We start from the raw sequence: 110,157 nt of genomic DNA on the forward strand, positions 1-110,157 counted from the left end.
GTATGCCGCCGCTCTCGCCGAGCTCAGCCCGCCATTGCCTCGACGGCGACGAGAGCCTTGCCGAGGATGGCGATGAAGCTCCCCAGCTGCTCCTGGCTACCCATCACCACCAGCATCTGGCCCGGGGCGAGGCGCACCTCACCGCCGGGGTTGGCGATCAGCTTCGACTCTTCCTGTTGGTAGGTGGCACCGCGGTAGCTGTAAGGGTTCCCGACCTTGGGGGCGGGGGTGCGAATCGCCAGCACCATGGCGCCGGAGCGCCGCCCCAGCTCCAGTTCCGCCAGGCTGCGGCCGTTGAGGTCGCCGAGTAGGGCGCCATCCTCACTGAGCTGGAATTCCTCCACTTCGCAGTCTGAAGAGGAGAGCAGATCCATGAAGCGCACCGCCAGGGGGCGCAGGGCCGTGGCGGCCATGGTGCGCCCGCCCGCCACATAGGGGCTCACCACCTGGTTGGCACCGGCCTGGAGCAGCTTGCGTTCCGCTTCTTCGCTATCGGAGCGGGCAATCAGCCGGCAGGCGGGGGCAATTCCGCGGGCACTGAGCACCACATAGAGATTGGCGGCATTGCTGGGCAGGGCTGCCACCAGGCTGCGGCAGCGGTGAATGCCCGCCTCCAGCAGGGTTTCATCGAGGGTGGCATCGGATTGCAGCACAACGATGCCCCGGGCCTCGGCCGCCTCTTTCTGAGCCTGATCCATCTCGATCACGATCAGGGGAACGCCTTCGCTGGCCAGTTGTTCGGCGATTTCACGGCCGATGCGGCCATAGCCGCAGAGGATCACATGGTTTTCCATCGTTTGCAGGTAGCGGCGGAAACGGTTTTCGCGCATGCGGCGGAAGTAACCCGACTCACTCAGACCCAACAGGCTCTGGATGGAGAGCTGAACCACCACCAGGCCGCCGACAATCGAGAACACGGTCACGGCGCGACCGGCGGCGGTGAGGGGATTCACCTCGCCGTAGCCGATGGTGCTGATCGTGATCAACACCATCCAGTAGGAATCGCCCCAATCCCAGCCCTCGACGATCCGGTAGCCGAGCGCCGAGAGGTTGACCACGCTCGCCAATGAAACCAGCGGCGTCAGCCAGGGGTGGCGACGGCGCAGCGACGGCGGTTGGCGGCGGCTGAAGCGGCGTTGGACGTTTTGGGAAGGGAGCATCCAGCGACGCCGTTGAACCGAAGAGCCGTGGAACAGAAGAGCCGGCTAACCGAGCCCGAGGGCTTTGAGCACCTCGGTGACCCCGAGCTGATCGAGGGAACCGGCCTCACCAACACCTTGTACCCCCTGGCGCGCGGGCAGGCTGTCGCCGCTGCGACCCAGCGCCACCAGGGGGGTGCCGGTCAGCAGGGCCAGTTCGCTGAGCAGGGGATCGCTGCTGAGCACCACATCGGCGACAGCCACCTGGGCGGCCTGCTGCGCCGGGCTGCCGCCGCTGGCCTGGCTCACCCGCAGATCAGGCAATTTCGAGCGGATCTGCTCCGGCAAGGCCTGCCAGTGGGCCGCGGGCCAGTCAGCACCGGTTGTGGCCGCTGGGTTGGGGGCCAGCAGCAACAGCGGACCAGGCCCGGGGGGGAGGGCTGCGGTGGCGGCGTCCAGGTCAGATTTCGGCAGCCGCAGCCGGAAGGCGTCGGCCTGCAGGGGCACCTCGATCGGCTGGAGCCAGGCTTCCAGCGCTTGATTCGGCCAGCCGCAGGAGGCAGCCTGTGCGGCCTGGGGCGTGAGTTGGCTGGTGGCCGAAAAGCCAGATCGGGCAATCCGGGTGGGGATGTGGGTGAGGGAGAGCAGCAGGTCGAGGGGCCAACCGGAGGCCAGATTGATACAGGCCTGAAAGTCAGGCTCCCGCACCGCACCGAGCAGGTTGGCCCACTCGGCCAGGCTGACCCCCGACTCAAAGCTGAACGGCAACACCTTCTCGACGGCCGGCAGCAGCTTCCAGACCGCCGCCGCCCCAGCCGGACAGGACACCTGCACCGTGGCAGCGAGGTGGAGGGCGGTGGCGGCCACCGCTGGCATCGCTTGCAGTTGGGTCGCGCTGCCGCCGGGAATCAAAAAAAGAACACGCATCTGGGCAGCGGCAGGCAGGCGTTGCGCGTGCTGATTGTATGGATCGGACCGGGCTTTTCCGGCCCCGAGGGAGACGCTTGTGCATTTGCTGATCGCCGCCGCCGGCAGTGGACGTCGCATGGGGGCGGAGAGCAACAAGTTGCTGCTGCCGCTCGCCGGCCGGCCCGTGCTGGCCTGGAGCCTGGAGGCGGCCCTGGCCTGCCGTGCCATCCGCTGGATCGGGATTGTGGGCCAACCGGTTGATCAGAAGGCCGTGGAGGCCCTGATCCAGACAGCGGCAGCGGACCGGCCGGTGCGCTGGATCGTTGGCGGCGCCAGCCGCCAGGAGTCGGTGCGGCTGGGGCTCGCGGCCTTGCCCGCCGAAGCGACCGGCGTGCTGATCCACGATGGCGCCCGCTGCCTGGTGGCAGCGGAACTGATCGGCCGCTGCGCGGAAGCCGTCGCGGCGGGGGAGGCCGTGATCGCCGCCACGCCGGTGAGCGACACGATCAAGCGGCTGAATGGCGCGCAGCAAGTGGAGGAAACCCTGGATCGCGCCGGGCTCTGGGCCGCCCAGACCCCCCAGGGCTTTCCGGTGGAGGCGTTGCGTTCGGCCCATGCCAGGGCGCTGGAGCAGGGCTGGAGCGTCACCGATGACGCCGCCCTGTTCGAGCGGCTGGGCTGGCCGGTTCGGGTGATCGCCGCTCCGGCTTCCAACCTCAAGATCACCACGCCATTCGATCTCGACGTGGCTGCCGCTGTCCTGGCCCAGCGGGAGGGTTAGGGAATCAGGCTGAGGCGGCCGCTGTCGCCATCAAGGCGGGCCAGCCGGCCCAGCGGCAGCGCCCCGTTGCCTGGGGCATGGCCCACCGGCAACCTGCCCACCACCGGGATGCCAAGGTCGGCGGTGCGTTCGCGCAGCACCTGCTCGAGGCTGAAGCGATGCTGGGGCGGCTCGCTGGATTCGACGGGATCGTCGCAGTCAAGGAAACTGCCGAAGCCAAGACCAGCCAGCTGTTGCAAGGCGCCGCAGAGGCGCCAGTGGGTGAGCAGGCGCTCGATCCGGTAGGGCGCCTCGCCCACGTCTTCCAGGATCAGCACAGCCCCCGCCAGAGGAGGCAGAAACGGGGTGCCGAGCAGGTGGGTCGCCACCGTGAGGTTGGCCACCAGCAGGGGGCCTTCCGCCACGCCGCCCTGCCAGGGTTCGCCCTGCAACGGCGGCAGCGGCTCACCGAACAGCAACGCCCGCAGCCGCTGCTGGCTCCACTCCGGCTCGCTGGCCAGGCCCGTGACCATCGGCCCGTGGATGCCACCGCCGAGCCCCAGCGCCAGGCGCGCCCAGAGCAAGGAGGTGACATCGGAATAACCCAGCAACCAGCCTGCCTGCTCGGGCAGGGGCTGCTCCAGCAGCCGGGCTGACCCCCAACCACCGCGCACACAGGCCAGCAGGCGGGCCCGGGCCTCCAGATCGCCGCGGCGCTGCTGGTCGTCTCCGGCCATGTAGCCCCAACGCCGGCCGGGATCAAACGGACGTTCCACCACCAAGCCCCAGTCCTCAAGCACGGCCACCCCCTGCTCCAGCCGGCCAGGGTCGCCGAGGGCTGAACTGGCCGCGACCAGCCCCACCCGCTCACCGGGCCGCAAAGGCGGCGGCGACAGAACCGGCCTGGCGGGGCGCCAGGAGGCGCTCATGCGGCCCGTCCAAGCAGCAGGGCCAGCCAGAGCAGGCCACCGAGCTGAACCTGGCGGTGGAAGTGGCGGCCGAACAGGCCAGCGGCAGGCTGACCCCGCAACAACCGGGCCTGTTGTTGCATGCCGATCGCCGCCAGGGCCCAGAGCGGCCAGAAGGGCCAGGACACCCCCTGCAACAGGGCGGCGAGCGCCAGAAACAGTGCCGTCAGGCCGTAACAGATCGCCACGACGGCAGGGGCCGCAGGCCCGAGGCTGAGCGCACTGCTGCGCAGGCCCAGGGCGGCATCATCGCGCCGATCGGCCATGGCGTACACCGTGTCAAAGCCGAAGGTCCACAGCAATGTGGCCGCCCAGACCAGTCCCAGGGGCCAGCCACCGGCAACCTCACCGGTGGCCGCAGCCCAGGGGATCAGCACCGCGAAACCCCAGCAGAAGGCCAGCAGCAACTGGGGGAAAGCCAACCAGCGTTTGGCAGAGGGATAGAGCAGCACCGCCGGCAAGGTCGCCAGGGCCAGCAGCAGGGCAGCCCCCCGCCCTTCTTCCGGCAGCAGCCCTACCACCAGCAGGGCCAGCAGCAGGCAGAGCACGAGCAGAACGGCGGCGCTGGCCACACTCACCCGACCACTGGCGAGGGGTCGGTCCTTGGTGCGCTCCACCAAAGGGTCGATGCGCCGGTCCCAGAGGTCGTTGGCGACACAGCCGGCACCGCTGACGGCGAGGCCGCCAAGACCAATCAAGCCGACGAGGGCGGCCGCCGGAGGCCCCTCGGGCAGCAGCCAGAGGGACCAGCCGGCTGGGATCAACAGGATGAGACGACCACTGGGCTTCTGCCAGCGCAGCAGGGCGACCCAACCCCGCAGGGTGGCGCGGATGTGCATCGCGGCAGATTAGGTGGGGGGGCAAGGCCATTCGAGCCTCACGGTGTGATCCAGTTGTGCTTCGGTCGTTTCTGGCTGTTCTTGGGTGGCTGCCAATTGGCTCTGGAGTGGCAAAGTGACGCCGTTTGCGCCGGGCCTTCGATCGGATGCCAGCCTCCCAAGCCCTCCCGGAGCCGGCAGCGGCGCTGCGCCATGTCGCGGCCATCGACATCGGCACCAACTCGATTCACCTGCTGATCGCAGCAGTTGATCCGGGCCTGCGCAGTTTTCGCGTTGTTCAAGCAGAAAAATCCAGTGCACGGCTGGGTGAACGGGATCCCGACACGGGCCTGCTGACCCCGGCGGCGATCGAGCGGGCCCTGCTCGCCCTGGGCCATTACCGCGAGCTGGCCGACAGCCATGGCGCCGAGCAGATTCTCACCGCCGCCACCAGCGCCGTGCGCGAGGCGCCCAACGGCCGCGAGTTCCTGCAGATGGTGCAGGACCGCCACGGCCTTGAGGTGGATCTGGTCAGCGGTCCGGAAGAAGCCCGGCTGATTTATCTGGGAGTGCTCTCGGGCATGGCCTTCGGTGATCAGGCCCACCTGATCCTCGACATCGGCGGCGGCTCCACCGAACTGATCCTGGCTGACGGGCGCGATGCCCGCGAGCTCACCAGCACCCGGGTCGGAGCGGTGCGATTGCATCGGGATTTCGTCGACCAGGACCCCCTGCCACCGGCGCTGCTGACCTTTTTACGGGCCTTCATCCAGGGATCCCTTGAGCCCGCCGTCGTCCGCGTCCAGCGGGGGCTTAAGCCAGGTGAAGTGCCCGTGCTTGTGGCCACCAGCGGCACGGCGATCACCCTGGCCGCTCTCGCGGCTGCCCAGGAGGAGCGGCCACCCCTGCGGCTGCAGGGGTTCAAGGTCAGTCGTGAGCGGATCGATCAGCTGGTGAATCAACTGGCGGCCATGACGCTCGACGAGCGCAGGGCGATCCCGGCGATCAATGAACGTCGGGCCGAAATCATCGTGCCCGGTGCCCTGGTGCTGCAGAAGGCGATGGAGATGCTCAAGCTCAAGGAGCTGGTGATCAGCGACCGGGCCCTGCGCGAGGGGCTGATCGTCGACTGGATGCTGCGCCATGGCCTGATCGTCGATCGCTTCAGCTTTCAGAGCAGCGTGCGTCAACGCACTGTTGAAGATCTCGCCCGCCGCTTCCGCGTCGACCTGCCAAGGGCCAGCCGGGTTACCGCCCACGCCCTCACCCTCTACGAGCAGTGCCAAGGCTTGCTCCATCACGACCAGGGCGAAGGCCGTCAACTGCTCTGGGCTGCCGCGATGCTGCACACCTGCGGGCAGCACATCAACATCAGCGCCTATCACAAGCACAGCTGGTACCTGATCCGCCACGGCGATCTGCTGGGCTACTCCGAGACCGAACAGGTGATGGTGGCAGCCATCGCCCGCTACCACCGCCGCAGCCTGCCGAAAAAACGCCACGAGGCCTGGTTGCAGCTGGCCAGCAGCGAGCAACGCCAGACCGTCGGGGCGATGGCGCTGCTGCTGCGCTTAGCCGCCTCCCTTGATCGCCGCCCAACCCCGGCGGTGCAGGCGATCAAGGTCAGTGCCAGGAGCGGGGTGCTGAAGATCGCCCTGGAGGCCGCAAGCCCTGGCCTTGATCTCAGCCTGGAGCGCTGGAGCCTGGCCGCCTGCGCCGAGCCCCTGGCTGAAGCGACCGGCGTGAAGCTGGTGGTGGACGCCCTGGCGCCACTGATCGGCGGGCCTGTTCCCTGAGCGGAAGCAACGGCTCGCCACTCCTCACCAACCGTCATTGGGAACCATGACAAAGCGGTGGAGACGTTCCGACCATCCGCCTTAATGGAGAACCAGCGCTCCTTTGTTCATGACGGTCGGCGACATTTTAAAGATCATTCTCGCCTTCATCCTTCCCCCCTTGGCTGTGGCCACCCAGGTGGGCTTCACTGGTGCCTTCTGGCTCAACCTGCCGTTCTGGCTTGTAGGCATTTGCGCAAAATGGCTGCCGATGATCGGCCTGCTGTTGGTATTGTACCCAATAGCTATTATCCACGCCATTTATATCATTCTGGCGCGGAAGTAAGTTCAATCGCCTAGGCCCAAGAGCGATCACAATCCCTTTACAGCCAAGGCGGGTTGGACCATTCCCCAAGGCCATCGATCTCTGATTGATCGCACCTGCTGACAACACGCTTGCATCGTCTCCGGCAAAGTTACGGGAATAGTTACTGACAAAGCGTGGCCGACAACAATACCTGGCGAGTAACTGACAATTTCAATTGAGAATTATGTTGGCAAAGCTGCCAACGATCCAGGAGAAAAATCAAAAACACAATGCCAGAGACAAGCTCTTTCAAAGAACGTCGATCTCGCTTTTGTTTTCGCTCTATGCGATCAACTGAATACGCGGAATGAAAGGCTTTGAGCCATTGTCAATGGGCGATACTGGATTCGAACCAGTGACCCCTTCCGTGTGAAGGAAGTGCGCTACCGCTGTGCTAATCGCCCGCATCCACAGATCTTAAAACACCGCCAGCAGCTCGCTCCCCTCCGACCCGCCTGTGTTGTCCTACTGGCCGGTTCTGGCCCTGCTCACGGCCTGCTGTGAAACCGGCCGTGACCTCGCCACCCGCAGCTTGCTGCGCCGCAGTGGCTGGCCCACCAACCTGGTGATGGGTCTGAGCTGCCTGGTCTCGGCCCTACTGACCCTGCCGTTTCTCAGGCTGATGGTCCAGCCCTCCGACCTGCCCCAGTTGTTGCTTGCCCTGGCGGCCAGTGGGCTGGTTAATGCGGTGGCCTTCTGGGCCTATGGCCGCGCCCTGGCCGCCGGCGAGCTCAGCCTGGTTCTGCCACTGATCAACCTCTCACCGCTGGTGCTGCTGTTCAGTGGCTGGTGGCTGCTGGGCGAGCGTCCCACCCTCAGCTCCAGTGCCGGTGTGGCGCTGTTGGTGCTGGGGGCGTTGCTGCTGGGACGAGGGACGGCCGCTGGCTCCAGCTTGGTTCAGAGCCCCGGTGCACGGCCGATGCTGCTGGTGGCGGTGCTCTGGGGCGTGGCAGCCAGCTTCGACAAGCTCGGCGTTCAAGCCAGCGGCAGCCTGGCCTGGGTGGCGTTGTTCAACCTGGCGGTGGCCCTGCCGCTGCTCACCCCGGCCGTGTTCCAGGCCCAGGCCAATGGCAGCCTCTCAACGGCTGGAACCTGGCGGCAAGCACTGGCCAGCAAGCACTGTTGGCAATTGCTGGCTCTACTGCTGGTCTGCGGTCTGATGGGTGCGGTCGGCATGGTCAGCCAGATGGAGGCGCTGCGCTTCACGGCCGTCGTCCATGTGATTGCGATCAAGCGGCTGAGCACACTGCTCAGCGCCATCGCCGGAGTGGTCTGGCTGGGAGAACCCCGCGGAGCCCTGCGCCTGCCTGGAGCCACCTTGATGCTTGCCGGAGCGGTGAGCTTGCTGGCCATTGGCATCCGCCAGCCGATCCAGTGAGCTGAGGTCCAGTGAGCTGAGATCCAGTGAACCCAGATCCACTCCCACGTTCAGGGTGTGGACGGAGAGGCTATTGAAGGTGAGGGTGTTAAAGGAGCAAGCCTGTCGCCGGCGGGGCGAAACAGATGGTCGTGACTGGCGGAATAGAGCTTGGAGCGTGCCTGGGTGGGGGCTGCAAGCGCCGGGCTGACCACGTACAGCGTGGTGCGGATCAATTGGCGCTCCCGGCTGGTGGTAGCCATCTCCCGCAACGGCACCAGCTGCAGCCACTGGTCTGGCCAGCTGACCCGATAGCCAATCGCCACAGGGGTTTCCGGAGGGTAGTGCTGCAAGAGAACCTCCTGCACCTCTTCGACATGGCGGGCACTGAGGTAGAGGCAGAGCGAGGCGCGCAGGGCCGCGAGCCGCTCCAGCGACTCGCGCTCCGGCACGCCGGTGCGGCCTGAAGCGCGGCTGAGCACGATGGTCTGTACCAGACCGGGGATGGTGAGTTCGGCCTGCAGGGCAGCGGCGGTGGCCTGATAGGCACTCAGACCAGGCACCACCTCCACGTCCAGGCCGGCATCGCCAAGCCGGCAGATTTGCTCGGCCAGAGCGCCATAGAGACAGGGGTCGCCGTCATGGAGGCGCACCACCTGGAGACCAGCCCGGGCACGATCGATCACCAGCTCCATCACCTGCTCCAGGGTGAGGGTGCTGGTGCGGATCCGCTCGCAGTCCGCGCCTGCCAATGCAGCGATCTGGGGAGACACGAGCGAATCCGTCCAGATCAGGACCTCAGCCGCCTCAATGGCCCGGGCCGCGCGCAGGGTGAGCAGGTCGATCGCACCCGGACCTGCACCGACGATGCGAACAGGATGGATCAAGAACCGCTCCGCAGGGGGGTCTCTTTGCCCGGATCTGGCAGGGCTCGTTGACAGCCATAAAGCCACCAGAGGCCAAAAGCACCGATCACAATCAGCACCAAGCTCATCAGTTGGGCCATGCGCAGGCCGCCTTCACAGAAGGGTGGAATCGAGAACAGGCAGAGCGGATCAAGGCGTAGTCCCTCGATCCAGAAGCGCCCGACGCTGTAGGCGATCAGATAGGTGCAGCTGAGGGCACCATTCGGCAGCGAGATCTTGCCGCGCTCACCCAGTCGGAAAAGAATCAGCAACAGGGCCAGAACACCCAGGTTCCAGAACGACTCGTAGAGGAAGGTGGGGTGGAAGAAAGCCTCATCGATGAACGGCGCCGGCCGATTGATGGCCGGAATCGAGAGTTTCCAGGGCAGATTGGTGGGCAGGCCAAAGGCCTCGGAATTGAAGAAATTGCCCCAGCGGCCGATCGCCTGGCCCAGGGCGACCGAAGGAACGAGCACATCGAGCAGGTTCCAGAAGGCCAACTTGCGCCAGCGGCAATAAACAATCACCGCCAGGGTGCCGCCGATCAAAGCCCCATGGATGGCGATGCCGCCCTGCCAGATCGCCAAGGCATCGAACCAGTTGAGCTGGTACTGGCGCCACTCCAGCGCCACGTAATAAAGGCGAGCTCCGAGTACGGCGGCGAGCACCAGGATCGGCAGCAGATCGGCAATCACCGCCGCTTCGATGCCGCGGCGACGGCCGAGGCGTGTGGCCAGCACCAGACCCACCAGCACGGCCAGCGCAATCAGCAGGCCGTACCAGCGCACCGTGACCGGCCCGAGCTCAAACAGGAGCGGGCCTGGAGAACGGAACATCGCGATAGGCAGGTCTGGAGCGAACATCATGGGTTGATCGCCTCAGTACGGAGTGGCTGGAGTCAAACGCCCTCGGCGGCCTGAACCTTCTCCACCTGCTTCTTCTTCAGCACCAGCAGAATCTGGGCAATGACCACCGCTGCGAAGAAGGCGAGCATGCCGTAGATGCGCACCGGGTTTTGAAGCACGATCTCAGCATCGAGCTGGCCGAAACCACCCACACCTGGATCGTTGGAGATCGGTGCACCGGCCGCCAGGACATCGCCAACGGCCACCACAACGGAGGGGCCAGCTGGAACGGTGTCACTGACGCTGGTGCCATCGGCGGCAGTGATTTCCACCACCGAAGCGCCGGCATCACCAGGGGTGATGGCACTGACGGTGCCAGCCACTGAAGCGTTGTAGACGGTGTTGTTGCTCTTCTCACCGGTGGGGTACACCTGGCCGCGGCCGCGGTTTCCGCCCACATGCAGGGAATACTTACCGAAGTGAATGTTGCTGTCCGTGCCGGGATCGGGCGAGAGGATCGGAAAGACGATTTCCTGGTGCAGATCGCCAGGGAGCGGGCCCACAAGAAGAATGTTGGGGTTGTCGTCGCTGTACTGGGTGAAGTAGACGCCTGAAGTTTCCTCTTTGAGTTCCTCGGTGAGGCGTTCTTCTGGGGCGAGCTTGAAGCCATCAGGCAACATCACCACGGCACCGACGTTGAGGCTGGTGCGGCTGCCGTCGGCTCCCACCTGCTGCAGGCTGGTGTCATAGGGAATTTTGACGACGGCCTTGAAGACCGTGTCGGGCATCACCGCCTGGGGAACCTCAACCTGGGTGACCCTCTTGGCGAGGTGGCAGTTCGCACAAACAAGCTTGCCGGTGGCTTCACGGGGGCTGTCGTAGTTCTGCTGAGCCCAGAAGGGGTAGGCCCAACTGGCCTGGGGAGCCGCCAACAGGGGAATCAGCAGGAGTGGGGCCAATAGCAGCGGCAGGAGCAGGCCAGTGGAGCTCAACCGGCTGATGGAGGCAAGGAGGCGGCGCATGGGCGGATTGAACAGGCGGGAGGAAGGGGGAAACACGCGGTCAATCAAGCCCACCAAGGCTTCTCCCCGGTGCGGAAATCGGTGTCCGACCACTGGCTCAGGAACACGGTGTCGTTCTCGACCGCGACATTGGCCAGGGCCAACGACAGCGGAGCGGGGCCGCGAACCACCTTGCCTGTGGCGTCGTACTGACTGCCGTGGCAGGGACACACAAATTTGTTGGCGCCGTTGTTCCAGGGCACAACGCAACCCAGGTGGGTGCAGATCGCATTGATGCCGTAGCTGCCGATCGCCTCGGGGCCCTCCACCAGGAGATAGGTGGGATCACCTTTCAGCCCCTGAACCAGGCTGCGGTCGCCTTCCTTGTGGGTGGAGAGCCAACCGCTGGCTGTGACCGTGTTGCCGAGTTCATCCTTGGCGCTGATGCCGCCACCGCCACCGGCGGGTTTGGGCGGGATGAAATAGCGGGCCACGGGATAGAGCGCACCGAGGGCAACGCCGGTGACGGACCCGAAAGTGAGCAGATTCATGAACTGCCGACGACCCATTCCGGGCACGTCGCTCGCTGGGATCTGGGTCATAGGAGCGTTCCTGGGTGCCGCGGCAACGTGGTGACCATTATTACCGCTGGCCTTGCCGCCACGCTTTGCCCTGGCAGGGATCCGGCCAGAGAGCGCAACATGCTGTTGTGGAGTTGGGACCCCGGTCGCCGTGCCTTTAAGCCCTAGCAGCGCCGATTCAGGCCCGGATCGTGCCGCCGAACCCCTGGCGCTCGATGAGGTGCTGCAGCTGCTGCGCAGTCGCTGGCAGGCTTCTTACGACCTGCAATTGGTTCAACGCCGGGGGCGCCTGCACCTGCAGGTGATGTGGGCGTACCTGGAGCAGCAGTCGTTTCCGCTCGACGCCGCGGGCTATGCCGAGAAGCTGCAGCAATTGCTCGAAGTGCTCAATGGTCTGGGGGTGGCCCAGCAGGTACGCCAGTGGCTTCAGACAACCCGGGACAAGCCCAGGCTGGGCAAGGCGATGAGCCTGACGTTGCAACCAGGCGCCGGCGGTCGCAGCCGCGAATTCCTGCTGTGAGCTGGCCAGCTCGGACCTGGCCAATCAGGAAGGTGCCGGCCGCAAGCGCTCGGCCATGGCCACCAGCCCCACACCGATCAAGAACAGCGCGGTGATCGCGCCGCCGAGCAGCAGCATCGTGACCGGATCGGTGGAGGGGGTCAGCACCGCGCCAGCGATTGCCGCCACGAGCACCACCGAGCGCCAGGCGCCCAGCATCGTTTCCGCCGAGATCAGGCCGAACGCCCCGAGCAGCAACTGCAGCACCGGCAACTGAAAGGCCAGGCCGGTGGCCACCATCAGCAACAGCACAAAATCCAGATAGCGCTCGATCGACCAGATCGGCTCGACCACATCCGCTCCGTAATTCACCAGGAAGCGGAGCGCCGCCGGCGCCAGGGCCCACCAGGCGAAGGCGATTCCAGCGAGAAAGAGCACCGCTGAACCAGCTACCGCCGGTGCCACCAACCGCCGTTCCCGCCGCGTCAGGCCGGGCAGAACGAAGGCCAGCACCTCGTAGAGGATGTAAGGAAGGGCCAGGCTGAGGCCGGCGTAACCCGCCACCTTGAACGACACGAACAGGAATTCACCGGGCGCCAACTGCAGGAAACGCATGCCCTCGGCAGGAACCTCCAACAGCTTCACCAGCGGGCGAGCCAGGGCCAGGCAGGCGGCCGCCGCCAGCAGCAGCACCAGCAGGCTGCGCAGCACCCGGCGCCTGAGTTCCTCGAGGTGATCCACCAGGCTCATCTCCACCTCACCGGGAAACTCATCCGGCAGCGGAGTGGCCCTCACGGGCGGCACCCGGATCGGCGGCGGTGGCGAAGCGGCGGGGATGGGAGGTGGCAGGGGGGTAGGAAGTTCGCTCATGGTGCTGACCTGGCGCCGAGGCTAGGGACCAGGGGCGCGCCGCGGCCCGGATCCCCCCAGACCACCTCACCGCCGCGATGGCGCACCGTGCCTGGACCGGCACCGGCGATCCGCTGCAACTGGTCACTGGGCACCATCACCACCGCCACGCGCCGGTTGCCGCGGGCCCGGCTGAAGTGGGCGGCAAGGTCAGCGGCGGCCTGCAGGTCCTGCTCGCCTGCAGGGGCTTCGGAGCTCTTGAGGATTACATGGCTGCCCGGGCACTCCTGGGCGTGGAACCAGAGATCACCGCGGCGGGCCTGGCTGAGGCTGATCCAGTCGTTTTGGCGATGGTTGCGGCCCACCTGCACCCGCAGGCCCCCGGGGGTGCGCAGCTCCAGGGGCTGCGGCGTCGCCTGGGCCTTCGGCGGCGCAGGGCGCCGTTGGCGAGCGCGCTGATCGGCGCTGCCGCGATCCAGCAGCGCCTCGATGTCCTGCTCCAGGGCCAGCAGGTCGTCGGCTTGATCAGCGTGTTGCTCGAGAAAGGTGAGGCTGCTGTCGATCTGCTCGAGGGTGCGGTCGTGGAGTTCCAGCCGTGGCGTGATCGCGGCCACCGAGCGCCGCAGCCGCCGGGCGCGTTTGTAGAGGCTCTGGGCCTCACTGATCTCCCCGCGGCTGGGGCTGAGTCCGCACAACAGGGCATCGGCCTGCCGCTGGAGGGCATTGGTGTTCTCCACCTGATCCAGCAGCGCCTGCTGCTGATCCCGCTGGCGCTGCTGCCGCGCCCGGGCCGCCAGCAGCCGTTGTTCCAGCTGCAGCCGCCGCGCCACGGCCTCCTGCCGGGCCAGCAGGGGCCCGTAGTAGGCGGCCAGCGCTGCATTCACCCCAGCAGCCGGCGCCTCCGTTCCCCAGCAGCGGTAGGCCGTGACGCGGCCATGGCTGGGGCCGGAGGCAAAACCGAACCGCTCCTGCTCCAGGTCGGTGAGCCAGCGTTGCCATTGGCACCACAGCTCCTGCCACTGGTGCTCCTCCAGCGCGTTCACCGGCATGGCGAGCAGCTGGCATGCCTGCTCGGGCTGATCACCGGCCAGTTGCAGGGCCAGGGCCGGGCTGATCCCCTGGTAGGTCTGCTGCAGGGCCTTCTGCAGGCTGACCGGCACCAGCGAGAGGCGGCGGCGCCAGCGCTCCATCCCCTCGGCTCTGCTGGGTAGATCCCCCTGCAGGGCGGGCGGAGGGCTGTAAAGATCTCCGCTGCCGATCGGCCGCAGCCGCGACTGTTGCTGCCGCACCTGCCGGGCCAGGGCGATCACCCGCCGCTGGCCATCGAGCAGAAAGAGATTGCTGCGGCGACCCATCAGTTCAATGATCAAGCAGCGGCTGCACGGTTCTCCTGGCCTGGCCGCGAACTGCAGCTCCACCACCCGCTCCCAGCCGGTCTGCTCAATGGCCACCAGGGCCAGGCCAGCCAGACCGTGCTGCAGCTGCTGGGCCAGGGTGCTGCCCTGGCCCTGGCGGGGAGGGGAATCGATCGCCAGCATCCGCGGCGCCTCGGCCTGCCAGCTGATCTCCAGCCAGTGGAGGCCCCGCTGACTGCGCAGGCCCAGTTGCAGGCTGTGGGGGGTGGGTTGCTGGGCTTTCTCGAAGCGGCTGGGCAGCAACGGCGGCCGCAGCTCGGCCAGCACCGCCCGCAAGGTGGTGAGATCAACGGGCTGGAGCAGCGTGGCGTTCATCGCAGCGAGGACGCGACACGGACTCCCTACTCTGCTGTCTCACTGCGCCGTGGAGCGATGGGGGTGGCGACGGACATGGCAGGGCCTTCAGCGCCCCAACCGGGGCGACTCCACGTGATCACCGGGCCCAGTGGCGTCGGCAAGGGCACCTTGATCAACGCCCTCCGCCAGAAGCACCCCCAGATCTGGCTGTCGGTGTCGGCCACCACCCGCGAGCCGCGCAGCGGTGAGCGCGATGGGGAGCACTATTTCTTCCTGAAGCGCCCCCGCTTCGAGCAACTGGTGGCCGAGGCGGGGTTGCTGGAGTGGGCCGAATTCGCGGGCAATCTCTATGGCACCCCGCGCCAGCCGGTGGAGATGCACCTGGCGGCCGGCCAGCCGGTGCTGCTGGAAATCGAGCTGGAGGGGGCCCGTCAGGTGCGGCGCAGTTTCCCCCAGGGATTTCAGCTGCTGATCAAACCGCCGTCTTTTGCCGAACTGGAGCGGCGCATCCGCGCGCGCGGCACCGACAGCGCCGCGGCCATCGAGCGCCGGCTCCAGCGGGCCCGCCTGGAGCTTCAGGCCGAAGCGGAATTCGATGCCGTGCTGGTGAACGGCGATCTGGGCCAGGCCCTGGACGAACTCGAAGCCCAGCTCGGCCTGGCCACAGGCTGAGTGGGCCCTTCGCCACAAAAAAGCGGCCCCAAAGAGCCGCGGATCGAAAGGTAAGGATGGGGCAGGTCCTGCAGAAATGCTGGCCCCGACAAGAACCGGATCCAGACCATTAAGTCAAGAAACCATCAAGTCAAGAAAAACGCAGCCCAGATGTTCATCGAGGAACGTTTTCTGCAGGCAAAGGCCTGAAGGCAAAGGTTTGCAAGCAGACCTTTGCGGAGAGTTCGCTCAGAGGAAGCGAATGATCAACGAATGATCAGATCGGGGAAGAGGCGGAAAATCTCGATCGTGAGCCCGGCTGTGAAGGTGAACCAGACGGCAGCCACGACCGGTGCGGTGGTGAGGAATTTCTTCATGGTTAGGGGAATCAGCGGGGGGAGACGGTCACTTTGGAGTCGGCTTCAATCATTTTTCCACTGACGAACTCATTGAACGCTGCCAGGGGCCAGACGGCAGCCGCCAGGGTGGATTTGAACGCCAGGGGCATGTCGATCTGGATTTCACGCATGGTGGCATCCTTGCTACCGCGGATAGCCATCAAGTAAGCGCGGCCGGCCCAGCCAATCGTGCCAGCGATGTAGAGGAAAAGCAGACCCGGGATCAGGAAATCACCGGCATGGCTGAAGCGGCCATCGACGATCAGACGGGGCAGCCCATCGGTGCCACAGAGAGCCTGGCCGTAGTTCGTGAACCGGGCCTTGGCCTGGGGGGTAGCGGCGGCACTGGCGCGCTCCTGAAAACGGGGGGTTTCTGCGCAAGGGGTGAGCCCGGCGATATCGGCGTGCGCCATGGGGGCGAAGCCGATGATCAGAAGGGCGGAAATCAGAAGGGCGAAGAGGCGGCGCATCGGTTCCGGTACCTGGGAAAGACCTGCCGCAGGGCAGGATGTCACTCCGGGACAGTAAGGGAGTTCCAGGGAGCCCATGCCCACGGTTCTGGCCGTCGAAACAAGTTGTGACGAGTCGGCTGCTGCCGTGGTGCGTGACCAGCAGGTGCTGGCCAGCGCCGTGGCGTCCCAGATGGAGGAGCACGCCCGCTGGGGCGGGGTGGTGCCGGAAATCGCCTCCCGCCGCCACGTCGAAGCCCTGCCCCAGCTGATCGCCGAGGTGATGGCCACCGCCGGCCTGGCCTTCAGTGATCTCGATGCGATCGCCGCCACCGCCGCTCCCGGCCTGGTGGGCGCCCTGCTGGTGGGCTCACTCACCGGCCGCACCCTGGCCCGCCTCCACGACCTGCCCTTCCTGGCCATCCACCACCTCGAAGGGCACCTCTGTTCGGTGCTGCTGGGGGAGCCACTGCCGAAGGGACCCTATCTCGTCCTGTTGGTCAGCGGCGGCCACACCGAACTGATCCGCGTCGATGGGGTGGGGGCCTACACCCGCCTGGGCCGCAGCCATGACGACGCCGCCGGCGAGGCCTTCGACAAAGTCGCCCGGCTGCTGGGGCTGGGATACCCAGGTGGCCCGGCGATCGAGGCGGCGGCAAGCGCCGGCGACCCGCTGCGCTTTCGCTTTCCCCAGGGGCGCGTCTCCCGCCCGGACGGGGGCTTCTATCCCTATGACTTCAGCTTCAGTGGCCTCAAGACCGCGGTGCTGCGCCTGACCCAGAAACTGGCGAACGGGGAGAGCACAGGCCAGCCAGGCGAGGCGGCGTTACCGATCGCCGATCTGGCCGCCAGCTTTGAGCACGGAGTGGCCGACGTCCTGGTGGAGCGCAGTTGCCGCTGCGCCAGGGACAATGGCCTGGGCACGTTGGTGCTGGTGGGAGGGGTGGCCGCCAATCGCCGCTTGCGCCAGCGGTTGGCGATTCGTTGTCAGGAGCTCGGCCTGACCTGGCGGGTGGCTCCGATGGCCTACTGCACCGACAACGCAGCCATGATCGGCGTGGCGGCGACCCGGCGCTTTGCCAGTGGCTTCCGCAGTTCCACAGCCCTGGGGGTGGCGGCGCGACTGCCCCTGGAGCACGCCGATCTCCTCTATGGTCCAGCCGCTGAGTTTTCTTTCCCTTAAGCTGAAGGGGCTTTACCGGTTGGTCCAATGGCTCCAGCTGAGGCTAGCGATCAGGCTTCAGGCCCCGCTCCAACCGTTCGCGATCAAGCCGTTGAAACGGCTGATGCTGATCAGGACACTGTCGTCGTGGTGGCCGGCGATGAACTCAATGCCTGGCGACGTGGGTTCACACCCCAGGCCGAGATCTGGAATGGCCGCTTGGCGATGCTTGGGCTCTCCCTTGGCATCGCCTCCCTGCTGCTGATTCGGCTGCTCACTTGACGGGTTGCTTCCATCGCTGCGGCGAGGTGCTTGCGGGAAGCCGGAGAACGCATCTTTAGGATTCTCCCCACCGCCATGGCCCTTTGACCGCCCCCGCACCGCTGGTCACGATCGTGCTGGGCACCCGGCCTGAAGCGATCAAACTGGCGCCAGTGATCCTGGCTTTTCAGGCGGCTGCCGACCTGCGGACCCGGGTGGTGCTGACCGGCCAGCACCGCGAAATGGTGAGCCAGGTGATGGAGCTGTTCGGCCTGTGCGCCGACCGCGACCTGGCCCTGATGGCACCGCGCCAGACCCTCACCCACGTCACCTGCGCGGCCTTGCAGGGGTTGCGCGAGGAGTTCAGCGAGCACCGTCCCGACCTGGTGCTCGTACAGGGCGACACCAGCACGGCCTTCGCCTCAGCCCTCGCCGCCTTCTACGAGCAGATCCCCGTTGGCCATGTGGAGGCGGGGCTGCGCACCGACAACCTGCTCGATCCCTTCCCCGAAGAGGCCAACCGCCGCCTGATCTCACAGTTGGGCCAGCTCCATTTCGCCCCCACCGGCGTTTCCGAGGCCAACCTCAAGGCCTCCGGCGTGGTCGGCAGGATCCTGGTGACGGGGAACACGGTGATCGACGCCCTGCTGCGCATGGCCCAAACCGCCCCCCAGCTGGAGCTTCCTGGCCTCAACTGGCAGGAGCAGCGGGTGATCCTGGCCACCGTGCACCGTCGCGAAAACTGGGGCGAGCGGCTCGAATCGATCGGGCGGGGCTTCCTGGAGCTGCTGGATCGTCACCCGGACACAGCCCTGCTGCTGCCGCTGCACCGCAATCCCACCGTGCGCGAACCCCTCGAGGCCCTGCTGGGCCACCACCCGCGCGCCTTCCTGACCGAGCCCCTGGATTACGACCGGCTGGTGGCGGCGATCCGCGGCGCCACCCTGTTGCTCACCGATTCCGGCGGCCTGCAGGAGGAGGCCCCTGCCCTGGGCAAGCCGGTGCTGGTGCTGCGCCGCACCACCGAGAGGCCTGAGGCAGTCAGCGCCGGAACGGCCAAGCTGATCGGCACTGATTCTGAGGCGATCGTGCGGGAGGCGAGCCTTCTGCTGGATGATGCCGGCGCCTATGCAGCCATGGCCCAGGCCCGCAATCCCTTCGGCGACGGCCAGGCCAGCGGCCGCATCCTGGCCGCCAGCCGTGAATTTCTGGCTGAACGAACAACAATGAGCTAACAGCCTTGAACAATTCCGCTGTGCGCCTAGTCCCGCTCGGATGATTTGGCCCAGGGCGGCAGATCGATGAACAACCGGGTGCCGGGCTCGATGCCTTCGAGGATCTGGGTGTTGCGGCCACTGCTGGAGCCCAGCGTCACCGCCTGGAAGGTGGGCTGATCGTCCTTGCCGACCACCAGCACGCCCGGCCGGCCGCCCTCGGTGACCACAGCCACAGTGGGAACGAGGGTTTCGGCGGCGAGGGTGCCGGTCTGGAAATCGATGTCGGCGGTCATGCCGATGCGCAGCTCGTCGTGGGGATCCACCAGCTGCAGTTTCACTTCAAAAGAGGTGACGTTGTTGGTTTCCACAGCCCGAGGCGCGATCTGACGCACCCGTGCCGCGAAACGGCGATCAGGGAAGGCATCCACCCGCACATTGGCCCCCTGACCAAGAACAACCCTGCCGATATCACTTTCCGGCACGCTCGCCACCGCCTCAAGCCCCTGGGCCAGCTCCACCACCGAGGAACTCGAGGCGCCGGCATTGGCCGAGGCGGAGGTGGTGGGGGTCACGAAAGCGCCGGGATCAGCGAAGCGCTGAGTGATCACCCCATCAAAGGGGGCGCGGATCGTCAGCTCTCCGCGCTCCACGTTGCGCTGGCTGCTGCGTTGCCTGGCGGCATCGAGGGCGGCCTTGCTGGTGAGCAGGCGGGTGCCGAAGGAGGCGAAATCGTCCTGGCTGATCGCACCGTGCTCAAAAAGGCTGCGCCGCCGTTCGTACTCCGAGCGGCTGCGGGCGTACTCCGCCTCAGCCTGGCGCACCTGGGCCTTGAGCTCGTTCTCGCGGTCCTGAAGGTCGCCGCTGTCCATCAGGGCAATGGGCTGACCTTGCCGCACCGCCTGGCCTTCCACCACATAAAGCTTTTCCAGCACACCGCCACGCTTGGGACTGACATTGACGCTGCGGACAGCTTCAAGTTCGCCGGTGCTGGTGACAACCCCCGGCAAGGTGCCGCGCTCGGCCAGGGCGGTGTAGGGGGTCAGATCCCGTTGGGAGCTGGCGCGTTGACGCTGCCAGAGGCCCAGACCGCCGGCCACGACAAGCAGGCCGACCAGGCCGATCCAGAACAGGCGGCGGGGTCGGCGCCTGGCTTGGGTGGTCCTGGGCTGGGGAACAGGGGCAACCGTGGGGGCGGAGCGCTCCACCGGCGGTGCGGGCTCAAGGGTGCGGCGGGAGATGGGGCTGCGGCGATCGCTGTTCCCAGTCTTCCTTGTGGCGGCGAAAACTGTGGCTTGCCGCTGGGGTGGAGGATGCGGCGAAGGGGCGCCACGTAGATTTGAGCCCATGCTCAAAGCCGGAATCGTCGGACTGCCCAACGTGGGCAAATCCACCCTTTTCAATGCCCTGGTGGCCAATGCCCAGGCCCAGGCCGCCAATTTCCCCTTCTGCACGATCGAGCCGAACGTGGGCAGCGTGGCTGTTCCAGACCCCCGGCTGAAGTTGCTCTCGGATGTGTCCAGCTCCAAGGAGATCATTCCAACCCGGGTGGAGTTCGTTGACATCGCCGGGCTGGTCAAAGGGGCGAGCCAGGGGGAAGGGCTGGGCAACAAATTCCTCGCCACCATCCGCGAAGTCGACGCGATCGTGCATGTGGTGCGCTGCTTCCGCGATGACGACGTGATCCACGTCTCCGGCAACGTTGACCCAGGGCGGGACGCCGAGATCATCAACCTGGAGCTGGGGCTGGCCGACCTGGCCCAGGTGGAGAAGCGCCGCGAGCGGCTGAAGAAACAGATGCGCACCAGCAAGGAGGCGCTGGCTGAAGACCAGATCCTTGAGCGCATCCAAACCGTGCTGGAGGCCGGTGGGGCGGCCCGCAGCCTGGGCCTGGGCGAGGAGGAACTCGCGGTGCTGCGGCCCCTTGGCCTGCTCACGCTCAAGCCGATCATCTACGCCACCAACGTGAGCGAAGACGACCTGTCCGGCGGCAATGCCTTCACCGCAGCCGTTGAGACACTGGCGACCAAGGAGGGCGCGGAAACAGTGCGCATCTCAGCGCAGGTGGAAGCCGAACTGATCGAGCTCGGCGCCGAAGAGCGGGCCGACTACCTCGAAGGGCTCGGTGTCAGCGAAGGCGGGCTGCGTAGCCTGATCGGCGCCACCTACCGCCTGCTGGGCCTGCGCACCTACTTCACCACCGGTGAGAAGGAAACCCGCGCCTGGACGATCACCGCCGGCATGACCGCTCCCCAGGCGGCCGGCGTGATCCACACCGATTTCGAGCGGGGCTTCATCCGCGCCCAGACGATCGGCTACCAGCAGCTGCTCGAAGCCGGCTCCCTGGGCGAGGCCCGCACCAAAGGCTGGCTGCGCAGTGAGGGCAAGGAGTATGTGGTAGCCGAAGGCGACGTGATGGAATTCCTATTCAACGTCTGACCGCTCAGGCCGCCGTGAGGCCGACTTTGATCCCGATTCCTGCAGGCCGGGAGGGCCTTGCCCCAGACTGGCTGCAGCTGCAACCGCGCGCGATGGCTGAATCCAGTTCCAGCTTCGAGCCCACCGACCCCGTGGATCCAAGCGTCACCGGCACACCCGAAGGCGGCAACGATTCCGCCTCCCCAGAGGCCAAGCCCCACAACTTCGACGTCCAAAAAGAGCTGCACCGCCGCATTCGCAACGATCCCGACTACGACGACTGGGAGTACGGCACCGAACCCCTGCCCCATGAGCTGGGCGGCTGGGTCGCCAAAAAACCTGCGGCGGAGTAGGCCTGGGCTGTACGCCGCTCAGCCAGCTCCTATCTGCTGGATCCGTTGAACTCGATCTTCAGTAGAGAGCCGGCGTCGAAGCGGCGATCTTGTTCAGGTGAATGCCCAGGTAGGCGGCTTCTTGGCTCAGGGCCATTTTCATGCTGCTGTTGCCGGCGGCAGAAGCAGCGGTGAAACGGACGAGCAACGAATCACGAAGGGCTTGATCGCGGGCTGGGCTGGACATGGCTTTGGGCATTGAGCTGGAGCGGGCGAAGCGGAAAACTGATCCGTAGCTGAAGCATAAGCGCGATCGGCAGCTAGCCGCCACCGATCTGTCTGTAGCGAATGAGACTGGATTGTTTCGTGACAAGGCGCGGGGGCTGCCCTTCTTCGCCCTGGAACCGCCCGTTGCGTGGATCTGCGGTGATGAGCCTGACCTCCAATTGTTCCGCCAGTGAAACGGAAAGAGCATCATAGGCAGAGAGATTGGCGCGCAAGTCCCAGTTTTGAGCGGTGCCCATCGCCAGCCATGCGTTGATCATGCCGTCACACGACTGCGCGCCGATAGATTTGGAGAGGTGAGCTGAAAATCATTTCTATCCACGCAGAAGTTATGTGGTTTCAGAATATGGCTGAATCTGTTCTCTTTTTCCAGCAAAAAAGCATGTCCACTGCCCGGCAGCAGCACGGTTTGGGAATTCGGCAGATAACGGCCTAATCTGGCCGCCTCTTCTACGGAAGGGAGGAGCCGATCCGCTCTTGACGCCAAAACCAGAACAGGCTGCTCAATACGCTCAAGAGGCAGTGCCTCTAAATTGAATTGACTGAGAAGAGACAACCGCCAAGCAGCACTGGGAGGGCTTACTGATTGCATGGCTGCCAACAAATTCCGTTGGCTAAGGATGGAGACTTTTTGTGGCGCAATCAGAAAAGGAAGCAGGCCCAGGCTAGAGAGGCGATAAAGCGAACTTGGCAATCGCTGACTGACTGAAGCGCCCCAAGCGATCCAGGGCTGGCGGCTTGCCGAAGAAGCAGGATTGATTAAGATCAGACGATCACATAGGCGCGGAAAATGTGCAGCCAGTTTCAAGGCCAAACAACCGCCAAAAGATTCGCCGCAAAGATAGAGGGGACGCGAGGGAGACCGTTTCTTTTCCCTGCTGATCAAATTGGCTATCTGCTGGATCAAGCCGTCCCACCCCGTTAGATCGTCTGCGGGGATCGACAAACATCGAATATCAAAGGCAGCTTTCAATCCCGCCAACTGGGGACGCAACAATTCAGCGCTACCGTCCATCCCTGGCAGAAAGACAAACAGGGGCAAGCTCGGATCAGTGGCTTGGGACGTTAACAGTCGTAGGGCTTTGGTCTTGATTGACATGCGTTACGGGGATGGATGATTAACAGCGCTGATGCAGCAACCCGCCAATCTGCTCCCAGCACGCCTGGGTTAACTCTTTAGCCAGCGAACCACCATGTCTGCCGCGATAGTGCTGCCGTAGAGCCTCATTGATAGCAACAGGATAGCCAAAGAGAAGCTGAACGCGGCGATAGACGATCGCGGAATGCCAGCCTCCACAGTTGAACAGGGGTTCTGTGGGATCAAACAAGCTGAAAAGCTTGAGCGGTGCGAGGTTATGCCTTTCTTCTTCGGTTGAAACGATTGCAACCGGCAGGATGGCCAAATCCTGAACCGGCGCCCTCAAGGCCAGATGGGCAAAACCGCGCTGGAATGGGCTGAGCTGGTTGGCCGCTTTGACCTGAACCATCGGCTGGGCGCCCTCGGGAAAAACCCCAACAACCTGCCTTGATTGCAGCAATTCAACGGACTGCTGGAAGAACTGCGTTTGCCTTTTGCGAGGCGCGTCAAGAGGGAAAGCTCCCATCGCCGAGACCATCTCTCGCAAGACGGGTACCCGACTCATGTAGTAGTGACAGGCAAACCGCACGGGACGATTCATGGCTGCCATCAATAAAGGAGCATCAAGCAAACTGCGATGGTTGCTGACAACCAAAATCCTGCCATGAGCTGGAATTCGCTCGTCGTGGTGCTGCGATACCCGCGTACCAACAGCACCGAGCAACCTCCTGGAAAGGTGCAAGGGAGCATCCGGGCCCATCCCCGCTGTCAAGCCGCCAAGTCTCATTGGCGCATGGTTCTGTTGTTACAACTCAAGGCTGGCACAGCAAGGTCCCCAATTTTTGAATTGAATTTCAGCACGATTCAATCATTACCCCCGATTGTTTGCACCTGCACATGGCCGAATGACAGGCGTTTAAAATACAATCGACTGCAACACGATTAATCACAGCATAAACGATCGCGACATAAGCGATTGCAGCCCTTGGTGATTTACGGATTCGCCTGTATCACTCCCTCTATCCTAAGGCGGCAGCATTGGAAGCGCTGGTTGATCCTGGAAAGGATTGTCTGGTTGCCGCCACCAAGCCGGCCACAGTGATTCTGTTCTGCACTCAGGTCTGGGCTCCCGCAACCCGCTTCCATGGGGTACGGCCCCAGGGCTTGAGAAACGAGATGAACACCACAGCCACCTGCAGCAGCACCTGGAGGCCAGTGGCCACCAGCCCTTGGAACCAGGTCGTCCAGTAGATCGAATCCGCAGGTATGGCTGGTGCGTTGAGCCCTTCGAGGTAGGCCGCGTTGCTGTTGAGCCACGGCTCCAACGCCACGGTGCCGAACACGATGAACGACACCGTGAGCAGACCCTTGATCACAACCCACCAGTGTTTGAAATAGCCCCAGGGCGTCACGGCGCAGAGCAGCAGACCTGTGAGCAGGCTCAGCGAGGCACAGGGGATGAGCACGACGTCATCGATGAACTTGGAGAGATCGGCGATCACCACCTGTGCGGCAAAGGCGCGCTGGACCTGGCCGAGCTGCAACAGCACCAGCAGGGCTGCCGTCACGGCCCAGGTCAGGGAGATCACCACATGGGTGGAGATGATCCAAAACCGACCGGTGACAGACACGGGGCTCAAGACAGGCTCTTTCAGACAGTCGCCAGCAAGCTACCCGTGCTGTGGAGGGAACCCCGCGACGCCTTCAGCGCCGGGGATGGGGGTGGAAGCGCCCCAACTGCCCCACCAGCAGCAGACCCAGCAGGCAGAGGAGCATCATCAGCAGCCAGAGCCCAGCGCCATGGCCCTGGGAATCGAGCAGCCAGCCCCCGAACAGGGGCGCCACCAGGGCACTGATCGCGAAGCACTGCGAGAACAGAGCCATCGCCATGCCGTGGTGGACAACCGGCGTCACCTCCACCACCGCTTCGCTGGCGGTGGGCAGGAAGGCCGCCTCAGCGGCCGCGAGGGGAACCTGGGCGGCGATCAGCACGCCCGTGCTGTGCCAGCCCAGGCTGGAGAGGGCCAGCAAGCCATTGCCGAAGGCGAATCCCACCAGGCTCAGCCCGAGCCCGAACGCCACCGGCAGCCCGGCCAGCCAGCGACCCAGGGGCCACTGCAGCAACAACAGCAAGCTGAGCTGCAGGCCCATCAACAGGGCACCGGTGCTGCTGGGCAGGGGCGCACGACCAAGGCCGCCACGCACCAGATCGAGCGGCAGGGCGCTCTGCAGCAGAACCGCCATGCCGGTGATCAGCACGGTGATCCCCAGCAGCGGCAGCAGCGGCACCACCCAGTGTTTCCAGCCGATTCGCCGTTCACCGGCGGGCCTTGCTGCCGCGGATGGCAACGGATAACGGAGCAACAAGGTAATCAGCACCACCATGCAGACCGCGTCCACCAGGTAGATGCCGCGCAGCCGCTCGCCACTGGCCAGCAGGGCACCGAGCAGCACCCCTGAGGCGATCCCCAGGGCATCAGCGGTGCGCACCAGGGCATAAGCGCGGCTCGATGGCAGGGGCGGGCAGCTCAGGGGCACGGCCAGCTCGATGGCGGGCCAGTAGATGCCCAAAGACATCCCCAGCAGCATCTGGCCGACCACGAAGGCGCCGAGCCCGGTGGCGGTCAACAGACGGGCGTCGGCCAGCAAGGACAACAACGCCGCCAGCAGCACCGGCTTGGTGGTGTTCAGACCCCGGTCGATCAACAGGCCACTCAGCAGCCGGCCCAGGGTTCCCGCCGCTGCCGACGCCGCCAGACCCAGGCCCACGGCCGTGGCGCTGAAGGCCTCCTGGTGAAACACCACGGGGGTGAGATAGAGCACGCCGCCGGCCCCGAAGCTGGCCACCAGGCGAATCACACTCAGTTCGCGCAACGGCGCGGGAAACTGGAGAAACCAGCTGGGCCGGCTTGCTCCTGTTCGAGGTTGTGTCAAACCGCTGCCGATGGCTGCCCGTCCTGCTTACCAGTGTGCTCGTGGGGGTGGGCAGCCCGGCGATGGCCAGCGCCCAGCTCAACGTGCGGATCGATGGCTTCACCCTGCCGATCGACCTGCGCCAGCTGCAGGCCTGGAGTCAGGATCCCCGCCGCATCCGCACCGAACTGGGGGTGTGGCTCGAACTGCTCGATGACCGCAGTCGCCGCGACCTCGTCACCCTGCTGCGCACCCCCCTGCTGCCAGACCGTGGCCTCGCCCTGCAGCTTCTGCAGAGCTGGGCCGGCGGCCAGGTGCTCGATGAACTCGGCGAACTGCTGCAGACCGATCAGCCCGGCAGCGGCGCCCTGCTGCTGAAGACCCTGCGCGACCTGCTGCAGAAGCCCGAGCCGGTCACGGTGGTGGATGTGCTTCAGGCGGTACCGACCCAGCAGCTGACCCTGGACCTCGATGGCGTCCTGGCCTTGGGCGCCGGCTGGCGCAGGCAACTGGAGCAGGAGACGAAGGCCCTGGCGCAGCTGCGGCAGCTGCCGTTGCCGGTTATTCAGGGGGCCACGGCACCGATGCGGTTATCGGCCCTGCAGCGCCCAACACGCCCCCGGGCCATCAACCTGGCCGTGGCCCACCGCCGTGAACCGTTGCCGCTGGAGATCTGGGGGGCCAGCCCATCAAGCCAGCGTTCCTGGGTGCTGTTGATGCATGGTCTGGGCGGCAGCGCCGCCCAATTGCGCTGGATGGCCGAAGGGTTGTCACAGCGCGGCTGGCCGGTGCTGCTGATGGAGCACCCCGGCAGTGATGAATCAGCGGTGCGGGAGCTACTCGATGGCCTGCGGCCGCCCCCGGGCGCTGAAACCATCCCGGATCGACTCGCGGATGTTCAGGCGGTGCTGGCCGCCGAAGCCAAGGGGACCGTGCCGGAGCTGGGCGAATCGGTCGTGCTGATGGGCCATTCCCTCGGTGGCCTGACCGCGCTGATGGCGGCAGGACAACGGCCAGCGGCGGGCCTGGAGCAGCGCTGCGAACGGGCCCTCAAGGGTCTTCCCCTGATCAATCTCTCCAGGCTGCTGCAATGCCAGCTGGCCCAGGTCCCCCTGCCGCCACCCCGGCGTCCCGCCAACCTGGCGGCGGTGGTGAGCATTAACGGTTTCGGCAGCCTGCTCTGGCCGGACCGGAGCCTGGAGTCCCTGAAGGTGCCGGTGTTGATGGTCGGCGGCAGCCTCGATCTGGTGACGCCGCCGGTGAGCGAACAGCTCGGGCCGTTCCTGCAGCAGAGCGATCCCCGCAGCCGCCTGGTGGTGGTGGAAGGGGCCAGTCACTTCTCACCGGTGCGGATCGAAACAACCGACGACGCCTTGCTCCGCCTCGGTGATCGCCTGGTGGGTGAGGAACCCTTCAAGGTTCAGGAGCTGTTGCTCAGCCTCAGCGCCGACTTTCTGTTCGCCCTGGAGACCGACAACAGCGTGCCGGTGCAGCGCCGTTTTCAGGAGGGCATCGGCTCCTACGTTCTCGACCAGCGCAGCGCCGAGCTCTGGCGCCGGCGACTCAGAAACTGATGCGGGGATCGAGCACGGCCACCAGCAGATCCACCGTGACGCTCACCAGCACCACCAGCCCGGCCACCACCACGACGATCCCCTGAACCAAGGGGTAATCCCGCTGGCCGATCGCCTCCTGTAGGCGGAAAGCGATGCCTGGCCAGGAGTAGGTGACCTCAATCAACAGCGCCCCGCCGATCAGGGAGGCCACGGTGATGCCGGTGATCGTGAGCACCGGCAACAGGGCATTGGGCAGGGCGTGGCGCAGCACCACCCGCGTTTCACTGAGGCCGCGGCTGCGGGCCGCTTCGACGTAATCGGAACGCAGCGCCCGCCGCAGGTTGAGGCGCAGGGCGTTGTCGAAGATGCCGCTGAGCAACACCCCGAGCGTGGCTGCGGGCAGCACCAAATGGCGGACGCTGCCGCTGAACTGCTGCCAATTGCCCGCCCGCAGGCTGTCGAGGAGGTAGAAACCCGAGCCGGTGGGCACCACCAGGCTGGCCGGGAAGCGGCCTCCCACGGGCAACCAGCCCAGCCAGACGGCAAACACCAATTGCACCACCATCGCCGCCCAGAACGGCGGCAGGGCATAGGTGCCGATTCCATAGAGGCGGCCGGCCAGATCCAGCTTTCCCTCCGGCCGGGCAATGCCGCTGAAGCCCACCGCCAGGCCCAGTACCGCCGCCAGCAGCAGGGCACAGACCCCCAGTTCCAGGCTGGCCGGCAGGCTCTTGGCGATCACTTCAACCACGGGCGTCTGATTGGTGAGCGAGGCACCCAGATCGCCCCGGAGCAGGCCAAGCAGAAACTGGCCGTACTGGGCGATCAGGGGCTGGTTGAGGCCGAGCTGCTCGCGCAGGGCCTCCCGGGCCGCTTCCGGTGCCCGCATCCCCAGCAGGGCATCGATCGGATCACCAGGCGCCAGCCGCAGCAACAGGAACACCAGGGTGGCAATCAGCCAGAGCATCACCGGCGCCAGCAGCACCCGGCTGGCCAGATAACGCAGCAGATGGCGACGACGGCTCATGTCCCGGCCTCGATCTGCAGGAGGCTGAAGACCACCCGCCCGGATCCATCGAACACCGGCGTGCTCAGGCGGGTCTGGGCCCAGGCCCGGGGTGACACCAGCCAGACCGGGATGTAGGGCGAGGCCTGCGCAGTTTCACGCTGAATCTGGCGCAGCAGGGCGATCCGCTCGGCCCCCTGCAGGCTTTCGCTGCGGCGCAGGTCGGCGGCCATCCCGGGGCGGGTCCAGAAACTGCCGCTGGCGGCACTGGCCCCCTTGAGGCAGCGCTGGCCTTCGCTCTCCTCGCAGCCAAGCAGGGGGATCAGATAGTTGTCGGCGTCGGGGAAATCGCCCATCCATTCCAGCAGGATCGAGGCAAAGGCCCCTTCACCGAGCTGGCGGTAGGCGGTGGTCGACTCCATGCTCTCGATCTCCAGGGTCACGCAGTCGCCCAGGTCACGCTGCAGCTGGCCCTGCCAGGTGAGGGCGAAGAGCCTGTCTGAGGGGATGTTGGAGCGGAAGGTGAGAGGCAGGTTGAGGCGCTTGCCATCACAAAACCCCGCCTGGCGAAACAAGGCCCGGGCCTGCGCCGGATCAAAGCTTGGCCAGGTCTCGGGATCGGAACCCGGCAGGCTGGGCGGGATCAACTGCCGCAGCGGCGCCTGCAGGCCGTGGCTGACGCGCTCGCTGATCAAGCGGCGATCGACGCTGAGGGCCAGGGCGCGGCGCACCAGCGGATTATCCAGGGGCGGCTGGTCGCTGAGCAAGGTGAGATAGCTGATCTGCAGGGCCGGACCCACCCCCTCATGCAGGCGGCCTTCGGCGGCCGAGCGATGCAGGGAGCGCTGCTGGTCGCCCTCAAGGCTGGTGGAGAGCAGCACATCCACTTCGCCGCTGCGCATGGCGCCATACAGGGCCGTCGAGTTGCTGAGGTTGACCATGTCGATGCCGCCATTGGCGGGAGCTGGCCCCCAGTAGTTGTCGAAGGGCTTGAGCCGCTGCTGCTGGTCGTTGAAGAAGGTGAGCTGGTAGGGGCCGGTGCCCACGAAGCGCCCATTGAGGAAGCTCCTGCTGTGGTCGCGATAGGCCGTTGGCGACAACGGTGTGAGGCTGACGGCGCTGAGCAGCTCGGGCAGGGCCGTGAATGGACGGCGCAGCCGCAGTTCCAGTTCATAGGGACCGCTGGCGCGCACCGAGGCAATCCGATCGCCGAGCAGATAACTGAGCTTGCCGATCGCCAGGAAGCGCTCAAGGCTGAAGACCATCGCATCGGCATCGAAGCGGGTGCCGTCGTGGAACAGAACCCCCTGGCGCAGGGGCACCCAGGCGGTCAGCCGGTCGGTGCTCATCCGGGGCAGGGCCGTGGCCAGACGCGGCTCCAAGCGGCCATCAGCAGCGATGGCGTAGAGCGGATCGCCGAGGGCGCTCAGCAATTGCATCGCCCCAAAACTGAAGGTCGCCGCAGGATCGACCGAATCAATCCGGCTGCGACCCGCCACCACAAGCCGGCCTTCCGGGCGGCTGGGCTGACAGGCCATCAGGACAGGGAGGAGGGCACTGACCAGGCAGAACCCGATCAGGCGCTTCAGAACAGGCAAGCCGACGACGACGAACCCCGGGAATCAGTGCAGGCCATTCAAGACCGTGACTGACACGTCTGGGGGTGGAGCTGGTGGAGGTCAAGCACCTGGCTGAGTGAGACCTCAAAGACCGGAGAGCCATGCCGTGCCAGGGGCCAATGGCGAACCCAGCAGCGCTGATGGGTCAGATCCACGGAGATCACCTGGTACACGGGTTCATCGCTGCCTGAACGGCTGGAGAGGCTGCTGGCTTGATGGCTGGCCTGGCCTGGGGCCAGGTGAATGCGGTCACCCTGCTGAAGAGTCATGGAACGGAAGCGGAGAACCGGAAGGATCGGGGAGGCAGAAGAAACGGAATGAACTGGGCCAAGGGTTCCGCGCCGAAACAGGTTCTGACGTTCGGCATGAACAGCCTTGCGGGGCGGTCAGGGGATGCCGACGATTGGAACGCCTGGAGCGGCAGGCTTGCCGCCGAAGCTGAGCTCAGAGCGTGCGCAGGCAGGCGGCCACGCTGCGTACATCGGGAAGGGCGGCAATGGCGGCGAGGGCAGTCCGGAAACGGGCTTCGGGCACCTCATGGGTGATCACCACGATTTCGGCCCTGCCCGCCGCCGCCTCGAGCTGCACGATCGATTGGATCGAGACATCCTCAGCACCGAAGCAGCGCCCGATCAGGCCGATCACCCCCGCCTGATCGCTGGTCTGCAGCCGCAGATAGTTGCGGTGGCGGGTGGTGGCTGGATCGACCAGACGGCAGCGCCGCCAACGGCCAGCCGCCAGCAAAGGATCGAGCCCTCCCCCGACGCCACCCACCTTCTGGATGCCGGCGATGTTGAGGATGTCGGCGACCACGGCGGAGGCCGTGGGGCCAGCGCCGGCACCGGGTCCGTAGAACATCACCCGGCCGATCGGTTCGCCTTCCACCAGGATCGCGTTATTGACCCCATGCACCCCGGCCAGGGGGTGGTCCTTGGGGATCAAGGTGGGGTGGACACGCACATCCAGTTGCTCGCTGCCATCGGGATCGGTGCCGAGGCTTTCGGCCACCGCCAGCAGCTTCACGCAGTAGCCGAGCTGGGCGGCGTAGCGCACATCGCGAATCTCCAGGCCGCTGATCCCATCGGCAGGGATGGCGGCGCGATCCACAGCACCGCCGTAGGCAAGGCTGGCGAGGATGGCGATTTTGTCGGCCGCATCGCCCCCCTCCACATCGGCGGCAGGGTCGGCTTCGGCATACCCCAGCGCCTGGGCATCGGCCAGCACCGTGGCGTAGGCCGCCCCTTCGCTTTCCATCCGGCTGAGGATGTAGTTGGTGGTGCCGTTGATGATGCCGCTCACCCGGCGCAGCCGGTTCCCCCCCAACGACTGCTTCAGGGGTTCGATGATCGGGATGCCACCACCCACCGCCGCCTCGATCAACACATAGACGCCCCGCGCCGCTGCGGCCGCGGCGATCTCCTCGCCGTGGCGGGCGATCACCGCCTTGTTGGCGGTGACCACGGATTTACCGGCGGCGATCGCCATCAGAATCAGGCTGCGGGCGGGCTCGAGGCCGCCGATCACCTCCACGACAATGTCGACGGCGGGATCGTTGACCACCAGGGCCGGGTCGGTGGTGAACAGCTCGGCAGCCAGGGCGATCGGCCTGGAGCGCCCAAGATCGCGCACCGCCACCCGCTGCAGCTGGAGTTCAGCCACCAGCGGATGGCGACCAGCTGGGGTGGAGAGGATCTCGGCAACGCCGGCACCCACGGTGCCAAGACCAAGCAATCCGATGCCGATGGTCATGCCTGGATCGCCACGAAACCGCTGATCCTAGAAATCAGCCGGTTGGAGCGCCGCTGCCTGGGATTGCATCATCTTGAGGATGTTGAGGAAGCCGTTGGCCCGCGAGGGGGTGAGGCTGGCCTGCAGGCCGGTGTCGGTGAGGAAGGAGGGATCCAGGCCGCTGACCTGCGCGGGCGTGAGGCCCTCGAGCCCGGTCATCAGCAACGCCAGCAATCCCTTGGTGATCAGGGCGTCGGAATCCCCCTGCCAGTGGAGCCGGCCCTCCTGCAGCTGCCCCACCACAAACACCTGGGAGACGCAACCGCGCACCTTGAACGAGTCCTGACGGAACTCCTCGGGCAAGGGATCGAGCTTGCGGGCCAGCCAGAGCACGTATTCGTAACGCCGCTTCGGATCCTTGGTGTCACGCAGGCGATCAACGATCTGATCGAGAGCTTCGCTGCCGGTGGCCATCAGCGCCGTGAGCGGAAACGCCAGCCGGCCAAACCGGCGAGCAGCCAGCCGAGGCTGCCGATGCCACCGAGCAGCAGCACGGAGCCAAGGGCCGGCGAGGTCAGGGGGGAGCGGGCCGGCAAGGGGGTTTCACTGACCTGATCGAGCTGGATCCGGCCTCCCTGCACGGGCAGGTCCAGAAAATCGCGGTGGCCGGGGCCCCCATCCACTTCCAGCTCCCAGGTGCCATCGGCCTGGTCAGGGAGCTTGAAGGACAGCCGGCCCTCAGCATCGATCTGGCCCAGCTCAACAGACGTGCCACCACCGGGAGCCACCAGGCGCACGCCGGCGCCAACAACAGGCTCGCCATTGGAGAAGCGACTCTCCAGCACCAGGTCTTCGCGCAGGGATTGCAGCCGCTCCAGGCTGCTCTCGATGGCATGGGCTGTGGCCCGCTGCGGCAGGCCCACGCTCAGCAACAACGCCGTTGCTGCGGCCAGGGAAGGCCAGCGCCGCAGGGATGGGTGGAGATAAGTCATGGTGTTGGCGCCACGTCAAAGGGGTGACCTGACCACAAAACCCCGGACCGGGTTCAGCAGTTTCTGGGTCTGGAGGCCAAAGCTAAACGCTGTTCAAGATGCAGACCAGCGGCTGCCGGCCGATTGACCTTTGCCAGCCTGCACCATGCGCACCATCGAGCTCACCATCATCGAAAGCGCTTCGCTCGGCTGGGAGCGCTGGCCCAGCTCCGAGGCCATCACCCGTTCCGGCATCGAACCATTGCTCGCGGGCCGCGACCCAGCCCGAACAGCTGGGGAGGGCCGTTGGCCCGCTGGGGATGCGGAATGAAACGCTTGGGTGCTGAACGACGAATTCGCGGAAACGGTCAAAGCGGAGAAGGTCGCAGACCGTGATCCTGGCAAATCAGGCCCCGGCTGGCGACCCGTCGGCACAAGCCTCAACAGGTTGAAACCATTCCAGGCCCAGCTCGCTCAGCCAGCCATCGAAGGGCAGGTCCCAGGGATCGCGCGGCAGGGTCTCCACCTGGCAACCGCCTGGGGCCACGATCACCGCTGGAACGGCGCGCCAGGCCCGGTCGCTGCGCAGACGGTCGTACCAGCCGCCGCCCGAGCCGAGCCGGAAGCCACAGCCATCGAAGGCCAGGGCCGGCACCAGCAGCAGGGCCAGATCGCCTGGAGAGAGCTCCGCCCCCGGACATTCCGCCGGGGCCGGAATGCCGCAGGCGTCTGCCACCAGGGGCTGCTTGGGGTCCCAGGCCTCGTAGCGCAACACCCGCCCGGCCGCTCCAGCCCGGATAGCAGGCAGGGCGAGGCGGGCGGGCAGGGGCTCCGCCAGGCCGCGCAGATCGGCTTCACCGGCGAGGGGCCAGTAGAGCCCCAGCCGGGTATGTGGGGGCAGCAGCGGCGGCAGCTGGCGGATCGCCGCGGCCAGCAACGGCCCCTGGGCGGCCCCATGGAGAGCGAGGCGGCGCCTGCGCCAGTGGCGGCGCCAGGCCGGTTTTCCGGCCGAGAGCGGCGGGGGTGGCGGCAGCTCCGGGAATGGCGGCAGCCTGTCGCTCACCGCTGAAACCAACCGGTTAAGGCCACGGCCAGGGCATCGGCGGCATCATCCGGCCGCGGCGGCAGCTCCAGCGCCAGCTCCCGCATCACCGCTTCGAGCACCTCCTGCTTATCGGCATGGCCCGAGCCTGTGAGGGCCAGCTTGATCTGCATCGGCGGAAACTCCACCACCGGCACCCGCAGCCGGGCCAGGGTCATCATCACCACCCCCCGGGCCTGCACAACTGAAATGGTGGTGCTGGAGCGATAGAAAAAGAACTTCTCCACCGAGGCCAGCTGCGGACGCCAGCGCCGCACAATCCAGCGCAGATCCCGGGCGATCTCCACGAGCCGATCGCCCTCGGGCTGGCCGGCAGCGGTCTGGATCATGCCGCAGTCGACCAGGCTCTGGGGCGGACCGGTGTCGATCAGGCCGTAGCCCACCCGGGCCAGACCGGGATCGATGCCGAGGATCCGCATCCCATCTCAGCCGGCCAGGGCCAGCTGGAAAGCGCTGCGATCGCTGGGTTCGCCGCGCTCAAACACCTTGCAGAACATCTTGATCACCCGGTCACCGGAATCGATCTGCTCCAGGGGGTCCTTGCGCAGGCGGTGGCGCAGGCAGCAGGCCACCACCCGGGCGACGTCGTCGTCACTCACCTCGCTGCGCCCTTCGAAGGCGGCCAAGGCCCGCGACGCCCGGTTGATCACGATGTCACCGCGCAGGCCATCCACATCCAGTTCGCCGCAGACCGAGGAGATGCGAAGGCGCAGATCGTCATCGATCTGAACCGAAGGAAGCAAGTGCTGGGCCTGCACCGCCCGCTCCTGCAGGGCCTCCTGGCTGGCCAGATGGGTGCTGTTGAAGCCCTCGGGATCGGCGTCGAAGCTGGTGCGCTGATCCACCACCTGCACCCGCAGCTCGGCGTCGCGCACGGTGCGCACCTCCACGCTCATGCCGAAACGGTCGAGCAGCTGGGGGCGGAGTTCGCCCTCCTCGGGATTGCCGGAGCCGATCAGCACGAAGCGGGCGGGGTGACGCACCGACACCCCCTCGCGCTCCACCGTGTTCCAGCCCGAGGCGGCGGAATCCAGCAGCACATCCACGAGATGGTCGTCGAGGAGATTCACCTCATCGACGTAAAGCAGGCCGCGGTTCGCCTTGGCCAGCAGCCCCGGCTCAAACGCCCGGACCCCCTCACTGAGAGCTTTCTCGATGTCGATGGTGCCGCAGAGGCGATCTTCCGTGGCCCCCAGCGGCAGGTCCACCATCGGCACCTGGCGGGGCTCGATCGGCAGCGTCTCGCCGCTCTCCGCCCGAGCCCGCACTTCGGCGCTCTGGAGATCGGGGTCGGTCGGTGAGCTGTTGTAGGGGTCGCCGGCGACGACGTCGATCTCCGGCAGCAGGTCAGCCAGGGCCCGGATCGTGGTCGATTTGCCCGTGCCCCGGTCGCCCATGATCATCACCCCGCCGATGCGTGGATCGATCACGTTGAGCAGCAGGGCGAGCTTCATCTCCTCCTGACCGACGATGGCGGTGAAGGGGAACACCCTGCGTTGGCGCTTCAGACTCACGGGCGAGGGGCCGGCACGGAACCGGATTGTTTCACAGCTGGCGTTGCCGGCAGCAGTGTGAGCACCTGGGGTGGGGTGGCATCTGCCGGATAGATCAGCCGCACCCGCACCTGTCGCCGTTGGCCAGGATCCAGGCTGATCCGGCCCAGGGCCGGGCCCTGCTGGCCCTGGCGCTGCACCAGGTGGAACCAGCGCCGGCCGGCCCGGCGACCATCCGCACCATCGAGACCGCTCACCTCCACCGTGCCGCGGAACATCACCGCCCGGGCGGTCTCCACGTTGAAGCTCAGCCCGCCTTGCGGCTTGTCGCTCTTGCGCGGCGATTCGATCGCCAGATCGAGGGCCACGGGGCTGTCGGTGTCGTTGACCAGGGGGATCTGCAGGTCGTACTCGACGCCGTAGTTGCCATGGGCGGCCCAGGCCGTGCCTGGATAGAAGGCCTTGAGTTCCGCCGTCTGCACCTGACCGGTGCCGAGGCTGCCGCGCTCAAGCGAACTGATCGGCCAGGACACCGGCGCGCTGCGCACCGAGAGCTGGGGCTTGCAGGGCTCAGAAGCGCAGGGATCGCTGAGAGTTCCCCGCCAGCGGCTGCCCTGCTGCACCCCACTGACGCGGGAATAGATGATGCCGCCGGGTTTCCCCCGCGGGGTGGGGGTGTGCTCCTTGGCGCTGAGGCCACCGTTCAAAAGGCTCGCCCAGGTGGCGGCCGTTGGGGGCTGATCGCCACCGAGGGCCGCCAGGGTGGCGATCTGCAACGGCCCATCACTTTCCAGCCGCAGCTGGAGGTTGCGGCCGTTCAAGAGGGGATCGAGGCCTTTCACCGGAATCGGCAGCGCCACCAGGGTGGTGAGCTGGCCAGCCGGCAGCTGCCACTCAGGGGCCAGCAGGGGGCTGCGCCTGTTCTGGAGCAGCTCGGCGGCCACCCGGCTTCCCGGCCCCGAGAAGGCCGAGGTGCCGTCATGGGGGAGCAGGGCGGGCAGGGGCAGGAACGGGGCTGCCGGCTGGGCGGGATCGGTCGACTGGGACAGGGCTGTCGAGCCGCTGATCAGGCGCAGGCGCACCGGCTTGGCGCCGCTGGGGGCCGCCACCACCCCCAGCCAGAGGGTGGAATCGAGCGTTTCCGGTTTACCGGCGTAGACGTGGTGGCTGAACAGCTCGAAATGCCCCTCAATCGGGGTGTTCAGGTGGGCGGAGGGCACCGCGAACGGCTGGCCAGCCAGGCCGGCGCTGGCATCGAAGGTGGAGAGCAGGATTCCCGGCTCCACGATCAGCTCGGGGTTGTTGTCGTTGACAACCAGGAGCCTGTCGAGGCCGCCCGGCAGGGGCCGCACCTGCTGGCGGCGCAGCAAGGGGGCAGGAGGCGCCTGCTGGGCCAGCACGGCCTGGGCATGCACGGGCTGGGTGAGCAACGCCGGCCAAGCGGCCGGCAGCAAGGCGGAGAGAACGGGCAGCAAGACAGGGCGCATGACGGAAGGCAGAGCCGGGACAATCAACGGGGTTGGGGCGAGGGGCTGCTGCGGCCCACCAGGGTCTGGCTGGCGGCGGCGGCCATGGCCCGAATCAGGTCGGCGGATCGGGGGTCATTGAAGGGACCTTTGACCATGAAGGCGGCGACAGCGCGCTGGCCATTCGGCAATTCGATCAAGCCGGCATCGGAGTAGGCGATGCCGATGTCACCGGTCTTGTTGAGCACGGTGACACCTCTCGCCAGCAGCTCGCTGTCGGGATCGCTCGATTCCTTACCCAGGCCTTCCAGCAAGCCGAGAGGTAGCAGGGTGTTGGTTCTGGACGTGCCCATGATCGTGCGGAAGTGATCCCTGCCGCGGGGACTGAGCTTTTCGCCGGTATCCACCAGGGCGATCGAGCGGGCCAGGTCATGGGGGCTGGTGGTGTTGGTTCCCTCCAGGTCGGGCAACCAGTTGTTGACCACCGTGGCGCCCAGGCCCAGGGCCTGAAAGCGGGCGTTGAGGGCGAGCTTGCCGCCCAACCGCTTGATCAACAAGTTGGTGGCGGAATTGTCACTGACCCGGATCATTTCAGTGGCCGCTTCATAAAAGGGAAAGCGGGTGCCGATCGGCCGGCTGGCCATCCAACCGGCGCCGCCGCCCACCACCTCTTTGGTGAGCGGAAGCGGTTCGTTCCAGCGCAGCTTGCCTGCGTCGAGGTCTTCGAGGCCGGCCAGGAGGATCGGCGTCTTGATCGAACTGGCGGCCGGCAGCGGCAGCTCTGAATCGAGCTGGGCAAAGCGTCCGTCATCGAGCACCAGCAGGAAGGCGCCGGCCTTGAGATCCTTCTGGGCTGCAGCCAGGGCTTTCCAACGCTGGCTGAGGGCGACAAGTTCCTGCTTCTGCTCAAAGCGACCGTCAGGCAGGCCGGTCTGGGCAGCCGGCGACGTGCCGCCGGCAGCGGTCTTGGGTGTGGAGCCGATCGCCCCTTGGGCCAGCCGCGGGGCCAGTTGCTGCAACACCGTGCCCGTCAGCACACCGAGCCCAACTCCCAGCACCAGCAATCGAAGCACCAGGGCAATGGGCTGGAACCAGCCGGGAGAACCTGGGCGGGAAGAACGGCCCGAACGCACGTGGGGTCAGAACTCAAAAGGCTTGGCAGGACGTTAGGGCGTCTGGCCGCGGCTGGCCCAGCGCAACTGGCTCACCATCCCGCGCAACAGGGCCACCTCGTCACTGCCCACCTGGGCGCGCTGCAGCAGCGCCCTCAGCTTGGCCATGCGGGCGTGGGCGGTGTGGGGCAAGAGAAAACCCACTTCCAGCAGCAACGCTTCGGCATCGACCAGGGCGGCTTCGAGGCTGCCGCGGCTGGCTGGCTCCGGCAGCTGTTGGGGGCGGGCGGGCCCGCCGTGGCGCAGGGACTGCAGGATGACCGCCACCGCATGGGACAGGTTCATCGAGGGGTAGGCCGGATCGGTGGGGATCCGCAGGATGCGGCCGGCCTGGAGCAATTCATCGTTGCTGAGGCCGTGATCCTCGCGGCCGAACACCAGGGCGGCCCGTTCGCCGCTAGCCACGCCGGCCTGCAGCCAGGGCAGCAGATCAGCTGGAAGCCCCACCGGCACAGGCTCGGGTTCCAGCCTGCCGCTGGTGGCCACCACCCGATGACAATCGGCGATGGCCGCGGCCAGATCGGGATAAAGGGCGGCGCGCTCAAGCAGCGGTAGGGCATGCACCGCCATCCGCCGCGCTTCCTCAGCAAGCGGATCGCAGCGGGGCTGCACGAGCCTGAGTTCCTCGATCCCGAAGTTGGCGCAGAGCCGGGCCACACTGCCCACATTGAGGGGCCCTGCCGGCTCGACGAGCACCACCACCACTGCTTGGTCAGGCGCTTGGTCTGCCGGACCGTTCAGCTCACTCGAGGGCATGCAGATGGGCGATCAGATCGGCCATGGCCTGGGGATCGGGCTGGAAGCGGGGCATCGGCGGGGTGCGGCCACTGACCACCTGGCTGACCAGCTGCCGGTCGCTGCGGCGCTGGCTGACCCCCTGGAGGCTCGGACCCACCAGCCCCTGGCCGGCGATGCCGTGGCAGCCGGCGCAGTTCATCCGGAACAGGCGGCCCCCATTCTCGGTGGAGCCGGCGAGTTCCAGCGTCTGACGGGTATAGGGATCGCTGCGGGCTGCCGGCAGCACAACCAGGGAGAGAATCACGCAGGCACCGGCGGCTAGCAGCACCAGAGCCATGATCAGTCCCTGACGCGGTGCAGCCGTTGGCGTGGGGTCGGAGAGCTCGCCAGTCACAAATGTTTCACGCCTCTCAACAGCCTGCCTCAGCCATGAAACAATTGTGATCAACGACTCGAGCCATCCCTTCAATGATTGAACCCCTGCTCTGCGGCATCGTTCTTGGTCTGGTCCCGATCACGATTGCGGGCCTGTTCGTGGCGGCCTGGAATCAATACCGCCGTGGCAGCGCTCTGGGCTGAGCAGCATCAAGCTGGTGCTTCCGTAGCGCCTGAGGTCATCGATCCGCCAGCCGGGCAACTCGAAGGCCGGAGCTTTGCTTGCGCACTCCATCAACAGCCGTCCCTGCGGCGCCAACCAGCCGCCCGCGGCCAGGCTTTGGCAGATCTGCGGCTGCAGGCCCGAGGCATAGGGGGGATCCAGATAGATCAGGTCGAAGCACACTGTGCCGAGTTCGGAGCTCCTATGCTGCGAACCGATCGCCAGCCAGCCCGGCAACGTTCGGCAAAGCACGCGGACGTCAGGGGCGCCTTGGAGGCCAGAGCGCACGGCCGTGAGATTGGCTGAGGCGGTGGCCGTCATCCGCCGGTCCTGATCCACCGCCACCACCAACTCCGCTCCACGCTGAAGCGCTTCACAGCCGATCACGCCACTGCCGCAGCAGAGATCCAGCCAGCGGGCACCGGCCAGGTCAGCAGCCACCAGGTTCATCACCGCCAGCCGTACCCGCGCCGCCGTGGGCCGGGCCGTACTCCCCGGCGGGCTGAGCAGTTTGCGCCCGCCGCTGAGCCTGAGTGTCAAGGGTTCTGCTGCTCCACCCAGCGCAGCCAGCGGCCCAGCATCCTCTGCCCCACGGGGCCGGATTTCTCCGGGTGGAACTGGCAGGCCGCCAGATTGTCCTGCCAGACCGCTGCCGTCACCGCCCCTTCGCCAAAGACGACCGTGGCCGCAGCGCAGCCCGGTTCTTCGGGTGCGGCCGCATAGGAGTGGACGAAGTACACCCAGGCGGGCGCGCACTCAGACGGCAGCAAGGGGGTGGGACGGCTGGGGATCAATGGCGCCCAGCCCATGTGCGGAATCGGATGACCGGGGCTGGCCGGCAAGGCCCGCACCCGCCCTTTCAACAGCCCCAGCCCTTCGGCTTTGCCTTCGTCACTGCCCTCAAACAACAGTTGCAGGCCCAGGCAGATCCCAAGCAGGGGGCGGCCACTGCGGCTCCAGCGCTGGATTGGCTCCACCAGACCAGACTCCTGCAGGCAGTCCATGGCCGGATCGAAGGCTCCCACTCCAGGCAGGATCAAGGCATCGCAGCCACTGGCCGCTGCCCCTGACACCACAGGCACCAGCTCCACCCCCAGCCGCTCGATCGCCCGCGCCACGGAGTGCAGATTGCCCATCCCGTAGTCGATCAATCCGATCCGAAGCCTGGCGGGCAACATGCTCAAGGAGCGAGGGGGCAGAGGCGCTGTTCGGGGTGCTGCAGCACCACCGAATGAGCCAGGTCGAGGGCATTGAGGTGATCGATCAGCTGGTAGAGCCGACCCACCCGGCGCTGATTGAAATCAAAGCGCAGACAGGGATAGATCGCTCCAGCCTCATCGCAGCTCTCGGCGGCAACAAACAGTCCGGAGCGCAGCAGATCGGGGAAGCCTTGATTGATCAGCGCCAGTTGCTGCTCGGGCAGGGGGAGATGGAGGAGCAGCTCCATCACGGTCTGGTCGCGCTGACCTGCCTGATCGGGCTGGCCTGTTGGATCGGGCTGGGGAATCTGGACAGGCTGGAGCCTGTGAAAGACCCTGTAGAAGCGGCGGATCAGCGCGACGGCTTCGGCGGCCGAGTGGGCCGTGCTCAGCAGCTCAAGATCGTGCTCACCGATCAGGCCACGGTCTTGAAGATCACAGCGCAGCGCCTGTTGCCAACCATCCCAGAAAGGATCCCCCTGCGGAGCCAACAACACCAGGGGAATCGGCGAGCTGCGGCCGGTCTGGATCAGCGTGAGGGATTCGAACAGTTCATCGAGGGTGCCAAAGCCTCCTGGCAGCACCACCAGGGCATCGCTCTCGCGCAGGAAGAAAAGCTTGCGGGTGAAGAAGTAACGGAACTGGAGCAGACGGCTCTGATGCTCACTGATGAAGGGATTGGCGTCCTGCTCGAAGGGAAGCAGCACATTGAGTCCGAAACTTCTGTCACCACCAGCACCACGATTGGCCGCTTCCATCACACCGCCGCCGGCGCCAGTCATCACCTCAAATCCGGCTTGAATCACCGCCTCAGCCAAGGATTCGGCCAACTGATAGATCTCGCTGCCCGGAGCACTGCGGGCCGAGCCGAACACCGTGACCTTGCGGGTCATGCGGTGGGGGCGGAACACGCCCATCGCTGCCTGCAGATCCTTGAGGGTGCCGTCGATCAGCCGCCAGTCGTCGTGGTCGCTGCTTGTGGTAGCGAAGGCAAGCAGTGTGCTGAGGGCCTGCTCGATCAACGGGCGCTGGGGATGGCCAGCCAAGGCCGTGGTCAGCGCCCCATTCAGATCGTCCACCGTGGCTTGATCGGAGTTCGCGGCAATGACCGAGTAGGTGGGAGCGGAGGTGGGGGGAGAAGGACTCAGCAGGAGGGGAAGCTCAGAGGTATTTGGCGATGGTGCCGGAGAGGGTGTTCTTGGGTACGGCCCCGACGACGGTGTCCACCTTCTCGCCACCCTTGAAGACCATCAAGGTGGGAATGCTGCGAATGCCGTATTGACTGGCGATATTGGGATTCTCATCGGTGTTGAGCTTGTAGACCTTCAATTGGCCTTCGAACTCCTTGGCGATCTCATCAACGATCGGGGCGACCATGCGGCAAGGGCCACACCATGGCGCCCAGAAGTCGACCAGCACAGGCACATCACTCTTGAGCACATCCTGCTCGAAGGAAGCATCGGTGACGGCGGTGGGGCTGGACATCCAACGGAACAACAAGGTTCCGGCAATCTAGCAACGGGGTTCCCGCTTCCCCGCCGCACCGGTCACGAACGTTGGAAGACAAAACGCCCGGACGCGCCGGGCGGGGAGGTGTGAGGAGTGTGCGAGCCGAAGCCCCCACAGACCGAGACTAACGCCTGTCTCTGTCTGTCTCCCCTTGTCCAACAGTTAGACCGGCCTGTGTCAGCGGCCTCCGCTCACTTGCCCATGCCGAGCTGCTGGGCCTTCTGATACACCTTGCCTTCGGTGAGCAGGGATGGGGCCACCACCACCTCCACCGACTGCATCTCCCGCAGGGTGCGGGCGCCCAGCGTTCCCATGGATGTGCGCAAGGCGCCCAGCAGATTCTGGGTGCCGTCATCGAGGCTTGCCGGGCCACGCAGGATGGTTTCCAGCTTTCCGGTGGTGCCCACCTTGATGCGGGTGCCGCGGGGCAACACCGGGCTGGGCGTGGCCATGCCCCAGTGGAATCCGCGGCCGGGGGCTTCGCTGGCCCGGGCGATCGGTGAACCGATCATCACGGCATCGGCGCCGCAGGCAATGCACTTACAGATGTCTCCGCCGGTCACGATGCCTCCATCGGCGATCACCGGCACCCGCCGCCCGCTTTCCTGCTCGAAGTCGTCGCGAGCGGCGGCGCAATCGGCGACGGCGGTGGCCTGGGGAATGCCCACACCGAGCACGCCGCGGGAGGTGCAGGCGGCCCCCGGGCCGATCCCCACCAGCACACCCGCCGCTCCGGCGCGCATCAGCTCCAGGGCCACCGCATAGGTGACGCAGTTGCCGATCACCACCGGCAAGCCCAGGTCGCGGCAGAGGGCGGTGAGGTTGAGGCTTTCGCGGCCTTCAGGACCGATGTGCTCGGTGGAGACCACCGTGGCCTGCACGAACAGCAGGGCCGCGCCGGCTTCGGCCACCGCCTTGCCGAAGCGCAGGGCGGCCACGGGGGTGGCACTGACCGCGGCAATTCCTCCCTTTGCCTTGATCTCAGCGATCCGCTGGCAGATCAGATCTTCACGCACCGGCTGGCTGTAGATCTCCTGCATCAGCGGCACAAACGCCTCCTTGCCCACCGAGGCGATCTGGTCGAGCACAGGATTGGGATCGTCGTAGCGGGTGTACACCCCCTCGAGGTTGAGCACACCGAGGGCTCCGAGCCGGGAGAGCTCGACTGCCATCGCCACATCCACCACCCCATCCATGGCGCTGGCGATGATCGGAATCTCCCGTTCGATTCCGCCCAGGCTCCAACGGCTGTCGGTGACAGCTGGATCGACCGTGCGCGAACCGGGCACCAAGGCAATTTCGTCGATGCCGTAGGCACGGCGAACCGTCCGGTTCCGACCGAGAAGAATGGTCACCGCTGGTCGTCGTCACAGTCGGGCCAAGCTATCAACCGGGCTGCGGGGGGACCGGGTGTGGCCTGCCCAGCCTGGGAGAGCTCAGCTCTTGCCGCGGAAAGAGCTCCAGCGCTGCTGCAGCGAATCGAGCCATCGCCGGCGATCACTCCTGCGCACAAGGTTGTTCCAGGAAAAACCCGTCAGCCAGATCACTCCGACCAGTTCAAGCAGGCCCGGCACCAGCGGCAGCCCTTCGATCGCCCCGAGCAGGGCGCCATAGAGGCGCAGGAGCACCACCACAGCAAGAAAAAGCCCGGCGGCCTTCAGGGGGCCGCTGTAGCGCTGAAAGGTTTTCTGGGGTTCACCGCTGCCGATCCAGTCCTTAATTTTGGCCACCAGCAGGTCCCATTCACCACCCGGTTCTGGCGCCATCGCCGGAGCCTGCAGGGTGGCCGCCAGCACGGGGTCGGGCTCGGCCGGAGCTGGCGGGAGCTCGGCAGGTTCAGGAACGGGTACGGCGATTACGAGCTCGGGCCGTGCCTCAGCAGCCGGGGGCGTTGGCTCTGCTACTGGCTCGACTGCAGGCTCGCTGACTGCCGCATCGCTGAGCGCCTCAGCCGGCTCTTCGCCGGGGGCTTCAGGGGTCGGAAATGAGGAAGATTCAACCATCGGTCGCTTCAGAACCGTCGGGTGAGCTTACGGCGTTCTGCGGATCGTGCTCAGCGACTGACGATCAGGGGTCAAGGGGAATCAGGCCACTGCGCTGCGGGAGAGGTTCGAGCGGTAGGCGCAAGGGAAAGCGACCGCTGCGCAGTTGGTCGATCAACAGGTCGGCCATGCCTGAGGCCAGGCGAGGGCTGTGGGCCGGGAAGCAGGGCAACTGACGTCCATCCACCTGGATAACACCGCTCAGCAACTGGCTGTAGGCGACATAGCCGAAGCTCGGCTTGAGGCGACGTGGAATCGAGAAATCGAGCACCGGAGCTTCCAATTGATCATCGCCCAGGCAGGCCTGGCGGGCCACCGCTGCACTGATCAGAGGGATCGGCGCCGCGATCGCCACCAGCAGACCGCTGCCGTGGCCCTCGAAGAAACAGGGGCGGATCCATTCAGGCCGCAGCTCGCGCAGCTCGACACTGACGGCGGCCACGGCACCGGGAGCGCGGGCATGGCCGCTGGGCAGGCGCCGGGTCTGGGGCTGATGACCGCTGCCGGCACCGACCACCCAGCCGAGTGCGCCGCCGACCAGCACCGGCGAACCTGGACCCAGGAAGGCCAGCCGCGGCATGGTCAGGCCGATGCTGCGGCTGCCACCACCGCTATAGAGGGCTCCGCCATAGGGGCCCAGCAGCGGGCCACAGGGACTGTGGATGATCCCTTCGGCACTGCTGAACGCCACCACGCCGTTCTCGCTGATCGCCCGGTTCAGCAGCAACTGCCCGGCGCCGATCCGCTCCAGCTTCAGGCGCGTCTTCAACTCCCGGCAGGGGTGCAGGGCCGTGGCCTCACCCGTGAGCGCCAGAACCACCTCCGCGCCGGCCAGCAGCCGGCCCAGAACCTGGGCGCCGCCCTGGCGCAGCGGTTCGACCAGCCCACCACCGATCGGCAGGCTGATCCCGCAGCTGCCGCTGCCCCCCTGGGCGCTCACCCCATCGAGCTGCGCCTGGCGGATCCGGATCGGCGGATCCGTTGGTCCGAGCTGGAGCAGCAGGGAGGCCTGGTCGGTGAATTCGGCGTTGGCGGCCACCACCACATCGGTGGCGGCATAGGCGGAAGCCAAGCCTTCCGCCGCCACCCTGGCCCGGAAGGCCGTGCCGCTGCAGACCCGCAGGTCACCGGCGCGCTGGCGCTGCTGAAGCTCGGATTCGCTGCGGGGCTCCAGGGTCATCGAGGGCCAGGGGTCGGGGGCTCAGCGGCGGGAAAGAACCAGACGGGCGGCCCGGTCTCGATTAAGCTGGGTAACGGACTTGTGGTGTGAGATGGCGGTTCCAACGGGTCCTGGCGAATCCGACGGACGGATCATCCAGACCGACCTGCGGATTGAGATGTCGCGCTCCTATCTGGAGTATGCGATGAGCGTGATCGTGGGCAGGGCCTTGCCCGATGCCCGCGATGGCCTCAAACCGGTGCATCGACGCATCCTCTATGCGATGTACGAGCTGGGCCTGACCAGCGATCGGCCCTACCGGAAATGCGCCCGGGTGGTGGGTGAGGTGCTCGGCAAATACCACCCCCACGGCGACACGGCTGTGTACGACGCCCTGGTGCGCATGGCCCAGGACTTCTCGATGCGGATGCCGCTGATCGACGGTCACGGCAACTTCGGCTCGGTCGACAACGACCCACCGGCGGCGATGCGGTACACCGAATCACGGCTGCAGGCACTCACCACCGACAGCCTGCTCGAAGACATCGAAGCTGAAACCGTCGATTTCATCGACAACTTCGACGGTTCCCAGCAGGAGCCGACCGTGATGCCGGCGCGGCTGCCCCACCTGCTGCTGAATGGCTCGTCCGGCATCGCCGTCGGGATGGCCACCAACATTCCCCCCCACAACCTGACCGAACTGATCACCGGGCTGCTGGCCCTGATCGCCGACCCGGAGATCGACGACCGCGCCTTGATGGCGATCATCCCGGGCCCCGACTTCCCGACCGGCGGCCAGATCCTGGGCCGCCGCGGCATCCGCGACACGTACACCACCGGCCGTGGCTCGATCACGATGCGGGGGGTGGCTTCGATCGAAACCCTCGAAGTGCCTGGCCGCCCCGACCGGGACGCCGTGATCATCACGGAGTTGCCCTACCAGACCAACAAGGCGTCGCTGATCGAGCGCATCGCCGAAATGGTGAACGACAAGAGGCTCGAGGGCATCTCCGACATCCGCGACGAAAGCGACCGCGACGGCATGCGGATCGTGATCGAACTGCGGCGTGACGCCTACCCCCAGGTGGTGCTCAACAACCTGTTCAAGCTCACCCCCCTGCAGAGCAACTTCAGCGCCCACATGCTGGCGCTGGTCAACAGCGAGCCAATCTTGCTCACCCTGCGGCGCCAGCTGCAGGTGTTCCTCGCCTTCCGGGTCGAAACGATCGAACGGCGCACCCGCTACCTGCTACGCAAGGCCGAGGAACGCGACCACATCCTGCTGGGTCTGTTGCGGGCACTTGATCAACTCGACCCCATCATCGCCCTGATTCGCGCCGCGGCCGATGCGGCCACAGCGCGTCAGCAACTGCAGGATCGCCATGGGCTCAGTGAAATCCAGTCCGACGCCATCCTGCAGATGCAGCTGCGCCGCCTGACGGCCCTTGAAGCCGACAAGATCCGCCTGGAACACGAGGATCTGGTTGCCAAGATCGCCGACTACCAGGACATCCTTGGCAGGCGTGAGCGGGTACTCGGCCTGATCGAGTTAGAGCTCAACAAGCTGCGCGATCGTTATGACTCCCCCCGCCGCACCGAGATCCTCGATCTCGAGGGTGGCCTTGAAGATATCGATCTGATCGCCAACGAGCGCTCGGTGGTGCTGCTCACCGAAACCGGCTACCTGAAGCGGATGCCGGTCAGCGAGTTCGAGGCCACCAGCCGGGGAACCCGCGGCAAGTCAGGAACCCGCAGCCAGGGGGAAGAGGCCGTACGGCTGTTCATCAGTTGCAACGACCACGACACCCTGCTGCTCTTCAGTGACAGGGGAGTCGTGTACGCCGTGCCCGCCTACCGCATTCCGGTGGGCAGCCGCACCGCCAAGGGAACCCCGGTGGTGCAGCTGCTCCCCATTCCCCGCGAGGAGCAGATCACCTCCCTGCTGGCCGTCAGCGCCTTTGAAGACAACGTCCAGCTGCTGATGCTCACCAGTGGTGGCTTCATCAAGCGCACCCGCCTCTCGGCGTTCGCCAACATCCGCTCCAATGGCCTGATCGCAATCAGCCTGGAAGAAGGCGACAACCTGCGCTGGGTGCGGCTGGCCGTTCCCGGCGACAGCGTGCTGATCGCCTCGCTCAAGGGCATGACGATCCACTTCCGCCTGATTGATGCCGAACTGCGCCCGCTGGGCCGCACGGCCCGGGGTGTGCGGGCCATGGCCCTGCGTCCCGGCGACCAGCTGGTCAGCATGGATGTGCTGCCCGCCGAGCTGGCGGATCAGATCGCCAGCAGTCAGATCGCCGGCAGCGGCGTCGATGCCGCCGAAGAGGAAAGCGACAGCGAGGAGGTTGCCGCCAGCGAAGGCCCCTGGGTGCTGGTGGCCGCGGCCAGCGGCCTGGGCAAGCGGGTGCCGGTGAACCAGTTCCGCCTGCAACGGCGCGCCGGACTGGGACTACGGGCGATCAAATTCCGGCGCAGCGGCGATGAGCTGGTGGGCCTGAAGGTGCTCGGCGCCGGGGTGGAGTTGTTGCTGATCAGTGAGCGGGGCGTGATCGTGCGGATGCAATCCGATGCGATCCCCCAGCAATCCCGGGCCGCCACGGGCGTGCGCCTGCAGAAGCTCGACTCTGGCGATCACCTCAGCGAACTGGTTCTGATTCCACCAGCCCTGGAGAGCGAGGAGGCCGGCGAGGTCGTCATCGATGTCCTCAGCGAGGAAGTCGACGGGGAAACGGTTGTGATTCCCGAAGGTGAAGCTGAAGGTGAAGGTGAAGAGGACACTGAAGCCGATGAGCGCGGCGCGCTTTGAGGGATAGAGGTGAGGGCCCGCTTTGAGGGTTTGCTGTGACAGCTGATGTGCTGGTGATCGGCTCGGGGCCAGCGGCCCTGGCCATCGCCAGTGGCCTCTGCGCCCAAGGCCTGCGCGTCGATGGCCTCTCGGCGGGCGACCCCCATTCCCCCTGGGGCAACACCTACGGGGTCTGGGCACCAGAACTCGAGGCCCAGGGGCTCGGCCATCTGCTGGAGCACCGCTGGTCGAACTGCATCAGCTATTTCGGATCGGCTGCGGTAGCCCATCAGCACGACTACGGCCTGTTTGATCGCACCAAGCTCCAGGCCCACTGGCTGGAGCGCTGCGAGCAGGGCCATCTGCGCTGGCACCGCGGCTTCGCCACCACCATCAGCCACGACCAGGACGGGTCCTGCCTGAGCACGGCCACAGGCAAGCAGCTCAGGGCACGGCTGGTGATCGACGCCAGCGGCCATCAGCCGGTGTTCGTGCAGCGGCCGGATCGGGGACCCATCGCCTACCAGGCGGCCTATGGCGTCGTTGGCCGGTTCAGTCCGGCGCCGGTGGAGCCCGATCAATTCGTGCTGATGGACTTTCGCGCCGACCACCTCACAGCCGAAGAGAGGCAGAACGAGCCGCCCACCTTCCTCTACGCCATGGATCTGGGCGATGGCGTGCATTTCCTGGAAGAAACCTCGCTGGCCCTGGCGCCAGCCGTTTCACCGGATGTACTGCAGCGGCGCCTCCAGCGGCGGCTGGCGTTCAGGGGCGTGGCGATCGAAGCGATCCACGACCAAGAACATTGCCTGTTCCCGATGAATCTTCCCCTGCCTGACCTGAGCCAGCGGGTGGTGGGTTTCGGCGGTGCGGCCAGCATGGTCCATCCGGCCTCCGGTTACCTGGTGGGGGCCCTGCTGCGCCGCGCTCCTGGGGTGGCTGCCGCCATCGCTGCGGCGCTCAACGATCCCAACCTCAACGCGGAGGGGGTGGCCGCAGCGGGCTGGAGCGCGGTCTGGCCGGCCAGCCTGGTTCGTAAGCACGCCATTTATCAATTTGGGCTGGAGAAGTTGATGCGCTTCTCCGAAGCAGAGCTGCGTCAATTCTTCACCGCCTTCTTTGCACTGCCCCTGCCCGAATGGTATGGATTTCTGGCGAATACGCTCACCGTTCCTGAGTTGCTTCAGGCGATGCTGCGCCTGTTCGCCACAGCCCCGAACTCCGTGCGATTGGGGCTGATTCAGCCGCAGGGCCGCGAGTTGGCCCTGCTGGGACGCGTCCTGACTGGATGAACTCAGCGGGAAACCAGAACCGGCTGGCTGGCGTGGGTGAGCACCCGTTGGGTCTGGCTGCCTAGCAGAAAGTTGCTCAGACCGCGGCGCCCATGGGAGGCCATGTAAATGAGATCACACTGATGCTGATCGGCTGCCGAGATGATGGCCTGATACGGCACCTCATGCACCACGGCTTCCGCCTTGGCCTCCACACCGGCGGCGGCGGCGATCGCCATCGCTTCGGCCAGGATTCGCTCGGAATCTTCGCGGGTGGCTGTGATCAGCTCATCGAGCGTGGAGGGATTGACCCACTGGTCAATGCCAGTGAGCGAGAGGGGAAGGCTGGAGCGCGCATGCATAAATTGAAGGCGCGCTCCAATGGCCTTGGCAAAGTCAACGGCCGAATGAATCGCCTGGGTGGAGAGTTCCGAGCCATCCGTCGGGACCAACACGTTCTTGAACATGGCTTTCAATTCACTCAAGGCACTCACCTATTCACTGTAGCTGCCGTCTCGGAATCCCACTGAACGACGCGAGAGCTTTGGCGACTTCTTGGCCGTTTGAAACATGCCAGGCAAAAATTCTGCCGTGCTGGCAACAATCACAAAGCTGATTAGCCAGGAAAGAGACTGAACAACTGGAGAACAATCTGGCCAGGAAATAGGCCATCAAATAGTGATACAGAATCAATCACCAAAACCAATCAGCTGGGAACGACGGCAGATGGCAGGGCAGCAGTTGCCCAGTCGGCGCTGTTGAGCAGCGGGAAAATTCTGTCTTCACTCTCGAGTGCCGCCAGCCATTGGCTTGGCGGCTCTGTTCCGGTTTCAAGCGCATCGAGCAGGCGCCAGAAACGGTCCAGATGGGAGAGGATCCGGTCGCGGGCCAGCTCCGTGGTGGTGCCGGCGCGGAGGATGAAGCTCCAGTCGGAAGACTGGGCCAGCAGCAGCTCCCGCCCCGCCTGGGTCAGGATCCGCTCTTGCTTGGCGCTGGTCAGGCCACAGGTCTTGCCGCTGGTCACGCCGCTGTTCACTCGTTTGACCATGGCGGCCGAGGCCCGCTCCCATTCCGGCACCACCCAGGCGTTGCTTGGGTTGAGCCAGTAGTGGTGGTAGCCACCCTGTCCCCAGCTGGAAGGTGAGGGCCGGCAGATCTGCAACGGTCTGGCCTCAGCCAACACCCCTTTCAAGCTGGTGAAGCGGAGCCCCGCTGCCGCCCCCTGGCTGAACACTTCCGCCAGAAAGGTGGGGCCCTCATACCACCAGTGCCCGAAGAGCTCGGCATCGAACGGGGCCACAAGCAGCGGCGGACGGTCCATCACCTCCTCCAGCCGCCTCAGCTCAGCGAGCCGCCCGCTGATGTAATCGGCAGCATGCTCAGCCGCCTGGGTTTTCGCCAGTTCCGGCTCATAGGGCTGCTTGAGATCCAGCGGGCAACCCTGGCCGGTCACCCGATGCAGCTTGAGGGCCAGAGGGCGGCTGCAGGGGATCCCCAGCTGTTGGAGATCGGACTCGGGCAGATCCCAGCCCAGGTCCCGATGGAACTCCCGGTAGGCGCCATCGCCGGGATAGCCCTCGCTGGCTGACCAGACCGGCAGGGTGGTGTTGCCATCACGGCCAAAGAAGGCAACCCCGGCTGGCGAACAGATCGGGGCATAGATCCCGTAACGGGGGCGGGGCAAGCCATGCAGCAGGCCGTGGCCATCGAGCACGGCATAGCGCAGGCCGCAGCTGGCCAACTGTTGATCCAGGCCCTCGTAGTACGCGCACTCCGGCAGCCAGATGCCGAGGGGCCGCTCGCCGAGCAAGCGCTCATGCTCCCGAATCGCCGTGAGCAGCTGGGCCTGAACCGCCTCAGGTGTCTGGCGCAGCAGGGGCAGATAGCCGTGCGTCGCCGCGCAGGTCATCAGATCGAGAACGCCGGCCTGCTGAAGCTGACGGAAGCGAGCGAGCAGTTCGCCCGCTTCGCTCGGCCAGTCGCTGCGGGCCTGCTGCAACTGCTCAGCCAGGGCCACTGCCGCCAGCTGCTGGCTGGGATGGGCCGAGGCCAGCAAGGTTTGGCGCTGCTGGATCCAGACCGGAAACTGTTGGTGCAGATCGCGATCGCTCAGCAGCGACAGCAAGGTGGGCGAGAGCCCAAGGCTGAGCTGCGGGCTCGGCGCGCTGCCGGCGGCACCGACCTCGAGCAAGCGCAGCAGGGGCAGATAGCACTCCAGGACAGCCTGAAAGAACCAGTCCTGCTCCAGGGAACCCGGCTGGCTGCTGCGGACGTAAGGGAGGTGGGCGTGGAGGACGAGGGCCAGTTCGCCTGCGGCCATCCCTTTCGCTCAATCGTCCAACTCTAAAGGCCAGGACAGTTCCGGATCCAGCCGCTCAGAGGAACGACCGGATGGCGACCAGGATTCAGTCACATTCTGAGTTATTTCGCGGCAACGGCTCGGGCCCAGTGCCCCTGGCCCACTTCTAGGGTCTATGCCAAGGGGTGGGAAACAATGCGGCGTTGCCTGGCAGTCGATGGACACGGCATGTTTTACGCCCAACAGAAACTCGGCTGGTTCTTCGACCCACGCCGGCTGCTGGAGTTGGCCCGGGAGGGTCCGGGCGTGGAGCTGGGCAGTGCCTTCTGGTACACGGGCCTCAAGGATCCCAGTGACCAGAGGCCCTTCCGCGACGCGCTCAGCAGCCTGGGATTCACGGTGCGAACCAAGCCGTTGCGTGAATTCGGCAACGACGCCGAGCAGCGCCAGTTCGCCCGGGCCAATCTCGATGTCGAGATCTGCCTGGATCTGATGACCGTGGCCCTGCGCAGCGATGAACTCTGGTTGCTGAGCGGCAGCCGTGACCTGGAGCGGCTGGTCGAAACACTGCGCACCTTGGGCCTGAAGATCACCTTGATCAACTGCGAAGGCATGGTGCCGCGGGAACTGCGCAATGCGGTCGATCAGTTCATCGATCTCTCCCAGCTGCGCTCCAGGCTCGAGAAATCAGAAGCCCTGCTGGCCACAGCAAGCCAACGGCTGGAGCAGAACCGTGGCGAAGGGCCGCGGGCCGAGCTGAGTTCCACCGACCTGATCCGCCCGCAACCGATCCGCCGCGAGGTGGTCATCTGCCCCTCCGTCTAGACTGGTTTCAACTCATAGTCGCTTCGACTTATAGCGGTCATGGCCAGCGATCCCGGCCGGGTTCTGATCTTCGACACCACCCTGCGCGATGGGGAACAGTCCCCTGGCGCCAGCCTCAATCTGGAGGAGAAGCTGGCGATCGCCCACCAGCTGGCCAGGCTCCAGGTCGACGTTATTGAGGCCGGCTTTCCCTTCGCCAGCCCCGGTGATTTCAACGCCGTGCAGCGCATCGCCGCCACCGTGGGGCGACCGGAGGGTCCGGTGATCTGCGGGCTGGCAAGGGCGACGGAAAACGACATCAAGGCCTGCGCCGAGGCGGTGGCCCCGGCCGCCCGGCGCCGCATCCACACCTTCATCGCCACCAGCGACATCCACCTGGAGCACAAACTGCGCAAGAGCAGAAGCGAGGTGCTGGCAATTGCCGCCGAGATGGTGGCCTACGCCCGCTCGCTTGTTGAGGATGTGGAGTTCTCCTGCGAAGATGCCGGTCGCAGCGACCCCGAATACCTCTACGAAGTGATCGAAGCGGCCATCGCCGCCGGCGCCACCACGATCAACATCCCCGACACCGTGGGGTACATCACCCCCAGTGAATTCGGCGCCCTGATTGCCGGCATCAATCGCCATGTTCCCAACATCAACCAGGCGGTGATCTCCGTCCATGGCCACAACGACCTCGGCCTGGCTGTGGCCAACTTTCTTGAAGCGGTGAAAAACGGCGCCCGCCAGCTGGAGTGCACCATCAACGGCATCGGCGAACGGGCCGGCAACGCCTCGCTCGAAGAGCTGGTGATGGCCCTGCATGTGCGGCGCAGCTATTTCAACCCCTTTCTGCAGCGGCCAGCCCAGAGCATCGCGCCACTCACCCGGATCCGCACCGAGGAGATCTACAAAACCTCGCGGCTGGTCTCGAACCTCACCGGGATGATGGTTCAGCCCAACAAAGCGATCGTCGGTGCCAATGCCTTCGCCCATGAATCGGGCATCCACCAGGACGGCGTGCTCAAGAACCGCCTCACCTACGAGATCATCGACGCCCGCACGATCGGCCTGAGCGACACCCGGCTCTCCCTGGGCAAGCTCAGTGGCCGCAGCGCCTTCCGGGCCCGGCTGGAGGAGCTGGGCTACTCCCTCGACGCCCACGATCTCGCCGAAGCCTTTGCCCGCTTCAAGGAACTGGCCGATCGCAAACGGGACATCACCGACCGCGATCTCGAAGCGATCGTCAGCGAACAGGCCCAGCAACTCGAAGCTGTTTTCACCCTCAAGTTGGTGCAGGTGAGCACCGGCAGCCAACTGCAGCCCACCGCCACGGTCACCCTGGTGGATGCCGATGGCGGTGAACGAACCACCGCCTCCATCGGCACCGGCCCGGTGGATGCGGTCTGCCAGGCCCTAAACGCGTTGGCGGGGGTACCCAATGAGCTGGTGGAATTCAGCGTCAAATCAGTGACCGAGGGAATCGATGCCATGGGCGAAGTGACGATCCGTCTGCGCCACCAGGAGATGCTCTACTCCGGCCATTCCGCTGACACCGACATTGTCGTGGCGGCGGCCCAGGCGTTCGTCAACGCCCTCAACCGGCTGCTGCATGGCCGCGAACGCACCCCTCTCCATCCCCAGCAAGCGCCGTTGGCGATTGCCGCGGGGCCGACGCTTTGAGCACATCCGCGGTGGGCAAATCAAGGGCAGCGAACGTTCTGCTGCTGGTTGTGTTGCTGGCCCTGGCGCTGCTGGTGCTGGTGCCCCTGTTCTGGTTGGTGAGCACCTCGCTGAAGGGACCAGCGGAGAACATCTTCACCACCCCGCCGGCCCTGTTGCCCGAGCAGCCCAGCCTCGACGCCTACCGGCGCCTGTTCGCCGACCACCCCATGGGGCTCTACCTGTTCAACAGCACGGTGGTGAGCCTGCTGGCGGTGGTCGGCAACCTGCTGTTCTGCTCGCTGGCGGCCTACCCGCTGGCGCGGATGCGCTTCGCCGGCCGCGGCCCGGTGCTGGCCCTGGTGGTGGCCACCATCCTGATTCCCTTCCAGGTGGTGATGATTCCGCTGTATCTGTTGATGGTGCAGCTGGGCCTGCGCAACACCCTCTGGGCCCTGATCATTCCCCAGGCGGCCACAGCCTTCGGCATCTTTCTGTTGCGCCAGAGTTTCATCGGCGTTCCGGTGGAGCTCGAAGAGGCTGCCCGCATCGATGGCTGCACGCCGGCGGGAGAATGGTGGAACGTGATGATCCCTGCCGCCCGCGCTGACCTGATCACCCTGGCGATGTTCGTGTTCATCGGCACCTGGAGTGATTTCCTCTGGCCGCTGGTGATCCTCGACGATCCCGGTTTCTACACCTTGCCCCTGGGCCTGCAGCAGCTGGCCAGCAGCTTCTCGCTCGACTGGCGGATCGTGGCCGCCGGTTCGGTGGTTTCGATCCTGCCGGTGCTGCTGCTGTTCGTGCTGCTGCAGCGCTACATCCTGCCCAGTGCCAGCGGCGATGCGGTCAAGGGTTGATCCCATCGGATCCTGTTTGCTCACCTTTCAACCCCTGGGATCCCCTGGCCGTGAGCCCAACCCTGCTCTGTAGGGTCGACATTCCTACCCGCTGATTCAGAGCCAGGCACCCCATGGACACCAGCCTGGTGCTGCAGAACCTGCTCTCACCGCCGGTTCTGTTTTTTGCCCTCGGCGTGGTTGCGGTGCTGGTGGGCTCGGATCTGGAGATTCCGGCCCCGCTGCCCAAGCTCTTTTCCCTTTACCTGCTGCTGGCGATCGGCTTCAGGGGTGGCGTGGAGCTGCAGCAAAGCGGCCTTGGCTTCCAGGTGGTGGTGACGGTCTTGGCGGCGATGGTGATGTCGGTGCTGGTGCCGATCTACTGCTTTTTTGTGCTCAGGCAGGGGCTCGACCGCTTCAATGCCGCGGCGATCGCCGCCACCTACGGATCGATCAGTGCCGTCACCTTCATCACGGCGGAGAGCTTTCTCGATGTCACCGGCACCCCCCACGACGGCTTCATGGTGGCCGCCCTCGCCCTGATGGAATCGCCGGCGATCATCGTTGGCCTGCTGCTGGTGAAACTCTCCGGCGGCCGGCCGCGCAGCGATCCAGGCCGTGGGGCTGGGGAGGCAAGCGGGCGTGAGGAGATCCACTGGCGCAGCCTGCTGCATGAAGCCTTCTTGAACAGTTCGGTGCTGCTGCTGGTCGGCAGCCTGCTGATCGGCCTGCTGGTGGCCGCCTTCAGCCCCGGAGGGATCGAGAAGATGGCTCCCTTCACCGACAAGCTCTTCTACGGCGTCCTGAGTTTCTTTCTGCTCGACATGGGCCTGGTGGCCGCCCAGCGGCTGGGAGATCTGCGCCGGGCCGGCGCCTTCTTAATTGGCTTTGCGCTGCTGATGCCCCTGGTCAATGCCGTCGTCGGGCTTGGCGTTTCCTTGTTGCTCTCCCTGCCGCAGGGGGACACGCTGCTGTTCATGGTGCTCTGCGCCAGCGCCTCCTACATCGCCGTTCCAGCGGCCATGCGCCTGACCGTGCCGGAGGCCAACCCGAGCCTCTACATCTCAACGGCGCTGGGGGTCACCTTCCCGTTCAACATCATTGTGGGGATTCCGCTTTACATGGCCTTGATCCAACAGGTGATCCCCCCAGGTTGAACGCCGATGCCACGCCTCGATCTGATCATCCATGAGCGGGAACACCGGCGGATGTTGATCGTGCTGCTAAGGATCGAGCTGGTGCCGATCACAGCGGTGCAGGGGCTTGCGGCCAAGGCACACGGTTGTGGCGAACCGTTCTGATGGCTACGGATCCCGCCCTCGCCGCTTTCGGCTCCAGCTTCACCGCCATCACCCTGGCGGAGCTGGGCGACAAGACCTTCTTCGTGGCCATGCTGCTGGCGGCCCGCCACCGCGGGCGCTGGGTGTTCATCGGGGCCTTCAGCGCCCTGGCCGCCGTCACCTTGATTTCGCTGGCTCTGGGCTATGGCCTGCGCGAACTGCTGCCGCCGGCCCTGGTTCCCTGGCTGGCGGCGCTGTTGTTCGCGGGGTTCGGCCTCAAACTCCTGGTCGATGCCCAGACGATGGGAGAGGGGGCCGCTGAGCAGGAAGCCAAGGAGGCCGAGGAGCTGGTGAACAGGGCCGAAGACCGCCAGATCGGATTGGGCAGCTGGGCAGTGATCCGCGAGAGCTTCGTGCTGGTGTTCCTCGCCGAGCTGGGGGATCGCACCCAGTTCGCCACCATCGCCCTGGCCACCGCACCGGCCTTCAGCTTCGCCGGCCTGCTGGCCGGCACCCTGGCCGGCCATGGGCTGGTGACGGGGCTGGCGGTGGGCGCCGGCAAGTGGATCGGCCGGCGGATTCAGGAGCGGCTGCTCTTTCGCCTCAGCGGTGGCCTGTTTCTCTGCTTCGCCCTCATTGCCATCCGGCAGGCCCTGGCTTGATTTCTGGCTTCAGCCCGGGGCGTAGTGGGAGCAGCGCTCGCAGGGCCCTTCCGGCAGGACAGCGCAGCGCAGCAGGGGGGTGCGGGCATTGAAGCGGCAACTGGGATCGCCGATCACCCAGTGCTGATTCCACCAGCGAGAATCCTCCGGCTGGCGCTGCACCTTCACCTTCAGGGCCACCGAGGCCAGTTCATAGCGACCATTGCATAGCCGGTAACGGTGGTGGCGCTGCAGCACCAGGAAGCTGCGTGCCCCGACCTGAAACCACAGGCCCGGCTGGGGCAGCTCCCCGAGCTCACCAACCTCGAAGTGCTCCAACAGCTGGCCGCTGCCGGCCTGGAGCAGGTCAACGCGCAGGGGGCTCAGGGGGTCACCTCCGCCGCCACCTCTGGATTGCGCCTGGAGAAGCCCCAGAGGAACAGGGAAGCCACCAGCAGCATCAACACCCACTCCGGCATCTCGAACTGGGGCAGCGCCAGACGCAGTAGCAGCCGCAGTCCGACAAGGCCCACCGCCAGGTAGCCGGCCCGCTCCAGATGGGCATACACCTCCAGCCAGCGGATGAACAATTCAGCGGTGAGCCGCAGGGCAATCACGCCGATCAAGCCACCCAGCATCACCAGCCAGAGGCGATCGGTGACCGCCACGGCGGCAGCCACGCTGTCGAGTGAAAAGGCCAGGTCGGTGACAGCCAGGGTCAGCACCACACTCCCCAGGCCATTGGCCGGCCCTGGGGGCTCCGGGTTCGTCTGTGGCTCGCCGATCTGCGCGGCGCTGTCCTGCGGAGATCTGTCCTGCGGAGAGCTGGCCGGGCTCGAGCCCAGCAGGTTGGAGCCAGCCAGCCAGAGCAGGTAGGCCGCCGCCGCCAGCTGCAAGGGCCAGAGGTTGAGCACCCAGCGGGCTGCCACGATCAGACCCATGCGAAACACCAGGGCCAGCAACAGGCCCAGGTTGAGCGCCTGACGCTGGCTCAGGGGGTCAGGCAGTCGCCGGGAGATTGCCGCCAGGGCGATGGCATTGTCGGCAGAAAGGACGGCCTCAAGGGCGACCAACAAGGGCAGCAGCAGCAGCACTTCGCTCCACTGATCCGCATGTTGCAACAGGGGCGTCAGCGATTCGATCGACTCCGCTTCCATGAACGATCCAGTGGTGCGCGTAGCCAGCCACTCTAGAAAATCCACAACGCCTTCTCAGCCCCCATGCAGTTGCAGTCCCAGCTGGTCCATGCCGAGCCAGGCCCCCGGGTGGTGCTGGTGTCCGCCTGGCAGCAGGGCGCCTGCCTGGGCAGTGCCGTCGGCGAGGGAAGCAGCGCCGAGGCGGCCGAAGACCGGGCGATCGATCGCCTCCTGAGTCGGCTGAGCCCCGATGCGGAGGTCCCCATAGCCACCGAAGGAGCCACTGCCGCCACAGCCCGACCTCCGGCTCCCCGACAGGCCCCGTTGCTCAGCGTCAGCCCCGAGCCTGCCGTCAAAGAACCATCCAGCCCGTCGGCCCCTGAGGCCGAACCGCCCACTGATCCCGAGGATTGGAGCGACGAGTTGACGGAGGTGGAGCTGCAGCTGAAGCGGCTGGGCTGGGGCCGCGAGCAGGAGGCGACCTACCTGGCGCGGGCCTTCGGCCATCCCAGCCGCAGCCGTCTGATCCGCTATGCCGACCTGCTCGCCTATCGCAACGCCCTGCGCCAGCTGGCTGAGGGCAGCGATCCAGCCCTGGTGCCCCCACCCCTGCGGCGGCCGGAACTGCTCGGCCAGTGCGATCAGCTGCTCGGCCAGCTGCGGTGGGGAGCCAGCCAGGGCCGGGAGTTCCTGGAGAAGCACTTCGCCTTAGCCAGCCGCCAGCAACTCAGCGACGAACAGCTGCTGCAGTTCAACATGCTGCTGGAGGGGGTGTTGATCGGTGAACTCCCAGTTCTTTGAGTGCCGTTCAGCTGACTGCCGTTCAGCGCCTCTGCGGGCATTCGCTCTCCAGCAGGGAGAGGGCCAGATCGAGGCGCTGCTGGTTGGCGTAGGCCTCCCTCTCCAGGGAACGCTCCAGGGCCGAGGCTCTGGCGTAGAGCGGATCGTCGAGGTGGCGCTGTCCCTGCGGGTCGAGGTTGTTGGAGAGTCCCAACAGCCGCGGTGAGGCCGACGGCGATCCACGGCGGCAACTCTGGGCCACGTGGATCGCCTCGTGGTTGAGCACGCGGGCAAATTCCAGGCTGCCGCTCTTCACCACGGCGGGCTGGATCCGGATCGTGCGCCCCGCCGGATCCCACTCGGCCGTGGCTCCCTGCCGGATCGGCGGCCCCAGCAGCAGGCGCACACCGACACCCTCCAAGGCGGGCACCAGGGCGGCGATCGCCTGGAGTTCCCGCTCGAACGCGGGTGGATTGAGGATCCGCTGCTTGATCTGATCGATCGTCAGCAGGGGATCATCGGCGCGGCGCAGGTAGAGGTAGCGAAAGCCGCCGCCGGCAAGGGGTACGGCCCGGGGCCGCCAGTTCTGGTCAGCCAGCTTGAGTTGCTCCAGCAGGTCAGGCAACTGGGGGGAGCCGAGCACCACGTCGCCCGGCCTGGGGGGCGCCGGCGCCCTGGCGATCCAGCCTTCACTGAGCCGCAGCGGCAACGCCTGCAAGGCCTCAAGCGGGAGGCCCGGGGCCTGGGGCAGCAGCGACCAGGCCAGGCCAGCCCCGAAAACTCCGCCCACCACCAGGACGAAACCCCGAAGGCCAGGTTTCCGGGGGCTTGGCTTCTGAAGGTTGTGATAGCTGGAGCGGGAGCGGGCCAGGGAGGCGGGGCGACGGCTGCGCACCATGCTGCCTCGCTTCGGCACCAGCGGCGGCTGGCGCGGAACTGGCAGGATCAAATCCCTTCGCCGGCCCAGCCTGATGCCCCTCACCGCCCTGGTGCGCCAGCTCGAGCAGGTGCCCCTGACCGGGGAAGTGCTGGAGCGCAGCAAGCGGCCGGATCGCCTGCGGCTGAGCGGCGCCGGCCGGCCGGGCCGGGCCCTGATCAGCAGCGCCCTGGCCCGGCTGGCTGCGGCGCCGTTGCTGGTGGTGGTGCCGACCCTGGAGGAGGCGGGCCGCTGGAGCTCCCTGCTGGAGCTGATGGGCTGGCCGACCACCGCCCTTTATCCCACCAGCGAAGGCTCGCCCTACGAACCGTTTGACCCCACCAGCGAGATCACCTGGGGCCAGCTCCAGGTGCTCAGTGAGCTGGTGGATGGCGCCGGCGCCCGCGGCTGGTGCGGCGCGATCGTGGCGACCGAGCGGGCGCTGCAACCCCACCTGCCGCCACCGGCGGCCCTGGCGGCCCAGTGCCTCAGCCTGCGCAAGGGCCAGCTGGTCGACCTCGACGCCCTGGCTGACACCCTCAGCCGGCTGGGTTACGAGCGGGTGCCAACGATCGAGCAGGAAGGCAGCTGGAGCCGCCGCGGCGACATCGTTGATGTGTTTCCGGTGAGCGCCGAGCTGCCGGTGCGCCTGGAGTTCTTCGGCGACACGCTCGAGAAACTGCGCGAGTTCGACCTGGCCAGCCAGCGCTCGCTCGATCCGATCGAGACCGTGCGTCTCACCCCCACCGGGTATGGCCCCCTGGTGGCCGATGCCCTGCGGGCCTCGATGCCCGATGGGCTCGAAGGCCTGCTCAGCCCCGAAGCCCTCGACCAGTTGCTCGAAGGCGGCACCCCCGAGGGGATGCGGCGGCTGATGGGGCTGGCCTGGGCGCAACCGGCCTCGCTGCTGGATTACCTGCCCGCCCACACCCTGATCGCCATTGATGGGCGCAGCCACTGCCTGGCCCACGGCCAGCAATGGTTCGACCACGCCGAAGACCATCACGCTGAGGTGCCGGTGCCGCGGCTGCATCGTCCGGCCGCCGAGGCCCTGGCCGAAGCCGGGGCCTTCGCCGGTTTCGATCTCGCCGAACTGCACGAGAGCGACCGCCATCCCAACAGCTTTGATCTGGCCGGCCGGGCCGTGCCCGCCCACCCCAACCAGTTCGGCCGGCTGGCGGCGCTGGTGAAGGGCTACCAGCAGGAGAAGGCCCGGGTCTGGCTGGTGTCAGCCCAGCCCAGCCGCGCCGTGGCCCTGCTCGAAGAGCACGACTGCATCACCCGCTTCGTGCCCAACTCCAACGACATCCCGGCGATCGAGCGCCTGATCGACCAGAACACGCCGGTGGCCCTGAAGATCAGGGGCAGCGCCGAGCTTGATGGGCTGCAGCTGCCGGCCTGGAAGCTGGTGCTGCTCACCGACCGCGAATTTTTCGGCCAGCAGAGCCTGGGGACCTCGGGCTACGTGCGGCGGCGGCGCAAGGCGGCCAGCCGCACCGTCGATCCCGGCAAGATGCAGCCCGGCGATTTCGTGGTGCACCGCAACCACGGCATCGGCCGCTTCTTGAAGCTCGAAAATCTGGCGATCAGCGGCGAATCCCGCGACTACCTGGTGGTGCAATACGCCGACGGCACCCTGCGGGTGGCGGCCGACCAGCTCGGCAGCCTCGGCCGCTACCGGGCCAGCAGCGACGCCCCACCCGATCTCAACCGCATGGGCGGGGTGGCCTGGAGCCGGGCCAAGGAACGGGCCCTCAAGACCGTGCGCAAGGTGGCGCTCGATCTCGTCAAGCTCTATGCCGAACGCCACCAGGCCCCCGGGTTCGCCTTCCCCGCCGATGGCCCCTGGCAGCTGGAGCTGGAGGATTCCTTCCCCTACGAGCCCACCCCAGACCAGTCCAAGGCGATCAGCGAGGTGAAGCGCGACATGGAGAAGCCCCAGCCGATGGACCGGCTGGTCTGCGGCGATGTGGGCTTCGGCAAAACCGAAGTGGCGATCCGGGCCCTGTTCAAGGCGGTGACAGCCGGCAAGCAGGCCGCCCTGCTCGCTCCCACCACGGTGCTGGCCCAGCAGCACTGGCGCACCTTGAGCGAACGCTTCGCCCCGTACCCAATCAAGGTGGCCCTGCTGAACCGCTTCCGCACCAGCAGCGAACGCAAGACGATCCTCGAAGGGCTCAAGGCCGGCACGGTTGATGTGGTGGTGGGCACCCACCAGCTGCTGGGCAAGGGCACCAGCTTCGAGCAACTCGGCCTGCTGGTGGTGGATGAAGAACAGCGTTTCGGTGTGCAGCAGAAAGAAAAAATCAAGGCGCTGCGCAAAGACGTGGACGTGCTCACGCTCTCGGCCACACCGATCCCGCGCACGCTCTACATGAGCCTCTCCGGGGTGCGCGAAATGAGCCTGATCACCACGCCACCGCCGCTGCGGCGGCCGATCAAGACCCACCTCGCTGCCCGTGACGACGAGGCGGTACGCAGCGCCATCCGCCAGGAACTCGACCGCGGCGGCCAGGTGTTCTACGTGGTACCGCGGGTGGAGGGGATCGAGGAGGTGGCTGAAGCGCTGCGCCTGATGCTGCCGGGCCTGAAGCTGCTGGTGGCCCACGGCCAGATGGCGGAAGGGGAGCTGGAGAGCGCCATGGTGGCCTTCAACGCCGGTGAAGCCGATGTGATGCTCTGCACCACGATCATCGAGAGCGGCCTGGATATTCCCCGGGTGAACACGATCCTGGTGGAAGATGCCCACAAGTTTGGCCTGGCGCAGTTGTATCAACTGCGTGGGCGGGTGGGCCGCAGCGGCGTGCAAGCCCACGCCTGGCTCTTCTATCCCGGCGATGCGGCCTTGAGTGAGGCCGCCCGGCAGCGGCTGCGGGCCATCCAGGAATTCGCCCAACTGGGCAGTGGCTACCAGCTGGCGATGCGCGACATGGAAATCCGCGGCGTCGGCAATCTGCTTGGGGTGGAGCAGAGCGGCCAGATGGAAACCATCGGCTTCGATCTCTACATGGAGATGCTGCAGGAATCCCTCGCCGAAATCCAGGGCCAGGACATCCCGGCCGTGGAAGACACCCAGATCGACCTACCGATCACCGCCTTCATCCCGGCCGAGTGGATCACCGAAGCCGACGAGAAGATGGCGGCCTATCGCGCCGCCGCCGCCTGCGGCGGCAAGGGCGAACTGCTGGAGCTCGCCGCCGACTGGATCGACCGCTACGGCGCCCTGCCGGCGCCGGTGAACAGCCTGCTGCAGCTGATGGAGCTGAAACTGATCGCCAAGCGCTGCGGCTTTTCGCGCATCAAACCCGAAAAACCCAATCTGGTGCTCGAAACCCCGATGGAAGAACCCGCCTTCCGCCTGCTGCGCCAGGGTTTGCCTCAACACCTGCATGGCCGGCTGGTGTACCAAGGCGGCGCCGGCAGCACGGCCAAAGTGCTGGCCCGCGGCCTCAGTGTGCTGCCCGCCGACAAGCAGCTCGAAACCCTGATGGAGTGGCTCACCGCCATGGCCAGCCAGATCCCCCAGGCTGACGGACTCACCCCGGCCCAACAACAGGACCAATCAGCGGCGCAGAACGCGGCAGTGTTGGTGGTGTGAGCGAGTCTCAGGCCCAAATCCGCACTTCCGCAAAAGTTCGTTACAATTGCCTCACTTCGGGCAAGGGCTTTGGGCGAACTGATCGATATCGGTAGTGATGCAGCAGCTCTTGATGCCAGTTTCAGCTTGGTGTGCTTTGTGGTCAGTGGCCTGGCCCTAAGCCTGTTTGCCCTGTTTCAAACCGAGCAGAAAAACAACGACGACGACGATTCCAGCCCCGGCGGCGGCTTGATGCAGCCCATCAGCTGACTCAGGCAACCTGGAATGCCGGGCGAGATCGCCAGGCAACAGGCGTAAAAGCCCTGAGCTTCAGGGCTTTTCGAGTGCGGCAGGAAGGTTGGCGCTGGTGGGGTTATAGGGCTTAGCTGGAGCTTGGCCGAGGGTTCTGAGCTGTTTGACCAAGAGGGTTTCTGCCGCCCTGTACTGACTGTCTTTGCGGGTGCCGATGTCTTCGAGTTGGAGATCTTGAATCTCTCTCTCGCTCATCTTCACCGACACATCCGGCGAAATCCCGTGCTTGTGGATGTCGCGCCCGCTCGGGGTGAGGTATTTGGCGATCGTCACCGTCATGCCGGAGCCGTCCGAGAGCCCCCGCACCGACTGAACCAGGCCCTTGCCGAAGGTTTTCTGGCCAACCAGCTCGCCGCGCTTGTTGTCCTGCAGGGCACCGGAGAGAATTTCGCTGGCACTGGCTGAACCCTCGTTGACCAGAACCACCACGGGCGACTTTGTCAGCGCCCGACCGTTGGCCCGCTTGACATCCTGAATACCATCACGGGTGCGGGTGGAGACGATGATGCCCTCATCGAGCCACTGGCGAGCGATCTCGACACTGGCGGCCAGCAGACCACCGGGATTGCTGCGCAGGTCGAGAACGTAGCCCTGCACCCCCTGACTCTCCAGGTCTAAGAGCGCGGCGCGCATGTCCTTAGAGGCATTGGCGTTGAACTGCTTGAGGCGGATGTAGCCCACCTTCATCCCATCGGGACTGGTGTTGATCTGATGTTCAACCGCGTGGAGCTCGATCCGCGCGCGGGTGAGGGGCACATCAAGCAGCTGATTGTTGCGGCGCATCTGCAGCGTGACCGTGCTGCCGGCCTGGCCACGGATCAGCTTGACCGCATCCTCAGTTGTCATGCCCTTGGTGGACTTGCCGTCGATCTGGACGATCACGTCCTTCGGCTGGACCCCTGCCCGGGAAGCGGGCGAACCAGCGATCGGCGAGACCACCATCAGCTCCTTGGTCTCCTTGTCGAGACTCAGCTGAATCCCCACCCCGGAGAGCTCTCCGGAGGTGTCGATCTGCATCTCCTTGAACTCCCGCGGGTCCATGAAGCGGGTGTACGGGTCGTTGAGGGTGCCGAGCATCCCCCGGATCGCCTCATAACCATCCTTGTCGTTGCCGTAGCTCTTGGCGAGCAGATCACGGCGCAGCTGGCGCCAATCGTCCTGCGTGAACTTGCCGGTGGTGTCGAGGTAGTCGCGGAAGACGATCTGCCAGGCCTGGTCGATCACCTCCTTCGGGCTGTCGGTGATCAAGGAGGCGGAACTCGGGGCCATGAACCACTCACCGCCAACCACCGCCGCTGCGGTGCAGACGCCGACCCCGGCCAACACAAAAATGCTGGTGCGACCACTGGCCATGCCTTGGACTCCCTGCGCCGTTGACTGTGCCTATAAACTAGCCCGCCTGATCCAGCGACGCCCTTGCAAAAGGACGGTTACAGACACGTCTGGATGTGACCCATCAGGGGTCGACCCAGCGGCCGTCCTCCTTGATCAGGGCGATCAGGGCCTCCACACCCTCGGCTTCTGGCACCCGGCGGATCTCGTCGCGGCCGCGGTAGAGGGAGATGGTGCCGGGGGTCTTGCCCACATAGCCGTAGTCAGCGTCGGCCATCTCGCCAGGGCCGTTAACGATGCAACCCATCACGGCGATATCAAGGCCGGTGAGGTGGGAGGTGGCGTTACGCACCACGTGCAGCACCTCCTCGAGGTTGAACAGGGTGCGGCCGCAGCTGGGGCAGGCCACATACTCCACCATCGTTTTCCTCAGGCCCAGGGCCTGCAGGATCGAGTAGCAAACCGGGATTTCCTTCTCCGGTGCCTCAGTGAGCGACACCCGGATCGTGTCGCCCAGGCCCTCGGCCAGCAGGGTGGCGATGCCGGCGGTGCTCTTGATGCGGCCGTAGTCGCCGTCACCTGCTTCGGTGACGCCCAGGTGCAGGGGGTAGTGGAAGCCCTCTGCATCCATGCGGTCAGCCATCATCCGGTAGGCGGCCAGCATCACCGGCGCCCGCGAGGCCTTCATCGACACGACGATGTTGTGGAAATCGAGGCGATCGCAGATGTGGATGAACTCCATGGCGCTCTCCACCATGCCCAGCGGCGTGTCGCCGTAAGTGAACAGCATCCGCTCGGCCAACGAGCCGTGGTTGACGCCGATGCGCAGGCCCTTGTCCTGCTCCTTGAGCAGGCTCACCAGCGGTTCGAGCGTGCTCTGAATGCGCGCCCCGATCGCGGCCACTTCCTCAGGGGTGAACTCGGTGCGCTTGGGATCGGGCTTGTCGAATACATACAGACCTGGATTGATGCGCACCTTGTCGACGTGCTGGGCCACTTCCAGGGCGATCTTCATGCCGTTGTGGTGCACATCGGCCACCAGCGGCACCGACCCGTAGCTGTCGTTCAGCCGTTTACGGATCTCACCCACCGCCTTGGCGTGGGCCAGGCTCGGCACCGTCAGCCGCACGACCTCGCAGCCAGCCTCATGCAGCCGGCGGATGCCGGCGGTGGCGCCCTCAATATCGAGGGTGTCCTCATTGATCATCGACTGAACCACCACCGGGTGCTCGCTGCCCACCCAGATGTCACCCACCCGCACGCTGCGGGTCTTGCGGCGGCGGATGACCGTGTCGTAGCGAGGGTTATCGGCCCAGCCGCTGGGGCCTGCCGCCTGGGCTGCCGGGGCTGACGCCGTTGTGGGGGCGAGGGTGCCGGTCATCACTGCAGGGGCCGGAAGTGGTTCAACACTGCCACAGATCAGGGGGCCACTGGCGTGTGGGTCGCTGGCGCAGCGGCAAGCCGGTCGAGCCGGCGCCGCACCTCCTGGAGGTCCTGCCAGGTGTGCCACTTCGGCGATCCCTGCTGCCGTGACGGATTGCGCAGCAGATAGGAGGGATGAAAGATCGGCAGGCACGGGCGGCCCTGCCAGGTCTGCCACTGGCCGCGCAGCTTGGTGATCCCCCCGCGGATCCCCAGCACCCCTTCCACCGCCGTGGCGCCGGCCAGCAGGATCAGCTCGGGCTTCACCAGCTCCACCTGCTCAAGCAGCCAGGGCAGGCAGGCCGCCATCTCGGCCGGCGTCGGCTTGCGGTTCTCCGGTGGCCTGCACTTCACGACGTTGCAGATGTAGGCATCACGATTGGTGTCAATCGACACGCTCGCCAGCATCTGATCGAGCAGCTGGCCGGAGCGGCCCACGAAGGGCCTGCCGCTGACATCTTCCTGGGCGCCGGGGCCCTCGCCGATCACCATCAGCCGGGCACCGGGGTTGCCGCGGCTGACCACCACCTGCTGACGCGAATCGCCTAGGCCGCAACGACGGCAGGCCTCGCAGGCGCCATGGAGCTGGCGGAGGGCCTGATCCAGGGCGCCTGAATCGCGGCTCAATGGAGACGGTTCGCCCGGCGAAAGGGAGCCCGAAATCGGTTCAGGATCGCTGCTCAAAACCAACGGCACCTCCGGGGTCGACCCTAGGCAGTGATCTGAAGAAAGCGATCCCTGCGTCAGGCAGGATGATTTCTCCATTCCCTGCTCTCCGCTGATGGAGTGCCGCCGCCCATGTTGCGGTCGAACGCTGCGCCCACACTGATGCCCCGCCCGTTGAACCTCTCGGCCCGGGCCATCGCGCTGCAACCCTCGCTCACCCTGGCCATCGCCGCCCGTGCCCGCCAGCTGCGGGCCGACGGTTTCGACATCTGCAGTCTGAGCGCCGGAGAACCGGACTTCGACACGCCCGCCTTCATCCGTGAAGCGGCCAGCGAGGCCCTTGGCCGCGGGGCCACCCGCTATGGCCCGGCCGCCGGTGAACCGGCCCTGCGTCAGGCGATCGCTAACAAGCTCAGCGTGGAGAACGGCATCCCCACAACGCCGGAGCAGGTGCTGGTCACCAATGGGGGCAAGCAGGCCCTCTACAACCTCTTCCAGGTGCTGCTGGGACCCGGTGATGAGCTGCTGCTGCCAGCCCCCTATTGGCTGAGCTACCCGGAAATGGCCCAGCTGGCCGGTGCCACGGTGCGGCGGCTGCCCACCGAAGCCCGTGATGGTTTCCGGCTCCTGCCCAGCAAGCTGGAGGCGGCGATCACCCCAGCCAGCAGGCTGCTCGTGCTCAACAGCCCCTCCAATCCCACCGGCATGGTGATGGATCGGGCCGAACTGGAGGGCATCGCCGCGGTGCTGCGGCGCCATCCCCAGGTGGCGGTGGTCTGCGATGAGATCTACGAATTCCTGCTGGCCCCCGGCCAGATCCATCACAGCTTCGCGGCGGTGGCACCCGACCTCCAACACCGCGTGTTTGTGGTGAATGGCTTTGCCAAGGGCTGGGCGATGACCGGCTGGCGGCTGGGCTATCTCGCCGGTGCTGCTGAGGTGGTGGCCGCGGCCAGTGCCCTGCAGAGCCAGAGCACCAGCAACGTCTGCACCTTTGCCCAGTACGGCGCCCTGGCCGCCCTGGAGGGTCCACGCACCTGTGTCACCGAAATGGCCGACCAGTTCAGCGAGCGACGCCGCCTGCTGGCTGACGGCCTGGCGCGGCTGCCGGGGGTTGAGCTGCAACCGCCCCAGGGAGCCTTCTACGCCTTCCCCGATATCAGCAGTTACGGCCTCGACTCGATGACCTTCTGCAATCGTGTGCTCGAGCAGGAAGGCCTGGCCGTGGTGCCTGGTGTGGCCTTCGGCGACGACCACTGCATCCGGCTCTCCTGCGCCGCCTCCCCCGCCACGATCCTGGATGGCCTGGCGCGCCTCGAACGATTTCTGACCAGCCTCTGAGCCCCCTCACCCCTCCCTCCGATGCGCTCTCCTTTCCGCCTTCCCGCGCTGCGGCGCCGAAAACGTTCGCGCGTGGTGCTGACCGGCCTGGCCCTGCTGCTGCTGTTGCCAGCCCTGCTGCCGCGCGCTGAGGCCCAGCAGAGGCTGTTGCGGATCAGTGCCATCCCCGATCAGAAACCGGAAACCCTCAACCGTCTCTACCCGCTGCTGGCCAACGAGCTCAGCCGCAGCCTGGGCGTGCCGGTGAGGTACGTGGCGGTGACCGATTACACCGCCGCCGTGAGCGCTTTCCGCCGCGGTGACCTTGACCTGGTCTGGTTCGGCGCCCTCACCGGGGTTCAGGCCCGGTTGCAGAAACCCGGCGCCAAGGTGATCGCCCAGCGTGACATTGACGCTTCGTTTCAAAGCCTGTTCATTGCCAACACCGCCAGCGGAATCAAGCCCCTGCGCAACCAGAAGGGGCTCACCGCCCTCATGGGAAAGCGCTTCACCTTTGGCTCGGAGAGCTCCACCTCAGGGCGCCTGATGCCCCAGTACTACCTGGGTCAGGCGGGGGTGAAGCTCAGGCACTTCGCCGGTGGTGCGCCGGGCTTCAGTGGCAGCCATGACGCCACGATCGCCCTGGTGCAGAGCGGCGCCTACCAGGCCGGCGTGGTGAACGAAGAGGTGTGGCAGAGCAGCCTCAGTTCCGGCAGGACCGACCCGAAGAAAGTAGCCGTGATCTGGCGCACCCCTGGCTACCCCAACTACCACTGGCTCGCCCAGCCGAATCTCGACCAGCGCTTTGGCCGGGGCTTCACCACCCGGCTCCAGTCCACGTTCATGAATCTCAATGCCAGCAACCCCCGGCAGGCCCAGATCCTCGACCTCTTCGGTGCCAAACGCTTCATCCCAGCATCGCAACGGCAATACGACCCCATCGAGAAGGTGGGTCGCGAGATCGGCAAGATCCGCTGAGCGATGGCCACCTCCAAAGAGCCCTCTCCACTGCTGGAGCTGCGTGGCGTCACGGTGCCGGGCCGCGGGGCCAACCGCCTGGAGGAGGTGTCCCTGCAGCTGCGGGCCGGGGAGCGCGTAGCCCTGCTCGGATCCAGCGGGGCGGGCAAGAGCACCCTGCTGGCGGTGGCCAATGGCCTGTTGCCTCCCCCAGCTGGAGCCGTGCTCTGGCAGGGGGCAGCGCCGGCCCGCTCCAGGCGGCTGCGGCAACGGCAGCGGGCCCGCATCGGCACCCTCTGGCAAGACCTGCGCCTGATCGAGGAGCTCACGGTGCAGCAGAACCTCAATGCGGCACGGCTGGCCGACTGGGGCTGGCCGAAGGCCTTGGCCAACCTGCTGCAGCCGCTTGAAACCGAAGCCAACGGGGCGGCCCTGCGGGAGGTGGACCTCGATCCAGCCCTGCTGCCCCAACCGGTCACCGCCCTCTCCGGTGGCCAGCGGCAGCGGCTGGCGATCGCCCGCCTGCTGCGCCAGGAGCCGGCGCTGCTGCTGGCCGATGAACCCCTGGCCCAGCTCGATCCCCGCCTGGCGGTGGAGCTGCTGGCCCTGCTGCTGCGCCAGGTCACCGGGTCACGAGCCCTGTTGCTCAGCCTGCACCGCCCTGATCTCGCCGGTGATTTCGACCGGGTGCTGGCCCTGAGGGCCGGAAAGCTGGTGCTCGACACGACCCCTGCGGAACTGAACCCCGACCTGCTGCGCTGGCTCTACGACCCCGATCCCGACCTGGACCCCGCCGCCACGCGGATCGGTCCACCATGACGACCACGGCCTGGAGCTGGCGTCCCGCCGCCCCGCTGTTGCCCCTGCTGCCGGCCCTCGCCCTTCTGCCGCTGTTGCTGGTGCTGCCCGGCCTGATCCATGGCGGCGGCTGGGAGCTGGTGGCCCAGTTCGCGGCGGCAGCGATCACCCCGTCGCTCGACCCGCTACTGCTGCGCACCGCCCTCGCCGGCCTTGGCATCACCGTGGGCATCGCCCTGCTCGGTTGGGCGCTCAGCCTGGCCCTGGGGCTGGTGGGTGGGGTGCTCAGCTCACGCATCGTCTGGCGAACCTGGCTGGGCGTGGCCTGGCCCGCCAGCGCCATCCGGCGGTTTCTGGCGGTGCCGCGCTCGATCCACGAATTGCTCTGGGGGCTGCTGTTGTTGCAGCTGCTGGGGTTGAAACCGGCCGTGGCGGTGCTGGCCATCGCCATCCCCTATGCCGCCCTGGTGGCCCGGGTGGTGAGCGACCTGCTCGATGCCTTGCCCACCGCCCCCCTCCAGGCCCTGCGCAGCGGCGGCGCCCCGGCCGGCGCCGCCCTGCTCACCGCCCTGGGACCGGCCTTGCTGCCCGGGGCCTTCAGCTACGGCGGCTATCGCCTGGAATGCGCCCTGCGCAGTGCCACCCTGCTCGGGGTGTTCGGGCTCGGTGGGCTGGGCACGGAATTGCGCCTGAGCCTGCAGTCGTTGCAATTTCACGAGCTCTGGACCGGCCTCTGGCTGCTGCTGGCGGTGATGCTGTCGCTCGAAGCCCTGCTGCGGGCCCTGCGCCACCGCTGGGGCATGCCGAGCCGGTTCAAGCTGACGACAGCTGGCGTGGGCCGCAGCGGCCGGGAACTGCTACTGGCCCTGCTCGGCCTGCTGCCCGTGCTGGTGCTGGTGGCGATGGCCCTGGAGATCAGCCCGGCCCAGCTGCTGGCCTGGCAGCCGCTGCCGCCACTGCAGGCCAACTGGCCGGCGGTGCTGGCCCTGCCCTGGGCCGCCCTGGTGGCCACCACCCTGGGCCTGACGCTGCTGGCCGCCTGCCTGGCGGTGGGCGTGGCCCCGCTGCTGTTGCTGCTGGTGGCACCCTGGCCCTGGGGTCGCCTGCTGTTGCGGGCCGTCTGGGCCATGGGCCGGCTGTGGCCGCCACCGCTCACCGCCCTGCTGCTGCTGTTCGTGCTCAAGCCCGGGGTCATCACCGCGGCGTTGGCCCTGGCTTTTCACAACCTCGGGGTGCTGGGCCGGCTGCTGCTGGAGGCCTGCGAAGACACCGCTGATCAACCCGGATCGGGCGGAGCCGAAGTGGCCCTGAGCTGCTCGGGCTGTGGTCCGCGGCTGGCCCTGCTCTACGGCCGCTTCAGTGGCCTGGCCCGCTCCTACCTGGCCTACGGCGCCTACCGGGCCGATGTGATCCTGCGGGAAACCGTGGTGGTCGGGCTGGTGGGGGCCGCCGGGCTGGGCAGCCTGCTGCTGGAGGCCCTCAGTTCGTTTGCCGTCGATGAGCTGATTGCCCTGATCGCGGTGTATGCCCTGCTGACCCTGCTGGGAGAAGATCTCAGCGACCGGGTCCGACAGCGACTGCTCTCGGGCTGACCCCCCTGCTCCCCGCGATGCCCGAGGCGATTCCCCGCAAGCTGGTGGTGCTGGGTGACAGCAGTGCCTACGGCTGGGGCGATCCGGACGAGGGTGGCTGGTGCGAGCGGCTGCGCCGGCACTGGATGCAGCTGCCCGGCGGGCCGGTGCTCTACAACCTCGGTGTGCGCGGCGATGGACTCGAGCGGCTGGCGGCTCGCCTGCCCAGCGAGGTGGGTTGCCGCGGCGAACTGCGCCGCCAGCTCCCCCAGGGCATCCTGATCAACATCGGCTTCAACGACAGCGCCCGGGTCGGGCGCCCCGATGGCCGCCACCAACTGGCGCCCGAGGCCTTCCTCTTTGGCCTGCAGCAACTGTTGCGCCAGGCCAAGGCCCAGGCGCCGGTGCTGGTGATCGGGCTCTCGCCGGTGGATGGGGCGGTGATGCCCTATGCCGGCTGCCTCTGGTACGAGCTCGCCGCCCTGCGCCGCTATGAGCGCCTGCTTGAGGAGGCCTGCCTCGAAGAGGACGTGCCCTTCCTGCCGCTGCTGGAGCCCCTGCTGGGCGATCCGCACTGGTTGCGGCTGATCGACGGCGATGGTGTGCATCTCAATGGAGCGGGCCATCAGCGGATCTTTGAGCGGGTGCGGCAGTGGCCGGCCCTGCTGCGTTGGGCGGGCCTGGAGCCGCTGGTGGCGTGCACGCCATCGGCCTGAAGGGGGGGCGTCTCCCCGAAATGGGGGGAGAAGAAATCCCCCTTTTGGGGGATAGCGCTGAGCGGGCCACTCGAAAGAGGGTGAAACCACGGAACTCCACACCCAGGAACTCCACCGACAGCACCACCACCGACAAGCCCCCCGCCCAAACCACGCCATGCCAGAGACCACCTACGCCAGCCTCAACCCCACCTTGCTGGGCCGCTATCACCGCAGTGCCGACCAACACGAACGCAACAGGCTGGTGGAACTCAACCTTCCCCTGGTGCGGAAGGTGGCTGATCGCCAGAGCCGCAGCACAAACCTGCCCTTCGACGATTTACTGCAATTGGGCTGCCTCGGCCTGATCAAGGCGATCGAAAGTTTCGATCCCGGCAAGGGCGTTGCCCTGAGCAGCTACGCCGTTCCCTACATCCGTGGGGCCATGCAGCACCACCTGCGCGACCAGCACCCGCCCCTGCGCTGCTCACGCCTGCTGCGCGAGCTCCACCGCCGCGGCCAGACCCTGCAGCAGCAATGCCTGCACCAGCAGTTGCCGGCCCTCGACGGCAAGGCACTGGCGGCAGCGCTCGGCTGCCAACCGGAGCGTTGGCAGGAGGCCTGCGCCCTCCACTGGGCACTGCAGCTGCGCAGCCTCGATGCCCCCGTGGGCCACGGGGAGGAATCCTCTCTGGCCCTGGTCGACCTGCTCGAAGCCCCGCAGACCCCCCACCCCTGCCGCCCAGACAGCCCGGCTGAATCGCCCTGCTGCGAACCCGAACCCCAGGACTGGCTGCGGCTGCGGCTGGGCCGCCTCGACCCCGACCTCCGCCAACTGCTGGAAGGACGGGTGTTGGCGGGAGCGTCGTGGCGCGAGCTCGGCGAAGCCCTGGGCCTGAAGGCCCGGGTGGCCCAGAAGCGCTTTGAGACGTTGGTGGCCCAGCTGCGGCTCGAACTCGGCGCCGAACTCGGCGAGCTGTTCAGCCCCCAAGACGAGCTGCAGAGCGCTGCCGCTCGGATCGTGCCGGGCTAGGGCAGCAGCAGGGCCAGGCCGATCGCCAGTAGCGCCGCGATCAGGGTCTGCAGACCGTTGACCAGCTCGTTGCTCAGCCAGCGATAGCGCCCCTGCAGAGTGGCGCCGATCAGGCTCTCGATCAGGGTCGCCAGCAGGCCCACCAGGGTCACCAGCCCAACGGCCGCCGGAGAAGAGAGCAGGCCCAGGGCCCAGAGCAGCAGGGCCATGGCACCACTGCCCACCAGGCTGGCCAGGGTTCCCTCCAGGCTGATTGCCCCCTCGGTGCCAGCCGGAACCCGCCGCAGGCTGGTGATCAACACGGTGGTGCGTCCCCAGCGCTTGCCGATCTCGCTGCCGCAGGTGTCAGCCAGCTTGGCGGCAAAACTGGCGCTGAAGCCCAGCAACAGCAAGGGCACCGGTGCAGCCGGCGCGGTGGTGAGCAGGGCCAGGCCAGCGCCGGTCGCCGCCGAACCCCAGACGTTCTCAGGTCCGCGCCGGCCGCCGCGGGCTTCGGCCAGCCCCGCTTGCTGCTTGCGGCGATAGCCCAGCCTGGTCACCAGCGACCCCAGCAGCAGATAGAGCACCACCGCCAGCCAGCCGCGCCAGCCCAGGGTCCCCCAGAGCAGGCTGCCGAGGATGCCGGCATGGACCCAGCCGGCAGGGGTGAGCAGGGGCAGGCGCTGGGCCAGGGCGATCAGGGCGGCGTTGAGCCCCAGGGCTAGAAGCCAGTGCACAAGGGTCTGGGTTGGCAGGGCAAACGGCACGACAAGGCGAAGGCGGCTGCTGTTCAGTGTCGATGGCGGTGGCAGTGGCGATGGCGGTGGCTGGGCGATGACTGTGTTGCACTAGCCCGAGGCCTTGGCACCAGGCTCTCGCCCAGGCGGATAATTGGGAGACCTGCTGCTCCTACCCTCGCCATGGTGTTCAACCGCAAGCCTGCGTTCTTCCTCAACCTTGACAAGAACGAGCCGAAAGACCCTCTGGCTGTGGCCCCCGTTGCCCCAAAAGCGGACGCAGCCAAGAAGGCCAGTCCGGCCATGGCAGCGACTGCGGCGAAACCTGCAGTTGCCTCCGCGCCTGCCGCTGAACCGGCTCGGGCCGCCAGCCCAGCGGTTCTGACCACCGCCAAAGTTCTGACCACCGCCGAGGTGATCGCCGCCGAGCTTCGCCTCAGCCAGGAGAACAGCCCCCCGCCGTCGACGGTCACCTTTGCGCCGGAACAGCTGATCCCCTCCGCTGCCCTGCCCCGCCCCCGTCGCCTGGCCGGCGCCAACCTGGCTGGCTTCAAGGCGATCGCCAATTCCCTGACCAGCGGCTAAACAGCCGTTGATCAGCGGCTGAACTCAGCAGCCCCAGCGGGCCGCTCTCCACGCGCTGATCTGGCCCAGTCCGGCGACGGCTGCGGTGGACGTGCGCAGGATGCGCGGACCCAGGTCCACCGCCTGCCAGCCCGCCGCGATGGCCCGCTCCTCTTCATTCGGGCTCCAACCCCCTTCTGGCCCGATGGCGAGCTTTACGCCCTGGGACGCCAGCGGCGCGCTGAGGGAGTCGGCCCATGGGCCCAGAAGCTCGCAGAGGCGGGGCAGCTCCTGCCGACGCGAGGTGGCGATCAGGGCCAGGCCCGGCCAGGGCTGCGCCAGCCACTCCTGGGCCTGCACGGCCTCGCCCAGCTCGGGCAGCCACAGCCGCTCGCATTGCTCGCTGGCCTCGCGCAGGATCGCCGTCCAGCGTTCCGTCCGCCCCGCCTGAATCCCCCCTGTGCCGCGCTCTGCCAGCAACGGCTGCAGCCGGTCGACCCCCAGCTCGCAGGCCATCCGCACCACCACGTCGCCATCGAGCCGAGGCATCGCCACCGCCAGGGTGAGGGCAGGGGCGGCGGCGGCGACGGCTTCAAGGGGTTGGCCGGGCGGTTGCTCCAGCCGGGCGGTGCGCCGATCGAGCAGCACGGCACTCCAGAGGCGGCCAGCGCCATCAACAACGGCAAAGCGATCACCGTTGCCGTACCGCAGCACGCGCGTGAGGTAGCGGCTCTCCTCGGCATTGAGGGCCAGGTCGCCGCCAAGCCGGGCGGGATCGATCAGCAGGCGGCGCAGTTCGCGGGCCATGGCAGGGGGGCAGCGGGGTGTGCTGTTGCGGGCAGTGCCGCTCAGTTGTTACCCAGCGGGAAGAGGGCGTCGGCCTGTTCCTCCACGGGCCAGTCCTCGTTGACCCCACCGATCACCAGTTCGGCGATCTCGACGACTTCCTTGTCGAGCTGGTGCAGGGCATTGATCAGCACGTCGAGGGCCACACCATCGCTGGTGCCGAGATCCAGCCAGCAGCGGGCCCAGTCGTCCTGATACTCCAGCTCACCCATGTTGTGCATCAGGGCCGGCAACGACTTTTCAGCGCCCTCGCTGTCGTACGTCATCCAGCTCAGATCAGCGCCCTCCTCGTGCACCTGCAGGTTTTCAGCGTTGAAGGCCCCCAACTTGCCGAGGAAAAACAGACTTTCAAACACCGTGTTCACATAGCCCTGCTCTCCCTGGCCGGGGTTATCGGCGAAACGGAGCCAGATCCAGCAGTTGAACGGATCCACGTCCCGAAATCTGACGTCCATCGGCAGCGCTTTCGCATTGGCCCCCCATCCAACACGGCCACTGCAAGCTGGTACGACCTGAGGCCCCCCATGCTGGAGCTCCAAGCCCTGCGTTACCAGCCAGCCACCGCCGCTGAAGCCGTGCTCAACGGCCTGGATCTGACGCTCAAACCAGGGGAGCCGGCCCTGGTGGCGGGCCGCAGCGGCTCGGGTAAGACCACCTTGATGGAGCTGATCTGCGGCCTGGCCACGCCCAGTGGCGGCACGATCCGCTGGCAGGGTCAGCCGCTGAACGCCCGCCAGCGCCGCTGGCTCTGCGGTCTGGTTTTTCAGTTTCCTGAGCGTCACTTCCTGGGGTTGAGCGTGGGCCAGGAATTGAAACTGGGTCAGCGTCGGCTGCCGGCCGAGAAGCTCGAGGCCGTGCTTCACCAGGTGGGTCTGGGCTCTCTATCGCTGCAACAGGCACCGGAGCGGCTCAGCGGCGGCCAGCAACGGCGCCTGGCGCTGGCGGTGCAACTGGTGCGCGATCCAGCCGTTCTGCTGCTCGATGAACCCACCGCCGGGCTGGATTGGTCGGTGCGCCAGGAGGTGCTGCAACTGTTGGCCCAGCTCAGCCGCGACCGGGTTCTGCTGGTGGTCACCCACGAGCCGGAGCTGTTCCGTGGCGTGATTGATCGGGGTTGGCTGTTAGAGCAGGGCGCGCTTCGCCCCCTGCCCGCACTCCTTACGATGCTCTGAAATGGGGGTGGGCCGATGCCCGATCAGTTGGTGCGGGCCACGGCGGCCGAGGGCGGGATTCGGCTGGTGGCAGCTACCACCACCGTCACCAGTCGCTATGCGCGCCGGCGGCACAAACTCTCGTATCTCACCACGGCCCTGCTCGGCCGGGCGATGACCGCCGGCCTGCTGCTGGCCAGCTCGATGAAGGTGGCCCACGGCCGGGTGAACCTGAGGATCCAGTCCGATGGCCCGTTGCGCGGCCTGATGGTGGATGCCGGCCGCGATGGCAGCGTCCGCGGCCATGTGGGGGCGCCGGGCCTGGAGCTCGACCTGGTTGAAACGGGCGGAGGACGGCACGGTTTCGATTTTCGCAAGGCCACCGGCACCGGCTACCTCCACGTCGTGCGCGACCTGGGCAAGGGCGAGCCCTACAGCAGCACCGTGGAGCTGGTCAGCGGCGGCATCGGGGAGGATGTGGCCTCCTACCTGCTCCACTCCGAGCAGACGCCCTCGGCCCTGTTCGTCGGCGAGCAGATCGACAACAGCGGCGTGCGCTGTTGCGGCGGTGTGCTGGTGCAGGTGCTGCCCAAGGCGGCCAGCGAGCCGGCGCTGGTGGCCCTGCTGGAGGCGCGCTGCCGGGAGATCACCGGCTTCAGCCGCCGCCTGGCCGCTTGTGACGGCAACCTGCAATCCCTGCTCGAAGACATCTTTCCGGATCTCGATCCCCACCTGCTCGAAGACGCCGAAGCCCAGCAGAACGTGACCTTCCACTGCCCCTGCACCCGTCGCCGCAGCGTCGATGCCCTGCGCATGCTCGGCGAGGCGGAACTGAATGCCATCCTCGATGAGGACGGCCGAGCTGAACTGACCTGCCACTTCTGCAACGAGGTCTACGGGGTGGAGGAAGGGGAGCTGCGGGAGCTGATCCGGGAGCTGGCCCTGGCCTGAACTCAGGGCATCAACAGCCTGAGCTCAGGTGATCATCAGGGCTCCCCAGAGCAGCAGCAGCATGGCCGGCAAGCTCTGCACCTGCTCGGGATCGAGGGGCAGCCCGAGCGGAAGGGAGGGATCGAGCAGCTGAAGCAGACCGCCACCGAGCAGCAGGCCGACGCACAGCAACGCGAAGCTCCAGCCCACAGCCCCGAGTAAGCGGCCGTTGCGGCGCTGCAGATTCACCACCGTCACGCCCGTGGCCAGGGCCAACAGCACTTCGGCCGAGCCGGCGGGGGCGACCAGCAGCAGCAGAATCACCAGGCCGCCGGCGATCAGCGGAAACCAACGCTCACGATTTTCGGCCAACACCAGGGTCGGCAGGCTCAGTGACGGGCGACTGAGCTTGACGCCACTGAGCTGGGGCAGGGCGGGCATGGCAGGCAGCGAGGGCCGAGAGGGCGTGCGGCTCGCCACGGCCGGCTTGAGTTCCTCGCGCTTGGAGGCCGTCACCGCCGCACTGCTGACCTTGCCTTGCTGGCGCTCGCGCAGCCGTTCCATCAGAACGGCGTCGTAGGCGGTTTCCACCTGAGCACGGGCCTGGGGGTCGTCGCCGACGGCGCTGAGGCGATCCTTGCGGGCTGCCTGAACGTCATCAAAACTGGCATCAGGGGCAATGCCGAGCCGCTCGTAGGGGCTGGCGCCATCGGCAGCACTGGGAAATGGGGCGGAACCGTTGGTCATGGCCTCCAATGCAGCGGACAGAGTGATAGCCCGAGCGTATCGAGGCGCGGCGCCGGCGGACGTTCAGGGAAGGTACCGAAGCACGATTCAGAAGAGCGGTTCGCTGAATTGATAGCCATCCTCCTGTTGCAGATCACGGCGCCGGGCCTCGGCTTCTTCAGCCGCCAGCCAGTGGCGGTGCTTGAGCAGGGGCATCTGGGGCGGCAGATGGCTGCCTTCGTGCACTTCGACGGTTTCCTGACGGGGTAAAAAACGCACGTAATCACAGCCCCCGTCACGGCAGGGACGCACCAGCCAAAGATGGTCGGGCACGGTTGTTACCTTTCTTTGTAATCGATTCTGGCGAGGCCCGGCGGGTGCCGTGGCTCAGCGCAGACGATCTTCAGAGGGCGATCGGCTCGACACCGCTGACCACCGGAGCCACGGCACTGAGGCCGAGTTCTGGGTGGTCCTCGTTGAGCTGGTTGAGGTTCCAGCTGTTCTTGAACAGCAGCACCGGCCGGCCCCAGGCATCGCGCACGGTCTTGCAGTTGAACAGACGACCGACAACCTCAAGGGCTTCCCAGCCACCGGTTACCCAGCGAGCCAGGGAGAAGCCCAGCGGTTCGAGCCGGGTTTCCACGCCGTATTCGTTCTGCAGCCGGTATTGCACCACCTCCAGCTGCAACTGGCCGACTGCCGCCAGGATCGGGTCCCGCTTGCTGAGATCGGTGTCGTAGAGCACCTGCACGGCGCCTTCCTCACGCAGCTCATTCACCCCCTTGCGGAAGGCCTTGAAGGCCGAGGGGTTGGGGTTGCGCAGCCAGGAGAAGATCTCAGGGCTGAAGCAGGGAATGCCTTCGTACTCCACCTTCTGACCCACATAGAGAGTGTCGCCGATGGCGAACATGCCGGGGTTGTTCAGGCCGATCACGTCGCCGGGGTAGGCGTCTTCGACCACCTCGCGGTCTTGGCCGAACAGCTTCTGGGGGCGCGAGAGCCGGATCGAGCGGCCGGTGCGGGCATGGCGCACGGTCATGTCCTTGGCGAAGTGGCCGGAGCAGACCCGCACGAAGGCGATCCGGTCGCGGTGGCGCGGATCCATGTTGGCCTGGAGCTTGAACACAAAGCCGCTGAACTCGGGCCGCAGCGGATCCACCGGGCCGTCCTGGCTGTGGCGGGCCACCGGCCGCTGGGCCAGCTCCAGGAAGGCATCGAGGAAGGGCCGCACGCCGAAGTTGGTCATCGCCGAGCCGAAGAACACCGGGCTCAGCTCGCCGGCATGGACCAGCTCCAGATCGAGCTCGGCACCGGCGCCATCGAGCAACTCCAGTTCGTCGAGCGCCTGAGCCAGGAGTTCCGGCTCCACCAGTTCGGCCAGTTCGGGGCTGCCGGCGGCCAGGTGCCGCTCGCCTGCCTGCCGGCCGCGCTCGGCTCGCGTAAACAGAATCACGTCGCGGCTGCGGCGATCGATCACACCGCGAAAACGATCGCCGCTACCGATCGGCCAGTTCACCGGCCAGCAGGTGAGCCCCAGCTCGCTTTCGATCTCGTCGATCAGCTCCAGGGGCTCACGCCCCGGCCGGTCCATCTTGTTGATGAAGGTGAAGATCGGCACGCGCCGCATCCGGCACACCTCAAACAGCTTGCGGGTCTGGGGCTCCAGGCCTTTGGCGGCGTCTTCGAGCATCACCGCGTTATCGGCGGCGGCCAGGGTGCGGTAGGTGTCTTCTGAAAAATCCTGGTGCCCCGGCGTGTCGAGCAGGTTGATCGTGCTGCCGGCGTAGTCGAACTGGAGCACGGTGGAGGTGATCGAGATGCCGCGCTGCTTCTCGAGCTCCATCCAGTCGGAGGTGACCTTGCGTTGCTCGCCCTTGGCCTTCACCGCGCCCGCCTGCTGAATAGCCCCGCCGTAGAGCAACAGTTTTTCGGTGAGGGTGGTCTTGCCCGCGTCGGGGTGGGAAATGATCGCGAAATTGCGGCGCCGGGCCACCGCTTCGGCCAGGGAGCTCAGGCCCGTGGGCTCACTGGTGCTGCTGGAGCTGCTGGTCATGGAGCCAGCCTGCCAGCAGGCTCACCCGGGCTTTCGCCGCTGCTGCCTCCACCGCCGCCTTCACCACTGTCTCTGGTGCTTTCGGAACCTTGCCGCCACCACAGGTGGCGTTTAAGCTGAGCCAACCAGACCAGCAGCGCTGCCGTGACCCTCACCCCCACCCGTCTCGACCTGGCTGATCCCAGCCGGCGCGGCACCAGCGAGCACCCCGATTTTCCGGCCACCGCTCCGGCGGCCAATCCGGTCTTTTACCGCACCTATTCCCGCCGCACCGAAGGCGGCCGCGAGAGCTGGCACCAGGTGTCGGAGCGCAACCTCGAGGGTCTGCGCCAGCTGGGCGACCTCAGCGCTGAGGAAGTGGCGCTGATCCGCCGCATGCAGACCTACCAGCAGGCCCTGCCCTCGGGGCGCTGGCTCTGGATCGGTGGCACGCCCTGGATTCAGCAGCGCCACAACTTCTCCGGCGCCTACAACTGCACCTCCACCAACCTGATCGACTGGGAAGCCTTCGGTCTGATGATGGACCTGGCGATGATGGGCTGCGGCACCGGCGCCATCATCGAACCGCGCTTAATTGAGCGGCTGCCGCTGCTGCGCAACCGGCTGGTGATCGAGAGCGTCAGCCCGATCGGTGTCACCCCCGCAGCCGAGCGCCAGGAGGCCACCCGCTCCAGCAGCGCGGGCAACCGGGTGACGATCAAGGTGGGGGACACCCGCCGCGGCTGGGTGGACAGCTACCAGCGTTTGCTGGAACTGAGCAGCGACACCAGCTTCAGCGCCGATGCTGCGATCACGGTGAACGTGGATCTCTCCGATGTGCGGCCAGTGGGCGAAACGCTCAAGGGCTTCGGCGGCATGGCCAACCCGGTGAAACTGGGCGATCTCTACGGCCGGGTGGCCCAGATCCTCAACAAGGCGAATGGCCGCCAGCTCACGTCGGTGGAGTGCTGCCTGCTGATCGATGAGGCCGCCGTCACGATCGTGGCGGGCAACATCCGCCGCAGCGCCGGCATGCGCCAGTTCGCCGCCGAGGATGGCTCCGCCGCTGGCGCCAAGGAAAACCTCTGGCAGCAAGACGCTGAAGGCAACTGGAGCATTGATCCCGACCGCGACGCGCTGCGGATGGCCAACCACACCCGGGTGTTCCACAACCGCCCCTCCAAAGAGGTGGTGCTCGAAGCGGTGGTCAAGCAGTTCCAGAGCGGCGAAGGCGCGATCCAGTTCGCCCCTGAGGCGATCGCCCGCTCCAATGCCGACCTGCTGCCCACCGCCGAGCTGCGCAGCGAGTTCATCGACATCTACGTCGACCAGGGCCGCGAGGAAGCCGGCCGCTGGCTCAACCTCCATCACCCCGAGATCAGCGCCGCCGAGCTGGAGCACCGGCTGGGACGTTATGGGCTCAATCCCTGCGGCGAAATCCTGGGAGCTGATTTCCACTGCAACCTGGCCGAAATCCACCTCAACCGCATCGATCCAGCCGACCATCAGGCCCAGGCCGATGCCTTCAAGGCCGCTGGCCTGGCGGTGGCCTGCCTGCTCAACCACGATTTCGAGGTGGAGCGTTACCGCCAGAGCCGCGCCTGGGATCCGATTGTGGGCGTGAGCTTCACCGGCCTGTTCGATTTCTTCGTGCATGCCTTCGGCACCCCCTGGCTGAACTGGTGGGAGGCGGGCCGCCCCGAAACAGAAGCCGGTCTGGCCTTCAAGGCGCAGGAAGCGGAGTATCTGAGCCGCTGGAAGCAGGTGGTGAACACGGCGGTGTGGGACTACTGCGATCGCCACGGCCTGCGTCGCCCCAATCGTTGCACCACCGTGCAACCGGCCGGCACCAAGAGCCTGCTCACCGGCGCCAGCCCCGGCTGGCACCCTCCCAAGGCGCAGCGCTTCATCCGCCGCATCACCTTCCGCAAGAACGATCCGGTGGCCCTGGCCTGCCTCGACTACGGCTACACGATCGTGCCAAGCCAATCGGACAAAGACGACAACGGTCGCCTGCTGGATAATCCCTTCGATCCACGCTGCACCGAATGGCTGGTGGAAATCCCCACCGAAGTGAGCTGGGCGAACATCCCTGGCGCCGATGCGGTGGAGATCAACAACTTCTCCGCCCTGGCCCAGTTCGACTTCTACATGCAAGTGCAGACGCACTACACGGCCCACAACACCTCTGCCACCGTCGAGTTTCGCGAGAACGAAATCGAGCCGTTGGCCGAAGCGATCCATCAAGCGATCGATGGCGGCAAGGGCTATATCTCAGCAGCCCTGCTGGCCCGCTTCGATGCCAACGCCACCTTCCCGCGCCTGCCGTTTGAACCCATCGATCAGGCCACCTACAGCCGCCTGAGCGAAGAGGTGTTAAGCCGCCGCCGCACCGGTGATTTCTTCGAAGCCCTGCAGCGCTACGACCGCGGCGAACTGGTGGAAGCCGGTCCGGCTGGTTGTGATTCCGACAAGTGTTTGCTGCCCCTGGCCAAGCCCACCCCATGAACTGGCGATTGCTGGCGTTGGTGAGTGGCCTGCTGCCGGTGGCTTTGCAGGCTTCGCCTGGTTGGGCCAACAGTTCACTTAACCCCAGCATCGAAGAGATGTGCGAGGGCTTGGTTGTGATCAACGACAAAATCGGAGCCACTGCCGCCCCAGGAACAGCAATGGGAGCGCGCATGCAAACGGAACTCTCACTCTCACCGGCGCAATACGGCGCCCTCTGGTCGTTGATGAAACTCACACCCACCCCCACTTGCACAAAGCTCTACTGAAGAAGTCATACCCGCAGTGGCTGGCCAGAAAGTTGCTCTCCAAGGCAGCAGCCCAGGTCCGAAAGCTGACCAGAATCAGTTGAGCATTGAAATCTGGAAGGGCCCATGAATCGCCTACTCAAGAGCTATACGGTCATCGTATTTGCCGGGATCCTCTATGCTATTGCCCTCAAATATTTCATTCTTCCCTCGAAGGTGATTCTAACGGGGACCGAGGGTATTGCCACAGCTTTGTCGTACTACTTCGAAAGCTTCAATCTATTCATTGTCCTCTATGTGATCTTTCAGGCCCTTTTGCTGGTCTTTGCTTTTACGCGGATCAGCAAGGTATTTGCCCTGCGATCGCTGGTTGTCGTCAGCACCGTTGTGCTGACTCTGTTGATCTTGCCAGAACAGAGCTTTGCCCGGCCTGAACCCCAGAATGAACGCATCATTCTGGTGATTTTCGGTGGCTTGCTGGCCGGGGTGGCCAAGGCTCTGGCCTTCAAGAATCGTGGGTCCACCGGCGATGAAGACATCATTGGTGCCTATTACGCCACCAAACACCTCAAGCCAGTTGGATCGATCGCCGTAATCGCCTCGGTTGGATCCACCGCCTTCGGGTTGATTGTTGACTTCCTCAAGAATGGTGAGTTTGAGTCTGTGGTCAACACACTGATGTACACCTGCCTCTACATCTTTGTTTCCACAGAAACTTTAAATGACCTTTACCACAAGTTCAAGATCACGATGCTGGCGATCATCACGCACCAACGCGATGCCATCGGCCAGGCCATTTGTGATTCCTCCTCGCATCGCACCTACTCGGCCCACCCGATCACCGGTGGCCGCAGTGGAGACTCCTACTACGTGGTGAGAACGATCATCACCCAGGAAGAACTACCACCGATGATCACTTCAATCCAAGCCATTGACCCCGATTGCTTCTACTACTATCATGACGTTGAAGGTGTCTCCAGCCAGTACTACATCACACCAATTGGCTGACTCACACCAATAAACTGAAACACAGCCATTGGACAATCAAGACCGATCAAAACCTATGCACTGAGGCTGTGGCCAGCTGGCCACCACCATCGCCGCCCGCCTTCCCCATCAGATGGGCTGCAGCGCTGAGCAGGGCATCGATTTTGTGGATTTCAGCCCCTGGGAAGCCTTTTTGAAGGCCTGGGGCATGGGAAGCTAGGAGAGCTGCTGGCCGTTACGGGCTCCAGTGGCTATTCTGGAGGGGTGGTCGAGTGGTTGATGGCTCTGGTCTTGAAAACCAGCGAGGCGAAAGCCTCCGCGGGTTCGAATCCCGCCCCCTCCGTTGCCCACGAGTCCCACTGCTCCACATCGGGCTCGATTCAGCAGCAGCGGGGAAGGCAGAGTACGGCGAAACAACAGCCAATTGTATCCGTTGATACCGGCAAAACTTTGCATGCTTGCTTCTCTCACTGAGTCGCAAGAAGCCCTTCCCAATGCCTTGATACCAACTCAAAAAACATCAATTCTAGGTTGTTTAGACGCCAGCACTGAAGAGCATTCACAACATAAACTCATCCATTGATTCGAAGATATTCTTGGTTAAGACAAGATTCACTATTTAAGCTACTGGCCATTGACCATCAAGCCGCTGATGCACACAACCGCACCTGCCCGCAAGGGGCTGATTCTGGCAGGCGGCAATGGCACACGGCTGGCACCGCTCACAACTGCCGTCAGCAAACAGTTGATGCCCGTCTATGACAAACCGATGATCTATTACCCACTCAGCACCTTGATGCTGGCGGGTATTCGTGAAATTCTGATCATCACCACACCGGTCGACCGCGCCGCCTTTGAGCGTCTGCTGGGCGATGGCAGTAGCTGGGGAATGGAGATTCACTATGCCGTTCAGCCCAGTCCTGATGGCCTTGCTCAGGCCTTTCTGATTGGCGAGGACTTTCTAGGTGGAGCAGCCGCAGCCCTCGTCTTGGGCGACAATCTTTTTCATGGCCATGAGCTGGCCCAGCAACTTCAAACCTCTAACGCCAGCCATGATGGCGCCACGGTTTTCGCCTATGGAGTCGGCGATCCTGAGCGCTATGGCGTCGTCGAATTTGCTGCTGATGGACGTGTCTTGAGTATCGAGGAAAAACCCGAAAAGCCTAAATCCCGCTATGCCATCACCGGCCTTTACGTGTATGACCACACGGTGGTGGAACGAGCCAAACAGGTGAAGCCATCAGGGCGCGGCGAACTGGAAATCACTGATCTGAATCGCCAATACCTGGATGAAGGCCTTCTGCGGGTCGAATTGATGGGTCGCGGCATGGCCTGGCTGGATACGGGCACCCCGGATTCGCTGCATGAGGCCGCCAGTTACATCCGCACCTTGGAGCACCGGCAAGGGCTCAAGGTGGGTTGCCCTGAAGAAGTGGCCTGGCGGCTGGGGTGGATTGATGACGACCAGCTTGAACGTTTGGCCCAACCACTCAAGAAAAGCGGCTACGGCAACTATCTACTACGCCTGCTCAGTGATGGCATGGATTCCGTGCTGACGACTGCCGCGATCAAAGGAGCTGCTTGATGGAAGCCAAGACTTACGCGATCGCAGGGCCCATCTTGCTCACACCCAAGGTATTCGAAGATGATCGAGGCTTTTTCTTCGAGAGCTGGAATGCGCGCAGTTTTGCTGCGGCCCTCGGCGTCAGCGAAGCGGAAGCGCCGATCTTCATGCAGGACAACCACTCCCGCTCGAGCCAGGGAGTGCTGCGTGGTCTTCACTATCAACTGCAGCCAGAACCACAAGGCAAGCTGGTGCGCTGCGTCGCCGGCGAAATTTTTGATGTGGCCGTCGACATCCGGGGCAGCTCGGCCACTTTCGGGCAGTGGGTTGGTGAGCGCCTGAGCGCCGAAAACCACCAATTGCTGTGGATACCACCCGGCTTTGCCCATGGTTTTCTCACCCTCAGCCCCTCAGCCGACGTTCTCTATAAGGCCAGTGGCCTATGGAGCAAAACTTGTGAACGCTCCCTGCTCTGGAGCGACCCAGCCATCGCCATCGCCTGGCTACTGGGCGAACTGAGCGGCGTGGAACCGTTGCTGGCCAGCAAAGATGCGTCGGCGCCGCTGTTGGTGGATGCCGAGGTGTTTGCGTGAAGGTGATCATCACGGGCAAAGATGGCCAGCTTGGTCAGGCCCTGATCGATTCCGTGCCCCAGGGGGTGGAACTGATGGCAACGGGGCGGGATCAGCTCAACCTCGCCGATGCCGGGGCCTGCCGCCAAATCGTCTATGAATTCAAACCCGATTGGGTCATCAGCGCTGGGGCCTACACGGCGGTCGATCGCGCCGAATCAGAACCAGACCTGGCCATGGCGGTGAATGCCAGTGCACCGGGGGCCTTTGCCGAAGCCCTCGCTGAAACTGGCGGAAAGCTGCTCCAAGTGAGCACCGATTTCGTCTTCAACGGCGCCCAAGGCCATCCCTATGAACCCGCCCAAGCCATGCAACCGCTGGGGGTCTACGGCAAGACAAAGGCGGCAGGTGAATCCGCCGCACAGGCCGCTTTAACACCAGAGCAGCTCACAATCCTGCGCACCAGCTGGGTCTATGGGCCGGTGGGCAAGAACTTCTGCCTCACCATGCTGCGCCTGCACCGGCAGAACGCCGAAACGGGAGAACCCCTCGGAGTGGTGGCCGATCAGGTGGGATGCCCTACCAGCACCCTCACCCTGGCCAGCGCCTGCTGGGCTGCCACCGCAAAGCAAGGGGGTGGAGTGCTCCATTGGTGCGATGCCGGTGCAGCCAGCTGGTACGACTTCGCCATCGCCATCGGCGAACTCGGTGTCAGCGCCGGACTGCTGCACAAAGCCGCCCAGGTCAAGCCGCTCACAACGGCCGACTACCCGACACCAGCAGAGCGGCCCAGCTATACCCTGCTCGATTGCACCAGTAGCCGCCAGGCACTCAACCTGCAGGCCACCCACTGGCGAGAAGCTCTGGCCGCTGTGCTCGGAGCGGTGTCGACACCAAAAAGCTAAGGCCCATCCTTCAGGAGATCACCCAACACACCACCCACAGGCCCATGGATCATCAGCAGACGACAACCCCAGAAATCGCTGAGTTGCTGGAAGGCCGCCAACGGATCTTGGTGACTGGTGGCGCCGGCTTCATCGGTGGAGCCGTGGTGCGGCGGCTGTTACGCGAGAGCACGGCCACGGTATTCAATCTCGACAAGATGGGTTACGCCAGTGACTTGAGCAGCATCGAAGGCGTGCTGAGGGAAGCAGGCGAAGCCAGTGAAGAGCGCCATCAACTGTTGCAGGTAGATCTCACGAATGCAGAGGCATTGGAAGCGGCCATTCGCCAGGCTGACCCCGATCTTGTCATGCATCTAGCAGCAGAGAGCCACGTGGATCGTTCCATCGAAGGACCAGGTGATTTCATTGCCAGCAATGTGACAGGAACCTTCAATTTGTTGCAAGCCATCAGAGGACATTGGGATCGCCTCGGTGGTGAAAGAAAAGAACAGTTCCGATTGCATCACATCAGCACGGATGAAGTGTTCGGGTCCCTGGGGGAAACAGGTCGCTTTTCTGAAACCACTCCCTACGATCCACGCTCTCCCTACTCCGCCAGCAAGGCTGCCAGTGATCACTTGGTGAGTGCCTGGCATCACACCTATGGCCTGCCTGTTGTTCTCACCAATTGCAGCAATAATTATGGGCCGTGGCAATTTCCCGAAAAATTGATCCCCGTCGTGATCCTCAAGGCAGTCGCGGGTGAACCCATTCCGTTGTATGGAGATGGTGCGAACATCCGCGATTGGCTGTATGTAGAAGATCACGTTGATGCTCTGCTGCTCTCAGCCACAAAAGGACGCCTTGGCCAGAGCTATTGCGTGGGCGGGCATGGCGAGCGCACCAACAAACAGGTTGTGGAGGCGATCTGCCTCTTACTTGATGAACTTCTACCCAGCAAAGCTGCTCACTCCAACCTGATTACACCTGTCACTGATAGGCCCGGTCATGATCGTCGATATGCGATCGATCCCAGCAAAATCAGTGACGAATTAGGATGGACTTCAAGCCACAGTTTTGAAGAGGGCCTGAAGAATACGCTAAAATGGTTCCTGAAAAGTCAAAGTTGGTGCGATAAAGTTCGAAAAAGGGCAAACTATCGGGGGAACAGATTGGGAGTGGTGGAGCATGGCTTGGTCCATGCTCAGAACAGTTAAACCTTCTTTCATCGAAGCATTCGAAGAATTTCGACCCACTTTTTGCTGGCCTCACGCCTGCTGAACTGCTCAATTTAAATACCACCTTCGAATGGATACTGCCTGGCTTTGCATGCAGTGCCCCCGTTCATCTTGAAGCCTCCTCCGCCAATCGATCAAGTTCCAGCTGCATTTCCTGCACCACGCGCTGATAGCAGGCCTCCACATAGGGGCGATCACGGCTGGCGGCGTGGCCGGTTCGCCCGAACAGGATCGGCGGGCAGACACGGGTGTGAATTTGTGCCGGCAGGGGGATATTGGGCAGAGGGCCGAAAGCGATTCCCCAGGGCAGGCCGAGGTAGATCGGAAACACTTCGGGATCGATTCCCAACAGCCAGGGCAGACCCAGGGCATGTAATCGCTGGACCCTTGTGTAGCAATCGTCGAGCACGATCAGGGTGTCGTGGCTGCCCCAGGAAATCAGTGGAATGATCGGCAGGGAATGCCAGAGGGCCAGGCGCAGGAAGCCGGTGCGGCCGCCGAAATGAATCTGGCCACGGTCACGATGGGGGCGAAAGGCGTCGTGACCGCCTCCCGGATACACCAGCAGGCTGTGGCCCTGATCCAGGATCGCCAGGGCATTTCTGGGATAGAAGGGAATCGCACCCACCCGCGCTGCCAGCTGGGCCATCGGCGCATAGGTCTGCCAGACCTTGGCGTGGGCGAGTCCGTACACCTGGCGCTTATATCCGAACCGCCTGAACCAGTCGTACAAAAACATCGGCAGGTCGGGGGTGGCCAGGCCACCGTTGTGGGAGCCCACCAGCAGCAGCTGCCCCCGGCGCGGGATGTGCTCCCAGCCGCTGGTTTGAACGTGGAAGTAATGGCGGTAGAACCACTCCCAGATCGGCATCAATTCCCGGATCAACTGGGGATCGCGCAGCGCTCCAGGGTCTCGATCAAGCGCTCCAGGATCACGATCAAAGGTGGCGTGGGGCATCAGCAGGAGGAAAGCCGGGCGCGCGCGCCAAGGGGAACTCCGGGCAGGCTGGCACCTCGAACCCTGCGCTGGCCCCCGTCTCAGGGAGTGGCTTTCTGCCAGCAGCATTTCCAGCTCTGAGCGGCAAGGCTTGAGCGATCGGCAACAGGCCAGGGCCCTGAACAGATCGCGAGGTTTTGCAGGCGACCTTCAGAAGCTGTCGCGGGAGCAGCCCTGCTGCTCCAACTGGGCCAGCAGCCGTTGCGCGGCGCGGGCCTGGCTGGCGCCGCTCGGGGTGAAGAAGCGAAAGCCCCCTTGGGCTGTGAAAAGAAGGGGGCTGGCGGCCTGGACAGCCCGTTCCGCCTGCTGACGACAGGCGAGCAGGCCACCGATATCGAGTTCCTGATCGGGGCCTCTCAAGTTGGCACCGCCTTCTCGAGGTGGTTCGAGATCCGGGCAGAGGCGCCGGCGGGTTGCCGAGAGCAGCTCAACCTCCGCTGAGATGGCCTCAGCGAACAGGTGTTGATACTCCGCTCGCAACGCCCCGCAGTCACGGAACTCAGCGGCATCGCCAGGTGCAGGGGCAGGCTGGAGGCCAACGAGCACTCCGGCAGCCATCAACCAGCTGTAGGGGCACACGCCGCGCCTAGGTGAGAATCAGAGAAATGCCGAGAACAGCCACCATCAAGGCGATGGCCGCGACCGCCCAGATCGCATGGGACTGGGCATCGGCCCTGCTTTCGCCAGCCTGGATGGTTCCTTCCTCAGCGTAGAGATTGTCGTGTTGCTCTCGATCCTGGGTACGCATGGCCGTTCCTCGATCACAGTTCACTTACCCGATCAGCCTAGAAATGGTCGGCCGTTACGCCCACAGATCGTCACACGGCCCGGCTGGGGGATCGGCCGCCTGTCCGCTCCGCCAGAGTTGAAGCCCGCTTCCGGCCTGATCCCGATGCCAGCCTCCACGCCCCCCAGCTCCAAAGACCTGATCGCCAGTTCCGCCGGCTGGGTGGCGGTGCTGCTCAACCTGGTTCCGGGTCTTGGCACCGGCTACATCTACCAACGCCGCTGGAAGGCTTACTGGATCTGCTCGCTGATCACCACCTCCTGGTTCGTGCTCGGCGCCGTGCTGGCAGGCGAAGCCACCCTGGCGGCAGAACAACAGAACCAACGGATCGGCCTGGCCGGTCTGCTGCTGGTAGCCGTGGTCACCGCGGTTGAGGCGGGTCTGGCCACCAAGCGCGCCCGCCAGGAATGAGCGAGCCAGCAGACTCTTCGGCCCTTGAACCGGTGCCTGCTCGGGCGTTACCGGCGTGGCCCGATGGTGCCGAGCTGCTCGAGCGTGAACGGATCAGCCGCCGCAAGGGGAGCGGCATCGCAGCCCCCGATCTGGTTGGCACCTGGCTGCTGCAGAAGGTCTGGCCGCGCACGTCCAGCCAACCCGCCGCGATCAGCGCAGCCATCCTGCGCAGCCTGGGGGCCAGCCTGACCCTGGTCAGCCCGAGCAGCGATCCTGATGATCCTGAACCAGCGGCGCCATTCCAGATCGCCAACATGGTTGGGATCGGGGCCCTGGAGCTGCGTTTCCAGGGCCACGCCTGGCTCGAAGGCAAACGCCCGCTGCTCCGGTTCCGCTTCGAGCGGCTACAGGTTCGCTTCGGACGTCGCTGCTGGCTTGATCGTCCCCTGGCCGCACCCGGCACGGCCTCCAGCCCATTTTTCGCCTTGATCGCCACAGGGTCTGGGACTGACTCTGGCTCTGAAGCTGAAACCGTCTGGTTGGCTGCCCGGGGAAAGGGAGGGGGGCTGGCGCTCTGGCGGCGGGCGGAGGACCCCAGCCATCATGACGATTGAATCAGGCCCATTCCTATTCCTCGCTGAGCCGCCATGCCTGCCTGGCTGATCCTGCTTCTGGTCCAGGTTGGCGTCAGCCTGGCGCTGAACCCCAGCCGCGAGGATTTCCAGTGGTTTCTGCAGCTGCGCCGGCCGGCCTGGCTGACATTCGAGCGCCTGATCCCCTTGATCTGGCTGGCGATCTACGCCTGCTTCTATGCCTCCGCCCTGATCAGCTGGCGGGCCGGTAGTGGCTGGTGGGCGATGGCCGGCTACCTGGTGCTGTTGCTGCTGGTCCAGAGCTACACCTGGCTGATCTGCCGCACCCGCTCGCTCACCGCAGGCACGGCCGTCGGCTTCGCCGGCTGGGTCTGGGGCGTGGCGCTCACGGTCCTGGTGGCCTCCAGTTCAGGCCTGGCGGCCGTGCTGCTGGTGCCCTACCTGCTCTGGAGCCCCCTGGGCACCCTGCTGACCTGGCAGATGCGTCGCCTGAATCGCTGAGACGGGAAGCCAATACAGCCCGCTGGCAGCCCGCTGGATCCGTGGCCAGAATCGCCTCACTGCCGACCACGATGCCTGCTCACGATGGCTTCTCCCCGTAGCTCGATTCAGCAGATCCGGCCAAACCTGCAACACCAGCGGAACCTGCAACCCCGGCTGAACCGTTGGAGCTGGCCTAACGGCTGGAGCGCCCTGGTTGCCGTCGTGCTCTGCCTTGGTCTGTGCGCCGGCCTGGCCAGCCCGGCCTGGGGGCAGGTGGTGGAGCTCGACTACCGCTGCGATGGGGATTTGCTCGCCGCCCGTTACGACAGCGGCCCCGTCGATGATCCGCTGGTGGGGAATGTTTCAGCCGGCACCATCCCCGGGGCGTTCGCGGTGCTGCGCTGGCGCGAGGTGAGTTTGCAGTTGCCGCGCAGCAATGACGCCGGCCCACCCCAGTACACCGATGGCAAGTGGTTCTGGGGCCTGGAGGACCCGGCCCATCCCCGTTTCCTGCTCAATAGCGGCGCTCAGTATTCATTTGCCTGCGAGGCCGTCAACGCAGGTTGAGAACGGGCCAGAGAACTTCGCCTCCTACGCTGGCGCTTCGCCACTACAGAGCCCGGCAGAGCATTTTTTGATGGACACCCTGCAGACCCAGCTGCGAGGTCATCAGCTGCTGGCCGATCCCCACCTCAACAAAGGCACGGCCTTCAGCCGCGAGGAGCGCCAGGCGCTGGGGCTCGACGGATTGCTGCCGCTGGCGGTGGAAACCCTGGAGCAGCAGGTGGCCAGGGTCTGGCATGCCTTCAACGATCTCTCGGCCGATCTGGAGAAATATCGCTTCGCCCAGGTGCTCAGGGCCAGCAATGCCACCCTCTTCCACCGCTTTCTCGCCGACCACATCGACGCCCTGCTGCCGATCGTCTACACCCCCACGGTGGGAGCGGCGATTCAGCGCTTCAGCCTGGATTTCCGCAGCCCCTCCGGTGGCGTTTACCTCCACCACCAGGCCCAGGATCACTTCGACACCATCCTGCGCCAGTCGGCCCGGGGCCCGGTCGATCTGATTCTGGTCACCGATGCCCAGGGCATTCTTGGCCTGGGCGACCAAGGCATTGGTGGCGTTGAGATCTGCCAGGGCAAGTTGGCTGTCTATACCCTCTGCGCCGGACTTGACCCCAGCCGCATGCTTCCGGTGGTGCTTGATGTGGGCACCGACAACCCGCAGTTGCGCGACGATCCCCTCTACCCCGGCTGCCGCCAGCCGCGCCTGAGCGGCGGCGCCTACGACGCCGTGATCGCCGCCTTCGTGGCCGCCGTTCAAGCCGCCTTTCCCGGCGCCCTGTTGCATTGGGAGGATTTCGGCGTCGGCAACGCCCGCCGCAATCTCGACCTCTACCGCGCACAGCTGCCCAGCTTCAACGACGACATCCAGGGCACCAGCGGCGTGGCCACGGCCGTGGTGCTGGCGGCCTCCCGCGGAGCCGGGATGGCCGTTGAGGATCATCGGATCGTGGTGTTCGGGGCCGGCACTGCCGGCTGTGGGATCGCCGAGGGGCTGGTGGGCCTGCTCCAGCGCGCTGGCCTCTCAGAGGCACAAGCCCGCCAGCGTCTCTGGATGATCGATCGCGACGGCCTGCTGGCGGAAGGGCTCAGCTCGATCCAAGCGATGGCCGCGCCGCTGGCGCGATCGGCGGCCGAGCAGGACAGCTTCGGGCGGGACCCTCAGGGCCGGATCGGACTGCTGGAGGTGGTGCGTCAGGTGCACCCCACCGTGCTGATCGGCACCTCCACGGTGGCCGGAGCCTTCGATCAGGTCGTGGTTGAGGCGATGGCCGCCCAGGTGGAGCGGCCGATCATCCTGCCTCTTTCGAACCCCACCCATCTGGCTGAGGCCAGGCCCGGCGATCTGCTGGCCTGGACCGGCGGGCGCGCCCTGGTGGCCACCGGCAGCCCCTTCGATCCGGTGCAGGTGGGGGGAACGTCGCGCCGGATCGGTCAGTGCAACAACTGCTTCCTGTTCCCCGGACTGGGTTTCGCCTGCGTGGCGGTGGGCGCCCGCGAGGTGAGTGAGGCGATGGTGGTGGCCGGCCTTGAAGCCCTGGCTCAGCGCATCCCAGCCAGCACGGATCCCGAGGCCCCGCTGATGCCCGACCTCAGCGAGGTGGCGGCGGTGGCCAGAGCCGTGGCTGAAGCCGTAGCCATCGCGGCGGTGCAAGCGGGCCTGGCCCGCCTGGCGACAACACCCGAGCAAGCGATCGAACGGCTGGATCAGGCCACCTGGGAACCCAGTTATCGCCCCGTTGAGGCGATCTGAGCAAAAAAGCTGGCGCCAAGGAGCTCAGAGATCCTCTGAAACGCCCGGCTTGATCCTGCAATCACTCATCGGATAGCTGACACAGAGCAACGCGTAGCCCTGGGCAATCTGATCGTCATCGAGGAAGCTCTGATCGGATTGATCCACGCTGCCCGAGAGAATCTTGCCGGCACAGGTGCTGCAGGCTCCGGCCCGGCAGGAATAGGGCAGGTCGATGCCCTGCTCTTCGGCGGCATCGAGCACGTACTGGTCGTCGGGACAGCTGAAGCTTTTGCCGTTGTCCAGGGTGATCGTGAAGGAGGTCATGGCCGGGATGCTGCGGAAGGAAGTCTGTCCTGGATAGGAAGGCCCTGGCGCTGGCGGGGTAGTGCTCGTCACACAGGGCGGGGCCGGCTCCCATGTGGTGGCATGAACACAAGCCGCCCCAGTCGCTTGCATTGCCACACCCCTGGGCCCGTCAATAGAGGCCAGCTCGTTGAAGGGATACGTGGTCAGGGTGCTGGTCCCGGCGGAACGACGGAGTCAGGAGCAGCGGGTGGCCGCCTCGCCGGAGACGGTGCGCCGCCTGCTCGCCAAGGGTTGTGAGGTGGCGCTGGAGGAGCGGGCCGGGCTGGCGGCTGGATTCAGCGACGACGCCTACCGCCAGAGCGGTGCTGCGGTTGTGCCGGTGGGCTGCCCCGAAAGCTGGAGCCAGGCCGATGTGGCCCTCTGCGTGCAGCCCCCCCTGCCGGAATCCGATGGCGGCAGCGGCGGCCTCGAGCGGCTGCGCTCGGGCTCCCTGCTGCTCGGCCTGCTCGATCCCTACGCCAACCGTGCCTTGATCGAGCGCTTGAGCGCCGGTGGCGTCTCGACCATTGCCCTGGAGCTGCTGCCCCGCATCAGCCGCGCCCAGTCGATGGACGTGCTCTCGTCGCAGGCCAACATCGCCGGCTATAAGGCCGTGCTGCTGGCCGCCGCCGAACTCGATCGCTTCTTCCCCATGCTGATGACGGCGGCCGGCACCGTCCAGCCCGCCAAGGTACTGGTGCTGGGCGCCGGGGTGGCCGGCTTGCAGGCCGTGGCCACCGCCCGCCGCCTCGGCGCGGTGGTCAAGGTGTCTGACGTGCGGGCGGCCGCCAGGGAGCAGGTGGAATCCCTCGGCGCCCGCTTCATCGATCCCCCCGAACGCGAGGCTCCCGGTGAGAGCGGTGGCTATGCCCGCGAGGCGGGTGCCTCCTTCCTGGAGGCGCAGCGCCAGCAGCTGACCCTGCATCTGGCCGAGGCCGATGCGGTGATCACCACCGCCCAGGTGCCAGGACGCCCCGCTCCGCTGCTGATCACCACGGAGATGCTGGCCGCCCTGCGGCCCGGTGCTGTGGTGGTGGATCTGGCGGTGTCAAGCGGTGGCAACTGCGCTGGCAGCCAGCCCGATTGCACCGTGGAGATCGGCGGGGTGCGGATCATCGGCGCCTCCAACCTGCCCTCCACCGTTCCTCACCACGCCAGTGCCCTCTATTCCCGCAATCTGGTGGCGCTGCTGGAAACCCTGCTCGCCGATGACGGCCTGACACTCAACCCCGAGGATCCCTTGCTCGACTCCTGCCTGATCACCCACGGCGGGCTATGCCGCCGCACCGACCTCTGGCCTTCGCTTGAGGAGGTGGTGGCATGAGTGGTGAGATCGGCCTTTCCCAAGCCCTCTGGGTGCTCGTGCTCGGCAGCCTGCTCGGCCTGGAGCTGATCGGCAAGGTGCCGCCCACGCTGCACACGCCGTTGATGTCGGGGGCGAACGCGATCAGCGGCATCACCCTGCTGGCCGCCCTGACGCTGATCAGCCAGGCCGCCAGCCCCGCCCTGCGGGCGGTGGGTGCCGTGGCGCTCGGCTTCGCCCTGTTCAACGTGGTCGGCGGCTTCCTTGTCACCGACCGGATGCTGGCCATGTTCCGACGCAAAGAGAGCAGCTGATGGGCGAACTGACGATCGAACTGGGCGCCGTGCTGCTACTGGCCCTCGGCCTCAAGGGCCTGGCCAAGATCCGCACCGCCCGCACGGCCAACGGTCTGGCGGCCCTGGCCCTGGCCCTGGCGGTGGTCGGCTTGCTGGCCCAGCAGGGGCTGGCGGGCTGGCCCTGGATGCTGGGCGGCCTGGCGGTCGGCGGCGGCCTCGGTGCCCTGCTGGCCTTCCGGGTCGCCATGACCTCCATGCCAGAAACCGTCGCCCTGTTCAACGGCTGCGGCGGCGTCTCCTCCTTGCTGGTCGCCCTCGGCGCCATGCAGCTGCCCGGCGGCCTCAACCTGCTGGGTCAGGTCTCGGTGCTGGTGTCGGTGCTGGTGGGGGCGATCACCTGCAGCGGTTCGCTGGTGGCGGTGGGCAAGCTCAAGGAATGGATCGGCACGCCGCGCTGGACGCTTCGTCCCCAGCGCCATGCCATCAATATCCTGATGGCGGTGGCCTGCCTGATCTGCTGCGGCTTCGTGCTCAAGGGATTCACGCTGGCGCTGGTGCCGCTCACCGTTCTGTCGTTGCTGCTGGGCGTGGGCCTGACCCTGCCCGTCGGCGGTGCCGACATGCCGGTGGTGATCTCCCTGCTCAACTCCTATTCGGGCGTGGCCGCCGCCGCCGCCGGTTTCGTGGTGGGCAGTGAACTGCTGATCATGGCTGGCGCCATGGTGGGGGCCGCCGGCCTGATCCTCACCCAGGTGATGTGCACGGCGATGAACCGCTCGCTCACCTCCGTGCTCTTCGGTGGCGCCCTCGGAGTGGCCGGCCCCACAGAGGCTGGCAGCGAAGGCAAAGAGACCTATACCAATGTCACCTCCTGCAGCCCCGAGGAGTGTGCCCTCACCCTCGAGGCCGCCGAGCGGGTCGTGTTCGTGCCGGGCTATGGCCTGGCGGTGGCCCAGGCCCAGCACAGCCTCAAGGAGCTGGCCCGGCTGCTGGAACAACACGGCGTCGCCGTCAGCTACGCCATCCACCCGGTGGCGGGCCGGATGCCGGGCCACATGAACGTGCTGCTGGCCGAGGCCGATGTGCCCTACGACCAGCTGATCGAGATGGATGTGATCAACCCGGATTTTCCGCGCACCGACGTGGTGATCGTTCTGGGCGCCAACGACGTGGTCAACCCCCGCGCCAAGAGCGATCCGACCAGCCCCCTGTACGGCATGCCCGTGCTGGAGGTCGACCAGGCCCGCTCGGTGTTCGTGGTCAAGCGCAGCCTTGGTTCGGGCTATGCCGGCATCCGCAACGACCTGTTTGAGCTGCCCCAGACCTCAATGGTGTTCGGCGATGCCAAGCAGGTGCTGCAGGGCCTGATCCAGAACCTGCGCGAACTCGGCGTGGGCAAGGTGCCGGTGGCCTCCGGCAAGGGGAGTTAGCTGGCCCTCAGGAGGTTGTCAGACCGGCCTGCAGCCGATTCGGCAGCCCAGGATGAGGCGTTGCACTTCTGGCTCGGCTGTTGGCATTCGCCATTCGCCAGGCCTCCCGCCAACTGTGGGCCAGCGCCACGGCGGCCACCACTCCATCGAGCAGCACCACCACCATCCAGATCAGCAACGCCACCCCCTTGTGAATGGAGCTTGGCGGTGGCGACGCAGGGCCAGGGGCGAGAAGCACAGATGGCTTGGCCGGATTAGCGACGGGATTAGCCACGGTGATGGCTCCTGATTCCTTCCTGTCGATGCTTCTCCGGCTTGCCTCCAGTTCTGATGCGGCAGAGTTTGCAGCAAGAACGCTTTCTGTAGGCACACTGACCGGCGGAATTCCACTGCCAAAACCGGAAACCGCCTCAACGACAACCTCTGCCATCGCTGGTTGGATGGGCGGCTTGATCCCTGCACTGATCAGCTGGGGGCCCTGAGCCGGCGCCTGGACGCAGCTGGCCAGTCCCGTGATCTTCTGCCAGGGGCGCAGAGGAGGGCGCCAGCTGCGCTCGCCGCTCCGGCTCGCCTGACGCAGCCGGTTGTAGAGGGTTGGATTCATGGCGGTAGCCAAACAGCGACGGGAGGGGCCCTCAGGACATGATCTCAGTTCTGCCCACGTAGAATGGAGTTCTTGCGAGGACTTTTCCGATTTCTGTTCTGACCCACCCAGCTCCGGGACAGGAGCAGACCGGTACGCCCACCCCCTCCGTCGTCGATTTTTCAGCCTTCGGCCTCTCTGAACCGCTGCTCAAGGCGATCGCCGCCAAGGGTTACACCACCCCGTCGCCGATTCAGGTTCAGTCGATTCCCGCCGTGCTCGGCGGTCATGATGTGATGGCCGCCGCCCAGACAGGCACCGGCAAAACGGCCGGGTTCACCCTGCCGATGCTGGAGCGTCTCCGGCATGGGCCCCATGCCCGCAACAACCAGGTGCGCTCCCTGGTGCTGACCCCCACCCGCGAACTGGCGGCCCAGGTGGCCGAAAGCGTGCGGGAGTACGGCCAATACCTCGATCTGCGCAGTGATGTGGTGTTCGGCGGTGTCAAGATCAACCCGCAGATGCAGCGGCTGCGCCGCGGCGCCGACGTGCTGGTGGCCACCCCCGGCCGGCTGATGGATCTGTACCAGCAGAACGCGATCCGCTTCGATCGTCTGGAAATCCTGGTGCTCGATGAAGCCGATCGCATGCTCGACATGGGCTTCATCCGCGACATCCAGAAAATCCTGGCGCTGCTGCCGGCCAAACGCCAGAACCTGCTGTTCTCTGCCACCTTCAACCCCTCGATCCGCAAGTTGGCCCACGGGCTGCTGCACCAGCCCGTGCAACTGCAGGCCACCCCTGAAAACCGGGCGGCGCCGCTGGTGGAGCAGGTGATGCACCCCTGCGACATGGCCCGCAAAGGCGATCTGATCAGCCACCTGATCCGCAGCAACAACTGGCAGCAGGTGCTGGTGTTCTCGCGCACCAAACACGGAGCCAACCGGCTCGCCGACCGTCTCAGTCAGGAAGGCATCAGCGCCATGGCCATCCACGGCAACAAGAGCCAGGGGGCCCGCACCCGCGCCCTGGCCGGCTTCAAAACAGGCGAGATGCGCGTGCTGGTGGCCACCGACCTGGCCGCCCGCGGCCTCGACATCGAGCAGCTCCCCCACGTGGTGAATCTGGACCTGCCCAACGTCGCCGAAGATTATGTGCACCGGATCGGCCGGACCGGCCGCGCCGGCCAGAGCGGCCACGCCCTCTCGCTGGTGGCCGCCGAAGAGCATGAACTACTGCGCGCGATCGAAAAGGTGATCGGCAATCCCTTGCGCCGCCAGGAAGTGCCGGGCTTCGAGCCCACCATCCACTCAGCGCCACCCCTCGATCTCAGCGGTGGTCGCGGCAAGGGCGGCAGCCGTGGGGGAGGCGGTCGTAGCGGCGGCAGATCAGCCGGAGGCCCCGGCGGGTCGATGCCGCGTCGCAGCGCCTCCTCCCGCACCATTCCCTCGCGCAGCCAGCCCTCCTCAAGGGACAGCCGGCCGCGGGGCAGGGGCTGAGGCTGGGACCCAACCCTATGGATTACCTCGCAACTCGAAGCTCTGTTCTTCCACACGAGCCCATCGATGAGCGAACTGCCCCGCGGCTGATGGGTGACCCGGCAGCGATCTAACTCGGTAGCCCTCGTTTTGAATCACGACACCAACAACCCGTCCCATGGCATGGGCAAAAGTGCCATCGGTTCGACCGGATTCATATGCAAAAACTGAGGATCTTTCGCCATCTCCAGAAGGGGAGCCAAATCAACAGTGTGAGCCGCCATCATGCTTCCGGCCAAAAACAAATGGCCAAGAAATTTTTAAGCATCCATCTCCCATTCCTCGAAGATTTCCACAAGATTTTCAATATTTTCTGTCAAGAAAACCGTGGATGGCACAAGGGATCTGGGAGGCGCCAAGAGACCAAGCTCGGGATCATCCAGGAAAGCCTTACGAATGAAGTTCAAGCGGGGCATTCAACCAGACTTTCAAAAAGATGCTCCGCCCAACATTCTCTTATCTTGAGAAGGAGAGAGCATTTTACATTTAAATTCACAAGGACTGGGCGCCCCGCTGCCATTCCTTTGGAGAATAGGTGATTGAGGAAAAGCTGGCACGATTGAGCAGAGTTTCTGCCAAATCAAGGCCGGGGCTTGATCAGGTCGAGGAGTTGCTCGAGAAGATCAAGGTAGAACCCATGCACTATCCCACCAAAATAATTGGGACTGAATTGCCCACTTTGGCGCGACTCCAAGTCTGATGAGCGGGCGCGCCCTTCACATTCCCCCATAGTTACACGCCGTTTCTGGAGCTGCCCGGCCACCATCAGCTCCCTGAAATCCTCGGATTCGGGGGACCGCAAGCAGACCTGGAATTCCCCCCCGGGCTGCCCTAGATGCGTAGTCCCACCATGAGGCCGATCACAACCAGAACCCCCACCGCCGACTTGGTGATCGCGCTTCCTTACCTGGAGGGAGGGGTGGGCAGAAGAGACATAAGATCAGCCGGCTGTTGCACCAATGGCTCCAATCCACGCGCCTGGAACCTGAATGTCCGCTGAACGCATCACCGCCGACCTGCCCAGGACCGGCCTGATTACCCCGCACGGGGGCAGCCTGGTTGATCTCCAGGCTGCCTCTGAGCAGCACCAGGCGATCAAGGCGGGAGTGGATCGGGTGGTGGAGTGCTCAGACCGCAACGCCTGCGACGTGGAGCTGCTGGTGGTGGGTGGCTTCTCCCCCCTGCGCGGCTTCATGCACGAAGACGATTACCACGCTGTGGTGGCCGGCCACCGCACCAGCTCAGGCCTGCTCTTCGGCCTGCCGATCGTGCTGGATACAGACGATGAGAGCATCACGGTTGGGGACCGGCTGTTGCTCACTTACCGGGGCCAGGACCTGGCTGTGATGACGGTCGAAAGCCGCTGGGAGCCCGACAAGGTGCGCGAGGCGGCTGGTTGCTACGGCACCACCTCGATTGAGCATCCCGCCGTGCGGATGATCTGCTGCGAACGGGGCCGATTTTATCTGGGCGGTGCCGTGCAGGGCCTCGAACTCCCCCAGCGTGACTTCCCCTGCCAGACCCCTGCTGAGGTGAGGGCCAGCTTGCCCAACGACCAGGACGTGGTGGCCTTCCAGTGCCGCAACCCGATTCACCGCGCCCACTACGAACTGTTCACCCGCGCCCTGCACGCCAGCAACGTGAGCGCAGCCGCCGTGGTGCTCGTTCACCCCACCTGTGGACCCACCCAGGACGACGACATCGCCGGGGCTGTGCGCTTTGCCACCTACGAACGGCTGGCCGCCGAAGTGGCCAACCCGCGCATCCGCTGGGCCTATCTCCCCTACGCCATGCACATGGCCGGCCCCCGCGAAGCGTTGCAGCACATGATCATCCGCAAGAACTACGGCTGCACCCACTTCATCATCGGCCGCGACATGGCCGGCTGCAAATCATCGCTTAGCGGTGATGATTTCTACGGCCCCTACCAGGCCCAGGACTTTGCCAGAGACAACGCCAGCGAACTGGGCATGGAAACGGTCCCTTCCCTCAATCTCGTCTATACCGAAGAAGAGGGCTACGTGACAGCCGAGCATGCCGAAGCACGTGGGCTGCATGTCAAGAAACTGAGCGGCACCCAGTTCCGCAAGATGTTGCGGGCCGGGGAGGAAATTCCTGAATGGTTCGCCTTCCGCAGCGTGGTGGAGGTGTTGCGTGAGGCCAGCTGATCAGCTCCCCGTCGGCATCGATCCCGAGGTCCTGCTGGCGGTGCTGCGACGCCTGGCCTGGGAATCGGCCGCCATCCTGCGCGCCTATGCCCGCGGCGAGCAGCCCCCCTTCGGCTACCCGGCCGTGCTCTCGGTCGATGACAATCCCAAGGGGCCTGTCTCAGCCGCCGATCTGGCGGTCAATGATCACCTGCTTACCGGCCTTGGCAAAGCCTTTCCCATTGCACCCTGGACCCTGCTGAGTGAGGAAACGGCCAGCCAGTGGCCCGCCGGCCAGCCGATCGATGCCGAGTGGCTCTGGATCCTCGATCCTCTCGATGGCACCAAGGATTTTCTGCAGGGCACCGGCGAATACGCCGTTCACCTCGCCTTGATCCACCAGCAGCGTCCCGTCCTCGGGGTGGTGCTGCTTCCCGAGCTTGATCAGCTCTGGTTCGGGGTGGTCGCTGCTGATCCAGGCGAGTCCCAGGCCTGGTGCGAGTCGCCGTCTGGGGAGCGTCAGCCGGTGCGTTTCAGCAGCCGGGCACACTTGCGGGAGTTGATCCCCGTCACCAGTCGCAGCCACCGTGATGATCGCCTGGAGCTTCTGATGGGCTCGCTGGGGGTGGCTGCGGGCCTCGCCCGCGGCAGTGTGGGCGGCAAGGTTGGCGCGATCCTGCGGGGCGAAACCGATCTGTATGTCTCCCTTTCGGGCCGCACCGCCCCCAAAGATTGGGACATGGCCGCGCCGGAAGCCGTGCTGCTGGCCGCTGGCGGGGCCTTCACCCACGCCGATGGTCGCCCCTTGCTCTACAACACCGGTGATTCCCGTCAGGCCGGCTGCCTGATCGCCAGCCATGGCCGCTCCCACGCCGATCTCTGCCAGGCCGCTGCGGCCGCGATGGCGCGGATCGACCCGGCATTCCCTGTTTAAGGCGGTCACGCCTAACGCGATCCCGTTCAGGGCGATCCAGTCCGCCCCTTCTTGATCCATCCGTTTCCTGATCCATCCCTTCCCCTGACGAGCCCATGCCCCCAAGCCCCAGCGGAAAAGCCACCAACATCGTCTGGCATCAAGCCTCGATCACCCGCGAGAGCAGGGCTCAGCAACGGGGCCATCGCAGCGCGATCCTCTGGCTCACGGGCCTCTCCGGCAGCGGTAAAAGCACCCTGGCCAACGCCCTCAACGCCGAATTGTTCAGCCGCGGCCTGGCCACCTATGTGCTCGATGGTGACAACGTCCGCCACGGGCTCTGCCAGGACCTGGGTTTCTCCGACGCCGATCGGGAAGAGAACATTCGCCGCATCGGCGAAGTGGCCAAATTGTTTCTCGATGCCGGCCTGATCGTGCTCACCGCCTTCGTGTCGCCCTTCCGCTCTGATCGCGACAAGGCCCGCTCCCTGGTGGAAACGGCGGATTTCATCGAGATTCATTGCGCCGCCGATCTCGATGTCTGCGAAAGCCGCGACCCCAAGGGCCTCTATGCCAAGGCCCGCGCCGGCCAGATCAAAGACTTCACGGGCATCTCCAGCCCCTACGAAGCCCCTGAAGCCGCCGAACTGCGGGTGGCCACCGGCCTTCAGAGCCTGGAGGAATCCGTTGCCCAGGTGATCGCTTACCTGGAGAAGGAAGCGATCATTGAACCGGCGCCGCGCCCTTAATCATGGCTGTATCAATCAGCTGAACCCAGAGGTTTACTGATTTGCCTAGGTGTGTGGTGGGTCAGCCCTGAGCTGGTGGGGTAACCAGATGATCACAGGTGTGAGATCGCCAGGGTCAGAGCTCCCTTAGGCCTTCTAGGCAGTCTCGGGAACCTATCGAAACGGAGAGGGTGGGATTCGAACCCACGGAAGGTTTCCCTTCAAACGATTTCGAGTCGTTCGCTTTCGACCACTCAGCCACCTCTCCCTGTGCGTCCACGGCCGACAGGGCGGAGTGGAGCAGATCTGGAGTTTACGGAGCCGTCAGCCGGCGGGGCTATCGAGCGCTCCACTGCCACCACTGGCTTGCCAGCCACTGGGTGCATCGGGCCATTCCCCACTCACCCAGAGGCGCCGGGGCGCCGCCGCTGCCACGGCCTGCCGCTCAAGCGGCCAGGGCTGGAAACCCAGCCAGGTGCCGCTCCAGCCATCAGCGCGATCGGAGCCGGGACCGGCCTCCGGACCCAGCTGCTGTTGCCAGGCCAGCAAAGACTGGCGATCGGGCAGCAGCAGCCAGCGGTGGCTGCCCACCGTTAAAACGTGGGCGTGGCTGTCGGCGCTCAACGGCGTGAGCGCCAGGCCTGGGCTCTCCAACCGCTGACCCGGCAGCAGGGGCGCTCGGCCTTCGCTGGCGGCCAGCACCAGGGGGCTTTGTTGCTGCCAGCAGGCGTGCTCGTCGCTCGCCACTGGATCGAGCAGGGCAATCCAGTCGTAGCGGCTGAGGCCGAGGCCGGTGGCCAACCTGGCGGCGCTGGAGCAGCTGAGGCCATCGGCGCGAAGGCTGATCAGGGCGCCGCGACCCCGGTGGCGGGCCAGCAGCAGATCGCCCCCCCATTGATGCACCAGTAGCAGCCGGTCGGCGCCCAGCAGCGAGAGGTGCAACGCCAGGGTGAGGCCCAGGCCAGCCAGCCCCAGCCGGCGCCAGCGCTGCCCCTGCAGCAACCAGGGCAGCAGCGACAGGAAGAGCAGCAGCACCAACCAGGGAATCGGCCGGCCCACCTGCCACTGGGCCATCGGCAGGGCCGCAAAGCCGCGCACCAGCAGCAGCAGCAGGCCGCACAGTGCCCCCAGCGGCCAGGCCAGCAGGGGCAGCAGCGCCGGCAGGGTCACGGCGCAGAGGGCCATCGCCATCGCCCCGAGCGTGAGCGGGGTCAGCAGCGGTGCCACCACCAGGTTGGCGGGAACGGCATACAGCGGGACAACACCGAAGTGGAGCAGTTGCAGTGGCAAGGTCCAGAGCGAGGCCGCCACCGGCACCGCCAGGCCAGCACCAATCCAGCCAGACCCCTCCCCAGCCGGCAGCCAGCGCTGCAGGGCCTGCTCCAGGTCGGAGGCGGTGAGGATCAGGCCGGCCGTGGCGGCCACTGAGAGCTGGAAGCCCACATCCAGCAGCCAGTTCGGACGCACCAGCAGCATCACCAGCACGCTCAGCAGCAACACACCCAGGGGCCGGCTGCGGCCACCGCCTTCAAGCACCGCAAAGGCGACGCCCCCCATCAACACCGCCCGCACCACCGAGGGCTGGGGGCCGGCCAGCAGCAGGAACAGGAGCATGGCGCCGATCGCCAGCGCCGCCCGAGGTGGCCGCGGCAGCCTTCGCCCGAGGGCCATCACCGCACCGAGCAGCACGGTGAGGTGGAACCCCGAGGCCGCCAGGGCGTGGGAAAGCCCGGCGGCCCGGAAGGCTTCGCGCACCTCGGCGGGCAAGGGCACCACGGCACTCCCGAGCACCAGCGCAGCGAGTACCCCGCCGCGTTCCGGGCCGCCGGAGGCCAGCAGGGCCGCCGCCATCCGCCGCCGCACCTCCGCGATCGGCGGGGCGGGGCGCTCCAGCACCGTGGGGGGATCCTCCAGCCGCAGCTGGCTCCAGATCCCCTGGCGGGCCAGCCGCTCGGCCGGGCCACTCAACAACGGATGGGGACCGCTGGCCGGCCGGCGCAGCAGGCCATCCACCTCCAGCCGCCAACCCTGCTGAACGGCGGGGCACTGGCGCCAGAGCAGTTCCGTGCGGCCACCGGTCTGCTCAAGCACGGCGCTGCAGCCGCCCTGATCACCCCGCGGCCTGGGATCGGCGACCAAGGTGCCCCGCAATCGCACTTGCTGAGGAACTGCAGACATGGGGGCGGCAGGCAGCAGCCGCACCGGATCGGCGGGGCCGGGCTGGGGCTGGCGCACCACCCCCCAAAGCAGCAGGGCCGGCACGAGCAGCAGCAGGGCCAGCCGCGCAGCCAGTCCAGCCCCAAGCTGCCCGGCCCGCCACCAGCTGAACCCCAGCACCAGCAGGAGGCCAACAACACGCAGCCACTCCCCTGCTGCCCCCTCCAGAGGCAGCACACCCAGGGCCAGGCCGGCCAGCGCCAGCGACACCGTCAGCAGAGGCATCCAACGTCCGAAGGGAAGAGCACCCTTCAGCGTTCCCCAGCCATGCCCACTTCAGCCCAGTGAAAACTTCAACCCAGCCCAAACGCTTAGAAGCTCGGCAGCTTCAGCAGCAGATCGCAGAGCTCGGGGCTGGGCAGGTCGGCGCCCAGCAGCGGGGCCACCAGGGCGGCGACCGGCCGCAGCCGGCAGGGCCAGATCGCCCGCTCGCTGAAGCGGCCGGCCTCAAAAGCGCCAACCAGCAGCAATACGCTCAGCAGAACGCGTTTCACCCGGCCAGCCTTCACCCCTTCAGCAAGGGGAAGCCGAGCTGGCGCCGCTCCTCCAACCAACCCTCCGCCACCTGGCGGGCGAGGTGACGGATCCGGGCGATCGTGGCAGTGCGCTCCGTCACCGAAATCACGCCACGGGCCTCGAGCAGGTTGAAGGTGTGACTGCACTTGAGCACGTAATCGAGGGCCGGCGCCGGCAGGCCCGCCGCCGCCAGATCGCTGGCTTCGGCCTCATAGAGAGCAAACAACTGCTGCAGCCGTTCGGGGTTGGAGGCCTCGAAGTTGTAGCTGCACTGGGCCTTCTCGGAGGCCAGCCAGAGATCGCCGTAGCTGCGCTCGCCATTCCAGCTCAACTCCCAGATACTCTCCACGTCCTGGAGATACATGGCGAGGCGCTCGAGGCCGTAGGTGATCTCGATCGACACCGGCCGGCAATCAAGGCCGCCGCACTGCTGGAAATAGGTGAACTGGGTGACCTCCATGCCATCGAGCCACACCTCCCAGCCCACGCCCCAGGCGCCGAGGGTGGGCGATTCCCAGTTGTCTTCCACAAAGCGGATGTCGTGGTCAGCGGCGCGGATGCCAAGGGCTTCGAGCGAGGCCAGATAGGTGTCCTGGATGCCATCGGGTGATGGCTTGATCAACACCTGGTACTGGAAGTAGTGCTGGGCCCGGTTGGGATTGTCGCCGTAGCGGCCGTCGGTGGGACGGCGGCAGGGCTCGGGATAGGCCACCGCCCAGGGTTCCGGTCCGATCGCCCGCAGCACCGTGTGGGGGCTCATCGTGCCGGCGCCTTTTTCGGTGTCATAGGGCTGCAGCAACAGGCATCCCTGCTCGGCCCAGAACCGGTTCAAGCTGGTGATGATGTCCTGGAAATGCATCGTCTGATCTTCTCAGAGCGGCTTCAGGCGACCAGCTGAAGCAAACCCATCAGCCCACCGGCCACGGGGCGGTGGCGAGCAAAAGCGAAGCCGGCCGCCAGCGCCAGCCGCTCCTGCTCGGGTGCGGTCGGGAAGCGCTCCAGGCTGGTTTCGAGATAGGCGTACTGCTCGGGCAGCTCAAACCAGCGCGCGGTGGGCACCACCAGATTGCGCAGATAGAAGCGCTGGAACGCGGCCGTGAGGGCACCGGCCGCCGTGGCCGGATCGGACCGGTTGAAATCCAGCACGGCGGCGCGGCCAGCGGGCCGCAGCAGGCGCCGCAGTTCGCGCAGCCCTGCGGCCGGATCGGCCAGGTTGCGCAGCCCGTAGGCCATCACTGCCCCATCGGCCGAGCCGGCGGGCAGGCCCGTGGCCAGGGCATCGCCCTGCTGCCAGCGCAGGGGCAACCAGGGCTGGAGCTGGCTGCGGCGGCGGGCAACGGCCAGGGGCGCGGCGGCGGCATCGAGGCCGAGCACCTCCCCACCGGGCCGCAGCCGCTCGGCGAGCACCAAGGCCAGATCACCGGTGCCGCAGCAGAGATCGATCAGCCGCTGGCCGGGACGGGGCTGCAGCCAATGCAGCGCCTGACGCTTCCAGAAGCGATGCAGACCAAGGCTGAGCAGGTCGTTGAGCTGGTCATAACGCGGGGCGATGGCGTCGAACAACTCACGCACCGCCTCGGGATCAGCAGGCTTCAAGCGGCAGCTGGGGCGAATGACAACTCTGAAACATGGCTGCTCAGGAGGATGGCAGACCGGGGCAACGGGCGGGTTCCACCAGACAATCGAGCGAGGTGTCCCAGGGCAGAGCGACGGAATCGAGGCTGATACCGGTGCCCGTGGCGAACGGTACGTTCGTCAGGCCATCGACCATCAGCCGGTAGGGGGAACTGACAGTGAGCACCATCACTGTGGCCAGGCCGACGGCGGCGGAGCAGACCATGCAGCCGGCCAGCATCAACGAAAACTCCTGGCGGTCGTTGGCGGCCTGCATCAGCGAAAGCGCCCAACCCACCAGCGCCACCACAGTTGCAACCACCAGAAGAGCGAGGGTTGTCGAGACGAGTGGGGGCAGAGCCGACACGGTGGCGTCAGAAGAAAGTGAATCAGGTGTTACAACCTGAGAATCAACTGTAAAGGCTCGTTACAGCCTTTTGCGGCCCCTCCAGCGGACGGATCGCCAGCCCCCTGGCGATCAGGTCGGTCTTGATCGCTTCGATGCTGAGCACGCCGTCGTGGAGCAGGGAGGCGAGCAGGGAGGCCGAGGCCCCGCCCTGCTCCAGGGCGGCGGCGATGTGATCGATGCAGCCGGCGCCTCCTGAGGCGATCACCGGCACCGAGACGGCGCTGGCCACCGCGCTGGTGAGCGCCAGGTCGTAGCCGGCCTGGGTGCCATCGCCATCCATGGAGGTGAGCAGCAGTTCGCCGGCACCGAGCGCCACCACCTGGCGGGCCCAGGCCACGGCATCGAGGCCGGTGTTCTGCCGGCCCCCTTGCACAAACACATCCCAACCCGTGCCCTCGGCGCGGCGGCGGGCATCGATCGCCACAACGATGCATTGACAGCCGAACTGCCGGGCCCCTTGCGCCACCAGATCGGGATCGCGCACCGCCGCTGAATTGAGGCTCACCTTGTCGGCGCCAGCGCGCAGCAGGGCGGTGATCCCCTCCACGCTGCCAATGCCGCCGCCGACGGTGAAGGGGATCGTCACGGCTTCAGCGGTCTGGCGCACCAGCTCCACCAGGGTGGTGCGGCCCTGATGGCTGGCGGCGATGTCGAGAAAGACCAGTTCGTCGGCACCGGCGGCGTCGTAACGGCAGGCCAGGGCCACCGGATCACCGGCATCGCGCAGCCCAACGAAATTGACCCCCTTGACCACCCGGCCGTCAGCCACATCGAGGCAGGGAATGATGCGCTTGGCGACCATGGAGGGGGGAAACGGGGGGCGCTGTTAGGGTTGCGCGACTTGCCCAGCCGCGCTGGCCATGACTCAGGCTGCCACCCCAGGATCCATCGACATCGGCTCCCGGGTGAGGATCACCCGCGTGCGCGATCGCATCCCCGCCGATCTGGTTGAAGCGCTCAAGAGCGATGCCTCCGGCACCGTCAGCGGTTTCAAGATGACCGACGGCAGCGGCATCGGCGTGGTGGTGGAACTCAGCAACGGCAGCAGCGGCTGGTTCTTCGACGACGAAATCGCCCCGGCCTGAAACCATCCATCCCGCCGATGACGGTCGAGCCGGTTTCGGTCATGCTGGTGATCTCTGCTTCCATCTCTTGAGCGACGCCCCCGATTCCCCCCCCAGCAGCAGCGGCGGAAAAGCCCGCCAGCTGCTGGGCATGAAGGGGGCCGCAGGCACCACCAGCATCTGGAAGCTGCGGCTGCAGCTGATGAAACCGGTCACCTGGATCCCCCTGATCTGGGGCGTGATCTGTGGAGCGGCTGCCTCGGGCAACTACGTGTGGAGCGGCCGCGACTTCGGCGCCGCCATCGCCTGCATGTTGATGAGTGGTCCGTTGCTGGCCGGCTACACCCAAACCATCAACGACTACTACGACCGCGAGATCGACGCGATCAACGAGCCCTACCGGCCGATCCCCTCCGGGGCGATCTCCCTGGAGCAGGTGCGGGTGCAGATCTGGGTGCTGCTGCTCTCGGGGCTGGCCGTGGCGGGGGGCCTCGATCTCTGGGCGGGCCACCGCACCCCGGTGCTGTTGCTACTCGCCCTGGGCGGATCGCTGGTCAGTTACATCTATTCGGCGCCACCGCTGAAGCTCAAGCAGAACGGCTGGCTGGGCAACTATGCCCTTGGCGCCAGTTACATCGCTTTGCCCTGGTGGGCCGGGCAGGCCCTGTTCGGCCGGCTCACCTGGACCACAGCCCTGCTCACCCTGGCCTACAGCCTGGCCGGGCTCGGCATTGCTGTGGTCAACGACTTCAAGAGCGTGGAAGGCGACCGGGCGATGGGGCTGAAATCGCTGCCGGTGGTGTTCGGCATCGAGCGGGCCAGCTGGATCAGCGCCGGCATGATTGATCTGTTCCAGCTGGCGATGGTGGCTGTGCTGATCGCCATTGGCCAGAACTTCGCCGCGGTGCTGCTGGTGCTGCTGATCATTCCCCAGATCACCTTCCAGGACATCTGGCTGCTGCGCGATCCGGTGGCCTTTGACGTGAAGTATCAGGCGAGCGCCCAGCCGTTTCTGGTGCTGGGGATGCTGGTGACGGCGCTCGCGATCGGCCACAGCAGCCTCACGGCCGTGTTGTGACCAGCGAAGTCTCTCGCAAGGGATCCCCCACCCGCCTGAGGGGCGAGGAAAGGAAAACGTCGACCCGGCAAAGCCGCAAGAAGCTGCTGCTGGCCGGGCTGTTGGCAGCGGGAGTCGGCAGCGCCGCAGCCTTCGGCCAAGCGTCGCTGGTGCGCTCGGTCGACGGGATGCTGCCTGACGTGGCGCGGATCAACACCTTCAACCGACCCGGCACGGTGACGATCCTTTCGGCCGATGGCCAGGTGCTGCAGAAGCTCGGCCCTGCCACCCGCGAGAAGGTGGCTGCCGGTTCGATGCCCGAGCTGCTGCGCCAGGCGTTCGTGGCCGCCGAAGACCGGCGCTTCTACGAGCACGA

The 110,157-nt window shown here is 65.9% G+C and carries 119 protein-coding genes, 3 tRNA genes and 1 pseudogene (1 of these 123 only partly in view); 57 read left to right on the forward strand and 66 right to left on the reverse strand.

From position 1 onward, the window contains the following. Window positions 1-23: 23 nt before the first annotated feature. Window positions 24-1,160 carry a potassium channel protein gene (locus BM449_RS03195; RefSeq protein ID WP_071800035.1) on the reverse strand — a complete coding sequence of 379 codons (1,137 nt, stop codon included), beginning with the start codon at window positions 1,158-1,160 and terminating at the stop codon, window positions 24-26. 45 nt (window positions 1,161-1,205) lie between these two features. Next, window positions 1,206-2,066 (reverse strand): ADP-heptose--LPS heptosyltransferase, encoded by an 861-nt coding sequence (locus tag BM449_RS03200; protein ID WP_071800036.1) that lies wholly within the window; start codon window positions 2,064-2,066, stop codon window positions 1,206-1,208. 79 nt (window positions 2,067-2,145) lie between these two features. Here BM449_RS03200 and ispD point away from each other — a divergent pair, with 79 nt between their 5' ends. Then, window positions 2,146-2,829 carry a 2-C-methyl-D-erythritol 4-phosphate cytidylyltransferase gene (gene ispD / locus BM449_RS03205; RefSeq protein ID WP_071801917.1) on the forward strand — a complete coding sequence of 228 codons (684 nt, stop codon included), beginning with the start codon at window positions 2,146-2,148 and terminating at the stop codon, window positions 2,827-2,829. On the opposite strand, the gene BM449_RS03210 is transcribed toward ispD, so the two are convergent. Beyond that, a complete protein-coding gene (locus BM449_RS03210; protein ID WP_071800037.1) occupies window positions 2,826-3,737 on the reverse strand; it encodes an LD-carboxypeptidase in 912 nt (303 codons plus the stop codon). The two genes, ispD and BM449_RS03210, sit on opposite strands and share 4 nt — an antisense overlap. Continuing rightward, window positions 3,734-4,615, reverse strand: a complete 882-nt coding sequence (locus BM449_RS03215; RefSeq protein WP_071800038.1) for a 4-hydroxybenzoate polyprenyltransferase — start codon at window positions 4,613-4,615, stop codon at window positions 3,734-3,736. Before BM449_RS03215 ends, BM449_RS03210 begins: the two co-directional genes overlap by 4 nt. A gap of 146 nt (window positions 4,616-4,761) precedes the next feature. Here BM449_RS03215 and BM449_RS03220 point away from each other — a divergent pair, with 146 nt between their 5' ends. Beyond that, complete coding sequence (locus tag BM449_RS03220) at window positions 4,762-6,390, forward strand: Ppx/GppA phosphatase family protein (protein ID WP_071801918.1); 1,629 nt, start codon at window positions 4,762-4,764, stop codon at window positions 6,388-6,390. A gap of 109 nt (window positions 6,391-6,499) precedes the next feature. Further along, on the forward strand, window positions 6,500-6,715 hold the full coding sequence (locus BM449_RS03225) for a YqaE/Pmp3 family membrane protein (RefSeq protein ID WP_071801919.1): 216 nt from the start codon (window positions 6,500-6,502) through the stop codon (window positions 6,713-6,715). Window positions 6,716-7,068: 353 nt separating this feature from the next. Here the strand turns inward: BM449_RS03225 and BM449_RS03230 are convergent. Continuing rightward, window positions 7,069-7,140, reverse strand: a tRNA-Val gene (locus tag BM449_RS03230). Window positions 7,141-7,193: 53 nt separating this feature from the next. Here BM449_RS03230 and BM449_RS03235 point away from each other — a divergent pair. Next, window positions 7,194-8,114, forward strand: a complete 921-nt coding sequence (locus BM449_RS03235; RefSeq protein ID WP_083544367.1) for an EamA family transporter — start codon at window positions 7,194-7,196, stop codon at window positions 8,112-8,114. Window positions 8,115-8,164: 50 nt separating this feature from the next. On the opposite strand, the gene cobM is transcribed toward BM449_RS03235, so the two are convergent. The 4 genes from cobM to BM449_RS03255 all read right to left on the reverse strand — a co-directional run bounded on the left by cobM (window position 8,165) and on the right by BM449_RS03255 (window position 11,446). After that, window positions 8,165-8,977 carry a precorrin-4 C(11)-methyltransferase gene (gene cobM, locus BM449_RS03240; protein WP_071801920.1) on the reverse strand — a complete coding sequence of 271 codons (813 nt, stop codon included), beginning with the start codon at window positions 8,975-8,977 and terminating at the stop codon, window positions 8,165-8,167. Beyond that, window positions 8,977-9,834, reverse strand: coding sequence for a prolipoprotein diacylglyceryl transferase (lgt, locus tag BM449_RS03245; RefSeq protein ID WP_233831016.1), 858 nt, complete (start codon window positions 9,832-9,834; stop codon window positions 8,977-8,979). Before lgt ends, cobM begins: the two co-directional genes overlap by 1 nt. Window positions 9,835-9,896: 62 nt before the next feature. Then, window positions 9,897-10,865, reverse strand: coding sequence for an apocytochrome f (petA, locus tag BM449_RS03250; protein WP_071801922.1), 969 nt, complete (start codon window positions 10,863-10,865; stop codon window positions 9,897-9,899). Between the two features lie 44 nt (window positions 10,866-10,909). After that, window positions 10,910-11,446, reverse strand: a complete 537-nt coding sequence (locus tag BM449_RS03255; protein WP_071800040.1) for a cytochrome b6-f complex iron-sulfur subunit — start codon at window positions 11,444-11,446, stop codon at window positions 10,910-10,912. Window positions 11,447-11,576: 130 nt separating this feature from the next. Between BM449_RS03255 and BM449_RS03260 the strand changes: the two genes are divergently transcribed. Continuing rightward, window positions 11,577-11,945: a DUF3067 family protein gene (locus BM449_RS03260; RefSeq protein WP_233831018.1), complete on the forward strand. Its 369-nt coding sequence runs from the start codon at window positions 11,577-11,579 to the stop codon at window positions 11,943-11,945. Between the two features lie 24 nt (window positions 11,946-11,969). Here the strand turns inward: BM449_RS03260 and tatC are convergent, their stop codons facing one another. Next, window positions 11,970-12,794, reverse strand: a complete 825-nt coding sequence (tatC, locus tag BM449_RS03265) for a twin-arginine translocase subunit TatC (RefSeq protein WP_071800041.1) — start codon at window positions 12,792-12,794, stop codon at window positions 11,970-11,972. Beyond that, the gene (locus BM449_RS03270) at window positions 12,791-14,503 is read right to left on the reverse strand and encodes an NFACT RNA binding domain-containing protein (protein WP_071800042.1); all 1,713 of its coding nucleotides are present in this window, start codon (window positions 14,501-14,503) and stop codon (window positions 12,791-12,793) included. Before BM449_RS03270 ends, tatC begins: the two co-directional genes overlap by 4 nt. Before the next feature lie 57 nt (window positions 14,504-14,560). Here BM449_RS03270 and gmk point away from each other — a divergent pair, with 57 nt between their 5' ends. Next, a complete protein-coding gene (gene gmk, locus BM449_RS03275) occupies window positions 14,561-15,157 on the forward strand; it encodes a guanylate kinase (protein ID WP_233831020.1) in 597 nt (198 codons plus the stop codon). 245 nt (window positions 15,158-15,402) lie between these two features. Here the strand turns inward: gmk and BM449_RS03280 are convergent, their stop codons facing one another. Both BM449_RS03280 and BM449_RS03285 read right to left on the reverse strand, forming a co-directional pair. Then, complete coding sequence (locus BM449_RS03280) at window positions 15,403-15,513, reverse strand: Photosystem I reaction center subunit IX (protein WP_071800043.1); 111 nt, start codon at window positions 15,511-15,513, stop codon at window positions 15,403-15,405. Window positions 15,514-15,524: 11 nt separating this feature from the next. Further along, window positions 15,525-16,004: a Photosystem I reaction center subunit III gene (locus BM449_RS03285; protein WP_071800044.1), complete on the reverse strand. Its 480-nt coding sequence runs from the start codon at window positions 16,002-16,004 to the stop codon at window positions 15,525-15,527. A gap of 76 nt (window positions 16,005-16,080) precedes the next feature. Here BM449_RS03285 and tsaD point away from each other — a divergent pair, with 76 nt between their 5' ends. From tsaD to wecB, 3 genes are all read left to right on the forward strand, one after another. Further along, a complete protein-coding gene (gene tsaD / locus BM449_RS03290) occupies window positions 16,081-17,166 on the forward strand; it encodes a tRNA (adenosine(37)-N6)-threonylcarbamoyltransferase complex transferase subunit TsaD (RefSeq protein ID WP_071800045.1) in 1,086 nt (361 codons plus the stop codon). Between the two features lie 126 nt (window positions 17,167-17,292). Continuing rightward, window positions 17,293-17,427 carry a high light inducible protein gene (locus BM449_RS14605; protein ID WP_120352818.1) on the forward strand — a complete coding sequence of 45 codons (135 nt, stop codon included), beginning with the start codon at window positions 17,293-17,295 and terminating at the stop codon, window positions 17,425-17,427. A gap of 83 nt (window positions 17,428-17,510) precedes the next feature. Further along, window positions 17,511-18,641 carry a UDP-N-acetylglucosamine 2-epimerase (non-hydrolyzing) gene (wecB, locus tag BM449_RS03300; protein WP_071800047.1) on the forward strand — a complete coding sequence of 377 codons (1,131 nt, stop codon included), beginning with the start codon at window positions 17,511-17,513 and terminating at the stop codon, window positions 18,639-18,641. Between the two features lie 26 nt (window positions 18,642-18,667). On the opposite strand, the gene BM449_RS03305 is transcribed toward wecB, so the two are convergent. Then, window positions 18,668-19,729, reverse strand: a complete 1,062-nt coding sequence (locus tag BM449_RS03305) for an efflux RND transporter periplasmic adaptor subunit (RefSeq protein WP_233831233.1) — start codon at window positions 19,727-19,729, stop codon at window positions 18,668-18,670. 238 nt (window positions 19,730-19,967) lie between these two features. On the opposite strand from BM449_RS03305, the gene ychF reads away from it, so the two are divergent. Beyond that, window positions 19,968-21,059, forward strand: a complete 1,092-nt coding sequence (gene ychF, locus BM449_RS03310) for a redox-regulated ATPase YchF (RefSeq protein ID WP_071800048.1) — start codon at window positions 19,968-19,970, stop codon at window positions 21,057-21,059. 14 nt (window positions 21,060-21,073) lie between these two features. Further along, window positions 21,074-21,391 (forward strand): hypothetical protein, encoded by a 318-nt coding sequence (locus tag BM449_RS15310; RefSeq protein WP_233831022.1) that lies wholly within the window; start codon window positions 21,074-21,076, stop codon window positions 21,389-21,391. Window positions 21,392-21,449: 58 nt separating this feature from the next. On the opposite strand, the gene BM449_RS03320 is transcribed toward BM449_RS15310, so the two are convergent. The 6 genes from BM449_RS03320 to BM449_RS03345 form a co-directional block, all read right to left on the reverse strand. Further along, the gene (locus BM449_RS03320) at window positions 21,450-21,617 is read right to left on the reverse strand and encodes a hypothetical protein (protein ID WP_162922837.1); all 168 of its coding nucleotides are present in this window, start codon (window positions 21,615-21,617) and stop codon (window positions 21,450-21,452) included. Window positions 21,618-21,690: 73 nt separating this feature from the next. After that, window positions 21,691-21,915, reverse strand: a complete 225-nt coding sequence (locus BM449_RS03325; protein ID WP_071800050.1) for a hypothetical protein — start codon at window positions 21,913-21,915, stop codon at window positions 21,691-21,693. Further along, window positions 21,912-22,697, reverse strand: a complete 786-nt coding sequence (locus BM449_RS03330; RefSeq protein ID WP_233831024.1) for an alpha/beta hydrolase — start codon at window positions 22,695-22,697, stop codon at window positions 21,912-21,914. The genes BM449_RS03325 and BM449_RS03330 overlap by 4 nt, the downstream gene beginning before the upstream one ends. 76 nt (window positions 22,698-22,773) lie before the next feature. Continuing rightward, window positions 22,774-23,475 carry a lysophospholipid acyltransferase family protein gene (locus tag BM449_RS03335; RefSeq protein ID WP_233831026.1) on the reverse strand — a complete coding sequence of 234 codons (702 nt, stop codon included), beginning with the start codon at window positions 23,473-23,475 and terminating at the stop codon, window positions 22,774-22,776. A 373-nt stretch (window positions 23,476-23,848) separates the two neighbouring features. Next, a complete protein-coding gene (locus BM449_RS03340) occupies window positions 23,849-24,373 on the reverse strand; it encodes a hypothetical protein (protein WP_071800052.1) in 525 nt (174 codons plus the stop codon). Between the two features lie 64 nt (window positions 24,374-24,437). Next, a complete protein-coding gene (locus BM449_RS03345) occupies window positions 24,438-25,607 on the reverse strand; it encodes an MFS transporter (RefSeq protein WP_233831030.1) in 1,170 nt (389 codons plus the stop codon). A gap of 35 nt (window positions 25,608-25,642) precedes the next feature. On the opposite strand from BM449_RS03345, the gene BM449_RS03350 reads away from it, so the two are divergent. Beyond that, window positions 25,643-27,220, forward strand: coding sequence for an alpha/beta fold hydrolase (locus BM449_RS03350; protein ID WP_233831034.1), 1,578 nt, complete (start codon window positions 25,643-25,645; stop codon window positions 27,218-27,220). Here the strand turns inward: BM449_RS03350 and BM449_RS03355 are convergent. The 6 genes from BM449_RS03355 to BM449_RS03380 all read right to left on the reverse strand — a co-directional run bounded on the left by BM449_RS03355 (window position 27,210) and on the right by BM449_RS03380 (window position 32,547). Then, the gene (locus BM449_RS03355; RefSeq protein ID WP_071800053.1) at window positions 27,210-28,229 is read right to left on the reverse strand and encodes an ABC transporter permease; all 1,020 of its coding nucleotides are present in this window, start codon (window positions 28,227-28,229) and stop codon (window positions 27,210-27,212) included. The genes BM449_RS03350 and BM449_RS03355 overlap by 11 nt on opposite strands. Further along, entirely contained in the window at window positions 28,226-29,746 is a 1,521-nt protein-coding gene (locus BM449_RS03360) for an ABC transporter substrate-binding protein (RefSeq protein WP_071801930.1), read from the reverse strand. Before BM449_RS03360 ends, BM449_RS03355 begins: the two co-directional genes overlap by 4 nt. 98 nt (window positions 29,747-29,844) lie before the next feature. Then, a complete protein-coding gene (locus tag BM449_RS03365) occupies window positions 29,845-30,096 on the reverse strand; it encodes a hypothetical protein (protein WP_071800054.1) in 252 nt (83 codons plus the stop codon). Window positions 30,097-30,271: 175 nt separating this feature from the next. Beyond that, window positions 30,272-31,576, reverse strand: coding sequence for a homoserine dehydrogenase (locus BM449_RS03370; protein WP_071800055.1), 1,305 nt, complete (start codon window positions 31,574-31,576; stop codon window positions 30,272-30,274). 27 nt (window positions 31,577-31,603) lie between these two features. Beyond that, a complete protein-coding gene (locus tag BM449_RS03375; protein ID WP_071800056.1) occupies window positions 31,604-32,029 on the reverse strand; it encodes a SufE family protein in 426 nt (141 codons plus the stop codon). Further along, the gene (locus BM449_RS03380; protein ID WP_071800057.1) at window positions 32,029-32,547 is read right to left on the reverse strand and encodes a hypothetical protein; all 519 of its coding nucleotides are present in this window, start codon (window positions 32,545-32,547) and stop codon (window positions 32,029-32,031) included. Before BM449_RS03380 ends, BM449_RS03375 begins: the two co-directional genes overlap by 1 nt. Before the next feature lie 145 nt (window positions 32,548-32,692). Here BM449_RS03380 and BM449_RS14910 point away from each other — a divergent pair, with 145 nt between their 5' ends. Continuing rightward, complete coding sequence (locus tag BM449_RS14910) at window positions 32,693-32,857, forward strand: hypothetical protein (RefSeq protein ID WP_162922838.1); 165 nt, start codon at window positions 32,693-32,695, stop codon at window positions 32,855-32,857. A gap of 75 nt (window positions 32,858-32,932) precedes the next feature. Here the strand turns inward: BM449_RS14910 and BM449_RS03390 are convergent, their stop codons facing one another. The 7 genes from BM449_RS03390 to BM449_RS03420 form a co-directional block, all read right to left on the reverse strand. Beyond that, the gene (locus BM449_RS03390) at window positions 32,933-33,589 is read right to left on the reverse strand and encodes a 5-formyltetrahydrofolate cyclo-ligase (protein ID WP_233831036.1); all 657 of its coding nucleotides are present in this window, start codon (window positions 33,587-33,589) and stop codon (window positions 32,933-32,935) included. Further along, entirely contained in the window at window positions 33,586-34,047 is a 462-nt protein-coding gene (gene ruvC, locus BM449_RS03395; RefSeq protein ID WP_071800059.1) for a crossover junction endodeoxyribonuclease RuvC, read from the reverse strand. Before ruvC ends, BM449_RS03390 begins: the two co-directional genes overlap by 4 nt. A 6-nt stretch (window positions 34,048-34,053) precedes the next feature. Beyond that, the gene (gene bchI / locus BM449_RS03400; protein ID WP_071800060.1) at window positions 34,054-35,142 is read right to left on the reverse strand and encodes a magnesium chelatase ATPase subunit I; all 1,089 of its coding nucleotides are present in this window, start codon (window positions 35,140-35,142) and stop codon (window positions 34,054-34,056) included. Continuing rightward, window positions 35,139-36,608, reverse strand: a complete 1,470-nt coding sequence (locus tag BM449_RS03405) for a DUF3370 domain-containing protein (RefSeq protein WP_071800061.1) — start codon at window positions 36,606-36,608, stop codon at window positions 35,139-35,141. Before BM449_RS03405 ends, bchI begins: the two co-directional genes overlap by 4 nt. Window positions 36,609-36,631: 23 nt before the next feature. Beyond that, a complete protein-coding gene (locus BM449_RS03410; protein WP_233831235.1) occupies window positions 36,632-37,663 on the reverse strand; it encodes a serine hydrolase in 1,032 nt (343 codons plus the stop codon). 90 nt (window positions 37,664-37,753) lie between these two features. Then, entirely contained in the window at window positions 37,754-38,515 is a 762-nt protein-coding gene (locus BM449_RS03415) for an RNA methyltransferase (protein WP_071800063.1), read from the reverse strand. Continuing rightward, window positions 38,502-38,834 carry a cytochrome c gene (locus BM449_RS03420; RefSeq protein WP_071800064.1) on the reverse strand — a complete coding sequence of 111 codons (333 nt, stop codon included), beginning with the start codon at window positions 38,832-38,834 and terminating at the stop codon, window positions 38,502-38,504. The genes BM449_RS03415 and BM449_RS03420 overlap by 14 nt, the downstream gene beginning before the upstream one ends. 131 nt (window positions 38,835-38,965) lie before the next feature. Here BM449_RS03420 and petG point away from each other — a divergent pair, with 131 nt between their 5' ends. Next, window positions 38,966-39,076, forward strand: coding sequence for a cytochrome b6-f complex subunit PetG (petG, locus tag BM449_RS15315; protein ID WP_071800065.1), 111 nt, complete (start codon window positions 38,966-38,968; stop codon window positions 39,074-39,076). Window positions 39,077-39,086: 10 nt separating this feature from the next. On the opposite strand, the pseudogene BM449_RS03430 reads toward petG, so the two are convergent. The 7 genes and pseudogenes from BM449_RS03430 to BM449_RS03460 all read right to left on the reverse strand — a co-directional run. After that, window positions 39,087-39,635 (reverse strand): annotated as a pseudogene (locus BM449_RS03430) (RsmD family RNA methyltransferase); the annotation flags it as partial. Next, complete coding sequence (hisH, locus tag BM449_RS03435) at window positions 39,632-40,273, reverse strand: imidazole glycerol phosphate synthase subunit HisH (RefSeq protein ID WP_071800067.1); 642 nt, start codon at window positions 40,271-40,273, stop codon at window positions 39,632-39,634. The pseudogene BM449_RS03430 and the gene hisH, both read right to left, overlap by 4 nt. A 2-nt stretch (window positions 40,274-40,275) precedes the next feature. After that, window positions 40,276-41,373, reverse strand: a complete 1,098-nt coding sequence (locus BM449_RS03440; protein ID WP_071800068.1) for a TIGR00730 family Rossman fold protein — start codon at window positions 41,371-41,373, stop codon at window positions 40,276-40,278. A gap of 82 nt (window positions 41,374-41,455) precedes the next feature. After that, entirely contained in the window at window positions 41,456-41,779 is a 324-nt protein-coding gene (gene trxA / locus BM449_RS03445) for a thioredoxin (RefSeq protein WP_071800069.1), read from the reverse strand. 215 nt (window positions 41,780-41,994) lie between these two features. Beyond that, window positions 41,995-43,158: a GuaB3 family IMP dehydrogenase-related protein gene (locus BM449_RS03450; protein ID WP_071800070.1), complete on the reverse strand. Its 1,164-nt coding sequence runs from the start codon at window positions 43,156-43,158 to the stop codon at window positions 41,995-41,997. 81 nt (window positions 43,159-43,239) lie between these two features. Then, window positions 43,240-43,806 (reverse strand): CAAD domain-containing protein, encoded by a 567-nt coding sequence (locus BM449_RS03455; RefSeq protein WP_071800071.1) that lies wholly within the window; start codon window positions 43,804-43,806, stop codon window positions 43,240-43,242. Window positions 43,807-43,870: 64 nt separating this feature from the next. Next, a complete protein-coding gene (locus BM449_RS03460; protein ID WP_071800072.1) occupies window positions 43,871-45,025 on the reverse strand; it encodes a homocysteine biosynthesis protein in 1,155 nt (384 codons plus the stop codon). 91 nt (window positions 45,026-45,116) lie between these two features. Here BM449_RS03460 and gyrA point away from each other — a divergent pair, with 91 nt between their 5' ends. After that, window positions 45,117-47,813: a DNA gyrase subunit A gene (gene gyrA / locus BM449_RS03465; RefSeq protein WP_071800073.1), complete on the forward strand. Its 2,697-nt coding sequence runs from the start codon at window positions 45,117-45,119 to the stop codon at window positions 47,811-47,813. Between the two features lie 35 nt (window positions 47,814-47,848). Next, the gene (crtL, locus tag BM449_RS03470; RefSeq protein ID WP_071800074.1) at window positions 47,849-49,084 is read left to right on the forward strand and encodes a lycopene beta cyclase; all 1,236 of its coding nucleotides are present in this window, start codon (window positions 47,849-47,851) and stop codon (window positions 49,082-49,084) included. A 2-nt stretch (window positions 49,085-49,086) separates the two neighbouring features. On the opposite strand, the gene BM449_RS03475 is transcribed toward crtL, so the two are convergent. Further along, the gene (locus BM449_RS03475) at window positions 49,087-49,548 is read right to left on the reverse strand and encodes a universal stress protein (protein ID WP_233831039.1); all 462 of its coding nucleotides are present in this window, start codon (window positions 49,546-49,548) and stop codon (window positions 49,087-49,089) included. A 221-nt stretch (window positions 49,549-49,769) separates the two neighbouring features. Then, window positions 49,770-51,383, reverse strand: a complete 1,614-nt coding sequence (locus tag BM449_RS03480) for a 1,4-alpha-glucan branching protein domain-containing protein (protein WP_071800076.1) — start codon at window positions 51,381-51,383, stop codon at window positions 49,770-49,772. A gap of 174 nt (window positions 51,384-51,557) precedes the next feature. Here BM449_RS03480 and BM449_RS03485 point away from each other — a divergent pair, with 174 nt between their 5' ends. The 6 genes from BM449_RS03485 to BM449_RS03505 all read left to right on the forward strand — a co-directional run bounded on the left by BM449_RS03485 (window position 51,558) and on the right by BM449_RS03505 (window position 56,609). Beyond that, entirely contained in the window at window positions 51,558-52,187 is a 630-nt protein-coding gene (locus BM449_RS03485; RefSeq protein ID WP_083544369.1) for an NYN domain-containing protein, read from the forward strand. A 39-nt stretch (window positions 52,188-52,226) separates the two neighbouring features. After that, entirely contained in the window at window positions 52,227-53,849 is a 1,623-nt protein-coding gene (locus tag BM449_RS03490) for a 2-isopropylmalate synthase (RefSeq protein WP_071800077.1), read from the forward strand. Beyond that, a complete protein-coding gene (locus BM449_RS03495; RefSeq protein ID WP_071800078.1) occupies window positions 53,846-54,688 on the forward strand; it encodes a carbohydrate ABC transporter permease in 843 nt (280 codons plus the stop codon). The genes BM449_RS03490 and BM449_RS03495 overlap by 4 nt, the downstream gene beginning before the upstream one ends. A gap of 113 nt (window positions 54,689-54,801) precedes the next feature. After that, a complete protein-coding gene (locus BM449_RS03500) occupies window positions 54,802-55,824 on the forward strand; it encodes a sodium-dependent bicarbonate transport family permease (RefSeq protein WP_071800079.1) in 1,023 nt (340 codons plus the stop codon). 6 nt (window positions 55,825-55,830) lie between these two features. Further along, a complete protein-coding gene (locus tag BM449_RS14915; RefSeq protein WP_162922839.1) occupies window positions 55,831-55,968 on the forward strand; it encodes a hypothetical protein in 138 nt (45 codons plus the stop codon). Next, window positions 55,968-56,609 (forward strand): TMEM165/GDT1 family protein, encoded by a 642-nt coding sequence (locus BM449_RS03505; protein ID WP_071800080.1) that lies wholly within the window; start codon window positions 55,968-55,970, stop codon window positions 56,607-56,609. Before BM449_RS14915 ends, BM449_RS03505 begins: the two co-directional genes overlap by 1 nt. A gap of 9 nt (window positions 56,610-56,618) precedes the next feature. Here the strand turns inward: BM449_RS03505 and BM449_RS03510 are convergent, their stop codons facing one another. Together BM449_RS03510 and BM449_RS03515 are read right to left on the reverse strand one after the other, a co-directional pair. Then, window positions 56,619-56,966: a DUF6464 family protein gene (locus BM449_RS03510; RefSeq protein ID WP_071801932.1), complete on the reverse strand. Its 348-nt coding sequence runs from the start codon at window positions 56,964-56,966 to the stop codon at window positions 56,619-56,621. A 5-nt stretch (window positions 56,967-56,971) separates the two neighbouring features. Then, window positions 56,972-57,745, reverse strand: a complete 774-nt coding sequence (locus tag BM449_RS03515) for a DUF475 domain-containing protein (RefSeq protein ID WP_071800081.1) — start codon at window positions 57,743-57,745, stop codon at window positions 56,972-56,974. A gap of 63 nt (window positions 57,746-57,808) precedes the next feature. Between BM449_RS03515 and BM449_RS03520 the strand changes: the two genes are divergently transcribed. Beyond that, window positions 57,809-58,525 carry a hypothetical protein gene (locus BM449_RS03520; protein ID WP_071800082.1) on the forward strand — a complete coding sequence of 239 codons (717 nt, stop codon included), beginning with the start codon at window positions 57,809-57,811 and terminating at the stop codon, window positions 58,523-58,525. A 22-nt stretch (window positions 58,526-58,547) separates the two neighbouring features. Here BM449_RS03520 and BM449_RS03525 read toward each other — a convergent pair whose 3' ends face one another. Then, complete coding sequence (locus BM449_RS03525) at window positions 58,548-59,420, reverse strand: hypothetical protein (RefSeq protein ID WP_145536615.1); 873 nt, start codon at window positions 59,418-59,420, stop codon at window positions 58,548-58,550. Between the two features lie 55 nt (window positions 59,421-59,475). Here BM449_RS03525 and mfd point away from each other — a divergent pair, with 55 nt between their 5' ends. Then, window positions 59,476-63,018 (forward strand): transcription-repair coupling factor, encoded by a 3,543-nt coding sequence (mfd, locus tag BM449_RS03530; protein WP_071801933.1) that lies wholly within the window; start codon window positions 59,476-59,478, stop codon window positions 63,016-63,018. Between the two features lie 69 nt (window positions 63,019-63,087). Continuing rightward, complete coding sequence (locus BM449_RS03535) at window positions 63,088-63,267, forward strand: hypothetical protein (RefSeq protein ID WP_071800084.1); 180 nt, start codon at window positions 63,088-63,090, stop codon at window positions 63,265-63,267. 60 nt (window positions 63,268-63,327) lie between these two features. Here the strand turns inward: BM449_RS03535 and BM449_RS03540 are convergent, their stop codons facing one another. The 3 genes from BM449_RS03540 to BM449_RS03550 all read right to left on the reverse strand — a co-directional run bounded on the left by BM449_RS03540 (window position 63,328) and on the right by BM449_RS03550 (window position 66,669). Continuing rightward, window positions 63,328-64,662: a S41 family peptidase gene (locus BM449_RS03540; protein WP_071800085.1), complete on the reverse strand. Its 1,335-nt coding sequence runs from the start codon at window positions 64,660-64,662 to the stop codon at window positions 63,328-63,330. A 103-nt stretch (window positions 64,663-64,765) separates the two neighbouring features. Further along, a complete protein-coding gene (gene ispG / locus BM449_RS03545) occupies window positions 64,766-66,022 on the reverse strand; it encodes a (E)-4-hydroxy-3-methylbut-2-enyl-diphosphate synthase (protein WP_071800086.1) in 1,257 nt (418 codons plus the stop codon). A 38-nt stretch (window positions 66,023-66,060) separates the two neighbouring features. Beyond that, the gene (locus tag BM449_RS03550) at window positions 66,061-66,669 is read right to left on the reverse strand and encodes a uracil-DNA glycosylase (protein ID WP_233831237.1); all 609 of its coding nucleotides are present in this window, start codon (window positions 66,667-66,669) and stop codon (window positions 66,061-66,063) included. A gap of 222 nt (window positions 66,670-66,891) precedes the next feature. Here BM449_RS03550 and BM449_RS03555 point away from each other — a divergent pair, with 222 nt between their 5' ends. The 6 genes from BM449_RS03555 to BM449_RS03580 all read left to right on the forward strand — a co-directional run bounded on the left by BM449_RS03555 (window position 66,892) and on the right by BM449_RS03580 (window position 73,103). Then, window positions 66,892-68,070 (forward strand): pyridoxal phosphate-dependent aminotransferase, encoded by a 1,179-nt coding sequence (locus tag BM449_RS03555; RefSeq protein ID WP_071800087.1) that lies wholly within the window; start codon window positions 66,892-66,894, stop codon window positions 68,068-68,070. Between the two features lie 21 nt (window positions 68,071-68,091). Continuing rightward, window positions 68,092-69,027, forward strand: a complete 936-nt coding sequence (locus tag BM449_RS03560; RefSeq protein WP_071800088.1) for a putative selenate ABC transporter substrate-binding protein — start codon at window positions 68,092-68,094, stop codon at window positions 69,025-69,027. Window positions 69,028-69,030: 3 nt separating this feature from the next. Next, window positions 69,031-69,825: an ATP-binding cassette domain-containing protein gene (locus BM449_RS03565; protein ID WP_071800089.1), complete on the forward strand. Its 795-nt coding sequence runs from the start codon at window positions 69,031-69,033 to the stop codon at window positions 69,823-69,825. After that, window positions 69,822-71,396, forward strand: coding sequence for an ABC transporter permease subunit (locus tag BM449_RS03570; RefSeq protein WP_071800090.1), 1,575 nt, complete (start codon window positions 69,822-69,824; stop codon window positions 71,394-71,396). The genes BM449_RS03565 and BM449_RS03570 overlap by 4 nt, the downstream gene beginning before the upstream one ends. Window positions 71,397-71,413: 17 nt before the next feature. Beyond that, entirely contained in the window at window positions 71,414-72,091 is a 678-nt protein-coding gene (locus tag BM449_RS03575) for a GDSL-type esterase/lipase family protein (RefSeq protein WP_071800091.1), read from the forward strand. Window positions 72,092-72,248: 157 nt separating this feature from the next. Further along, window positions 72,249-73,103, forward strand: a complete 855-nt coding sequence (locus BM449_RS03580; protein ID WP_071800092.1) for a sigma-70 family RNA polymerase sigma factor — start codon at window positions 72,249-72,251, stop codon at window positions 73,101-73,103. On the opposite strand, the gene BM449_RS03585 is transcribed toward BM449_RS03580, so the two are convergent. Further along, window positions 73,100-73,849 carry a DUF92 domain-containing protein gene (locus tag BM449_RS03585; protein WP_071800093.1) on the reverse strand — a complete coding sequence of 250 codons (750 nt, stop codon included), beginning with the start codon at window positions 73,847-73,849 and terminating at the stop codon, window positions 73,100-73,102. The genes BM449_RS03580 and BM449_RS03585 overlap by 4 nt on opposite strands. A gap of 153 nt (window positions 73,850-74,002) precedes the next feature. Here BM449_RS03585 and BM449_RS03590 point away from each other — a divergent pair, with 153 nt between their 5' ends. Continuing rightward, window positions 74,003-74,404, forward strand: coding sequence for a hypothetical protein (locus BM449_RS03590; protein ID WP_071800094.1), 402 nt, complete (start codon window positions 74,003-74,005; stop codon window positions 74,402-74,404). 24 nt (window positions 74,405-74,428) lie between these two features. Here BM449_RS03590 and BM449_RS03595 read toward each other — a convergent pair whose 3' ends face one another. Then, window positions 74,429-75,190 (reverse strand): 16S rRNA (uracil(1498)-N(3))-methyltransferase, encoded by a 762-nt coding sequence (locus BM449_RS03595; protein ID WP_071800095.1) that lies wholly within the window; start codon window positions 75,188-75,190, stop codon window positions 74,429-74,431. Between the two features lie 41 nt (window positions 75,191-75,231). Further along, entirely contained in the window at window positions 75,232-75,684 is a 453-nt protein-coding gene (locus BM449_RS03600) for a DUF3531 family protein (protein WP_071800096.1), read from the reverse strand. Between the two features lie 69 nt (window positions 75,685-75,753). Here BM449_RS03600 and BM449_RS03605 point away from each other — a divergent pair, with 69 nt between their 5' ends. Together BM449_RS03605 and hslO are read left to right on the forward strand one after the other, a co-directional pair. Continuing rightward, window positions 75,754-76,401 carry an ABC transporter ATP-binding protein gene (locus BM449_RS03605; protein ID WP_071800097.1) on the forward strand — a complete coding sequence of 216 codons (648 nt, stop codon included), beginning with the start codon at window positions 75,754-75,756 and terminating at the stop codon, window positions 76,399-76,401. A gap of 15 nt (window positions 76,402-76,416) precedes the next feature. Further along, entirely contained in the window at window positions 76,417-77,331 is a 915-nt protein-coding gene (hslO, locus tag BM449_RS03610; protein WP_071800098.1) for an Hsp33 family molecular chaperone HslO, read from the forward strand. Between the two features lie 24 nt (window positions 77,332-77,355). Here the strand turns inward: hslO and BM449_RS03615 are convergent, their stop codons facing one another. The 3 genes from BM449_RS03615 to BM449_RS03625 form a co-directional block, all read right to left on the reverse strand. Continuing rightward, window positions 77,356-78,057, reverse strand: coding sequence for a CPP1-like family protein (locus BM449_RS03615; RefSeq protein ID WP_071800099.1), 702 nt, complete (start codon window positions 78,055-78,057; stop codon window positions 77,356-77,358). 87 nt (window positions 78,058-78,144) lie between these two features. Continuing rightward, the gene (locus BM449_RS03620; protein WP_071800100.1) at window positions 78,145-78,369 is read right to left on the reverse strand and encodes a hypothetical protein; all 225 of its coding nucleotides are present in this window, start codon (window positions 78,367-78,369) and stop codon (window positions 78,145-78,147) included. Window positions 78,370-78,439: 70 nt separating this feature from the next. Further along, complete coding sequence (locus BM449_RS03625; RefSeq protein WP_071800101.1) at window positions 78,440-80,089, reverse strand: peptide chain release factor 3; 1,650 nt, start codon at window positions 80,087-80,089, stop codon at window positions 78,440-78,442. A gap of 144 nt (window positions 80,090-80,233) precedes the next feature. Between BM449_RS03625 and nrdJ the strand changes: the two genes are divergently transcribed. The 8 genes from nrdJ (at window position 80,234) to rfbB (ending at window position 88,048) form a co-directional block, all read left to right on the forward strand. Continuing rightward, the gene (nrdJ, locus tag BM449_RS03630) at window positions 80,234-82,576 is read left to right on the forward strand and encodes a ribonucleoside-triphosphate reductase, adenosylcobalamin-dependent (RefSeq protein WP_083544371.1); all 2,343 of its coding nucleotides are present in this window, start codon (window positions 80,234-80,236) and stop codon (window positions 82,574-82,576) included. Further along, window positions 82,573-82,845, forward strand: coding sequence for a hypothetical protein (locus tag BM449_RS03635; protein ID WP_071800102.1), 273 nt, complete (start codon window positions 82,573-82,575; stop codon window positions 82,843-82,845). The genes nrdJ and BM449_RS03635 overlap by 4 nt, the downstream gene beginning before the upstream one ends. 105 nt (window positions 82,846-82,950) lie before the next feature. Then, a complete protein-coding gene (locus BM449_RS03640) occupies window positions 82,951-83,832 on the forward strand; it encodes a YitT family protein (protein WP_071800103.1) in 882 nt (293 codons plus the stop codon). A 237-nt stretch (window positions 83,833-84,069) separates the two neighbouring features. Further along, window positions 84,070-84,154: transfer RNA gene (locus tag BM449_RS03645), tRNA-Ser, on the forward strand. Window positions 84,155-84,463: 309 nt separating this feature from the next. Continuing rightward, window positions 84,464-85,396, forward strand: coding sequence for a glucose-1-phosphate thymidylyltransferase RfbA (gene rfbA / locus BM449_RS03650; RefSeq protein ID WP_071801936.1), 933 nt, complete (start codon window positions 84,464-84,466; stop codon window positions 85,394-85,396). Then, window positions 85,396-85,968: a dTDP-4-dehydrorhamnose 3,5-epimerase gene (rfbC, locus tag BM449_RS03655; protein ID WP_071800104.1), complete on the forward strand. Its 573-nt coding sequence runs from the start codon at window positions 85,396-85,398 to the stop codon at window positions 85,966-85,968. Before rfbA ends, rfbC begins: the two co-directional genes overlap by 1 nt. Next, complete coding sequence (gene rfbD, locus BM449_RS03660) at window positions 85,965-86,852, forward strand: dTDP-4-dehydrorhamnose reductase (RefSeq protein WP_071800105.1); 888 nt, start codon at window positions 85,965-85,967, stop codon at window positions 86,850-86,852. Before rfbC ends, rfbD begins: the two co-directional genes overlap by 4 nt. A 44-nt stretch (window positions 86,853-86,896) precedes the next feature. Then, the gene (gene rfbB, locus BM449_RS03665) at window positions 86,897-88,048 is read left to right on the forward strand and encodes a dTDP-glucose 4,6-dehydratase (protein WP_071800106.1); all 1,152 of its coding nucleotides are present in this window, start codon (window positions 86,897-86,899) and stop codon (window positions 88,046-88,048) included. A gap of 127 nt (window positions 88,049-88,175) precedes the next feature. On the opposite strand, the gene BM449_RS03670 is transcribed toward rfbB, so the two are convergent. The 3 genes from BM449_RS03670 to BM449_RS14920 form a co-directional block, all read right to left on the reverse strand. Beyond that, on the reverse strand, window positions 88,176-89,027 hold the full coding sequence (locus tag BM449_RS03670) for a lysophospholipid acyltransferase family protein (RefSeq protein WP_071800107.1): 852 nt from the start codon (window positions 89,025-89,027) through the stop codon (window positions 88,176-88,178). A 189-nt stretch (window positions 89,028-89,216) separates the two neighbouring features. Continuing rightward, window positions 89,217-89,645, reverse strand: coding sequence for a hypothetical protein (locus BM449_RS03675; RefSeq protein ID WP_162922840.1), 429 nt, complete (start codon window positions 89,643-89,645; stop codon window positions 89,217-89,219). A gap of 7 nt (window positions 89,646-89,652) precedes the next feature. Continuing rightward, entirely contained in the window at window positions 89,653-89,814 is a 162-nt protein-coding gene (locus tag BM449_RS14920) for a hypothetical protein (RefSeq protein WP_162922841.1), read from the reverse strand. A gap of 144 nt (window positions 89,815-89,958) precedes the next feature. Here BM449_RS14920 and BM449_RS03680 point away from each other — a divergent pair, with 144 nt between their 5' ends. From BM449_RS03680 to BM449_RS03700, 5 genes are all read left to right on the forward strand, one after another. After that, window positions 89,959-90,264, forward strand: coding sequence for a hypothetical protein (locus BM449_RS03680; RefSeq protein ID WP_071801937.1), 306 nt, complete (start codon window positions 89,959-89,961; stop codon window positions 90,262-90,264). Next, window positions 90,261-90,860 carry a hypothetical protein gene (locus BM449_RS03685; protein WP_233831041.1) on the forward strand — a complete coding sequence of 200 codons (600 nt, stop codon included), beginning with the start codon at window positions 90,261-90,263 and terminating at the stop codon, window positions 90,858-90,860. Before BM449_RS03680 ends, BM449_RS03685 begins: the two co-directional genes overlap by 4 nt. Window positions 90,861-90,893: 33 nt before the next feature. Further along, window positions 90,894-91,340 carry a tryptophan-rich sensory protein gene (locus BM449_RS03690; protein WP_071800109.1) on the forward strand — a complete coding sequence of 149 codons (447 nt, stop codon included), beginning with the start codon at window positions 90,894-90,896 and terminating at the stop codon, window positions 91,338-91,340. An 84-nt stretch (window positions 91,341-91,424) separates the two neighbouring features. Continuing rightward, window positions 91,425-91,889 (forward strand): hypothetical protein, encoded by a 465-nt coding sequence (locus BM449_RS03695; protein ID WP_233831044.1) that lies wholly within the window; start codon window positions 91,425-91,427, stop codon window positions 91,887-91,889. A 70-nt stretch (window positions 91,890-91,959) separates the two neighbouring features. Continuing rightward, window positions 91,960-93,639: an NAD-dependent malic enzyme gene (locus BM449_RS03700; protein WP_071801940.1), complete on the forward strand. Its 1,680-nt coding sequence runs from the start codon at window positions 91,960-91,962 to the stop codon at window positions 93,637-93,639. A gap of 24 nt (window positions 93,640-93,663) precedes the next feature. Here BM449_RS03700 and BM449_RS03705 read toward each other — a convergent pair whose 3' ends face one another. Continuing rightward, a complete protein-coding gene (locus BM449_RS03705; RefSeq protein ID WP_071800110.1) occupies window positions 93,664-93,945 on the reverse strand; it encodes a 2Fe-2S iron-sulfur cluster-binding protein in 282 nt (93 codons plus the stop codon). 169 nt (window positions 93,946-94,114) lie between these two features. Between BM449_RS03705 and BM449_RS03710 the strand changes: the two genes are divergently transcribed. Genes BM449_RS03710 through BM449_RS03720 form a run of 3 tightly spaced genes read left to right on the forward strand, consistent with a single transcriptional unit; the run spans window position 94,115 to window position 96,995 of the window. Beyond that, window positions 94,115-95,290, forward strand: coding sequence for an NAD(P) transhydrogenase subunit alpha (locus tag BM449_RS03710; protein ID WP_233831046.1), 1,176 nt, complete (start codon window positions 94,115-94,117; stop codon window positions 95,288-95,290). Then, window positions 95,287-95,583 (forward strand): NAD(P) transhydrogenase subunit alpha, encoded by a 297-nt coding sequence (locus BM449_RS03715; protein WP_071800111.1) that lies wholly within the window; start codon window positions 95,287-95,289, stop codon window positions 95,581-95,583. The genes BM449_RS03710 and BM449_RS03715 overlap by 4 nt, the downstream gene beginning before the upstream one ends. Continuing rightward, window positions 95,583-96,995: an NAD(P)(+) transhydrogenase (Re/Si-specific) subunit beta gene (locus BM449_RS03720; RefSeq protein ID WP_071800112.1), complete on the forward strand. Its 1,413-nt coding sequence runs from the start codon at window positions 95,583-95,585 to the stop codon at window positions 96,993-96,995. Before BM449_RS03715 ends, BM449_RS03720 begins: the two co-directional genes overlap by 1 nt. A gap of 7 nt (window positions 96,996-97,002) precedes the next feature. Here the strand turns inward: BM449_RS03720 and BM449_RS03725 are convergent, their stop codons facing one another. Then, window positions 97,003-97,599: a hypothetical protein gene (locus BM449_RS03725; protein ID WP_071800113.1), complete on the reverse strand. Its 597-nt coding sequence runs from the start codon at window positions 97,597-97,599 to the stop codon at window positions 97,003-97,005. Between the two features lie 197 nt (window positions 97,600-97,796). Here BM449_RS03725 and BM449_RS03730 point away from each other — a divergent pair, with 197 nt between their 5' ends. The 4 genes from BM449_RS03730 (at window position 97,797) to cysC (ending at window position 102,925) form a co-directional block, all read left to right on the forward strand. After that, a complete protein-coding gene (locus BM449_RS03730) occupies window positions 97,797-99,077 on the forward strand; it encodes a DEAD/DEAH box helicase (RefSeq protein WP_120352752.1) in 1,281 nt (426 codons plus the stop codon). Window positions 99,078-100,105: 1,028 nt separating this feature from the next. Beyond that, window positions 100,106-101,284: a sulfate adenylyltransferase gene (gene sat / locus BM449_RS03740; RefSeq protein WP_071800116.1), complete on the forward strand. Its 1,179-nt coding sequence runs from the start codon at window positions 100,106-100,108 to the stop codon at window positions 101,282-101,284. Next, the gene (locus BM449_RS03745; RefSeq protein WP_071800117.1) at window positions 101,271-102,197 is read left to right on the forward strand and encodes a 3'(2'),5'-bisphosphate nucleotidase CysQ; all 927 of its coding nucleotides are present in this window, start codon (window positions 101,271-101,273) and stop codon (window positions 102,195-102,197) included. The genes sat and BM449_RS03745 overlap by 14 nt, the downstream gene beginning before the upstream one ends. A 95-nt stretch (window positions 102,198-102,292) precedes the next feature. Next, complete coding sequence (gene cysC / locus BM449_RS03750) at window positions 102,293-102,925, forward strand: adenylyl-sulfate kinase (RefSeq protein ID WP_071800118.1); 633 nt, start codon at window positions 102,293-102,295, stop codon at window positions 102,923-102,925. A 162-nt stretch (window positions 102,926-103,087) separates the two neighbouring features. Here cysC and BM449_RS03755 read toward each other — a convergent pair. From BM449_RS03755 to hisF, 7 genes are all read right to left on the reverse strand, one after another. Beyond that, window positions 103,088-103,172: transfer RNA gene (locus BM449_RS03755), tRNA-Ser, on the reverse strand. Window positions 103,173-103,228: 56 nt separating this feature from the next. Beyond that, on the reverse strand, window positions 103,229-105,346 hold the full coding sequence (locus BM449_RS03760; protein ID WP_071800119.1) for a ComEC/Rec2 family competence protein: 2,118 nt from the start codon (window positions 105,344-105,346) through the stop codon (window positions 103,229-103,231). 86 nt (window positions 105,347-105,432) lie between these two features. After that, window positions 105,433-105,615, reverse strand: coding sequence for a hypothetical protein (locus tag BM449_RS03765; protein ID WP_071801942.1), 183 nt, complete (start codon window positions 105,613-105,615; stop codon window positions 105,433-105,435). Window positions 105,616-105,626: 11 nt separating this feature from the next. After that, the gene (gene glyQ, locus BM449_RS03770) at window positions 105,627-106,496 is read right to left on the reverse strand and encodes a glycine--tRNA ligase subunit alpha (RefSeq protein WP_071800120.1); all 870 of its coding nucleotides are present in this window, start codon (window positions 106,494-106,496) and stop codon (window positions 105,627-105,629) included. A gap of 23 nt (window positions 106,497-106,519) precedes the next feature. Continuing rightward, entirely contained in the window at window positions 106,520-107,233 is a 714-nt protein-coding gene (ubiE, locus tag BM449_RS03775; RefSeq protein WP_071800121.1) for a bifunctional demethylmenaquinone methyltransferase/2-methoxy-6-polyprenyl-1,4-benzoquinol methylase UbiE, read from the reverse strand. 40 nt (window positions 107,234-107,273) lie between these two features. Further along, window positions 107,274-107,618 carry a hypothetical protein gene (locus BM449_RS03780; protein WP_071800122.1) on the reverse strand — a complete coding sequence of 115 codons (345 nt, stop codon included), beginning with the start codon at window positions 107,616-107,618 and terminating at the stop codon, window positions 107,274-107,276. 43 nt (window positions 107,619-107,661) lie between these two features. Next, window positions 107,662-108,462 carry an imidazole glycerol phosphate synthase subunit HisF gene (hisF, locus tag BM449_RS03785; protein ID WP_071800123.1) on the reverse strand — a complete coding sequence of 267 codons (801 nt, stop codon included), beginning with the start codon at window positions 108,460-108,462 and terminating at the stop codon, window positions 107,662-107,664. A gap of 58 nt (window positions 108,463-108,520) precedes the next feature. Between hisF and BM449_RS03790 the strand changes: the two genes are divergently transcribed. The 3 genes from BM449_RS03790 to BM449_RS03800 all read left to right on the forward strand — a co-directional run. Next, entirely contained in the window at window positions 108,521-108,745 is a 225-nt protein-coding gene (locus tag BM449_RS03790) for a DUF2862 domain-containing protein (RefSeq protein WP_071800124.1), read from the forward strand. Between the two features lie 67 nt (window positions 108,746-108,812). Continuing rightward, window positions 108,813-109,802, forward strand: coding sequence for a chlorophyll synthase ChlG (gene chlG / locus BM449_RS03795; RefSeq protein ID WP_071800125.1), 990 nt, complete (start codon window positions 108,813-108,815; stop codon window positions 109,800-109,802). A gap of 86 nt (window positions 109,803-109,888) precedes the next feature. Continuing rightward, on the forward strand, window positions 109,889-110,157 hold the start of the coding sequence (locus BM449_RS03800) for a PBP1A family penicillin-binding protein (protein ID WP_120352819.1). It continues 1,918 nt past the right edge of the window; the window shows 269 of its 2,187 coding nt (coding positions 1-269); the start codon lies at window positions 109,889-109,891; the stop codon falls past the right edge of the window.

The sequence above is a fragment of the Synechococcus sp. SynAce01 genome (genome assembly GCF_001885215.1).
Classification (GTDB): Bacteria; Cyanobacteriota; Cyanobacteriia; order PCC-6307; family Cyanobiaceae; genus Regnicoccus; species Regnicoccus frigidus.

Excerpts from the sequence above, each read along its gene's own strand:
- BM449_RS03195 (WP_071800035.1), bottom strand. The coding sequence starts at position 1,160 with ATGCTCCCTTCCCAAAACGTCCAACGCCGCTTCAGCCGCCGCCAACCG.
- BM449_RS03200 (WP_071800036.1), bottom strand. The coding sequence starts at position 2,066 with ATGCGTGTTCTTTTTTTGATTCCCGGCGGCAGCGCGACCCAACTGCAA.
- BM449_RS03210 (WP_071800037.1), bottom strand. The coding sequence starts at position 3,737 with ATGAGCGCCTCCTGGCGCCCCGCCAGGCCGGTTCTGTCGCCGCCGCCT.
- BM449_RS03215 (WP_071800038.1), bottom strand. The coding sequence starts at position 4,615 with ATGCACATCCGCGCCACCCTGCGGGGTTGGGTCGCCCTGCTGCGCTGG.
- BM449_RS03220 (WP_071801918.1), top strand. The coding sequence starts at position 4,762 with ATGCCAGCCTCCCAAGCCCTCCCGGAGCCGGCAGCGGCGCTGCGCCAT.
- BM449_RS03225 (WP_071801919.1), top strand. The coding sequence starts at position 6,500 with ATGACGGTCGGCGACATTTTAAAGATCATTCTCGCCTTCATCCTTCCC.
- lgt (WP_233831016.1), bottom strand. The coding sequence starts at position 9,834 with ATGTTCCGTTCTCCAGGCCCGCTCCTGTTTGAGCTCGGGCCGGTCACG.
- petA (WP_071801922.1), bottom strand. The coding sequence starts at position 10,865 with ATGCGCCGCCTCCTTGCCTCCATCAGCCGGTTGAGCTCCACTGGCCTG.
- BM449_RS03255 (WP_071800040.1), bottom strand. The coding sequence starts at position 11,446 with ATGACCCAGATCCCAGCGAGCGACGTGCCCGGAATGGGTCGTCGGCAG.
- tatC (WP_071800041.1), bottom strand. The coding sequence starts at position 12,794 with ATGAGCGAACTTCCTACCCCCCTGCCACCTCCCATCCCCGCCGCTTCG.
- BM449_RS03270 (WP_071800042.1), bottom strand. The coding sequence starts at position 14,503 with ATGAACGCCACGCTGCTCCAGCCCGTTGATCTCACCACCTTGCGGGCG.
- gmk (WP_233831020.1), top strand. The coding sequence starts at position 14,561 with ATGGGGGTGGCGACGGACATGGCAGGGCCTTCAGCGCCCCAACCGGGG.
- BM449_RS03280 (WP_071800043.1), bottom strand. The coding sequence starts at position 15,513 with ATGAAGAAATTCCTCACCACCGCACCGGTCGTGGCTGCCGTCTGGTTC.
- BM449_RS03285 (WP_071800044.1), bottom strand. The coding sequence starts at position 16,004 with ATGCGCCGCCTCTTCGCCCTTCTGATTTCCGCCCTTCTGATCATCGGC.
- tsaD (WP_071800045.1), top strand. The coding sequence starts at position 16,081 with ATGCCCACGGTTCTGGCCGTCGAAACAAGTTGTGACGAGTCGGCTGCT.
- ychF (WP_071800048.1), top strand. The coding sequence starts at position 19,968 with ATGCTCAAAGCCGGAATCGTCGGACTGCCCAACGTGGGCAAATCCACC.
- BM449_RS03320 (WP_162922837.1), bottom strand. The coding sequence starts at position 21,617 with ATGTCCAGCCCAGCCCGCGATCAAGCCCTTCGTGATTCGTTGCTCGTC.
- BM449_RS03325 (WP_071800050.1), bottom strand. The coding sequence starts at position 21,915 with ATGATCAACGCATGGCTGGCGATGGGCACCGCTCAAAACTGGGACTTG.
- BM449_RS03355 (WP_071800053.1), bottom strand. The coding sequence starts at position 28,229 with ATGAGCCGTCGTCGCCATCTGCTGCGTTATCTGGCCAGCCGGGTGCTG.
- BM449_RS03360 (WP_071801930.1), bottom strand. The coding sequence starts at position 29,746 with ATGGCCTGTCAGCCCAGCCGCCCGGAAGGCCGGCTTGTGGTGGCGGGT.
- BM449_RS03365 (WP_071800054.1), bottom strand. The coding sequence starts at position 30,096 with ATGACTCTTCAGCAGGGTGACCGCATTCACCTGGCCCCAGGCCAGGCC.
- BM449_RS03370 (WP_071800055.1), bottom strand. The coding sequence starts at position 31,576 with ATGACCATCGGCATCGGATTGCTTGGTCTTGGCACCGTGGGTGCCGGC.
- BM449_RS03375 (WP_071800056.1), bottom strand. The coding sequence starts at position 32,029 with ATGGCCACCGGCAGCGAAGCTCTCGATCAGATCGTTGATCGCCTGCGT.
- BM449_RS03380 (WP_071800057.1), bottom strand. The coding sequence starts at position 32,547 with ATGACTTATCTCCACCCATCCCTGCGGCGCTGGCCTTCCCTGGCCGCA.
- BM449_RS14910 (WP_162922838.1), top strand. The coding sequence starts at position 32,693 with ATGCGCACCATCGAGCTCACCATCATCGAAAGCGCTTCGCTCGGCTGG.
- ruvC (WP_071800059.1), bottom strand. The coding sequence starts at position 34,047 with ATGCGGATCCTCGGCATCGATCCCGGTCTGGCCCGGGTGGGCTACGGC.
- BM449_RS03405 (WP_071800061.1), bottom strand. The coding sequence starts at position 36,608 with ATGCGCCCTGTCTTGCTGCCCGTTCTCTCCGCCTTGCTGCCGGCCGCT.
- BM449_RS03415 (WP_071800063.1), bottom strand. The coding sequence starts at position 38,515 with ATGCCCTCGAGTGAGCTGAACGGTCCGGCAGACCAAGCGCCTGACCAA.
- BM449_RS03420 (WP_071800064.1), bottom strand. The coding sequence starts at position 38,834 with ATGGCTCTGGTGCTGCTAGCCGCCGGTGCCTGCGTGATTCTCTCCCTG.
- petG (WP_071800065.1), top strand. The coding sequence starts at position 38,966 with ATGATTGAACCCCTGCTCTGCGGCATCGTTCTTGGTCTGGTCCCGATC.
- hisH (WP_071800067.1), bottom strand. The coding sequence starts at position 40,273 with ATGTTGCCCGCCAGGCTTCGGATCGGATTGATCGACTACGGGATGGGC.
- trxA (WP_071800069.1), bottom strand. The coding sequence starts at position 41,779 with ATGTCCAGCCCCACCGCCGTCACCGATGCTTCCTTCGAGCAGGATGTG.
- BM449_RS03455 (WP_071800071.1), bottom strand. The coding sequence starts at position 43,806 with ATGGTTGAATCTTCCTCATTTCCGACCCCTGAAGCCCCCGGCGAAGAG.
- BM449_RS03460 (WP_071800072.1), bottom strand. The coding sequence starts at position 45,025 with ATGACCCTGGAGCCCCGCAGCGAATCCGAGCTTCAGCAGCGCCAGCGC.
- gyrA (WP_071800073.1), top strand. The coding sequence starts at position 45,117 with ATGGCGGTTCCAACGGGTCCTGGCGAATCCGACGGACGGATCATCCAG.
- BM449_RS03480 (WP_071800076.1), bottom strand. The coding sequence starts at position 51,383 with ATGGCCGCAGGCGAACTGGCCCTCGTCCTCCACGCCCACCTCCCTTAC.
- BM449_RS03485 (WP_083544369.1), top strand. The coding sequence starts at position 51,558 with ATGCGGCGTTGCCTGGCAGTCGATGGACACGGCATGTTTTACGCCCAA.
- BM449_RS03490 (WP_071800077.1), top strand. The coding sequence starts at position 52,227 with ATGGCCAGCGATCCCGGCCGGGTTCTGATCTTCGACACCACCCTGCGC.
- BM449_RS03500 (WP_071800079.1), top strand. The coding sequence starts at position 54,802 with ATGGACACCAGCCTGGTGCTGCAGAACCTGCTCTCACCGCCGGTTCTG.
- BM449_RS14915 (WP_162922839.1), top strand. The coding sequence starts at position 55,831 with ATGCCACGCCTCGATCTGATCATCCATGAGCGGGAACACCGGCGGATG.
- BM449_RS03505 (WP_071800080.1), top strand. The coding sequence starts at position 55,968 with ATGGCTACGGATCCCGCCCTCGCCGCTTTCGGCTCCAGCTTCACCGCC.
- BM449_RS03515 (WP_071800081.1), bottom strand. The coding sequence starts at position 57,745 with ATGGAAGCGGAGTCGATCGAATCGCTGACGCCCCTGTTGCAACATGCG.
- BM449_RS03520 (WP_071800082.1), top strand. The coding sequence starts at position 57,809 with ATGCAGTTGCAGTCCCAGCTGGTCCATGCCGAGCCAGGCCCCCGGGTG.
- mfd (WP_071801933.1), top strand. The coding sequence starts at position 59,476 with ATGCCCCTCACCGCCCTGGTGCGCCAGCTCGAGCAGGTGCCCCTGACC.
- BM449_RS03540 (WP_071800085.1), bottom strand. The coding sequence starts at position 64,662 with ATGGCCAGTGGTCGCACCAGCATTTTTGTGTTGGCCGGGGTCGGCGTC.
- ispG (WP_071800086.1), bottom strand. The coding sequence starts at position 66,022 with ATGACCGGCACCCTCGCCCCCACAACGGCGTCAGCCCCGGCAGCCCAG.
- BM449_RS03555 (WP_071800087.1), top strand. The coding sequence starts at position 66,892 with ATGCCCCGCCCGTTGAACCTCTCGGCCCGGGCCATCGCGCTGCAACCC.
- BM449_RS03560 (WP_071800088.1), top strand. The coding sequence starts at position 68,092 with ATGCGCTCTCCTTTCCGCCTTCCCGCGCTGCGGCGCCGAAAACGTTCG.
- BM449_RS03565 (WP_071800089.1), top strand. The coding sequence starts at position 69,031 with ATGGCCACCTCCAAAGAGCCCTCTCCACTGCTGGAGCTGCGTGGCGTC.
- BM449_RS03570 (WP_071800090.1), top strand. The coding sequence starts at position 69,822 with ATGACGACCACGGCCTGGAGCTGGCGTCCCGCCGCCCCGCTGTTGCCC.
- BM449_RS03575 (WP_071800091.1), top strand. The coding sequence starts at position 71,414 with ATGCCCGAGGCGATTCCCCGCAAGCTGGTGGTGCTGGGTGACAGCAGT.
- BM449_RS03580 (WP_071800092.1), top strand. The coding sequence starts at position 72,249 with ATGCCAGAGACCACCTACGCCAGCCTCAACCCCACCTTGCTGGGCCGC.
- BM449_RS03590 (WP_071800094.1), top strand. The coding sequence starts at position 74,003 with ATGGTGTTCAACCGCAAGCCTGCGTTCTTCCTCAACCTTGACAAGAAC.
- BM449_RS03595 (WP_071800095.1), bottom strand. The coding sequence starts at position 75,190 with ATGGCCCGCGAACTGCGCCGCCTGCTGATCGATCCCGCCCGGCTTGGC.
- BM449_RS03600 (WP_071800096.1), bottom strand. The coding sequence starts at position 75,684 with ATGGACGTCAGATTTCGGGACGTGGATCCGTTCAACTGCTGGATCTGG.
- BM449_RS03605 (WP_071800097.1), top strand. The coding sequence starts at position 75,754 with ATGCTGGAGCTCCAAGCCCTGCGTTACCAGCCAGCCACCGCCGCTGAA.
- hslO (WP_071800098.1), top strand. The coding sequence starts at position 76,417 with ATGCCCGATCAGTTGGTGCGGGCCACGGCGGCCGAGGGCGGGATTCGG.
- BM449_RS03615 (WP_071800099.1), bottom strand. The coding sequence starts at position 78,057 with ATGACCAACGGTTCCGCCCCATTTCCCAGTGCTGCCGATGGCGCCAGC.
- BM449_RS03625 (WP_071800101.1), bottom strand. The coding sequence starts at position 80,089 with ATGACCAGCAGCTCCAGCAGCACCAGTGAGCCCACGGGCCTGAGCTCC.
- BM449_RS03635 (WP_071800102.1), top strand. The coding sequence starts at position 82,573 with ATGAACTGGCGATTGCTGGCGTTGGTGAGTGGCCTGCTGCCGGTGGCT.
- BM449_RS03640 (WP_071800103.1), top strand. The coding sequence starts at position 82,951 with ATGAATCGCCTACTCAAGAGCTATACGGTCATCGTATTTGCCGGGATC.
- rfbA (WP_071801936.1), top strand. The coding sequence starts at position 84,464 with ATGCACACAACCGCACCTGCCCGCAAGGGGCTGATTCTGGCAGGCGGC.
- rfbC (WP_071800104.1), top strand. The coding sequence starts at position 85,396 with ATGGAAGCCAAGACTTACGCGATCGCAGGGCCCATCTTGCTCACACCC.
- rfbB (WP_071800106.1), top strand. The coding sequence starts at position 86,897 with ATGGATCATCAGCAGACGACAACCCCAGAAATCGCTGAGTTGCTGGAA.
- BM449_RS03670 (WP_071800107.1), bottom strand. The coding sequence starts at position 89,027 with ATGCCCCACGCCACCTTTGATCGTGATCCTGGAGCGCTTGATCGAGAC.
- BM449_RS14920 (WP_162922841.1), bottom strand. The coding sequence starts at position 89,814 with ATGCGTACCCAGGATCGAGAGCAACACGACAATCTCTACGCTGAGGAA.
- BM449_RS03680 (WP_071801937.1), top strand. The coding sequence starts at position 89,959 with ATGCCAGCCTCCACGCCCCCCAGCTCCAAAGACCTGATCGCCAGTTCC.
- BM449_RS03685 (WP_233831041.1), top strand. The coding sequence starts at position 90,261 with ATGAGCGAGCCAGCAGACTCTTCGGCCCTTGAACCGGTGCCTGCTCGG.
- BM449_RS03690 (WP_071800109.1), top strand. The coding sequence starts at position 90,894 with ATGCCTGCCTGGCTGATCCTGCTTCTGGTCCAGGTTGGCGTCAGCCTG.
- BM449_RS03695 (WP_233831044.1), top strand. The coding sequence starts at position 91,425 with ATGGCTTCTCCCCGTAGCTCGATTCAGCAGATCCGGCCAAACCTGCAA.
- BM449_RS03700 (WP_071801940.1), top strand. The coding sequence starts at position 91,960 with ATGGACACCCTGCAGACCCAGCTGCGAGGTCATCAGCTGCTGGCCGAT.
- BM449_RS03705 (WP_071800110.1), bottom strand. The coding sequence starts at position 93,945 with ATGACCTCCTTCACGATCACCCTGGACAACGGCAAAAGCTTCAGCTGT.
- BM449_RS03715 (WP_071800111.1), top strand. The coding sequence starts at position 95,287 with ATGAGTGGTGAGATCGGCCTTTCCCAAGCCCTCTGGGTGCTCGTGCTC.
- BM449_RS03720 (WP_071800112.1), top strand. The coding sequence starts at position 95,583 with ATGGGCGAACTGACGATCGAACTGGGCGCCGTGCTGCTACTGGCCCTC.
- BM449_RS03725 (WP_071800113.1), bottom strand. The coding sequence starts at position 97,599 with ATGAATCCAACCCTCTACAACCGGCTGCGTCAGGCGAGCCGGAGCGGC.
- sat (WP_071800116.1), top strand. The coding sequence starts at position 100,106 with ATGTCCGCTGAACGCATCACCGCCGACCTGCCCAGGACCGGCCTGATT.
- cysC (WP_071800118.1), top strand. The coding sequence starts at position 102,293 with ATGCCCCCAAGCCCCAGCGGAAAAGCCACCAACATCGTCTGGCATCAA.
- BM449_RS03760 (WP_071800119.1), bottom strand. The coding sequence starts at position 105,346 with ATGCCTCTGCTGACGGTGTCGCTGGCGCTGGCCGGCCTGGCCCTGGGT.
- glyQ (WP_071800120.1), bottom strand. The coding sequence starts at position 106,496 with ATGCATTTCCAGGACATCATCACCAGCTTGAACCGGTTCTGGGCCGAG.
- hisF (WP_071800123.1), bottom strand. The coding sequence starts at position 108,462 with ATGGTCGCCAAGCGCATCATTCCCTGCCTCGATGTGGCTGACGGCCGG.
- BM449_RS03790 (WP_071800124.1), top strand. The coding sequence starts at position 108,521 with ATGACTCAGGCTGCCACCCCAGGATCCATCGACATCGGCTCCCGGGTG.